The organism is Streptomyces sp. NPDC001373 (assembly GCF_042895815.1).
GTDB lineage: Bacteria > Actinomycetota > Actinomycetes > Streptomycetales > Streptomycetaceae > Streptomyces.
This window is the reverse complement of sequence record NZ_JBIAWQ010000012.1, coordinates 57,672-158,064: the sequence shown is the minus strand read 5'-3', so window position 1 is coordinate 158,064 and position 100,393 is coordinate 57,672. Positions and strand designations below refer to the sequence as shown.

The 100,393-nt window shown below is 72.7% G+C and carries 93 protein-coding genes, 3 tRNA genes, 1 pseudogene and 1 riboswitch (1 of these 98 running past the window's edge); of the genes and pseudogenes, 29 read left to right on the top strand and 68 right to left on the bottom strand.

Annotated elements, in window-relative coordinates; genetic code table 11:
• Together ACFY15_RS25810 and ACFY15_RS25805 are read right to left on the bottom strand one after the other, a co-directional pair.
• Positions 1–425, bottom strand: a pseudogene (locus ACFY15_RS25810) (hypothetical protein); the annotation flags it as partial.
• 1,001 nt (positions 426–1,426) lie between these two features.
• Entirely contained in the window at positions 1,427–3,085 is a 1,659-nt protein-coding gene (locus ACFY15_RS25805; RefSeq protein ID WP_390826132.1) for a peptidoglycan-binding protein, read from the bottom strand.
• Between the two features lie 258 nt (positions 3,086–3,343).
• On the opposite strand from ACFY15_RS25805, the gene ACFY15_RS25800 reads away from it, so the two are divergent.
• Positions 3,344–3,417: transfer RNA gene (locus ACFY15_RS25800), tRNA-Lys, on the top strand.
• A 62-nt stretch (positions 3,418–3,479) separates the two neighbouring features.
• On the opposite strand, the gene ACFY15_RS25795 is transcribed toward ACFY15_RS25800, so the two are convergent.
• From ACFY15_RS25795 to ACFY15_RS25740, 12 genes are all read right to left on the bottom strand, one after another.
• Positions 3,480–4,145 (bottom strand): class F sortase, encoded by a 666-nt coding sequence (locus ACFY15_RS25795; protein ID WP_390826131.1) that lies wholly within the window; start codon positions 4,143–4,145, stop codon positions 3,480–3,482.
• Entirely contained in the window at positions 4,142–4,744 is a 603-nt protein-coding gene (locus ACFY15_RS25790; protein ID WP_390826130.1) for a hypothetical protein, read from the bottom strand. Before ACFY15_RS25790 ends, ACFY15_RS25795 begins: the two co-directional genes overlap by 4 nt.
• A 138-nt stretch (positions 4,745–4,882) precedes the next feature.
• Positions 4,883–5,662 (bottom strand): HAD-IIA family hydrolase, encoded by a 780-nt coding sequence (locus tag ACFY15_RS25785; RefSeq protein ID WP_390687444.1) that lies wholly within the window; start codon positions 5,660–5,662, stop codon positions 4,883–4,885.
• Between the two features lie 380 nt (positions 5,663–6,042).
• Positions 6,043–7,116 carry a 2-aminoethylphosphonate ABC transporter substrate-binding protein gene (locus tag ACFY15_RS25780; RefSeq protein WP_390687445.1) on the bottom strand — a complete coding sequence of 358 codons (1,074 nt, stop codon included), beginning with the start codon at positions 7,114–7,116 and terminating at the stop codon, positions 6,043–6,045.
• Positions 7,117–7,171: 55 nt separating this feature from the next.
• On the bottom strand, positions 7,172–7,969 hold the full coding sequence (locus ACFY15_RS25775; RefSeq protein ID WP_390687446.1) for an ABC transporter permease: 798 nt from the start codon (positions 7,967–7,969) through the stop codon (positions 7,172–7,174).
• Positions 7,956–8,897, bottom strand: a complete 942-nt coding sequence (locus ACFY15_RS25770) for a 2-aminoethylphosphonate ABC transporter permease subunit (RefSeq protein ID WP_390687447.1) — start codon at positions 8,895–8,897, stop codon at positions 7,956–7,958. The genes ACFY15_RS25775 and ACFY15_RS25770 overlap by 14 nt, the downstream gene beginning before the upstream one ends.
• The gene (locus tag ACFY15_RS25765; protein WP_390687448.1) at positions 8,890–9,939 is read right to left on the bottom strand and encodes an ABC transporter ATP-binding protein; all 1,050 of its coding nucleotides are present in this window, start codon (positions 9,937–9,939) and stop codon (positions 8,890–8,892) included. Before ACFY15_RS25765 ends, ACFY15_RS25770 begins: the two co-directional genes overlap by 8 nt.
• Complete coding sequence (locus ACFY15_RS25760) at positions 9,936–10,640, bottom strand: phosphonatase-like hydrolase (protein WP_390687449.1); 705 nt, start codon at positions 10,638–10,640, stop codon at positions 9,936–9,938. Before ACFY15_RS25760 ends, ACFY15_RS25765 begins: the two co-directional genes overlap by 4 nt.
• Before the next feature lie 5 nt (positions 10,641–10,645).
• Positions 10,646–11,767 (bottom strand): TIGR03364 family FAD-dependent oxidoreductase, encoded by a 1,122-nt coding sequence (locus ACFY15_RS25755; RefSeq protein WP_390687568.1) that lies wholly within the window; start codon positions 11,765–11,767, stop codon positions 10,646–10,648.
• A 138-nt stretch (positions 11,768–11,905) separates the two neighbouring features.
• Positions 11,906–12,688 carry a GntR family transcriptional regulator gene (locus ACFY15_RS25750; RefSeq protein ID WP_390687450.1) on the bottom strand — a complete coding sequence of 261 codons (783 nt, stop codon included), beginning with the start codon at positions 12,686–12,688 and terminating at the stop codon, positions 11,906–11,908.
• Between the two features lie 277 nt (positions 12,689–12,965).
• A complete protein-coding gene (locus ACFY15_RS25745) occupies positions 12,966–13,766 on the bottom strand; it encodes a hypothetical protein (RefSeq protein ID WP_390826129.1) in 801 nt (266 codons plus the stop codon).
• A 712-nt stretch (positions 13,767–14,478) separates the two neighbouring features.
• Positions 14,479–15,633, bottom strand: a complete 1,155-nt coding sequence (locus ACFY15_RS25740; RefSeq protein ID WP_390826128.1) for an ROK family protein — start codon at positions 15,631–15,633, stop codon at positions 14,479–14,481.
• A gap of 56 nt (positions 15,634–15,689) precedes the next feature.
• Between ACFY15_RS25740 and ACFY15_RS25735 the strand changes: the two genes are divergently transcribed.
• Together ACFY15_RS25735 and ACFY15_RS25730 are read left to right on the top strand one after the other, a co-directional pair.
• Positions 15,690–16,853 (top strand): Gfo/Idh/MocA family oxidoreductase, encoded by a 1,164-nt coding sequence (locus ACFY15_RS25735; protein ID WP_390826127.1) that lies wholly within the window; start codon positions 15,690–15,692, stop codon positions 16,851–16,853.
• Positions 16,854–16,936: 83 nt separating this feature from the next.
• Positions 16,937–18,142 (top strand): ALF repeat-containing protein, encoded by a 1,206-nt coding sequence (locus ACFY15_RS25730; RefSeq protein WP_390826126.1) that lies wholly within the window; start codon positions 16,937–16,939, stop codon positions 18,140–18,142.
• Positions 18,143–18,270: 128 nt separating this feature from the next.
• Here ACFY15_RS25730 and ACFY15_RS25725 read toward each other — a convergent pair whose 3' ends face one another.
• The 4 genes from ACFY15_RS25725 to ACFY15_RS25710 form a co-directional block, all read right to left on the bottom strand.
• On the bottom strand, positions 18,271–19,128 hold the full coding sequence (locus ACFY15_RS25725) for a fumarylacetoacetate hydrolase family protein (protein WP_390826125.1): 858 nt from the start codon (positions 19,126–19,128) through the stop codon (positions 18,271–18,273).
• Between the two features lie 260 nt (positions 19,129–19,388).
• On the bottom strand, positions 19,389–20,063 hold the full coding sequence (locus tag ACFY15_RS25720; RefSeq protein ID WP_390826124.1) for a hypothetical protein: 675 nt from the start codon (positions 20,061–20,063) through the stop codon (positions 19,389–19,391).
• Between the two features lie 121 nt (positions 20,064–20,184).
• Positions 20,185–20,505 carry a DUF6412 domain-containing protein gene (locus ACFY15_RS25715; protein ID WP_390826123.1) on the bottom strand — a complete coding sequence of 107 codons (321 nt, stop codon included), beginning with the start codon at positions 20,503–20,505 and terminating at the stop codon, positions 20,185–20,187.
• Positions 20,506–20,570: 65 nt separating this feature from the next.
• Positions 20,571–21,347 (bottom strand): class E sortase, encoded by a 777-nt coding sequence (locus ACFY15_RS25710; RefSeq protein WP_390826141.1) that lies wholly within the window; start codon positions 21,345–21,347, stop codon positions 20,571–20,573.
• Positions 21,348–21,481: 134 nt separating this feature from the next.
• On the opposite strand from ACFY15_RS25710, the gene ACFY15_RS25705 reads away from it, so the two are divergent.
• Together ACFY15_RS25705 and ACFY15_RS25700 are read left to right on the top strand one after the other, a co-directional pair.
• On the top strand, positions 21,482–22,483 hold the full coding sequence (locus ACFY15_RS25705) for an SEC-C metal-binding domain-containing protein (RefSeq protein ID WP_390826122.1): 1,002 nt from the start codon (positions 21,482–21,484) through the stop codon (positions 22,481–22,483).
• Positions 22,484–22,595: 112 nt separating this feature from the next.
• A complete protein-coding gene (locus tag ACFY15_RS25700) occupies positions 22,596–25,772 on the top strand; it encodes a DUF3427 domain-containing protein (RefSeq protein ID WP_390826121.1) in 3,177 nt (1,058 codons plus the stop codon).
• Between the two features lie 19 nt (positions 25,773–25,791).
• Here ACFY15_RS25700 and ACFY15_RS25695 read toward each other — a convergent pair whose 3' ends face one another.
• Both ACFY15_RS25695 and ACFY15_RS25690 read right to left on the bottom strand, forming a co-directional pair.
• Positions 25,792–26,424: a hypothetical protein gene (locus ACFY15_RS25695; RefSeq protein ID WP_390826120.1), complete on the bottom strand. Its 633-nt coding sequence runs from the start codon at positions 26,422–26,424 to the stop codon at positions 25,792–25,794.
• 428 nt (positions 26,425–26,852) lie between these two features.
• A complete protein-coding gene (locus ACFY15_RS25690; protein WP_390826119.1) occupies positions 26,853–27,392 on the bottom strand; it encodes an N-acetyltransferase in 540 nt (179 codons plus the stop codon).
• 164 nt (positions 27,393–27,556) lie between these two features.
• Here ACFY15_RS25690 and ACFY15_RS25685 point away from each other — a divergent pair, with 164 nt between their 5' ends.
• Complete coding sequence (locus ACFY15_RS25685) at positions 27,557–27,733, top strand: hypothetical protein (RefSeq protein WP_390687469.1); 177 nt, start codon at positions 27,557–27,559, stop codon at positions 27,731–27,733.
• A 70-nt stretch (positions 27,734–27,803) separates the two neighbouring features.
• Entirely contained in the window at positions 27,804–28,103 is a 300-nt protein-coding gene (locus ACFY15_RS25680) for a hypothetical protein (RefSeq protein WP_390687470.1), read from the top strand.
• Between the two features lie 515 nt (positions 28,104–28,618).
• On the opposite strand, the gene ACFY15_RS25675 is transcribed toward ACFY15_RS25680, so the two are convergent.
• The 5 genes from ACFY15_RS25675 to ACFY15_RS25655 form a co-directional block, all read right to left on the bottom strand.
• Positions 28,619–29,833 carry a DUF445 domain-containing protein gene (locus ACFY15_RS25675; RefSeq protein ID WP_390826140.1) on the bottom strand — a complete coding sequence of 405 codons (1,215 nt, stop codon included), beginning with the start codon at positions 29,831–29,833 and terminating at the stop codon, positions 28,619–28,621.
• Between the two features lie 207 nt (positions 29,834–30,040).
• Entirely contained in the window at positions 30,041–30,829 is a 789-nt protein-coding gene (locus ACFY15_RS25670) for a DUF1707 domain-containing protein (protein WP_390826118.1), read from the bottom strand.
• Between the two features lie 111 nt (positions 30,830–30,940).
• A complete protein-coding gene (locus ACFY15_RS25665) occupies positions 30,941–31,903 on the bottom strand; it encodes an ATP-binding cassette domain-containing protein (protein WP_390826117.1) in 963 nt (320 codons plus the stop codon).
• 2 nt (positions 31,904–31,905) lie between these two features.
• Positions 31,906–32,832 (bottom strand): ABC transporter permease, encoded by a 927-nt coding sequence (locus ACFY15_RS25660; protein ID WP_390687473.1) that lies wholly within the window; start codon positions 32,830–32,832, stop codon positions 31,906–31,908.
• Positions 32,825–33,628, bottom strand: a complete 804-nt coding sequence (locus ACFY15_RS25655; RefSeq protein WP_390687474.1) for an ABC transporter permease — start codon at positions 33,626–33,628, stop codon at positions 32,825–32,827. Before ACFY15_RS25655 ends, ACFY15_RS25660 begins: the two co-directional genes overlap by 8 nt.
• A gap of 178 nt (positions 33,629–33,806) precedes the next feature.
• On the opposite strand from ACFY15_RS25655, the gene ACFY15_RS25650 reads away from it, so the two are divergent.
• A complete protein-coding gene (locus ACFY15_RS25650; RefSeq protein ID WP_390687475.1) occupies positions 33,807–36,239 on the top strand; it encodes a transglycosylase domain-containing protein in 2,433 nt (810 codons plus the stop codon).
• A 7-nt stretch (positions 36,240–36,246) separates the two neighbouring features.
• On the opposite strand, the gene ACFY15_RS25645 is transcribed toward ACFY15_RS25650, so the two are convergent.
• From ACFY15_RS25645 to ACFY15_RS25635, 3 genes are all read right to left on the bottom strand, one after another.
• A complete protein-coding gene (locus tag ACFY15_RS25645) occupies positions 36,247–36,567 on the bottom strand; it encodes a multidrug efflux SMR transporter (RefSeq protein ID WP_030158619.1) in 321 nt (106 codons plus the stop codon).
• Between the two features lie 30 nt (positions 36,568–36,597).
• Positions 36,598–36,664, bottom strand: a riboswitch (guanidine-III (ykkC-III) riboswitch).
• Between the two features lie 69 nt (positions 36,665–36,733).
• Complete coding sequence (locus ACFY15_RS25640; protein WP_390687476.1) at positions 36,734–37,075, bottom strand: GroES family chaperonin; 342 nt, start codon at positions 37,073–37,075, stop codon at positions 36,734–36,736.
• A 57-nt stretch (positions 37,076–37,132) separates the two neighbouring features.
• Positions 37,133–37,450, bottom strand: coding sequence for a DUF3618 domain-containing protein (locus ACFY15_RS25635; RefSeq protein ID WP_366452189.1), 318 nt, complete (start codon positions 37,448–37,450; stop codon positions 37,133–37,135).
• Between the two features lie 106 nt (positions 37,451–37,556).
• On the opposite strand from ACFY15_RS25635, the gene bcp reads away from it, so the two are divergent.
• The 4 genes from bcp (at position 37,557) to ACFY15_RS25615 (ending at position 39,439) form a co-directional block, all read left to right on the top strand.
• Complete coding sequence (gene bcp, locus ACFY15_RS25630; protein ID WP_390687477.1) at positions 37,557–38,024, top strand: thioredoxin-dependent thiol peroxidase; 468 nt, start codon at positions 37,557–37,559, stop codon at positions 38,022–38,024.
• Between the two features lie 147 nt (positions 38,025–38,171).
• Entirely contained in the window at positions 38,172–38,819 is a 648-nt protein-coding gene (locus ACFY15_RS25625) for an HNH endonuclease (protein WP_390826116.1), read from the top strand.
• Positions 38,816–39,307, top strand: a complete 492-nt coding sequence (locus ACFY15_RS25620; protein WP_390826115.1) for an HNH endonuclease — start codon at positions 38,816–38,818, stop codon at positions 39,305–39,307. The genes ACFY15_RS25625 and ACFY15_RS25620 overlap by 4 nt, the downstream gene beginning before the upstream one ends.
• Positions 39,308–39,355: 48 nt before the next feature.
• A tRNA-Leu gene (locus ACFY15_RS25615) sits at positions 39,356–39,439 on the top strand.
• A gap of 57 nt (positions 39,440–39,496) precedes the next feature.
• Here ACFY15_RS25615 and rdgB read toward each other — a convergent pair.
• The 4 genes from rdgB to ACFY15_RS25595 all read right to left on the bottom strand — a co-directional run bounded on the left by rdgB (position 39,497) and on the right by ACFY15_RS25595 (position 41,831).
• Positions 39,497–40,099: an RdgB/HAM1 family non-canonical purine NTP pyrophosphatase gene (rdgB, locus tag ACFY15_RS25610; protein ID WP_390687479.1), complete on the bottom strand. Its 603-nt coding sequence runs from the start codon at positions 40,097–40,099 to the stop codon at positions 39,497–39,499.
• 29 nt (positions 40,100–40,128) lie between these two features.
• Complete coding sequence (locus ACFY15_RS25605) at positions 40,129–40,524, bottom strand: hypothetical protein (protein WP_390826114.1); 396 nt, start codon at positions 40,522–40,524, stop codon at positions 40,129–40,131.
• A gap of 108 nt (positions 40,525–40,632) precedes the next feature.
• A complete protein-coding gene (gene rph / locus ACFY15_RS25600; protein WP_390687481.1) occupies positions 40,633–41,373 on the bottom strand; it encodes a ribonuclease PH in 741 nt (246 codons plus the stop codon).
• A gap of 146 nt (positions 41,374–41,519) precedes the next feature.
• Positions 41,520–41,831: a glucose PTS transporter subunit EIIB gene (locus ACFY15_RS25595; RefSeq protein ID WP_390826113.1), complete on the bottom strand. Its 312-nt coding sequence runs from the start codon at positions 41,829–41,831 to the stop codon at positions 41,520–41,522.
• A 139-nt stretch (positions 41,832–41,970) separates the two neighbouring features.
• On the opposite strand from ACFY15_RS25595, the gene ACFY15_RS25590 reads away from it, so the two are divergent.
• Both ACFY15_RS25590 and ACFY15_RS25585 read left to right on the top strand, forming a co-directional pair.
• Entirely contained in the window at positions 41,971–43,272 is a 1,302-nt protein-coding gene (locus ACFY15_RS25590) for a PTS transporter subunit EIIC (protein WP_390687483.1), read from the top strand.
• A 248-nt stretch (positions 43,273–43,520) separates the two neighbouring features.
• Entirely contained in the window at positions 43,521–44,777 is a 1,257-nt protein-coding gene (locus ACFY15_RS25585; RefSeq protein ID WP_390687484.1) for a PTS transporter subunit EIIC, read from the top strand.
• Positions 44,778–44,889: 112 nt separating this feature from the next.
• Here the strand turns inward: ACFY15_RS25585 and ACFY15_RS25580 are convergent, their stop codons facing one another.
• A complete protein-coding gene (locus ACFY15_RS25580) occupies positions 44,890–45,642 on the bottom strand; it encodes an MBL fold metallo-hydrolase (protein WP_390826112.1) in 753 nt (250 codons plus the stop codon).
• Positions 45,643–45,849: 207 nt separating this feature from the next.
• On the opposite strand from ACFY15_RS25580, the gene ACFY15_RS25575 reads away from it, so the two are divergent.
• Positions 45,850–46,272: a hypothetical protein gene (locus tag ACFY15_RS25575; protein WP_390687486.1), complete on the top strand. Its 423-nt coding sequence runs from the start codon at positions 45,850–45,852 to the stop codon at positions 46,270–46,272.
• On the top strand, positions 46,269–46,628 hold the full coding sequence (locus ACFY15_RS25570; RefSeq protein WP_390826111.1) for a DUF488 domain-containing protein: 360 nt from the start codon (positions 46,269–46,271) through the stop codon (positions 46,626–46,628). Before ACFY15_RS25575 ends, ACFY15_RS25570 begins: the two co-directional genes overlap by 4 nt.
• Before the next feature lie 179 nt (positions 46,629–46,807).
• On the opposite strand, the gene ACFY15_RS25565 is transcribed toward ACFY15_RS25570, so the two are convergent.
• The 7 genes from ACFY15_RS25565 to clpS all read right to left on the bottom strand — a co-directional run bounded on the left by ACFY15_RS25565 (position 46,808) and on the right by clpS (position 51,572).
• Positions 46,808–47,758 carry a PLP-dependent cysteine synthase family protein gene (locus ACFY15_RS25565; protein WP_390826110.1) on the bottom strand — a complete coding sequence of 317 codons (951 nt, stop codon included), beginning with the start codon at positions 47,756–47,758 and terminating at the stop codon, positions 46,808–46,810.
• A complete protein-coding gene (locus ACFY15_RS25560; protein WP_366452204.1) occupies positions 47,758–48,036 on the bottom strand; it encodes a MoaD/ThiS family protein in 279 nt (92 codons plus the stop codon). The genes ACFY15_RS25565 and ACFY15_RS25560 overlap by 1 nt, the downstream gene beginning before the upstream one ends.
• An 87-nt stretch (positions 48,037–48,123) precedes the next feature.
• A complete protein-coding gene (locus ACFY15_RS25555) occupies positions 48,124–48,231 on the bottom strand; it encodes a putative leader peptide (RefSeq protein WP_311736929.1) in 108 nt (35 codons plus the stop codon).
• 77 nt (positions 48,232–48,308) lie between these two features.
• Positions 48,309–48,731, bottom strand: coding sequence for a Mov34/MPN/PAD-1 family protein (locus tag ACFY15_RS25550; protein WP_390687489.1), 423 nt, complete (start codon positions 48,729–48,731; stop codon positions 48,309–48,311).
• A gap of 149 nt (positions 48,732–48,880) precedes the next feature.
• Positions 48,881–50,332 carry an amino acid permease gene (locus ACFY15_RS25545; RefSeq protein WP_390687490.1) on the bottom strand — a complete coding sequence of 484 codons (1,452 nt, stop codon included), beginning with the start codon at positions 50,330–50,332 and terminating at the stop codon, positions 48,881–48,883.
• A gap of 326 nt (positions 50,333–50,658) precedes the next feature.
• Positions 50,659–51,258 carry a DUF2017 domain-containing protein gene (locus tag ACFY15_RS25540; RefSeq protein ID WP_390826109.1) on the bottom strand — a complete coding sequence of 200 codons (600 nt, stop codon included), beginning with the start codon at positions 51,256–51,258 and terminating at the stop codon, positions 50,659–50,661.
• Entirely contained in the window at positions 51,258–51,572 is a 315-nt protein-coding gene (clpS, locus tag ACFY15_RS25535; protein ID WP_366452208.1) for an ATP-dependent Clp protease adapter ClpS, read from the bottom strand. Before clpS ends, ACFY15_RS25540 begins: the two co-directional genes overlap by 1 nt.
• Before the next feature lie 98 nt (positions 51,573–51,670).
• Here clpS and ACFY15_RS25530 point away from each other — a divergent pair, with 98 nt between their 5' ends.
• Together ACFY15_RS25530 and ACFY15_RS25525 are read left to right on the top strand one after the other, a co-directional pair.
• Positions 51,671–52,999, top strand: coding sequence for a nicotinate phosphoribosyltransferase (locus ACFY15_RS25530; RefSeq protein WP_390687492.1), 1,329 nt, complete (start codon positions 51,671–51,673; stop codon positions 52,997–52,999).
• Positions 53,000–53,178: 179 nt separating this feature from the next.
• Positions 53,179–53,784, top strand: a complete 606-nt coding sequence (locus ACFY15_RS25525; protein ID WP_390826108.1) for a nicotinamidase — start codon at positions 53,179–53,181, stop codon at positions 53,782–53,784.
• Between the two features lie 163 nt (positions 53,785–53,947).
• Here ACFY15_RS25525 and ACFY15_RS25520 read toward each other — a convergent pair whose 3' ends face one another.
• Together ACFY15_RS25520 and ACFY15_RS25515 are read right to left on the bottom strand one after the other, a co-directional pair.
• Complete coding sequence (locus ACFY15_RS25520) at positions 53,948–54,250, bottom strand: hypothetical protein (protein ID WP_042814502.1); 303 nt, start codon at positions 54,248–54,250, stop codon at positions 53,948–53,950.
• Between the two features lie 112 nt (positions 54,251–54,362).
• Positions 54,363–56,717, bottom strand: a complete 2,355-nt coding sequence (locus tag ACFY15_RS25515; RefSeq protein ID WP_390687570.1) for an immune inhibitor A domain-containing protein — start codon at positions 56,715–56,717, stop codon at positions 54,363–54,365.
• A 478-nt stretch (positions 56,718–57,195) separates the two neighbouring features.
• Here ACFY15_RS25515 and ACFY15_RS25510 point away from each other — a divergent pair, with 478 nt between their 5' ends.
• Positions 57,196–57,501: a hypothetical protein gene (locus ACFY15_RS25510; RefSeq protein ID WP_390687494.1), complete on the top strand. Its 306-nt coding sequence runs from the start codon at positions 57,196–57,198 to the stop codon at positions 57,499–57,501.
• Positions 57,502–57,587: 86 nt separating this feature from the next.
• On the opposite strand, the gene ACFY15_RS25505 is transcribed toward ACFY15_RS25510, so the two are convergent.
• Together ACFY15_RS25505 and ACFY15_RS25500 are read right to left on the bottom strand one after the other, a co-directional pair.
• A complete protein-coding gene (locus ACFY15_RS25505; protein ID WP_390687495.1) occupies positions 57,588–58,325 on the bottom strand; it encodes an RDD family protein in 738 nt (245 codons plus the stop codon).
• A gap of 76 nt (positions 58,326–58,401) precedes the next feature.
• A complete protein-coding gene (locus tag ACFY15_RS25500) occupies positions 58,402–60,105 on the bottom strand; it encodes an RDD family protein (protein ID WP_390826107.1) in 1,704 nt (567 codons plus the stop codon).
• Between the two features lie 311 nt (positions 60,106–60,416).
• Between ACFY15_RS25500 and ACFY15_RS25495 the strand changes: the two genes are divergently transcribed.
• Positions 60,417–60,899, top strand: a complete 483-nt coding sequence (locus ACFY15_RS25495; protein WP_390687497.1) for an SsgA family sporulation/cell division regulator — start codon at positions 60,417–60,419, stop codon at positions 60,897–60,899.
• Positions 60,900–60,946: 47 nt separating this feature from the next.
• Here ACFY15_RS25495 and ACFY15_RS25490 read toward each other — a convergent pair whose 3' ends face one another.
• The gene (locus ACFY15_RS25490) at positions 60,947–62,338 is read right to left on the bottom strand and encodes an FAD-binding oxidoreductase (protein ID WP_390687498.1); all 1,392 of its coding nucleotides are present in this window, start codon (positions 62,336–62,338) and stop codon (positions 60,947–60,949) included.
• A gap of 126 nt (positions 62,339–62,464) precedes the next feature.
• Between ACFY15_RS25490 and ACFY15_RS25485 the strand changes: the two genes are divergently transcribed.
• Positions 62,465–64,003, top strand: coding sequence for a tetratricopeptide repeat protein (locus ACFY15_RS25485; protein ID WP_390687499.1), 1,539 nt, complete (start codon positions 62,465–62,467; stop codon positions 64,001–64,003).
• Positions 64,004–64,148: 145 nt separating this feature from the next.
• Here ACFY15_RS25485 and hppD read toward each other — a convergent pair whose 3' ends face one another.
• Entirely contained in the window at positions 64,149–65,294 is a 1,146-nt protein-coding gene (gene hppD, locus ACFY15_RS25480) for a 4-hydroxyphenylpyruvate dioxygenase (RefSeq protein ID WP_390687500.1), read from the bottom strand.
• A 129-nt stretch (positions 65,295–65,423) separates the two neighbouring features.
• On the opposite strand from hppD, the gene ACFY15_RS25475 reads away from it, so the two are divergent.
• The 4 genes from ACFY15_RS25475 (at position 65,424) to ACFY15_RS25460 (ending at position 68,154) form a co-directional block, all read left to right on the top strand.
• Entirely contained in the window at positions 65,424–65,894 is a 471-nt protein-coding gene (locus ACFY15_RS25475) for an Lrp/AsnC family transcriptional regulator (RefSeq protein ID WP_390687501.1), read from the top strand.
• A gap of 101 nt (positions 65,895–65,995) precedes the next feature.
• Positions 65,996–66,592: an ArsR/SmtB family transcription factor gene (locus ACFY15_RS25470; RefSeq protein WP_390687502.1), complete on the top strand. Its 597-nt coding sequence runs from the start codon at positions 65,996–65,998 to the stop codon at positions 66,590–66,592.
• Between the two features lie 48 nt (positions 66,593–66,640).
• Positions 66,641–66,856, top strand: a complete 216-nt coding sequence (locus ACFY15_RS25465) for a hypothetical protein (protein WP_390826106.1) — start codon at positions 66,641–66,643, stop codon at positions 66,854–66,856.
• Complete coding sequence (locus tag ACFY15_RS25460; protein WP_390826105.1) at positions 66,853–68,154, top strand: MFS transporter; 1,302 nt, start codon at positions 66,853–66,855, stop codon at positions 68,152–68,154. Before ACFY15_RS25465 ends, ACFY15_RS25460 begins: the two co-directional genes overlap by 4 nt.
• Here the strand turns inward: ACFY15_RS25460 and ACFY15_RS25455 are convergent.
• Together ACFY15_RS25455 and ACFY15_RS25450 are read right to left on the bottom strand one after the other, a co-directional pair.
• Positions 68,084–68,881, bottom strand: a complete 798-nt coding sequence (locus tag ACFY15_RS25455; RefSeq protein WP_390687505.1) for a S16 family serine protease — start codon at positions 68,879–68,881, stop codon at positions 68,084–68,086. The genes ACFY15_RS25460 and ACFY15_RS25455 overlap by 71 nt on opposite strands.
• Positions 68,882–69,081: 200 nt before the next feature.
• The gene (locus ACFY15_RS25450; protein ID WP_007264382.1) at positions 69,082–69,723 is read right to left on the bottom strand and encodes an IclR family transcriptional regulator; all 642 of its coding nucleotides are present in this window, start codon (positions 69,721–69,723) and stop codon (positions 69,082–69,084) included.
• Between the two features lie 378 nt (positions 69,724–70,101).
• On the opposite strand from ACFY15_RS25450, the gene ACFY15_RS25445 reads away from it, so the two are divergent.
• Positions 70,102–71,118, top strand: coding sequence for a hypothetical protein (locus tag ACFY15_RS25445; RefSeq protein ID WP_390687506.1), 1,017 nt, complete (start codon positions 70,102–70,104; stop codon positions 71,116–71,118).
• A gap of 82 nt (positions 71,119–71,200) precedes the next feature.
• Here the strand turns inward: ACFY15_RS25445 and ACFY15_RS25440 are convergent, their stop codons facing one another.
• Positions 71,201–72,988, bottom strand: a complete 1,788-nt coding sequence (locus ACFY15_RS25440; RefSeq protein WP_366452226.1) for a DEAD/DEAH box helicase — start codon at positions 72,986–72,988, stop codon at positions 71,201–71,203.
• Between the two features lie 257 nt (positions 72,989–73,245).
• On the bottom strand, positions 73,246–74,709 hold the full coding sequence (locus tag ACFY15_RS25435; RefSeq protein WP_390826104.1) for an MFS transporter: 1,464 nt from the start codon (positions 74,707–74,709) through the stop codon (positions 73,246–73,248).
• Between the two features lie 178 nt (positions 74,710–74,887).
• On the opposite strand from ACFY15_RS25435, the gene ACFY15_RS25430 reads away from it, so the two are divergent.
• Positions 74,888–74,959, top strand: a tRNA-Cys gene (locus ACFY15_RS25430).
• A gap of 40 nt (positions 74,960–74,999) precedes the next feature.
• Here the strand turns inward: ACFY15_RS25430 and ACFY15_RS25425 are convergent.
• The 4 genes from ACFY15_RS25425 to mycP all read right to left on the bottom strand — a co-directional run bounded on the left by ACFY15_RS25425 (position 75,000) and on the right by mycP (position 79,650).
• Entirely contained in the window at positions 75,000–75,398 is a 399-nt protein-coding gene (locus ACFY15_RS25425; protein ID WP_390826103.1) for a hypothetical protein, read from the bottom strand.
• A gap of 287 nt (positions 75,399–75,685) precedes the next feature.
• Positions 75,686–78,034, bottom strand: a complete 2,349-nt coding sequence (locus tag ACFY15_RS25420) for a hypothetical protein (protein WP_390826102.1) — start codon at positions 78,032–78,034, stop codon at positions 75,686–75,688.
• A 16-nt stretch (positions 78,035–78,050) separates the two neighbouring features.
• Positions 78,051–78,449 (bottom strand): hypothetical protein, encoded by a 399-nt coding sequence (locus ACFY15_RS25415; RefSeq protein WP_390826101.1) that lies wholly within the window; start codon positions 78,447–78,449, stop codon positions 78,051–78,053.
• Positions 78,450–78,483: 34 nt separating this feature from the next.
• Positions 78,484–79,650 carry a type VII secretion-associated serine protease mycosin gene (gene mycP, locus ACFY15_RS25410; RefSeq protein WP_390826100.1) on the bottom strand — a complete coding sequence of 389 codons (1,167 nt, stop codon included), beginning with the start codon at positions 79,648–79,650 and terminating at the stop codon, positions 78,484–78,486.
• A 1,132-nt stretch (positions 79,651–80,782) separates the two neighbouring features.
• On the opposite strand from mycP, the gene ACFY15_RS25405 reads away from it, so the two are divergent.
• The gene (locus ACFY15_RS25405) at positions 80,783–81,061 is read left to right on the top strand and encodes a hypothetical protein (protein WP_390687512.1); all 279 of its coding nucleotides are present in this window, start codon (positions 80,783–80,785) and stop codon (positions 81,059–81,061) included.
• Positions 81,062–81,083: 22 nt separating this feature from the next.
• Here the strand turns inward: ACFY15_RS25405 and ACFY15_RS25400 are convergent, their stop codons facing one another.
• From ACFY15_RS25400 to ACFY15_RS25370, 7 genes are all read right to left on the bottom strand, one after another.
• Positions 81,084–81,572 carry a hypothetical protein gene (locus ACFY15_RS25400; protein WP_390826099.1) on the bottom strand — a complete coding sequence of 163 codons (489 nt, stop codon included), beginning with the start codon at positions 81,570–81,572 and terminating at the stop codon, positions 81,084–81,086.
• A gap of 85 nt (positions 81,573–81,657) precedes the next feature.
• On the bottom strand, positions 81,658–83,964 hold the full coding sequence (locus tag ACFY15_RS25395) for a xanthine dehydrogenase family protein molybdopterin-binding subunit (RefSeq protein ID WP_390687571.1): 2,307 nt from the start codon (positions 83,962–83,964) through the stop codon (positions 81,658–81,660).
• Positions 83,965–84,017: 53 nt separating this feature from the next.
• Positions 84,018–86,609, bottom strand: coding sequence for a (2Fe-2S)-binding protein (locus ACFY15_RS25390; RefSeq protein ID WP_390826098.1), 2,592 nt, complete (start codon positions 86,607–86,609; stop codon positions 84,018–84,020).
• Positions 86,606–87,532, bottom strand: coding sequence for an FAD binding domain-containing protein (locus ACFY15_RS25385; protein ID WP_390687515.1), 927 nt, complete (start codon positions 87,530–87,532; stop codon positions 86,606–86,608). The genes ACFY15_RS25390 and ACFY15_RS25385 overlap by 4 nt, the downstream gene beginning before the upstream one ends.
• A 405-nt stretch (positions 87,533–87,937) precedes the next feature.
• Positions 87,938–89,581 carry a beta-N-acetylhexosaminidase gene (locus ACFY15_RS25380; protein WP_390826097.1) on the bottom strand — a complete coding sequence of 548 codons (1,644 nt, stop codon included), beginning with the start codon at positions 89,579–89,581 and terminating at the stop codon, positions 87,938–87,940.
• Between the two features lie 159 nt (positions 89,582–89,740).
• On the bottom strand, positions 89,741–90,025 hold the full coding sequence (locus ACFY15_RS25375) for a DUF3039 domain-containing protein (protein ID WP_042817018.1): 285 nt from the start codon (positions 90,023–90,025) through the stop codon (positions 89,741–89,743).
• A gap of 28 nt (positions 90,026–90,053) precedes the next feature.
• On the bottom strand, positions 90,054–90,614 hold the full coding sequence (locus tag ACFY15_RS25370; RefSeq protein WP_390826096.1) for a YqgE/AlgH family protein: 561 nt from the start codon (positions 90,612–90,614) through the stop codon (positions 90,054–90,056).
• Between the two features lie 262 nt (positions 90,615–90,876).
• Here ACFY15_RS25370 and murA point away from each other — a divergent pair, with 262 nt between their 5' ends.
• On the top strand, positions 90,877–92,214 hold the full coding sequence (gene murA / locus ACFY15_RS25365; protein WP_390826095.1) for a UDP-N-acetylglucosamine 1-carboxyvinyltransferase: 1,338 nt from the start codon (positions 90,877–90,879) through the stop codon (positions 92,212–92,214).
• Positions 92,215–92,417: 203 nt separating this feature from the next.
• Here murA and ACFY15_RS25360 read toward each other — a convergent pair whose 3' ends face one another.
• The 7 genes from ACFY15_RS25360 to ACFY15_RS25330 all read right to left on the bottom strand — a co-directional run.
• Positions 92,418–92,699, bottom strand: coding sequence for an HU family DNA-binding protein (locus tag ACFY15_RS25360; RefSeq protein ID WP_007264399.1), 282 nt, complete (start codon positions 92,697–92,699; stop codon positions 92,418–92,420).
• Positions 92,700–93,007: 308 nt separating this feature from the next.
• A complete protein-coding gene (locus tag ACFY15_RS25355) occupies positions 93,008–94,444 on the bottom strand; it encodes an NAD-dependent malic enzyme (RefSeq protein ID WP_390687518.1) in 1,437 nt (478 codons plus the stop codon).
• 442 nt (positions 94,445–94,886) lie between these two features.
• A complete protein-coding gene (locus ACFY15_RS25350) occupies positions 94,887–97,193 on the bottom strand; it encodes a HelD family protein (protein WP_390826094.1) in 2,307 nt (768 codons plus the stop codon).
• 125 nt (positions 97,194–97,318) lie between these two features.
• Entirely contained in the window at positions 97,319–97,882 is a 564-nt protein-coding gene (locus ACFY15_RS25345) for a CGNR zinc finger domain-containing protein (protein WP_390687520.1), read from the bottom strand.
• 90 nt (positions 97,883–97,972) lie between these two features.
• Positions 97,973–98,524 (bottom strand): GNAT family N-acetyltransferase, encoded by a 552-nt coding sequence (locus ACFY15_RS25340; protein WP_390687521.1) that lies wholly within the window; start codon positions 98,522–98,524, stop codon positions 97,973–97,975.
• 9 nt (positions 98,525–98,533) lie between these two features.
• Positions 98,534–99,685 carry a uroporphyrinogen-III synthase gene (locus ACFY15_RS25335; RefSeq protein ID WP_390826093.1) on the bottom strand — a complete coding sequence of 384 codons (1,152 nt, stop codon included), beginning with the start codon at positions 99,683–99,685 and terminating at the stop codon, positions 98,534–98,536.
• Between the two features lie 158 nt (positions 99,686–99,843).
• Positions 99,844–100,393, bottom strand: partial view of a nitrate/nitrite transporter gene (locus tag ACFY15_RS25330; RefSeq protein ID WP_390687523.1) — the end only. Its footprint extends 872 nt past the window's final position; the window shows 550 of its 1,422 coding nt (coding positions 873–1,422); its start codon lies beyond the right edge, outside the window; its stop codon occupies positions 99,844–99,846.

Below are 100,393 nucleotides of genomic sequence, written 5' to 3'. Positions count from 1 at the left end.
GGTGTGGCCGGGGTCTGCGGCGCGGTGCGCGCCGAGACGGCCGGGAAGTCCGGCTCCGCACGGCAGGCGGGACCGTCCGGGTGCGGCGGCTCCGCGGAGGCCATGTCGCCCTGCGGTCCGGTGCGGCCGGTGGGTGTGGCCGGGGTCTGCGGCGCGGTGCGCGCCGAGACGGCCGGGAAGTCCGGCTCCGCACGGCAGGCGGGACCGTCCGGGTGCGGCGGCTCCGCGAGGGCAGCGCGGGGGTGCCGCTCGCCGCGAGGTGCCGGGGCGGCCGGGTGCGGCGGCTCCTCGGCGCCGGCGCCGGCGGCCGTGGGTCGGAGCCCGTCCGCGAGGTGAACGTCCGGGGCGGGAACGGCCACCCGGGCCGGGGCTGCTGCCTCCGGCGAGGGAAGGCTCGTCCGGCCCGGGGCAGTCGCACCCGACACGGGACCACTCGTCCGGCCCGGGGCAGTCACACCTGGCACCGGAAGGGCCGTACGGGCCAGGGCGATCACCTCCGGCACGGGAACCGTCGTCCGGCCCGGGGCAGTCGCCCCCGCCGCGGGAGCGGTCGTCCGGCCCGGGCCGGTCACCTCGGACACGGGAGCCGTTGACCGAGCCGAAGCGGTCGCCTCCGGCGCGGGAGCCGTCGTGCGAGCCGGGGTGGCCGCGGGCTCTCGGGCGGGATCGGTGTCGGCGGGGTGTCCGGCCCGGATCGACGGCTCCGGGCTCCCGGACGAAGCCGCCGTGTCGGGGCCGGACGATGACAGCGCCGCCTCCGCACGCACCGCGGTGGTGTGCCCGGGCGGGTTGGGCTGTGGCACGGGGGCCGCCGCGCGCGGATCGGCGGGGCCGGCGGGCCCGGCCGTCCGTACCGGGTCGGCCGGACCATCGTCCCCGTGCGGGAGTCCTGCCGTGGCGGGGTGTGCCGCGCGTACTGGTTCGGCCGGGGTGGCGGTGTGCGCGGGCGGTGTCTCGCGGGGGTGCCGGGGCGCGGCGGGGGCCGGCGGCTCCGGGCGGGCCGTCAGGGCCGGGGCGGCGGGGCCGGAGGTGAAGCGGGTGGCTCCGGCCGGGCGGGGCTGCGCGCCCGGGCCCGTCGGGCACTCGGGAGCCGTGGCCCGGACCACGCGCGTCGGGTCCGGGGCCCAGGGCGACGCGGCGCCGCCGGTCCGGGCCTGCGGGGCGGCGCTTTCGGCGCGGACGGGGGCGGCGGGGTGCGCGTCGGCCTGCCCCGCCGGGGGCGTCCCCGGCGGGGTGTGCCGCTGGGGGCCCGGGGCATCGGGCCGGGACACGGGCCGCGCCGCGCCCGGACACGTCGGCGCCTGGCCGGACGGCGGCGGGGCGCAGGACGCCGGGGCGGGTGCGGACTGCCGGGCGGTGGAGGGCGCGCAGGGGTGGAACGTGCCCGTCGTGGACGTGGTGCGGGTGGGTTGCATCGTTGCCTCCGTCATGCGAACAGCCGGCGCCAGGTTTCCGGGCCCGGGTAGCCGTCGGCCATGGCGCCGCGCCAGCCCTGCGCGCGCTGGAAGGCCTCGATGTTGCGGCGGTCGGCCTCCGTCCAGGTCTGGCCGGGGCCGGACGTGTAGTACTTGCCGAAGCCCTTCTGCACCAGCCGGCGGCCCATCGCCGCGATCGCCGGATGGGAGCCGCCGGGCCGGAGGACCCCCGGCCCGGGGTGGGCGGGGGTCCCGGCGGGGCCGGGACGCGGGGCCGGCGGGGGTGCCGTGCGGCTCGTGGGCACGATGTCGTTGCCCTGGCGCTGGACCAGCAGCCGCCAGGTGTGCTCCCCGGGGATGCCGTCCGCGTCGGCGCCCCTCCAGCCCTGTGCCAGCTGGAACGCCGCCGTGGCCTGCCGGTCGGCCTCGCTCCACTTCGTGCTCGGCCCGTGCGGGTAGAACCGCAGGGCGCCGCGGTCGATCAGCATGCGGCCCAGCTCGGCGACGTACTTGTTGTCGGCGCCGGGCCCGAACTTCGACGCCCCCGGGAAGGTGACCGTGGGCGGCTGCGCGGGCGGCACCGAGTCGCCCGGGAGGATCCCGCCGGCCACCCCGTTGAACCGGTACGGGACGTACTTGGCACCGTTCTCCCAGTACCCGTACGGCGTGGCCAGCCGCCGCGTGACCGGCGGGGTCTGCTCGTAGGCGGTGTAGTGCGTGTGCGTCTCGTCGACCCAGCCGCCGAAGAGGACCACGTGCGAGCCCTTGTTGGGGTCCGCCGGGTTGTGGAAGAGGAGCATGTCCCCCGGCAGCAGCTCGTCCTTGGTGATCTTCGTGGCGAAGGTGTCGAGGCTGCCGGTCCACTCGTTCGTGCCGAGGTTCCAGGCCATGGAGACGTATCCCGAGCAGTCCTGCCGGTATCCGTCGGTCCAGTACTCGGACATGCTGTAGGGGACCTGCGCCTCCAGCCACAGCTTCGCCCGGTTGATGATCGTGGCCCGGTCGATGCGCCGCGCCGCGGAGGGCGCACCCGGCCGGCCCGGCCCGGAGGCCGGGGGGCGGCCGCCGGTGGACGGCGGGCGGCCGTGCAGCGGGGCCCGTCCGCCCTGCGGGCTCCCCGGGCCGCCCGGGGTGTCCCGGGCCGAGGTCCCGGGGCCGGACGTGCGCGAAGGGCTGTGAGAAGGCCCGTGCGAAGGGGCGCGCGAAGGAGCGGTGCCGGGAGCGTGCGCCGGGGCGTGCGAGGGCGCGTGCGGGGAGGTGCGCGGGGCGCCGGCCGCGTGCGGGGTCCCGGAGCCGTGCCCGGAACCGGCCGCGTGCCCGTGGCCGTCCGCGTGCCCGGAGCCGGCCGCCTCCCCCGGTCCGGCCGCCTGGGGGGAGTCGTCCGCGCGCCCGGGAGCGGTCGCCCGCCCCGGGGCCGGGGCCGGCTCCGACGGGTGCGGCTTCGCCGGGGACGGGTGGTGCGCCAGCGCGGCCGTCGGGTCGGCGCCGCCCAGGACCACCCCGGCCGCCGCGGCCAGCACCAGCGCCCTGCGGGCCCCGCGCACGGCCGGGAGCCCGGCGTCGCGCAGCGCTATGGCCCGCCCGCGGGCGAGGGTCCGGCGCCGCTGCGCGCACCCGGGGCACACGCAGTCGCCGACGGGCTCGTACTCCTCGAAGACAGGCATCGGCATCGGCATCGGCGTCGGTCCGTGCGCCGGAGGCTGCGTCGTCATGCGGTTCCGTCCACTCCCCTGATCGGTCCTGAGCGGCCCGATCGCTCCTGCTCGTCGTCGGTCAGGGCCCGGCCCGCATCCGACGGAGCGTCAGAAGCGGCCCGGCCCAGACATATCGTGCACGACAAACCCCTCAAACATGGGTTAATCGGACAACGCGGGCGCGGCTGGTCACGAGCACCCCTGGAAGTGGGGTAGAGTTTTCCCTGTCAGCAAGCGCCGCTAGCTCAGTTGGTTAGAGCAGCTGACTCTTAATCAGCGGGTCCGGGGTTCGAGTCCCTGGCGGCGCACAGACAGGGGAAGCCCCCCGCAGCGAAAGCTGCGGGGGGCTTCTTCGTCGTCCGGCCGGGGGCTACGCCGCCGCGCCCCGCCCGGCCCCCGCGCCCGTCAGGTACGCCGAGACCACCACGTTCGCCGAGTACTGCCCGGCCGCCTTGTCGTAGGTCCCGCCGCAGGTCACCAGCCGCAGCTCCGCGCGGCCCTCGACCCGGGGCCCGTACGCCTTGCGGGGGTCGAAGCCCGCGCGCTCGTAGACCCGCACGTCCTCGACGGTGAACTCGGCGATGGTCCCGTCCGCCCGCGCCACGCGGACCTTCTCCCCCGGCTTGACCGAGCTCAGGCCGAAGAACACCGCCGGCTTGGACTTCGTGTCCACGTGCCCCACCAGCAGCGCGGCCCCCACCGCACCGGGCGCCGGGCCCGCGCCCCACCAGCCCACCGTGCCGGGGAGCTCGTACGGCGGCGGCTCGATCGCCCCGTGGCGGTCCAGGCCCCGCGCGATCACCGGCGCCTGCACCCCTATGGACGGTACGTCGACCCGCGCGGGCATCGCCGCGGTGAGCGGCGGCCGCGCGGCGGGCAGACCCGGGCCGGCGGCCTGGCCGCCGGCCCCCGCGGAGGGCGGACCGGCCGGCACACCGGTGATCTCCTTGCCCCACAGCCAGAGGCCGAGCACCAGCACCGACCAGGCGGTGAAGGTCACCAGCCGGCCGCCGGCGGAGGGCCGGGACCCGCTCATCCGCCGTTGCGGCGGCGGCGCAGGGTCAGGGCGCGGCCGGCGGCCGCCAGCGTGGCCGCGGCGGCCAGGACCGCGCCGACGACGGTCTGCGGCAGGCCGGGGCCGTCGCCGTGGTGGCTCTTCTTCGCCGCGGCGGCCAGCCGGGTGGTCTCCGCGACCTGCGCGGCCATCGCCCCGCCGCCGGCGTGGACCGGCCAGACGGGCGAGTGGTGGGGCTCGGGGCGGTGGTCGCGGTGGCGGATCTCGAGGGAGCCGCGCAGGCCCTCGTCCCGGCCCTCGCACCTGACGCGGACCTCGTGCCGGCCGGGGTCGGCGTGCGAGCGGATCTCGGCCTCGCCGAAGAGGGTGCGCGGGTCCTCGTGGCCCTTGCGCAGCCGGACCTCGGAGTCGAAGACGGGGGACCGGGCCACCGCCCAGTCGCCCTCGCAGGCCCGGACGCGGACCTTGACCCGCCCGCCCGGTTCGACCGGGTTCGGCTCGACGGAGACACCGCCGCGGTCCCCTTCGTTCGCCAGGGCGGCGGGGGCGGTCACGGCGGTGCAGGCCGCCAGGGTCACGGCCACCGCCGCGGCACGGAGAGCGATCAGAGAACAGCGCATGGTGAACCTCCTCGACAAGGAGATTCACGTGCGGCGCGCCGCCCCGCATCCGGAGCGGGACTCTTTTGGCCCGTACGTGTCATCCATACGCTCCAACGCCCCCCGTCCCCGGGTCCCCCGCCCGGCCCACGGGTGCGGCTACACGAGGCCGACGAGGTCCGCGATGGAGTCGACCGTCCTGGTGGGGCGGTAGGGGAACTTCTCGGTGTCCTCCGTCGTGGTCAGCCCGGTCAGCACGAGGAAGGTCTGCATGCCCGCCTCCAGGCCGGCCAGCACGTCGGTGTCCATCCGGTCGCCGATCATCGCGCTGGTCTCGGAGTGGGCGCCGATGGCGTTCAGGCCCGTGCGCATCATCAGCGGGTTGGGCTTGCCGGCGAAGTACGGCTGCTTGCCGGTCGCCTTGGTGATGAGCGCGGCGACCGCGCCGGTGGCCGGGAGCGGGCCCTCGGTGGAGGGGCCGGTCTCGTCGGGGTTGGTGCAGATGAAGCGGGCGCCGCCGTTGATCAGACGGACGGCCTTGGTCATGGCCTCGAAGCTGTAGGTGCGCGTCTCGCCCAGGACCACGTAGTCGGGCTCGTGGTCGGTGAGGATGTAGCCGATGTCGTGCAGGGCCGTGGTCAGGCCCGCCTCGCCGATGACGTACGCCGTGCCGCCCGGGCGCTGGTCGTCGAGGAACTTCGCGGTGGCGAGGGCCGAGGTCCAGATGTTGTCCACGGGCACGTCCAGGCCCATGCGGCTGAGCCGGGCCTGGAGGTCGCGCGGGGTGTAGATCGAGTTGTTGGTGAGGACCAGGAAGGGCTTGCCGGACTCGCGCAGCCGCTTGATGAAGGCATCGGCGCCGGGGATCGGCGTGCCCTCGTGGATGAGGACCCCGTCCATGTCGGTGAGCCAGGATTCGATCGGCTTGCGCTCTGCCACGGACTTCTCTCCGCTCTGGTGGCCTCTGACCTGTGGGTCTGTGGTCTGTACCACCACCCTAGCGGGCGCGGGCCGTGGACGCCGGGGGCGTCCACGGCCCGGACGGACCAGCCCGGGCGGGCCTTGTCGGCCGTCCAGAACGCCAGTTGTCGGTGCCGTTGTAGCGGAAGCGGATCCGCACGTCGGTGGCGCCCGCCGGGAGGCCTTTGAGGTTCGGGGCGTCGGCGGCCTTGCCGCGGTCGTGCGGTGTGCGCGCGGGCGGGCGCCGCGGGCGCGTGGAAGGGCGCGCGTGCGGCGGGTCCGGAACGAGGTGCGATGTCGGTCAAGGCCCGTTGTCCGTTCGGCGTGATTCCCGGTGGGGGTGGCCGGGAGGTCGAGGCTCAGCTGCCGGTCGCGGACTTCCACGCGTCGACGTAGCCCGTGAGGTTCTTCTCGATGTCGGCCCAGTCCGGCTCGAAGACCTCGACGCCGCCCATCAGCCTGGTGAGTTCGATGGCGTTGGCGTCGGTGGGCTTGACGTCCGTGCGGGCGGGAAAGCCGCCGCCGACCTCGCTGACCAGCTTCTGGGCGTCCTCGCCGAGCATGTGGTCGAGGAGCTTCTTGCCGTTCTCGGTGTGCGGGGCCTTGGCGACGAGGCCGGCCGCGTACGGGAGGGCGAAGGTGGTGGGCCTGCCGCCGTCCTTGGCGGGGAACCAGATGCCGAGGTTCGGCATGGACCTGGACTGGGCGAAGTTCATCTGGACGTCGCCGTTGGCGACGAGGAGCTCGCCCTTGTCGGTCTTGGGGGCGAGCTTGCTGGTGGAGGAGGAGGGGCCGACGTTGTTGGACTGGAGCTTCTTGAGGAAGTCCATCGCCTGGTCCTTGCCGCCGAAGTCGTGCATGGACTTGATGAGGACGGCCGTGCCGTCGCCCGCGACGCCGGGGGTGGAGTACTGGAGCTTGCCCTTGTACTTGGCGTCGAGGAGCTCCTCCCAGGTCCTGGGGGCGGAGGTCAGCTCCTTCTTGTTGTAGACGAAGCCGAAGTAGTTGTTGACGACGGAGGTCCACTTGGCGTCGGCGGACTTGTCGGCGCCGTTGACCCGGTCGGAGCCCTGCGGGGCGTAGGCCTGGAGGAGGCCCTTGCCGTCGGCCTGCTGGATGAAGGGCGGCAGGGTGATCAGTACGTCGGCCTGGGTGTTGGTCTTCTCGCGGACGGCGCGCTGGACCATCTCGCCGGAGCCGCCCTCGACGTACTTGACCTCGATGCCGGTCTTCTTGGTGAAGTCGGCGAAGACCCTGTCGTACCAGCCGTCGCCCTTGTCGCTCTTGAGGCCGTCGGCGCTGTAGACGGTGACGGTCCTCTCGCCGCCGCCCGCGGAGCCGGGGCCGGCGGCGGTGGAGGAGCCGCCGCAGGCGGTGAGGGTGGCGGCGAGGGCGAGGGCGGTGGCGGCGCGGAGCAGGAGGGCTCTGGACACGGGGACTTCCTTACGGGGGACGGGTGTGTGCGGGCTGGGAGGCGACGCGGGGGTGTCAGCGGTAGGAGGCTCGCGTGCGGACGCGGGAGACGGCCAGGAGGACCAGCAGGGTGGTGGCCATCAGCACGACGGCGACGGCGGATCCGCCGAAGAGCGCACCGCGGTCGGTGGCGGTGAAGATCCGGACCGGGAGGGGCGTCCAGTCCGGCGGGTAGAGCATCATCGTGGCGCTCAGCTCGCCCATGGAGAGGGCGAAGCAGAGTCCGGCGGCCCCGGTGAGGGACGGCAGCAGGAGGGGGAGCTTGACCCGCCACAGCACGTACGCGGGACGGGCGCCCAGGGAGGCGGCCGCCTGCTCGTACGCGGGGTCGAGCCGCACCATGGCGGCCGAGACCGACTGGAAGGCGAACGCCGTGACAAGGATCGTGTGCGCCAGGACCACGATCGTGCCGGTGCCGTTGAGCAGCAGCGGGGGCTTGCTGAACGCGACGAGGACGGCGAGGCCGGCGACCACGGACGGCACGGCGACCGGCAGCATGAACAGCGCGTCGAGGACCCGCTTGCCGCGCCTGCCGAGCGCGGCGGCGGCCAGGGCGGCCCAGGTGCCGGCGGTGAGCGCGAGGAGGCTGGCGGCCAGGGCGGTGACGAGGGAGGTGGTCAGGGCCTGGAGCGATTCTCCCTGGACGGCGGAGGCGTAGTTCGCGGTGGTCGGGCCGGAGGGGAGGGCACCGGACCAGTGGGTGGCGAAGGAGGCGGCCACGACCACGAGGAGAGGCAGGGCGAAGAGGGGGAGGAAGAGGATCCCGAACAGGGTCCAGGCGGCCCAGCGGCCGCCCCTGCTATGCACCAGCACGCTTGCCCACCACCCGGTAGAGGCCGAACAGGCCGATGGATATGGCGATGTTGACGACGGCGACCACGCAGGCGGCCGGGTAGTCGGATTCGAGGATCGCCTTGCCGTAGACGAGCATCGGCAGGGTCGTGACGCCCTTGGCGCCGGTGAACAGGACGATCCCGAACTCGTTGAGGCACATGACGAGGACGAGGCTGCCGCCCGCCGCGAGGGCGGGGAGGGCCTCGGGGAGGACCACCTGCCGGACGATCCGGGCGGGGCGGGCGCCGAGGCCGGCGGCCACCTCCAGCTGGGCGGTGTCCAGCTGGGAGAAGGCGGCGAGCAGCGGGCGCATCACGAAGGGGGTGAAGTACGTGATCTCCGCGAGGAGGACGCCCCAGGGGGTGGTGAGGAAGTGGAAGGGGCCTTCGGCGCCGCCGAGGGTGTCGGTCCAGAGGCCGTTGGCCAGGCCGGCGGTTCCGTAGATGAAGAGGAGGGCGAGGGTGATGAGGAAGGAGGGGAAGGAGAGGAAGACGTCGATGAACTTGGCGACGGCCTTGGCTCCGGGGAAGGGGACGAAGGCGATGACCAGCGCGAGGGTGAAGCCGAGGAGGAGGCAGCCGGCGGTGGCGGCGAGCGCCAGCCAGACGGTGGTGCCGAGGGCTTCGCGGAAGGCGTGGGAGGCGAAGACGGCGGAGTAGGCGTCGAGGGCGCCGCCGCCGTTGTCGGGGGTGAGGGACTGCTGGACGACCAGGGCGAGCGGGTAGAGGAACACCAGCCCGAGCAGGGCGACGGGCGGCAGGGCCCAGAGGACCCGCGGCGGGCGCCGGCTCCCCGGCGGGGGCGGTGAGGGGGCGGGGCCGGGTACGGGGGCCGCCTCGGGGGCGTGCGCGGGGGCCGGTACGGGGGCGGGTGCGGGTGCGGACGGGTACCGGGCGGCCTCAGGCACGGGTGACCCCCGCCGCCAGGAGCACCGCGTCGCGGGGCTCGAAGTGGAGGGTGACCTCGTCGCCCAGGGCCGGGGTCTCCCGCAGCTCGGGGAGGTCGGCCTTGACGCGGTGCCCGCCGACGTCGACGTACAGCCGGTGCGTGGAGCCGCGCCACTGCACCTCGGCGATGGTGCCGCGCAGGGCGTTGGGCCCCTCGCCGAGGCCCAGCAGGTGCGGCCGTACGCACAGGGTGGCGGTGGAGCCGGGGGCCGCCGGGCCCCGGTCGAGGGTCAGGGGGCGGCCCTCGAACAGGGCGCCGCCTTCGGCGACCGTCACCGGGAGCAGGTTGGCGTTGCCGACGAAGGACGCGGTGAACTCCGTGCGCGGCGCCCGGTACAGCTGCTGCGGGGTGCCGCAGTCCTGGAGGCGGGCCCGGTCCATGACGGCGATCCGGTCGGCCAGGGTGAGGGCCTCCACCTGGTCGTGGGTGACGTACAGGATGGAGACGTCGGGGAGTTCGCGGTGCAGCCGGGCGAGTTCGGCCAGCATCCCGGAACGCAGCTGCGCGTCGAGGGCCGAGAGGGGCTCGTCGAGCAGCAGGACCCCGGGGCGGATGGCGAGGGCGCGGGCGATGGCCACCCGCTGCTGCTGTCCGCCGGAGAGCTCGCGGGGGTAGCGCCTGGCGTAGGCGGCCATCCCCGTCATCTCCAGGGCTTCGGTGACCCGGCCGGGGATCCCGGCCCTGGGGGCCTTCTGGGCGCGCAGGCCGAAGGCGACGTTGTCCTCGACCCGCATGTGCGGGAAGAGCGCGTACTGCTGGACGACCATGCCGATGCCGCGCTTGTGCGGCGGGAGGGCGGTGACGTCCCGGCCGGCGATCAGCACCCGGCCGGCGACGGGCCGCACGAAGCCGGCGACGGCGCGCAGGGCGGTGGTCTTCCCGGAGCCGGAGGGGCCGAGCAGGGCCATGACCTCGCCGGGTTCGACGGTCAGGTCGAGCGAGTCCAGGACGGTGGTGCCGTGGTAGGCGACCGAGACGGAGTCGAAGCGGATGCCGCTCACGAGGGCTCCGACTCCGCGAGCAGCGCCGGGAGTCCGGCGACGGAGCCGAGGACGTGCGTGGCGCCGTGCCCGGTGAGCGCGGGGCGGTCGTGGGCTCCGGTGAGGACCCCGGCGACGACGCCGGCGCCGGCGCGGCGCCCGCTGAGCATGTCGTAGGCGGTGTCGCCGGCGACGACGGTCTCGCGCACGTCGGCCACGGCGCCGGTGCGCAGGAACGCGGCCAGCACCATGTCGGGGTAGGGGCGGCCTCGGCCGCCCGCGTCGGCGGGGCAGAGGGTGAGGTCGGCCAGGTCCCGCCAGCCGAGGGCGTCGAGGATGGCGTCCTGGGTGACGCGGGCGAAGCCGGTGGTCAGGGCGACGGTGTGGCCGTCGGCGCGGAGCCGCTCGATGGTCGCGCGGGCTCCGGGGACCTCGGACACGAGGCCGCCGTCGACGAGCTGCGCGTAGGCCTGCTCGAAGGCGGAGTTGGCGAGCTGTGCGCGCTCCTCCGTGCCGAAGAGGTGGCGGAAGACGGAGATCTTCGACTCGCCCATGGTGTCGCGGACGTACTGGAGCTTGTCGGCGTGGCCGGGGCTGCCGGGCTGGACGCCGAGGCGTTCGGCGGCACGTTCGAAGGCGCGCTCGACGAGTCCGCCGTCGGCGACAGTGGTGCCGGCCATGTCGAGGACGATCAGCTTCCCGGTGGTGCGGGTTCGGGTCATGCGGCTCACCAGCCCAGTTCGTTCGCGGTGGTTTCGGCGATGGCGGGCGAGCAGGTCATGCCCCGGCCGCCCGGTCCGGTGACGAGCCAGACGCCTTCGCCGACCTGCTGGCGGTGGACGACGCGGCTGGTGTCGGTGCACTGCGCGTACACGCCCGCCCAGCGGTGCCTGATCTTCGGCAGCGGGCGGCCCAGGAAGGACTCGACGACCGCGGTGAGGTGGTCGTAGGGGTCCTCGACGGTGTCGAACGCGAAGGGGTGCTCGTACTCGTGGGTGTCGCCGATGGTCAGCCCGCCGTCCTGGCGCTGGACCATCAGCAGCTGCATCCTGTGCGCGGCGGCGACGGGCGCCTGGGCCTGCTCGGCGTTGAGGACGTCGAGCGCGTCGCTCTTGTAGGCGGGGTAGTAGCGGAAGCTGTCGGCGTCGGCGACGGAGGTGGTGAGCGGCTCGCCGAGGGGGGCGGTCTGCATCATCTGGAGCCGGACGCGGCGCACGGGCAGGTCGGGGACGAGCGCGCGGACCAGGCCGGAGAGCCAGGCGCCGGTGGCGAGGACGACGGCGTCGCCGCGGTGGATGTCGCCGTGGTCGTCGCGGACGGCGCCGGGGCCGGCCAGGTCGCGCACCTCGCGCCCGGGCAGGAAGGCGTAGCGGCCGGATGCGCGGAGGGCCTCGCGGAGGTGGAGCTGGGCGGTGCGCGGTTCGACGGCGGCGTCGCGCTCGCACCACAGGGCGGCCTCGAAGGCGCCGCGCAGGGCCGGGTTGATCTCCCGCGCCTGGGCGGCGGTGACCAGTTCGTAGCCGCGGGCGGCGGCGTCGGGACGGGCGACGGCCGCCTCGGCGACCGCGTGCTCGCGGGCGTTGCGTACGGGGGTGAGGGAGCCGACGGCGCGGAAGCCCAGGCCGGGCACCTCCGCGCCGATCCGCTCCCAGAGCTCGCGGGCGCGCAGGGCGGTGTCGAGCTCCTCGCCCCCGGCCCGGCCGCTGACCCAGATCTGGCCGAAATTGCGCAGTGAGGCGCCGCGCGCCTCGGCCTCGCGCTCGATCTGGACGACCTCGTGGCCGCGTTGGACTGCTTGCCAGGCGTGCATGGTGCCGACCACGCCGCCTCCGACGACTATGACTCTCACGGCGTCCACGCTCGGGGCGGTCCGTGACCCGGGAGGATCGGGTGGACGTCGGGCTGGTGAACAGCCCTCGACGCTTGGACCAGACCCGTTACCATTTCGTGATGTCACTTGGTCCGTTTTGGTGGCCTCATTCCTTTTTTACGGGGACTGTTCGGGCCGCAGGCGGGTCGTGAAGCTGAACCGGTCGCCACGGTAGAGCGAACGCACCCGCTCCAGCGGCAGGCCGTCCTGGTCCCGCGAGAAGCGGTGGATGAGCAGCATCGGGAGCGCGGGCGGGGTACCGATCAGCAGGGCCTCGCGGGGGGTGGCGAGGACGGTCTCCAGCTTCTCGTCGGCGTCCCCGAAGGAGATGCCGAGGCTGTCGCGGAGGTATCCGTAGAAGGAGGAGTCCGGCTGGAAATCGATGTCGAGGCGCGGGGCCCGGGAGACCCGGACGTACGTGCTCTCCAGCCCGACGCGCTCGTCGTCGGCGAGCAGCACGCGCTCCAGGTGCCAGACGGGCTCGCCGGGCTCGGCGCCGATGCCGCGGGCGAGCTCGGGCGGGCAGGGGAACCGCTCCAGGCCGATGAGGCGGCGGCCGGGCCGGCGGCCCTGGCGGCGCACGCCCTCGGTGTAGCTGGCGAGGGAGAGGGGCTGCTCCAGCTTGGGCCCCGCGACGACGGTGCCGCGGCCGGAGCGGCGGAGGCGGCCCTCCAGCAGCAGCTCCCGCAGGGCCTGCCGCACGGTCTCGCGGGACACCTCGTACCGCTCGGCGAGATCCCGCTCCGTGGGGAGCGCCCCGCCTTCGCCGAGCTCGTCGAGGAGGTCGGCGATACGGGCCTTGACGGCGTAGTACTTGGGGATGCGGCCGTGCTCGGGGATCCCGGAGCGGACGGGCGAGCCGGGGCGGTGGGGGGCGGGGGGCCGGGTCTGTTCTTCCACGGTCGGACTGTACGTGCGGGAGGTGTACGGGAGGTGCGGGGCCGGGGCCGGCCCGGCGCGGGGCCGAGGGGGACGGCCCGGCGCGGGGACGAGGAGGACGGCCCGGCGCGGGGACGAGGAGGACGGCCCGGCGCGGGGACGAGGAGGACGGCCCGGCGCGGGGACGAGGGGGACGGCCCGGCGCGGGGATGTGCGGGGCCGGGGCCGTGCGGGGCCGGGGCTGGCCGGGGCCGGGGCCGGCCGGGGCCGGGGCCGGCCGGGCTGTGGGACGAGGGGCTCAGCGCGAGGGGCGTGCTCCGTGCGGGTCGCGGCGCAGGCGGCGGGCGCCGAGCAGCAGGCCGCCGCCGACCGCCAGGGCGGCGAGGGCTCCGGCCCCGTAGGCCCGGTCCCGTCGGCCGGTGTGCGCGAGCGAGCCCGCCGTGACGGAGTCGTCGGTGTCCCCGGGGCCCTCCGGGCCCTCTGGGCCCTCCACGGAGAACCGGTACCCGCCGGCCTCGCCGACCCACTCCCCGTCGTCCCCCTTCCGCTGCACGAGGGCGGCGTCGGCGACGACCTCGCCGAGGGGGGCGTCGGGGGCGAAGGCCAGCTGCACCTTGACGGTGACGGAGCCGCCGGCCGGCACGGAGAAGCCGGGGAAGGCGTCCTTGCCGTCGAACACCGCGATGATCTCGTCGCGGTCGCTGCGCTCCAGGGTCACGGGGTAGGGGCCGCCGGGGGCCTCGAACGCCATGCGGAGGTGGGCGGGGCGCAGGGCCCGGGCGGGGTCGGTGAAGACGATGACGGGGTGGATGGCGGTGCAGGGGCCGCCCGTGGTGTTCGTCAGGTCCAGCAGCCAGCTCTGCGGGCCGCCGCCGGCCCGGTAGACCGCCGGGCCGCCGCGGATCCGGGCCCCGATGGGGAAGGCGTTGCTCTTGCCGTCCCCGCAGGTGGCACGGGCGCGGGAGGGCATCGCGGGCGCGGGCATGGCCGGGGCGGGCGCGGGGCGGGGTGCGCCGCCGGTGCCGTTGTCCGCGCCGGCGGAAGGTGCGGCGAGGGAGAGCAGGAGGGCCGTGAGGGCAAGGGCGTTGCGCAGTCGCATGGAGCACCTCGCTGCTCGCCGGACGGACGGAAATGATGATCGGACGAGGTGACAATCACCCCGCCTCCGCCCGCACCTTCCCACGCCCCCGCTCCCCCTCCCCCCGCCCACGCCCGAGTCCTCCCTCTTTACCCCCGGATGGCCCCGGGGCGAGCCGCAACCCGCCCCACTCGACCGGGCCAGAGCGGGACGACACACCGGGCGACGGGGGCACGGGCAGGGACCCGCGGGCCCGTGCTCCGACCCGACCGGCCCTCCCACCCACCGTGCCGCGCATCCTCCCGGACACGGGAGGCGCAGTCCCGCACCCCGACCCGACCGGCCCTCCCACCCACCGGCCCACCCCGGCCGGACCGGACCGCCCCGCCCACCAGCTCACCCCGGCCCGACCGGACCGCCCCGCCCACCAGCTCACCCCGGCCGGACCGGACCGCCCCGCCCACCAGCTCACCCTGGCTCGACCGGACCGCCCCGCCCACCAGCTCACCCCGGCCCGACCAGACCGCCCCGCCCACCAGCTCACCCCAGCCCGACCGGACCGCCCCGCCCACCAGCTCACCCCGGCCCGACCAGACCGCCCCGCCCACCAGCTCACCCCAGCCCGACCAGACCGCCCCACCCACCAGCTCACCCCGGCTCCCAGCCGCCCGGCCGTCCCGCCCACCGACTCACCCCGGCCGGGCCGGCCTTCCCGCCCCGGCCCCTGGCGGGTTCAGCCGTGTCCGAACAGCGGCGCCAGGGCCAGTTCCGCCGCGCCCTCCGCGACCCCGGCCGGCGCCGGCGCCACCACCGGCGGCGGGCCGGGCGTCAAGGCGCGGGCGGCCAGCACGCCCCGCACCCCTTCGACGAACACCTCCGGCGCCGCCGCCACCACCCGGCCCCCCAGCAGCACCCGGTCCACGTCCAGCAGCGCCACCAGGTTCGCCGCCCCTTCGCCCAGCACCCGCGCCGCCTCCGCCAGGTCGCCCCGGGCCACGGCGTCGAGGCAGAGCACCTCCAGGCAGCCCCGGCCCCCGCACCGGCAGGGCGGCCCGTCCAGCCGCAGCACCTGGTGCCCGAACTCCCCCGCGCCCGACCGCGCACCCCGGTAGACCGCACCGTCCAGCCGCAACCCCGCCCCGAGCCCGGTCCCGACGTGCAGGTAGACGGAAGACCCGGAGCCCGGACCGCCCGGACCGCCAGTCCCGCCGGGACCCGGCCTGTCCGCGCCACCGGGCCCGGCCGACAGGCCCGGCCCCACCGCCGCGACCCCGGCATTGGTGTCCTTGTCCACCACCACCGCAGCCCCCAACCGCCCTGCGAGCACCTCCCGCAACGGAAACCCCTCCCACTCCGGGAACCCCGTCACCCGCCCCAGCACCCCGCTGCGCCAGTCCAGCGGTCCCGGTGCGGCCACGCCCACCCCGAGCAGCGGCGGAGCCTCCTCGCCGTCGCCGCCCGAAACCCGCACGACCGCCCGTACGACCGCGTCCACCACCGTCTCCGGGCCCGCACCGAAGTCCAGCGGGCCGCTGCACTGCGCGACGACGCCGCCCGCCAGGTCGACCCGTACGGCCCTCAGCCCGTCGCGGTCCAGATGCACCCCCACGGCGTGCCGGGCGCCCGGGACCAGCCGCAGCCGGGTCCGCGGCTTGCCGCCGGTCGACGCGTCACGGCCCGCCTCGGCCACCAGACCCTCGGCCGCGAGCCGGGCGGTGATCTTGCTGACGGCCTGCGGGGTGAGCCCCGTACGGGCGGCGAGCTCAGCGCGCCCCAGCCCCGGCGGGCCAGCGGCGCGGAGCAGGTCCAGCAGCAGGGCCTCGTTGTGCCCGCGCAGCGCCGGCAGGTTCGCCCCGCCCCGGCCGTCCTCCGCGTTTCCCCTGTTCACCCACCCATTGTCCACCCTCCTTGCACTTACACAACACTGTTGCCAAAGTGGATCCCATGAACGCCTCCCCCTCGACCTCCCCCTCGACCTCCCCCTCGACCTCCTCCGCGGCCCCCTCCGCCGCCGCCTCCCGTACCCCCCTGCGCGTCGCGCTCATCGGCTACGGACTCGCCGGCTCCGTCTTCCACGCCCCGCTCGTGTCCGCGACCGAGGGCCTCGTCCTCGACACCGTCGTCACCTCCGACCCCGGCCGGCAGGCCCAGGCCCGCGCGGCCCACCCCGGGGTCCGCGTCACCGCCTCCGCCGACGAGCTGTGGGAGCGCGCAACCGACGGCGAGGACCCCGCCCTCGGCCTCGTCGTCATCGCCTCCCCCAACAAGACCCACGTCCCGCTCGCCACCGCCGCCCTCACCGCCGGCATCCCGGTCGTCGTGGACAAGCCGCTCGCCGCCACCGCCGCCGAGGCCCGCGCACTCGCCGCGCTCTCCGAACGCACAGGAACCTTTCTCTCCGTCTTCCAGAACCGCCGCTGGGACAACGACTTCCTCACCGTGCGCCGCCTCCTCGCCGACGGCGAACTCGGTGAGATCCAGCGCTTCGAGTCCCGCTACGAGCGCTGGCGCCCCCAGCTCAAGGGCGGCTGGCGCGAGTCCGGCGCACCGGAGGAGATCGGCGGCCTGCTCTACGACCTCGGCAGCCACGTCGTCGACCAGGCGCTGGTGCTGTTCGGCCCGGCCGTACGGGTCTACGCGGAGACCGACGTGCGCCGCCCGGGCGCCGAGGCCGACGACGACACCTTCATCGCGATCACGCACGCGAACGGCGTCCGCTCGCACCTCTACGTCAGCGCCACCGCCGCCCAGCTCGGCCCGCGCTTCCGCGTCCTCGGCTCGCGGGCCGGCTACGTCAAGTACGGCCTGGACCCGCAGGAGGCCGCCCTGCGCGAGGGGCTGCGGCCGGGCGGTGCGGGCGGGACGGCCTGGGGCGAGGAGCCGGAGCACCTGTGGGGACGGCTCGGCTCCGGCGAATCCCCGCTGACCGGCGGCGGAGAGCCGGTGCCGACGGTGCCGGGCGACTACCCGGCGTACTACGCCGCGGTCGAGGAGGCGCTGCGCACGGGCGGGCCGGCCCCGGTCACGGCGGACGAGGCGGCCCAGTGCCTGGCGGTACTGGAGGCGGCGCGCACTTCGTCCCGCGACGGGTCGGTCGTCGCCGTGTGATCCATCCTGTCGCAAAATCGACGGTTTTCGAACACTCAAACGATCTATCCTGCACAGGCTGCCGCTCATCACACTTGTGAAGAATGGAAACCCCACCTGTGAAGCTGCCCCGGATCGCATCGATCGTGGCCACCGCCGCGATCGCCCCGGCCGTCCTGCTCTCCTCGCCCGCTTTCGCGGCGGACACGGCGGACGGCGCGGGCGCCACACCGTCGTCCCCGACCGCGCCCGACCGCGGCGCCGAGGGGAAGCCGGCGGCGGACAAGCCCGCCGAGGACCCCCAGGCGGCGAAGGACCGGGCCGAGATCGAGAAGATCCTGGCCGACCCGGCGCGCGGCCCCGGCGTCCACGAGGCGGCAGCGAAGGCGCTCAAGGGAACGCCCGAGCAGATGCGGCACTTCCTGACGGTCGAGCTGGCGGAGCAGCAGTTCGACGACGACGCGGTCCTCATCTCGCGGATCCACCACTTCGGCGGCCGCGCCGTGAAGGCCGCCGCGGTGGAGGCGCTCCGGAAGGACACCCAGGAGGCGTACACGCAGTTCCTGAAGGAGGGGCAGCACGCGGCCCGCCTCGAGGACGACCGCGTCGAGATGCTGCGCATGCTGAACGGTGCCGGCCGGGGCATCACCAAGGCCGTCAACGAGCTGATGGACCACGGCACGCGTGAGCAGATCCGCGAGTTCGTCGCGACCGGCCAGCACAAGGTCCGCGCCGAGGACGACCGGGCGGCACTGTTCGGGATGATCAAGGATGCGGGGCCGGGTCTGAAGGAGGGGATCATCACGTTCCTCGAAGGCAACCCGACCCCGGCGCAGCTGCGCACCTTCGTGACGACCACCCAGTTCGAGCTGCGCGACGACGACAACAAGGTGCTGATCGCGTCCATGGTCGCGAAGGCCGGCCCGGAGCTGAAGAAGGCCGCCCTCGCCGCCCTGAAGGGCACGGCCGAGGACCGCACCGCGTTCCTCAGGACCGGCCAGCACGTGGCCCGCGCCAAGGACGAGGGCCACGGCACGGGCACGGGCACGGGCAACGAGACCGGGAACGGCACCGGCACCGGCACCGGCACCGGCGGCACCAAGGACGGCGTCCAGCAGGCCGTCGCCACGGGCACCGGCAAGGGCAACGGCAACACCGCCCCGACGGGCGGCTCCTCCTCCGGCTCCCTCGCCGGCACCGGCGCCGGTACCGGGACCACCTGGACGGCGGGTGCCGCCGCCGGCACCCTCGCCGCGGGCGCCGGCCTGGTCATGGCCAACCGCCGCCGCCGCGCGTCGGCCGAAGGCTGACCCGCACCTCGCACGAACACGAAGGGGCGGGCCGCCCGGGCTGCCCGCCCCTTCCCTCCGCCGGAGGCCCTGCGCCTGCGCACCCCCCGGCTTCAGCCTCTCGCCCCCGGCCCGTCAGCCTCTCGGCCCTACGCGCCCTTGAACTCCTGCCGCTGACGCCCGAGCCCCTCGATCTCCAGCTCCACGACGTCACCCGCCCTCAGGTACGGCTTCGGCTCCGGCTGGCCCATGGCCACGCCCGCCGGGGTCCCCGTGACGATCACGTCGCCCGGGTACAGCGTCATGAACCGGCTCAGGTACCGCACGACCTCGCCCACAGGGAAGATCTGGTCCGAGGTGCTGCCGTCCTGCTTGAGCTCGCCGTTGACCCACAGCCTCACGTCCAGGACCTGCGGGTCCGGGATCTCGTCGGCGGTGACCAGCCAGGGGCCGAGCGGGGTGAACGTCTCGCAGTTCTTGCCCTTGTCCCAGGTGCCGCCGCGCTCGATCTGGAACTCGCGCTCCGACACGTCGTTGACCAGCACATAGCCGCCGACGTGCGCGAGGCCCTCCTCGGCGGAGCCCAGGTAGCGGGCGGTGCTGCCGATGACGACGCCGAGCTCGGCCTCCCAGTCGGTCTTCACACTGCCGCGCGGGATGAGCACGGTGTCGTCCGGGCCGGCCACGGTGTCCGCGGCCTTCAGGAACAGGATCGGCTCGGCGGGCGGCTCCGCGCCGATCTCGGCCGCGTGCCCGAAGTAGTTCAGGCCGATGCCCACGACCTTGCCGATCCGGCCGACCGGGGAGCCGACGCGCAGTCCCTCCGCGTCGAGCACCGGAAGCCCGCCGTCCGCCGCGGCCTCCCGTACGCGGGACAGCACGGAGTCGTCGGCCAGCAGGGCCCCGTCCACATCCGTGATCAGGCCGGACAGGTCCCGGAGGGTCCCGTCCTGGTCGAGGAGCGCGGGGCGCTCCGACCCGACGGGTCCGACACGCAGCAGCTTCATGGGCATTCTCCCGTGGTCGTGGGTGGTCGGCCCACGGGCACGCCCAGGGCCGGCCGATGGGTTGCGGCCATCGGAGATTGGCTGATCCTCCAAGATGCCCGACCAATCCGCAAGACCCTGTTCACAGACTGGAACGCACTGGCCCGCCCCTCCTGCCCGGCCCACCGCCCGGCCCCGGCCCCGGCTCCCCGCGCCGCCCACACCCCGCCCGGCCGCCACACCGGAGGCCGCCCGGTCCGGCGCACAAACCCGGCCAGCGATCAGCCTGCCGTGCCCGCCGCCGCTCCGCTCGCCGCCCCGGCGGCCGCCCGCCGCTGGAGCCAGGCCCGCTCGGCCACCGACCAGGCCGTCGTGGTCAGCAGATACAGCCCGGCGGCCAGCGGTACGACGGCCGCCGTGATCAGCGTCCCGAACGACAGCAGGGGCAGTACGCCGCCCAGCCTCCGCATCGCCGCCAGCTGCTCGGCGGTCGGAGCGGCCGCCGCCCCTCCCGCCCGCTTCGCCGCGGCCAGGACGGGCGCCACGGCCGGCGCCGCCGCCGCGGCCCGCCGCCCCCGCACCGCACTCCACGCGGCCACCACCGCGATCGCGGCGAACAGCCCGAGGAAGACCAGCCCCTGCGCCCCGAACGGGCCACCCTCCTCCAACGCCGCGGACCACCGGGCCCCGAGGGGCGCGGCGAACAGCCGGTGGCCCAGCAGCTCGTCCCCCGAGGAGAAGGACCGGTACATCAGGTAGAACACCGGCAGCTGCAGCAGCGCCGGCAGGCACCCGGCCCCCGGGGTCGCCGCACGGAACGCGGCACGGCCCAGCGGGTACAGGGCGAGCCGTACCAGCAGGGTGAACAGCACGATCGCGGCAGCAGTCGCGGACTCGGCCAGTACCGGCTCCAGGAGCCGGCCCAGCTGGGCAACGAGATGAGTGAAAACGGACACGCGGGCCCTCCGAGGGGTCTCGTCGAACGTCGAAAAAGGTGCATTTCGGCGTGACGACCCGCGAGGGGCGGCAACAGCGTTCAGTCAGAGGAAGAGCGGAAGGCAGCGGTACTGCGCGCCCCTACGCGGCCGTCGGGAACGGACGGCCGGGAGCCCTGGGCCGCGACCGGCCCGAGGCGTCGGGATCGCGCTGCGGCAGGAACGCCGTGCGCTGCTCGCGATCACGGATCGCGGTGCGTATTCGATGCGGCGGCACGGGCCGCACGAGGCAGCCCGCCAGTACGGCCGCGCCCACGGCGACCGCCGCGGCCAGCACGACCATCCCGGCCGCCAGCCCGGCCTCCCCGGACAGCAGCCCGAGAGCTCCGCCGAGCAACAGCAACGCGACGAGCAGGGACGAGAAGGAGAAGGAGGAGGAGAGAAAGGACCGTGCACGAACCATCCGCCCCACACGAACCACCCCCCTCAACTCACCTCACCACAACGAACACTCGATCCTATTCAACACTAACGGCCGCCACCGACAACGCCCTTGAGGACCCCCCAGACCACCATCCGGTACTTCGAGGTGTACTCGGGCGTGCAGGTCGTCAGCGTGATGTACGACCCGGGCTCCCCGTACCCGTACCCGGCCCTGACCCCGCTCCGCGGCACCGGCGCGATGACCCCCACGTCCCCCGGGCTCGTCTCCGCCAGCACCTTCCCCACCACGTACGTGTACCGCCGCCCCCGCAGATCGACGACCACCTCGTCGCCCTCCCGAAGCCGGTTCAGGTACCGGAACGGCTCCCCGTGCGTGTTCCGGTGCCCGGCCAGCGCGAAGTTCCCCTCCGCCCCGGGCTGCGCCGTCCCCGGGTAGTGCCCGACATACCCCTTGTCCAGCACGGCCCGCCGGTCCACCCCCTCCGCGACGGGTACCGCCAGCCCCAGCTTCGGGATCCGCAACACGCCGTACGCCTCGTCCCGCGCCGGACCGGAACCCGCCGGCGCGGGCTTCCCACCGGCCCCCACGGAAGGCGAAGCCCCCACGCCGGCACCACCCCCGGACCCTCCACCCGACCCCCCGCCCGATCCCCCCTCGACCACTCCGGGATCCTCCCCCACCACAGGCGCACCCGCCGTCTCTCCCCGATCCCCACCTGCATCCCCGCCGGCCCAGCGCCTCTCCAGCACCCGGACCTGCTCCTCGGCACCGACCGCGGCCTGCCGATTGGTCCACCACACCTGGTGCACCACCAGCAGCGCCACCACCACCCCCACCGTGGTGATCACCTCGGCACCCACCCACAGCAGCTGCGCGAGCCCTGCCCTGCGCGCCCGCCGACCGCCCCCCTGCACCACCACCCGCACGCGATCCCGCACGGCCGGCACCCTAAGACTTCCCCCCTCAACTGACCAGCGGCAGTACGGTGTGAACCATGCGCCCCGACACGCCTGCAGAGCACATCGCCGAAGCCGAGCGCCTCATCCGCACGGCGGCCCGCTATCCCGAGGACCAGGAGCCCCTGCTCCTCCAGGCCGCGGCCCACCTCGAACTGGGCGACGCCCGGGACCGCGCGAGCGCGCTCTACGACCGCCTCCTCTCCGCCTCCCCCGCCAACCCCCACCTGATCAAGGCCCGCCAGGCCGCGAACCTGTGGGAGTACGGCCACGAGGCCGAGGCCCGCGCCCTGATCTCCGGCATCCGCGCCGCCGCGCCCACGGATCCGGCGCCCTGGGAGGTCATCGCGGAGGCCCTCGAGTCCCACGACGAGCTGGAAGCCTCCCACGAGTGCTTCACCGAGGCGGCCACCCTCCTGACCTCGGAGGACACCCCCCTCACCCAGGCCACGACGGCCCTCCTGACGGGCCGCCACCGCGTCCGCCGGCTCCTGGCCCTGCCCCACGACGACTGGGACATGGTCGCGGACACCCGCCATATCGGCCCGATCCCGCTGGACGAGCTCCACGACCCCAAGCGCATCTGGGCCCTGGGCTCCAACGACCCGGCGGAGCTCCGCGCCGAGATCGCCCGCCTGCGCGCCGAACTCGGCGACCGCCGCGCCGCCCTCTCGCGCCCCTTCCCGGTGGCCATCCTCCACTGGCCCGCCCGCGAACTGGCCGAGCTCCTGGCCGGCTACCCCACCCTCACCTCGGAGTACCCCTCCCACGAGGCCCACCTGGCGAAGGTCGAATCCTCCCTCCGCGCCCTGGCCGCCTCGGGCACCACGAACCTGGGCATCGTCACGGGCAGCGTCCCCTCGTACGAGGCCTTCGCCGCCTCGGAGAAGTCCTCCCCGGCCTCCCCGTCCCTCCTGGCGGAATACGCCACCACCCTGGCCGCCCGAGGCAAAGCCACCCCCTGGCCCCCCACCCCCACAACCCCCTGCTGGTGCACCTCGGGCAAGCCGTACGCGGAGTGCCACGGCACAGAGCGATGAACTGAACCGGCCAATAACTGGCTGGGAAGAGCCCGCCTCACGCATCAGTGCGCCACATTTGGGCGGTAGCTGTCGGCTGCCCTTGCTACAACCGAGTGGCGAAGATCCGTTGATGACTGGGGGTTCCGTGTCTTCAGGTGTCCGCCCGAGTGTGCCCACGCCAGCAACCGGGGTGCATGAAACGCTGATCACGAGTGCGCTGGAGGAGCAGCTCAAACAGCTCATCGCGACTGGAGCAGTCGTGATAGATAAGCAGGTAAGTGATGAATCGGCACAGCATGTTCTGACACGGCATGTAGCCCATGCTGTCGGTCAGATACTGAAGAAGTTGCCGCCCGGCGACCGGGTCCGCGCGACCAACGAGATTCTCCAGTCATTGGCAACCCATGGGGCGACTCAGGACTGGGTGGGTCCGATCGTCGCCGGACCGCGCCAACTGCTCGCGGTGATGGATCCCACCCCAGCAGGACCCTCGGCAGTTGCAGGACCGTACTCCGTTCGACCGACGACTCCGTTCTCCGACACTGCGCTGATCACGAACTCTCCCGAGGATCCGAGCCTTGGAGCCGAGTTGCGGGCAGAGCTCGCCACGGCCGACCGGATCGACCTCCTTTGCGCCTTCGTGAAGTGGACGGGACTTCGCATCCTCGAGAAGCCCCTGACGGAGGCTGCCGCACGAGGTGTTCCCATCCGAGTGATCACCACCACGTACATCGGGGCCACCGAGCGTCGCGCTCTGGATCGACTTGTGCGAGAGTTCAACGCCGAAGTGAAGATCAACTACGAGCTCCGCTCGACGCGCCTTCACGCCAAGGCATGGCTCTTCCGTCGCCACTCTGGCTTCGACACCGCCTACGTCGGTAGTTCCAATCTCTCCAAAGCGGCACTACTCGACGGGCTGGAGTGGAACGTGCGCCTTTCTGGCATTGCCACACCTGATGTGTTGCGCAAATTTGAGGCCACCTTCGACGCTTATTGGAGCGAGAGAGCCTTCGAACCGTACGACCCCGATCGTGACGCACTACGACTGGACGAGGCCCTGAAGATCGCAGGCAGCTCTGGCGGCGTCAACGCTGCACGAGTGATCAGCCTGTCAGGCCTGCAGGTGCACCCCTTCCCCCATCAGCGCGACATGCTGGAACACCTCGAGGTGGAGCGCACGGTGCACGACCGGCATCGCAACTTGCTCGTTGCCGCCACCGGCACCGGCAAGACCGTGATGGCGGCACTCGACTTCAAGCAACTACAGCTCAAGCTGGGCCGCAAGTTGCGCCTTCTCTTCGTTGCCCATCGAAAGGAAATCCTAGACCAGTCCCTCCGGACCTACCAAAACGTCCTCAATGACGCAAACTTCGGCGAATTTTTCTACAGCGGCGAGATCCCTCAGGGCTGGAATCACGTATTCGCAAGTGTGCAGTCATTGACCGAGCGCACGCTTGATCGACTTCCCGCCACTCACTTCGACGTCATCGTTATCGATGAATTCCACCACGGCACCTCACCCACCTATCGAAGAATCGTCGACCATTTCAGACCACTCGAACTGCTCGGCCTGACTGCGACACCCGAGCGCATGGACGGGCTCACCATTCAGAACGAGTTTTTTAATGGGCGGATCGCCGCAGAAATGAGGCTTTGGGAGGCCCTCGAAAACGATCTTTTGTGTCCTTTTCATTATTTTGGCATAAGCGACAACACCGACATGAGCGCCGTGGCGTGGAAACGCGGCGACTACGACGCTTCTTCCCTCAGTGGCGTTTTCACCGGTAACGAAACACGAGCCCGATTGGTCGTCCGGGCACTTCAGGAGAAGCATGCATCTCCAGAATCCATGCGCGCCCTAGGATTCTGCGTCTCCGTTGCCCACGCAGAGTTCATGGCCGAGTTCTTCAAGCAAGCCGGCTTTCAAGCCGTCGCCCTGTCAGGCGAAACCCCTCGCCCACTCAGAAAGACCGCCCTCGACGACCTGCGAGCAGGGAAGCTGAACGTCATCTTCTCCGTGGACCTCTTCAATGAAGGCCTCGACGTACCCGATGTCGACACTCTGCTCCTCCTCCGCCCGACATCCAGCGCTACGGTGTTCCTGCAGCAGCTCGGCAGAGGCCTACGCCGCAGCGAAAACAAGCCAGTTCTGACCGTCCTCGACTTCATCGGCCAGCATCGCAAGGAGTTTCGTTTCGAGGAACAGTTCCGCGCACTAACAAATTTGACACGCAATCGGCTACTCAACAGCATCGAGCGCGACTTCCCTCAACTCCCTTCCGGGTGCCACATCTTCCTTGAGCCGAAGGCGAAGGAAAACATCCTCGCAAACATTCGCAACCAAATCAACGTCAACGTCAAGCAGCTCACCAGAGAAGTCGCCGCCTACCGAGAACTTAGACTCTCCGCCTACCTCGCCGAGAGTGGTCGGGAGATCAAGGAGATATATCGTGGAGGTAAAAATTCCTGGACGGGGCTGCTGCGGCGAGCCGGGCTGTTGACCACAACCGCACCCCGGGGCGAAGAGGCCCTGTTGAAGCGCGTATCCGCGTTCCTCCACGTAGACGACCGCGCTCGGGTGCAGGCATACTCAGGACTGCTCGAAGACGACGCCCCCGCATATGCGGCTCTCGATGAACGAGGACGAGCTTATGCCCGCATGCTATTTTTCTCGCTGTGGCCTAAAGGCGGAGAGTTCTCCAGCTACCAGGAAGCCTTCGACTCCCTCCGGCCCCAGTGCGAATTCCGCGACGAGCTGCGCCAGGTACTGGCACATGGCCTGAAGCGGGTCGACCATGTGCCGTTGCCGCTGATGGGCGACCACACCTCCCTGCCACTGTCCGTCCATGCGTCATACAGCCGCGAGGAAATCCTGCCGGCGCTGGGTCAGTCTGCCATCAATGGCTTTATGCCGGGGAACTTCCGGGAGGGCGTGAAATGGTGTGAAAACATCCAAACCGACGCGCTGCTGATCACCCTCGAAAAAAACGAAAAGGACTTTTCCCCACAAACCCGCTACAGGGACTATGCGATGAATGAAGTCCTCTTCCACTGGGAGTCACAGAACCAGACGTCCGAGACCTCCCCCACCGGGGTTCGCTACCAAAATCACGTCAAGAACGGGTCACACGTGCTGCTCTTCGTCCGACGCTTCAAGTCCACGGACATCGGTGGCCCACAGGCATGGATGTTGCTCGGGCCCGCGGATTACGTCCGCCACACAGGAAGCAACCCGATGGCGATCGAATGGAAGCTCCACCACGAGATGCCAGCCGACGTGTGGTCGTACTCCGCCATCACCAACTGAGCCGACGCCACAAGGAGCCTCACCCCATCCCCGGGAACAGCGGTAGTTGCTGGTGGCCGCGGGCTGTGACCGTGGGTGGGGTTCGGCGGGAGGTGGTGAGGGTGTGGAGGGTGTGGAGGGCCTTCAGGACTTCTTCCGGGGTGTCGCGGATCATCGACGCGGTGGCGCTGGCCACCAGGACGCCGTGGGATTCCAGGCGCAGGCGGCGGCGGAGGGTGGCGTGCCAGGCGTCGCGGGTGTAGTGGTACTCCGCCGAATCGATCTCCAGGGCCACGCCCTCGTCGGGCCAGTAGGCGTCCGGGCTGGCCAGGAAGGTGCCGTCCGGGGTGTAGAGGCGGGCGTTCCACAGCGGGGTCCGGAGGTCCGTGCCGGTGAGGACGTCGCGGGCCCGGGCCTCGGCGATCGATCGGACCCCGGCCAGGAGTTCCCCGGCGGCGGCGCGGATCGCGGGGCGGGACAGGAGGCGGGCGCTGCGGAGTTCTGCGTGGAGGTCGTGCGGGTGGCACCAGCCGGACTGGACGACCTGGGCCAGGACGGAGCGGACCCGGTCGGGGCTCGGGCAGCGGGCGGCGAAGTCGGCGGCGGCGCGGACCGGGTGGGCGCTGGGCACGCCCGAGACGGTCAGTGTGCCCGGCCAGCGGGCGGTCGTCACGGGGCGGACCTGCGCGAGGGCGGTGAGCCGGCGCGGGCTGCGGATCAGGACGTCGGCCGGGGCGAGCGGGGCGTCGCGGATGCCGAGGAGGGCGAGGGCAGCTCCGCCGGTGAGGGCACGCGGTGTCGCCGGAGAGGGGTTCCGCGGTGGGTTCGGCGGCGTACAGGACGGCGGCCAGGGCGCGTTGGCGGTGGTCGGGAGGGCCCGTCTGGAGGAGGTAGACGCGGGGCAGGAGGCGTTGCCAGGGGCTTCCGGGGCGGGTGCGTGAGGTCAGGGTGGTGCGGGGGACGCCGGCGGTGGTCGTGAGCTGGTGGCGGGTGGCGAGGTTCAGCTGGCGGCGGGCGAGGGGCCGGGGCCCTTGTGGGTGATCATGGCCCCGGTATGCCTGGTCCGGCGGGGGCCACTCGTCCCTTTCGGGTGGCTGGTGTTCAGGGGCGGCCGGGGTGGTCCGGGGCGAGGAAGACGACCACGTTCGTCTCGGTGCCGGGGAGCGCGGGGACCTCGTGCCAGCCGAGGCGGTGGTAGGTGGCGACGGTGTCCGTGGCGAGGCGGGACGTCAGCAGCCAGGCGCGGTGGTGCGGGGCGTCGGCGGTGATCTCGGTGAGGAGGGCCCGGCCGGTGCCGGTGCCGCGCGCGTAGGCTCGTACGGCCAGTTCGTCTATCTCCAGCGCCCCGACCAGCAGCGCGCGCACCTGCTCCGGGCCGAGCTGGGCGGCGACCTGGGGGTAGCCGCGGCCCTGGGGGAAGGGGGCTTGTGTCAGCCAGGCGGTGGCGAAGCCGTCGATGCCGGCGGGGGACTGGGCGAAGGCCGTACGGAATCCGGGGCGCCGGACGTCGCTCTGGAGGCGGCCCGCGAACTGGCGAATGGTTTCTGCGTCTTCGTTCCAGGGCGGGGCGGAGAAGACGTCGGCGTAGGCGTCCACGAGTTCGTCTGCCAGGTCGAGGACGGAACGGCCGTAGGAGATCACGTGCGGCTCCGGGGGTCTATGGGCGCGGGGGGGCGTTTTGGGGTGGATGACCGAAACTATGCGATGGGGGTTCCCGGACGCCCGGATGGGAGGAACCCGGCGTGTGCCGACAAATCGGCTGCCGTGGGTGCGTGTCGCCGGGCGGCGCGGGGCGTTGAGCAGCCGTGGACAGACTGCTGCGGGTGGCGGGGCGGAGCGCGCTCGCCTTTCTCCTCGTGCTCGGGGTCGTGGCGCTGCTGCCGAGTGCCCTGCGGGAGGCGGTGCCGCACGCCGTGGTGGGCGGGGCCGTGCTCGCGCTCGGGGCGACGGGTGTCCGTCGGGGCTCCAGGCGTCCGCGTTAGCCTCGAAACGGTTCATCGCATGAGATGGCCGCTTGTATGACGTACCGATGACACGACGAGGGAGTTCGACATGGCGCGGGTACCGAGTTCCGCGGTGGCGGCGGCCGGGCTGATCGGCGGCTACGCCGTCGCCCGCTGGACGAAGAAGCGGCCCCTGGGCGGGGTCGTGCTCGGCGCCGCCGGGGTCATGGCCGGGCGTGAGTGGCACCGCCGCGGCGGGGTGCCGGCGGCGGCCGGCCTGGGCGCGCTGTACCTCGCGGGCTTCGCGGGAGCGCATCCGCTGGCGAAGAAGGTCGGCGCGTGGCCGGCCGTCGTCGGCGCGGCGGGCGTCGTGGCCGCCACGGCCTGGGCGGTCTCCGACCGGGCCTGACCCGGCCCCTCCGGGGGTGGCCGGGTTGGCAGGGCTCGCCTCCGCCCCACCGAGGGGTGGAGGCGGGGCGGCGGCCATGTGCCGCCTGTCCGGTGTGCCGTGCCGCCGGCTGGGCGGAGACCGAACAGGCGTCCGGCCCGGAGCCGCCGCCGGACGCCGAGATGCGAGAAGCGCGTAGCGGTCTGCCGCGCCCGGCGCCGCCCGACGGGCCCGTCGTCCTCTGGTGCGGATATCAGCCCAGGACACCCGCCGGACGCCGAAATCCGAGCAGCGCCTTGCCATCCGGACCGCCCGCCCGCTCCGCAGGGCGACCAGGCCGGCCATCGGTGCGGATATCAGCCGCAGACCGCCGCCGGACACCCAAATCCGGGCAGCGCGTAGCGATCCGGAGCGCCCACCCGCTCCGCAGGGCCGCACACGTCGGCCTCTGGCGCGGGTATCAGCCCAGCGCGACCGCCGGACGCGCGTCCCGCCCGTCCCGCCGGAGTGCCAGCCCCCAGGGGGCCCGCCGCCCCCTACCCGCCCAGCAGCCGCGACACCGTGTAGATCAGCAGGCCGGCCAGTGCGCCCACCACCGTGCCGTTGATGCGGATGAACTGGAGGTCGCGGCCGATGTGGGCCTCGATCTTGCGGGAGGTGTGCTCCGCGTCCCAGGCGGCCACCGTGTCCGTGATCAGCGAGGTGATCTCCGCTCGGTACGTCGTGACGACGTAGACCACCGCGCCCTCGATCCAGCCCTCCAGCTTCGACTGGAGCCGGCGGTCCGTCGCCAGGCGGGCGCCCAGGGACATCAGGGAGGAGCGGACGCGCAGCCGCAGCTCGCTGCGTTCGTCCTCCGCCGCCGAGATGACCATCGAGCGGACCGCGGTCCACGCCGACGCGATCACGTCCTGGACCTCGCCCCGGGCCAGGATCTCGGACTTCAGCCGCTCCACCCGAGCCCGCGTCTCCGTGTCGGACTGGAGGTCCGCGGCGAAGTCGACCAGGAAGCGGTCCACCGCCGCGCGCGCCGGATGGCCCGGCATGTCGCGCATCTCGGTGACGAACCGGAGCAGTTCCTTGTACACCCGGTCGCCCACCTTGCGGTCGACGAAGCGCGGGGTCCAGCCGGGGGCCCCTCCCTGGACCGCGTCCATGACGGAGTCCCCGTGGGTGACCAGCCAGTCGTGGGCCCTGGCGCAGATCAGGTCGACCGCGCGGCGGTGGCCGCCGTCGGCGACGACGCGCTGGAGGGTCTTGCCGAGGCCCGGCGCGATCTCCGCCGCCTCCGCCCGCCGGGTGATCGCCTCGCCCACCACCGCCTGGACGTCGGAGTCGCGCAGTACGGTCAGGGCCCCGCGCAGGGCGGTGGCCAGTTCCGCCGTGACCCGGTCGGCGTGCTCGGGCTCGGCCAGCCAGGCGCCGAGCCGGCCGCCGATGCCGAGGGCGTGCAGCCGGGCGCGCACCACGTCCGCGGAGAGGAAGTTCTCGCCCACGAACTCACCGAGCGAAACCCCCAGCTGGTCCTTCTTCGTGGGGATGATCGCCGTGTGCGGGATGGGCAGTCCCAGGGGCCGGCGGAAGAGGGCCGTCACGGCGAACCAGTCCGCGAGCGCGCCGACCATGCCGGCCTCCGCCGCGGCGGCGACGTACCCGGCCCAGGCGCCCGCGCCCCAGGCCTGCTGGGCGCATTTGGCCAGGACGTAGACCACGGCGACGACGATCAGCAGACCGGTCGCGGTGGTCTTCATACGGCGGACGCCGCGCCGCCGCTCCTCGTCCGCCTCGTTGAAGACGAACGCGCCGCGGACGGGCGGTGCGGGTGGGCCCACGGCCGTTCCCGGATCCTTCACGTGCTGCTCCTGCCTTCCCCCGATGGCCGGTTTGTCTGCATAGCATCCGACTCCCGGGAGGGCCGGGGAGTTCCCGGCGCGCCGCCGACCAGGTCCCGCTCCGCTCTAGAGCTCCTTGCGGACGCCCTTCGGCTGCTTCGGCGGCTTCGGTGCCTTGACCTTGACCGCCACCCCGCCCCAGAAGGCGAGGCCGTTGACGATCACCCGCGGGGCGCCCGGTTCCGGACGGTTCTCCAGGGACCTGCCCTGGTCGAAGCCTCCCATGACGCCGATGCCCCGTACGTCGACCTCGACGCCCGGCGGGACGGTGATCTCGATGCCGCCCATGATGGCCACGCAGGTGATGACGACCTCGCGCGCGGCGAAGTCGGCCTCGCGCAGGTCGAGCTCGCCGCCGCCCCAGAAGGCCACGGCGTTGAACTGCGCGGGCACCGTCCAGTGCCCCTTGCGCTGGAACCCCGACATGATCGCGACCGCCGACGAGGAGGCCGACGTACCGCCGATGCGGGACTGCCAGGACGAGGTGGCGGAGACCGGGCCGGGGGCGTAGGAGAGGGCCGGGGAGGACTCGGGGGCCGGGAGGTCGCCGGTCAGGGGTTCGAGTTCGGCGTAGGTACGGGACTTGTACGCCGCCTCCAGCCGCTCCTCGAACTCCTCCATGTCGAGCCGGCCCTCGGCGACGGCGTCCCGCAGGCGCTCGACGACCCGTTCGCGGTCGGCGTCCGACGCCCTCATGGACGGGGCGGCCGCCGCCTGCGGCCGCTGCCGAGGGGCGTTCTCCAGGGAGGTCTTCTCCAGGGGGGTCTTCCCCGCAGAGTTCTCCGCAGCGTTCTCCGCAGAGTCTTCCGCAGGGGTCTTCTCCGGCGTCGCCTGCTCCGGGCGCTTGTCACTCATGCGGGTCAGACTATGCAGAGGAGGCCGGGGGTTGAACGGGCCGGACCCCGGGCCGCACCCCGACCCCGCCCCTGATTTCCCCCTGATCCCGTGCGCCGCTGCCCGCCGTCCTCAGCCCCGCCCCGCGTACATCCGCGCGATCACGTCCTCGATGTCCGGCTCCCGCACCGACAGGTCCAGCAGCGGGTACTCCGCCGCGACCGCCGCGACCAGCGGCGCCGCCGAGGTCCGGGCCGGGAAGGCCAGCCACTGCCGCTGCCCCTCCACCCGCACCACCCGCGCCCCCGCCACCTCCAGCGGCGGCAGCTCCCGCTCCAGGTCGACCACCAGCGTCCGCTCGCCGCCCTCCCCCATCGCGTGCAGCCCGCCCAGCGCCCCGTCGTACATCAGCCAGCCGTGGTCGATCACCATCACCCGCTCGCACAGCTGCTCGATGTCCTGGAGGTCGTGCGTCGTCAGCAGCACCGTCGTCCCGAGCTCCTCGTTCAGCTGCCGCAGGAACCCCCGTACCCGCGCCTTGCTGACCACGTCCAGCCCGATCGTCGGCTCGTCCAGGTACAGCACCTCCGGGTCGTGCAGCAGCGCCGCCGCGATGTCCCCGCGCATCCGCTGGCCCAGCGAGAGCTGCCGCACCGGTACGTCCAGCAGCGCGGCGAGGTCGAGCCGGTCCACGCAGCGGTCCAGGTTCTCCCGGAAGCGGGCCTCCGGGATCCGGTACATCCGGCGCATCAGCCCGTACGAGTCCTTCAGCGGGAGGTCCCACCACAGGGTGGTGCGCTGACCGAAGACCACCCCGATCCGGTGCGCGAGCCGCATCCGCTCCCGCGCGGGGTCGATGCCGGCGACGCGCAGCCGGCCGCCGCTCGGGGTGAGGATGCCGGTCAGCATCTTGATCGTGGTGGACTTCCCGGCCCCGTTGGGCCCGATGTAGCCGACGACCTCGCCCCGCGCGATCTCGAAGCTGATCCCGTCCACCGCCCTGACCTGGCGTTTCTCCCGGCGCATCAGCCCCGACCGGCGCCGCACTTCGAAGACCTTCTCGACCGCGTCGAGCGAGATGAGGACATCGGACACGACTAGCTCCCCGTGCTTCGGTACGAACGGACCCCCGCGCGCCAGGCCAGCGACGCGGGCAGGAACACCGCGAAGGCCACCAGCGGGCTCAGGTACGCGACCCACCCCGGCAGCCCCAGCGGATCGGGCCGCCCCAGCACGTACAGCGCGGGCAGCCAGTTGACGAAGGCCAGCGGGACGACGAAGGTCACCCCGCGCAGCAGGTCCTTCGCGAACACCGTCGGCGGGTACTGGAGCATGGTGCAGCCTCCGTAGGTGAAGGAGTTCTGGACCTCCGCCGCGTCCCCGGCGACGAACTGGAAGGCGGCCCCGGCCACCAGCACCCCGCCGAAGATCCCCGCCCCGGCCACCACCATGACCGGCACCAGCAGCACCTTCCCCGCAGTCCAGTGCACGTCCAGCACGGAGACCGCCCAGCCCAGCACCGCCAGCCCCTGCGCGATCCGCCCCAGCCGGCGCAGCGCGAACCGGTCCGCGGCGACCTGAGCGAGCAGCGGGACGGGACGCACCAGCATGGTGTCGAGGGAGCCGTCGCGGATCCGGGCGCCGACCCGGTCGGTGTTGCCGAGGAGCAGGTCGGCCAGGCCCAGGGAGGCCGAGCAGGCCCCGTAGAGGAGGGCGATCTCGGGCAGGGTGAAGCCGCCGAGCGCCTCCACGTGGGAGAACATGACGGCGATCGCGACGAAGTCGAGGACGGTGATCGCCGCGTTCCCGACGGTGGCCAGCAGGAACGACATCCGGTACGTCATCGTCGAGCGGATCCACATCCCGACGATCAGCCCGTAGCCGCGCAGCCCCTCGCGGAACCGGCCGCCGTACCCCGCCGCCGCCCCGTACGGCCGCCCGGAGCCCGCCGCCCCCGTGACCCCCGGCCCGGCCGCCCCGGCCCCGCCCGCCGGCTCCGCCGGGACCGCCGTCGCCTCAGCCACCCTGGACCACCACCTTCCGCGTGGCCGCCGACTGCACCAGCCGCCCCGCGCCCAGCAGCACCAGGGCCCACACGGCCTGGAAGCCCAGCGCCCGCACGGCTCCCCCGGCCCCGGCGTGGGTGCCGAGCAGCACGTCCAGCGGGACCTGGAGCATCGCCGCCCACGGCAGCAGCCGCATCACCTCGCCGAAGCCCCCGGGAAAAACGGTCAGCGGCAGCAGCATCCCGGAGCAGAAGATGGTCACGACGGTGGCCATGAGGTTGACCCCCGCCCCGTCCAGCAGCCAGAACGCGGCCAGACCCAGCAGGTACCGCACCCCGAACCCGACGACCAGCCCGAGCCCCACCGACAGCAGGAACAGCAGCCAGCGCAGCGGATCGGACGGCAGCGCGAGCGTGAAGGCGAACGCCCCCGCCACCAGGGGCAGCAGCCCCCGCCCCAGCAGCTGGAAGCCCGCCCGGCCGAGGTCGGCGGCGAGCCACCAGGCCTGGAGGTCGGCCGGGCGGTACAGGTCGACGGCGATGTCACCCGTACGGATACGCTCCTGGAGCTCCTCCTGGAAGCCGCCGCCGATGAGCGAGGCGGCCGCCAGCAGGGACTGGCTGACCCAGACGAAGGTCAGGGCCTGGGCCTGGTCGTAGCCGCCCAGGCGCGGGCGCTCGTCCCACAGGGCGATGTACGTGTACGCGACGATGAAGCCGAAGACGGTGTTGGTGAACACCCCGGCCGCCGTCGCCGTCCCGTAGGCCGCGTAGCGCCGGAACCCGCCCGCCGCGACGGCCAGATAGAGCCGCACCGTATCCCTCCGTTTCCCATGTCGTTCCTACGTCGGCCAAAGCGCGCGAGCCTAGTGCGCCGGGGGCGGGCCGCGCGACCGCTTTTCACCGCCCGTCCGGAGCGGAGCCAGCGGCCGTCGGGCAGCCGCCATGAGGTACAAATGTGGGTAATTCACACGGTCACGAGGAGTCCCGGAGATGAGCGACCAGTCACCGCCCCAGGGCTGGACCCCTCGCGATCCGGACACCCCCCGGCCCGGGGGCGGCCCCCCACCCCGCGGCAAGGGCGGCGGCGCGCCCGAGGGCGGGGGGAACGGGCGCCGGCGCGCCGGATGGCGCCGCCTCGTCCCCACCTGGCGGATGGTCGTCGGCGGGCTCCTGCTGCTCGTCCTGCTGGTCGGCGGCATGCTCGTCGCCGGCTACCTGCTGGTCGACATCCCCCCGGCCAACGCGGCCGCCACCGCCCAGTCCAACGTGTACCTCTACGCCGACGGGTCCCCGCTCGCCCGCGACGGCGAGGTCAACCGCGTCAACGTCCCGCTGTCCCAGGTCCCCCGCAGCGTCCAGGAGGCCGTGCTGGCCGCCGAGGACCGCGACTTCTACTCCGAACGGGCCGTGGACCCCAAGGCGATGGTCCGCGCCGCCTGGAACACCGCGACCGGCAAGGGCACGCAGTCCGGCTCCACCATCACCCAGCAGTACGTCAAGAACTACTACCTGGGCCAGGAACAGACGATCAAACGGAAGGTCAAGGAGTTCTTCATCGCGATCAAACTCGGTCGCGAGAAGTCGAAGGACTACATCCTCGAGGGCTACCTCAACACCAGCTACTTCGGCCGCAACGCCTACGGCATCCAGGCCGCCGCCCAGGCCTACTACGGCAAGGACGTCAACAGACTCACCACCGCCGAGGGCGCCTACCTCGCCACCCTCCTCAACTCCCCCAGCGCCTTCGACGTCGTCTCGCACCCGCAGAGCCGTGACCGCGCCCTCGCCCGCTGGAACTACGTGCTCGACGGCATGGTCAAGAAGAAGTGGATGACCCCGCAGGAGCGGGCCGCCGCCACGTTTCCCGAGCCCGGGAAGGTCCGCGCCGCCGCCGGCCTCTCCGGCCAGCGCGGCTACCTCGTGGAGGCCGTCCGGGACTACATCACCGACCACAGGATCCTCGACGACAAGACCCTCGCCGAGGGCGGCTACCGGATCACCACCACCATCGACAAGCGCCGCGAGAACGCCTTCGTCGACGCCGTCCAGAAGCAGATGGCCGACAGGCTCGACCCGGCGGCACGGCCGGCGGACCGGGTGGTACGGGCCGGCGGGGCCTCCATCGACCCGGCCACCGGCAAGGTCGTCGCCCTGTACGGCGGCACCGACTACACCAAGCAGTACGTCAACAACGCGACCCGCCACGACTACCAGGTGGCCTCCACCTTCAAGCCCTTCGTCTTCGCCTCCGCCGTCGAGAACGAATCCCGCACCCGGGACGGCCGCCGGATCACCCCGAACACGGTCTACAACGGCGACAACAAACGCCCCGTGGTCGGCACCCGGATCCCGTACGCCCCGGAGAACGAGGGCCAGCAGTCGTACGGTCCGATCACCGTCAACACCGCCACCGACCTCTCCGTGAACACGGTCTTCGCCCAGATGGTCGTCGACGTCGGCACGGCCAGGGTCAAGCAGACCGCCATCGACCTCGGCATCCCCGAGGACACCCCGAACTTCGACGCCGGCCCGGCCATGGCGCTCGGCACCATGCAGGCCAGCGTGCTCGACATGACCCAGGCGTACGCCACCCTCGCCGACCACGGCCGGCGCACCCCGTACACCCTCGTGGAGAAGATCACGAAGGAGGGGGAGAACGTCCACCTGCCCGACCGGACCCCGCAGCAGGCCATCAGCCGCGAGGCGGCCGACACCACCACGTCCATGCTGAGCAGCGTCGTGGACAACGGCACCGGCACCGAGGCTCTCGCCGCCGGACGCCCGGCCGCCGGCAAGACCGGCACCGCCGAGCAGGACCGCGCCGCCTGGTTCGCCGCGTACACCCCGGACCTGGTGACCGTGGTCTCGATGATGGGCCAGGACCCCGACACCGGCACCCTCCAGTCCCTGTACGGGGCCCTGGGCGAGCCCCGCGTCGGCGGCGGCGGCTACCCGGCGCGGATCTGGGCGGCGTACACGAAGAAGGCCCTGGAGGGCAGCGATCCGGAGGACTTCGACCTGGAGCTCCAGCCCGGCGCGGCCCAGCCCCCGCCGCCCGCCCCGACCGGCACCCCGCAGCCGCCGCAGGGCAGCAGCCCGCCGTGGGCGCCGGACCAGAGCGGCCGGCCCAGCCCGCCGACCCGGCCCGACGGCGGCCAGGACAACGGCGGGCAGAACCAGGGCGGCCAGGACAACGGCGGCCGCACCCAGGGCGGTCAGGACAGCGGCCAGACGAACGGCGGCCGGACCACGGGCGGCGACACCACCGGCGGCCAGACCACCGGGGGCCGGACGAACGAAGGCCAGACCACCGGAGGCCAGACCAACGCGGGCCAGACCACGGGCGGCGACACCAGCGGCGGCGGGACCACCGGAGGCGGCCTCCTCACCCCACGCCGCCCCCCGTCCGCCTTCCTCGAATGACCGGCGGTCAGTGACCGGAAGTGGCCTTCAGCCCCACCACCGCGACCAGCAGCAGACAGATGAAGAAGATCCGGGCGGCGGTCACCGGCTCCCCCAGCACCGCCATGCCGAGCACCGCCGCACCGGCCGCACCGATGCCCACCCAGACCCCGTACGCCGTCCCGATGGGCAGGGTCTTGGCCGCGTACGACAGCAGCACCATGCTCGCGACGATCCCCGCACCGGTGAACACGGACGGCCACAGCCGGGTGAAACCCTCGGTGAACTTCATACCGATCGACCAGCCGACCTCGAGCAGACCGGCGACGAGAAGCAGAACCCAGGCCATGACAGGCACCTCCGGGACGAGACGGAACGGGGTGCGTCGTCTTTGCGTGCAGCTACCCGGTACGGCGCGTCTCGTCGGGGCGGTTCCCCACCACCGTAGCAAAGGGCATGCAAAAAGGGCTGGTGACCAGGGCCACCAGCCCTCCTTCCCGCTGCGCGGGCCTGCGTCAGAGGTACAGCCCGGTGGAGTCCTCCGACCCCTCCAGCCGCTCCGCCGCGACGGCGTGCAGGTCCCGCTCGCGCATCAGCACGTACGTCGCCCCGCCCACCTCGACCTCGGCACGGTCCTCGGGGTCGTACAGCACACGGTCACCGGGCTCCACGCTCCGTACGTTCTGCCCGACCGCGACCACCTCGGCCCAGGCGAGCCGCTTGCCCACCGCGGCCGTCGCCGGGATCAGGATCCCGCCGCCCGAGCGCCGTTCACCCTCGGGGGTGTCGGACTTCACGAGCACGCGGTCGTGGAGCATGCGGATGGGCAGCTTGTCGTGGGTGGTGTTCTCGCTCACGCCCCGAACCTACCTGCCCCCGCGCGCGCCGCATGCCGGAGGGTGCGCATCACCGCATCACCGCTTGCGGCGCACGGAGACCACGACCAGCCCGACCGCCCCGGCCGCGAGCAGCGCCACGGGCACGATCCGCTCGATGCGCGGGGCGCCGTTCTCGTCGCGCAGGCCGTCCGTCACGTCGGTGATGAGCCGGTTGACGGACGCGACGGCGCGCCCGAGGGTGTGGTCGACGGTCGAGGCGACCCTGGCCTTCGCGTCCCCGATGATCGTCTGCGGGTGCATGCGCACGCCGATCTCGTCGAGCGTCTCGGCGAGCTGCTCCCGGCGGCGGACGATGTCCGCCTCGATCTGTGCGGGGGTCCTGGCTTCCGGCACCGCGCTGCCTCCGTCGTCGTGTCGTCGTGTGGGGCGTGGTCCCCCATGAACAGGCTGTCAGCTTAGTCTCGTGGCGTACCGCTGCCTTCACGAGGAGACTGTCGACATGAGCGAGCGACTCCAGCCGGGCGTCACCGCCCCCGCCTTCACCCTGCCCGACGCGGACGGCAACGAGGTCTCGCTTGCCGACCACAAGGGCCGCAAGGTGATCGTGTACTTCTACCCGGCGGCCCTGACCCCGGGCTGCACGAAGCAGGCCTGCGATTTCACGGACAACCTGGACGTCCTGGCCGCGGCCGGCTACGACGTCATCGGCGTCTCCCCGGACAAGCCGGAGAAGCTCGCGAAGTTCCGCGAGAAGGAGCACCTGAAGGTGACCCTGGTCGGCGACCCGGAGAAGGAGGTCCTGACGGCGTACGGGGCCTTCGGCGAGAAGAAGCTGTACGGCAAGACGGTGACCGGGGTCATCCGCTCCACGGTGGTCGTGGACGAGGAGGGCAAGGTCGAGCACGCCTTCTACAACGTCAAGGCGACGGGCCACGTAGCGAAGATCATCAAGGACCTGGGCATCTGATCCCCCGTCCGGCCCCCAGGAGCGGCCCGCACCCTCCCGGTGCGGGCCGCTCCGCTTATCGGACGGGATCTGCCCGTAACCGTCCGACCGTCGACCCGTTGATCCATGCGAAGGCCGCACGGGTGGCCGAGAACAGGGGTAGTGGAAATGCCGGTCAGTCCGTACACGAAGGAACTCCTCACCGAGGCGGCGGGCGCATCCCGAACGCTGAGCGAGGCTCTGGAGCGGCTGGGGGTCGATCCGAAAAGCGGCTCGCGCGAGTACATACGCAAGCGCATGCACCGGTTCGGCGTGGACATGTCCCACTTCGAACGGGACGGAAACCGCTGGACCAGGGCCATCCTGGAAGAGGTGGTGAGGGCTTCGAGCAGCATGTACGACGTCCTCCGACGCCTGGAGCTCGACCCGGTCGGCGGCCACCACACCCACATCAGCCGCCGGGTCCGCGCACTGGGCATCGACACGTCACACTTCTCCGGCCCGGCCCGGACGGACCGGATGCGCCAGAACCACCGTCGGCGAACGGCGGACGAGATCCTCCACGAGGATCGGACACCTCACGCGACGCGCACTCCGAACACGCTGCTCCGGCGCGCACTGCGCGACCTGGGCGTCGAGGAGCGATGCGCTGACTGCGGCATGAAGGCCGTCTGGATGGGTCAGCCCCTCCCTCTGGAGGTGGACCACATCAATGGCGACTGGCGCGACAACCGCCGCGACAACCTGCGCTTCCTGTGCCCCAACTGCCACTCCACGACGGACTCGTACCGAGGCCGGGGCAAGGGGCGCCGGTGAACTCCCGTCGGCTCGATCGGCCGTCGCGAGAGGAACTCGGGCAGGCGATAGCCGACTCGGTCAGCGTTGCCGGGACCCTTCGGCTGCTGGGGTTCCCCGACCACGGCGGGCAGCGTGCGCACCTGCGGAAGTGGATCGTCGAGGAAGGGCACGACACCTCGCATTTCCTGGGGCAGGCACACCAGCGCGGCAAGGCGGGAACGAGGCCGCTCAAGCCCGCCGAGGATGTCCTCGTCCACCTTGCCGGGCAGCCCCGGACGAAGACCCCGCTCTTGCGCCGGGCCCTACGCGAGGTCGGGGTCCCCGAGCAGTGCGCCCACTGCGGCGTGCCCGCCGAGTGGCGGGGGCGCCCGATGACGCTTGAGATCGACCACGTCAACGGCGACTGGAGCGACAACCGGCGCGAGAACCTGCGCTTCCTCTGCCCCAACTGCCATGCTGTCACGAGCACGTGGTGCAGGGGAGGCCGTTCCGGCAGGAGCTGCTGATCTTGCCTGACCCGTGTGGCCGCCTGCCGCTATCATGGCAGGCGGCTAGCGGCGGTGGCGCAACGGCGACGCAGCAGACTTAGGATCTGTGGCCCGTGAAACGGCTTGAGGGTTCGAATCCCTTCCGCCGCACAGTAACGGCCTGCGAATCGAAGGATTGGTTCGCAGGCCGTTTTCATGCCCGCACTGTCAGCCCAGGAGTTCGCGCAGGACCGGGATCAGGGCGCGGAAGGCCTGGCCGCGGTGGGAGATGGCGTTCTTCTCCGCCGGGGTGAGTTCCGCGCAGGTGCGGGTCTCGCCCTGGGGCTGGAGGATCGGGTCGTAGCCGAAGCCGCCGTCGCCCGACGGGGTGTGGCGCAGGGTACCCAGGAGGCGGCCCTCGACGACGCGTTCGGTGCCGTCCGGGAGGGCGAGGGCGGCGGCGCAGAAGAAGTGGGCGCCGCGGTGTTCGTCGGCGATGTCGCCGAGCTGGTTCAGCAGGAGTTCCAGGTTCGCCCGGTCGTCGCCGTGGGCTCCGGCCCAGCGGGCCGAGAAGATGCCGGGGGCGCCGTTCAGGACGTCGACGCACAGGCCGGAGTCGTCGGCGATGGCGGGGTGGCCGGTGGCCTGCGCCAGGGCGTGGGCCTTGAGGAGGGCGTTCTCGGCGAAGGTGACGCCGGTTTCCCTGACGTCCGGGACCTCCGGGTACGCGTCCGCGCCGACCAGTTCGTGCGGCAGGCCGGCGTCGGACAGGATGGCGCGGAGTTCGGCGACTTTGCCCGCGTTGCGGGTGGCGAGGATCAGGCGGGTCATGCCGCCATTATCCCGGTGGGCCGGGGCCGTCAGCCGGGGGTGCAGACCTTGGAGATCTCCGAGGCGGCGTCGGCGACCGGCTTGATGTCGGGGGCGGTGTTGCCCTGTTCCAGGGAGGTGCGGACGTTCTTGACGGCCGTGGCCATGGAGTCGACGGCCTTGCCGAGGTCGGCGTTGCCGGTCTGGTCCTTGATCTTCTTGAGGTCCGTGTCGATCTGGTTGAGTGCGTTCTGGGTGTCCTGGACGCTGTCGCCGGCGTGGGAGACGGCCTGCTGGAGGTTGTCGACGCTGTTGGCTATCGCGACCGCCGTGTTGGCGCAGTCCATGGCGGTGGAGATGGTGTCGCAGGAGGTGAGGGCCGGGACGGTGAGGGCGGCGGCCAGGGCCACGGCCGCGACGCGGAGTCTGGGCTGGGTGCGGTTCATGCGGGTCCCCCCGGGGGTGTGGGTACGGGTACGGGTACGGGTACGGGCGCACGGTGATGACTCCGTGCGCCCGTACCGGCGTAGACGCGTGCCCGCGCCGTGCGGTTGCTACGGGGCCTGGAGGTCCAGGTCCAGGGCGGCGAGCTGGAGGGCTTCGAGGTCGGCGCAGCCGCCGGCGGCGAGGTCGAGGAGGGCGTTGAGCTCCTTGCGGTCGAAGGGCTCGCCCTCGGCGGTGCCCTGGACCTCGACGAAGCGGCCGTCGCCGGTGCAGACGACGTTCATGTCGGTCTCGGCGCGCACGTCCTCCTCGTAGCAGAGGTCGAGGAGCGGGACGCCGTCGACGATGCCGACGCTGACGGCGGCGACGGTGCCGGTGAGGGGCTTGCGGCCGGCCTTGATCAGCTTCTTCCGCTGGCCCCAGGCGATGGCGTCGGCGAGGGCGACGTAGGCGCCGGTGATGGCGGCGGTACGGGTGCCGCCGTCGGCCTGGAGGACGTCGCAGTCGAGGACGATGGTGTTCTCGCCGAGGGCCTTGTAGTCGATGACGGCGCGCAGCGAGCGGCCGATGAGGCGGGAGATCTCGTGGGTGCGGCCGCCGATCTTGCCGCGGACGGATTCGCGGTCGCCGCGGGTGTTGGTGGAGCGGGGCAGCATCGAGTACTCGGAGGTGACCCAGCCTTCGCCGCTGCCCTTGCGCCAGCGCGGGACGCCTTCGGTGAAGGAGGCGGTGCAGAAGACCTTGGTGTCTCCGAAGGAGATGAGGACGGAGCCCTCGGCGTGCTTGCTCCATCCGCGTTCGATGGTGACCGGGCGGAGCTGTTCGGGCGTGCGGCCGTCGATGCGAGACATGGCTGTGAGCCTAGTCGTTGCGGGGGCGGGCCGGGTGACGGGCGGGAGTACGGGTGGGGTTGGGGGTGGTGCGGGGGTGGCGGGTACGGGTGGACCCCGTCCGGTCGGGCCGGTACGGGGTCCTCGTCATGCTCCGCGGGGGCGGTTCACATCATGTCTTCGATCTCGCCGGCGATGGGGTCGGCGTCGGTGCCGATGACGACCTGGACGGCGGTGCCCATCTTGACGACGCCGTGGGCGCCGGCGGCCTTGAGGGCGGCGTCGTCGACGAGTTCGGGGTTGATGACCTCGGTGCGCAGGCGGGTGATGCAGCCCTCGACCTCTTCGATGTTCTCGATTCCGCCGAGCCCGGCGACGATCTTCTCAGCCTTGGTGGCCATGTGTTTCTCCCTGAGTGTGGCGAAGAACGAGTCTCGGCGGCCGTGACCAGCTGCGTCCGCTTCGTCACGGTAGCTCACGGTTGGCCCATCTACGCGAGCGGGAGCGGGGTGCCTGCCGAAAGATGACGATCAGCAGCACCCTGCCCACAACTGGTCTACACCAGTGTGCCGCACGTGTTGCGGCTGCCAAAACGGGCCCGGCACAGGGAGGACGCGGATGAGCGCGAGCAGTGCCGAGGCGGCACCCCGGCCGAAGTGGTGGAGCGGCCTGTACCCGGGGCTGCAGAAGATGGGGCGCAGTCTCCAGCTGCCGATCGCGGTGCTGCCGGCGGCCGGGCTGCTGATCGGGCTGGGGCAGGTCCGCGTCCTGGGCGAGGAGGGCCTGGGCTGGACGGTCGTGGCGAAGGTGATGGCGGCCGCGGGCGGCGCCCTGCTGAACGCGGACATCGGCCTGCCGCTGCTGTTCTGCGTCGGCGTCTCCATCGGGATGGCGAAGAAGGCGGACGGTTCGACGGCTCTGGCGGCGGTGGCGGGCTTCCTCGTCTACCGGGGTGTGCTGCACGCGTTCCCCAACGTCTGTCCGGCGGGGACGGTCGACATCGGCGGTGGCTGCCTGGGGCCGAACAACACCTTCGTGGAGTTCACGTACCAGAACCCGGGGGTGTTCGGCGGCATCGTCATGGGTCTGCTGACCGCCTGGTTCTGGCAGCGTTTCCACCGGGTGAGGCTGGTCGACTGGCTGGGCTTCTTCAACGGCCGCCGGCTGGTGCCGATCGTCATGTCGTTCGTGGCGATCGCGTTCGCGGCGCTGTGCCTGTGGATCTGGCCGCCGGTGGGCAGCGCGCTGGAGAGCTTCTCCGACTGGCTGACGCGGCTGGGGCCCTGGGGGTCGGGGGTCTTCGGGGTGGCGAACCGTGCGCTGCTGGTGGTCGGTCTGCACCAGTTCCTGAACGTGCCGGTGTGGTTCCAGTTCGGCAGCTACACCAAGCCGGACGGGACGACGGTGCACGGCGACATCAACATGTTCCTGGCGGGCGACCCGGACGCGGGGCAGTTCTTGACCGGCTTCTTCCCGATCATGATGTTCGCGCTGCCCGCGGCGGCGCTGGCGATCACCCACTGTGCGAAGCCGCAGCGGCGCAAGGAAGTCGCGGGTCTGATGCTGTCGGTCGGGCTGACCTCGTTCGTCACGGGGATCACGGAGCCGATCGAGTACTCGTTCCTCTTCGTGGCGCCGGTGCTGTACGCGGTGCACGCGGTGCTGACGGGTGTGTCGATGGCGGTGTCGTGGGCGCTGGGGGTCCACGACGGCTTCGCCTTCTCCGCGGGTCTGATCGACTACGTCATCAACTTCAGCCTGGCGACGAAACCGCTGCTGATCATTCCGATCGGCCTGTGCTTCGCGGCGGTGTACTACGTCGTCTTCCGCTTCGCGATCACGAAGTTCGGGATCCCGACGCCGGGACGGGAGTCGGACGAGGAGATCGAGGCGATGCAGAGGGAGAACACCAAGGCGTAGCCCTGGGGCGAGCCCCTTGTGACGCGAGGCCCAGGCCTTCGGATCCAGCGATCCGGAGGCCCTTCGTCCTGTGGCCTAGGCCACACAAAATCGAAGGTTCCTTATCTAACCCCGACCGTGCTACAACTGGTCTACACCACCTAATGGTGTAGACCATGCCGCTGCGGAGCAGCCAGTGGTCTCTTCCGAGACGCCGCCACCCCCATTTTCCCCTGTCCCTGGCAGCGCCTTGCCCACTGGAGGAAGCCATGTCCACAGCGACCGCTGCGGAGAAGAAGAAGGGCGCTGGCGTGATGGCCGTCATGCAGCGCATCGGCCGGAGCCTCATGCTCCCCGTCGCGGTGCTGCCGGCCGCCGCACTGCTGGTCCGTCTCGGCGACAAGGACATGCTGGGCTCGGCCTCGATGCCGGAGTTCATCAACAAGATCGCCGGCTACATGTCCGCGGGCGGCGGCGCGATCCTGGACAACATGGCGCTGCTGTTCGCCGTGGGCATCGCGATCGGCTACGCGAAGAAGTCGGACGGCTCGACCGCGCTCGCCGCCGTCACCGGCTACCTGGTCTTCAAGAACGTGCTCGCCACGTTCACCGACTCGAACCTCCCGAAGATCGCCAAGGCGGTCGACGGGAAGGTCGTCATGGTCGAGGCGCCGGTGGACGCCAAGGTGCTCGGCGGCGTCGTCATGGGCCTCGTGGTCGCCCTGATCTACCAGAAGTTCTACCGGACCAAGCTGCCCGAGTGGGCGGGCTTCTTCGGCGGCCGCCGCCTGGTCCCGATCCTCTCGGCCTTCGCCGGCCTGCTGATCGGCATCGTCTTCGGCCTCATCTGGCCGGTCCTCGGCACGGGTCTGCACACCTTCGGTGAGTGGCTGGTCGGTTCCGGCGCCGTCGGCGCGGGCATCTTCGGCGTCGCCAACCGCGGTCTGATCGCGGTCGGCATGCACCACCTGCTCAACTCCTTCCCGTGGTTCCAGGCCGGCGAGTACAACGGCAAGAGCGGCGACATCGCCCGCTTCCTCGCCGGCGACCCGAGCGCCGGACAGTTCATGACCGGCTTCTTCCCGATCATGATGTTCGCCCTGCCGGCCGCGTGCCTCGCGATCGTCCACTGCGCCCGCCCCGAGCGCCGCAAGGTCGTCGGCGGCATGATGTTCTCCCTCGCGCTGACCTCGTTCGTCACCGGCGTGACCGAGCCCATCGAGTTCACCTTCATGTTCATCGCGCCGGTGCTCTACGCCGTCCACGCGGTCCTCACCGGTGTCTCCATGGCCCTGACCTGGGCGCTGGGCATGAAGGACGGCTTCGGCTTCTCCGCAGGCGCCATCGACTACCTGCTGAACCTCGGCAAGGCCACGAACCCGGCCGGGCTGGCGCTGGTCGGCCTGTGCTTCGCGGCGCTCTACTACGTGATCTTCCGCTTCGCGATCACCAAGTGGAACCTGCCGACGCCGGGCCGCGAGTCCGACGAGGAGCTCGCCGAGCTGGCGAAGGCCGAGGCCAAGTAAGTTTCGTAGGCGGCACTACGCGACGGAGCCCCCGCTCTCCCGGAAGGGAGAGCGGGGGCTCCGTCGTGCTGCCGCTCGGGAGGATCGGGGCGCCCGGGGGCGCTCCGCCGTGTCAGACCTCGTAGACGGCGCCGGCCATCGCGAGGTCGACGCGGCCGTCGTAGACCGCGCGGGCGTCCGCCAGGTTCTGCGCGGCGTCGGTCCACGGCGGGATGTGCGTCAGCACGAGCCGCCCGACCCGGCCGTCGCGCGCGTACTCGCCGGCCTCGCGGCCGTTGAGGTGGAGGTCCGGGATGGCCTCCTTGCCGTGCGTGAAGGAGGCCTCGCACAGGAACAGGTCCGCGCCCTCGGCCAGCGTCCCCAGCTCGGGGCAGACCCCGGTGTCCCCGGAGTACGCCAGCACCCGCCCGCCGTGCTCGACGCGGATCCCGTACGACTCGACCGGGTGGCTGACCCGCTCGGTGCGGACCGTGAACGGGCCGATCTCGAAGCCGGCGGACTTCAGGGTGCGGAAGTCGAAGACCTCGCCCATGGAGCGCTCGTCCGGGACGTCGTCGTAGGCCGTGATCAGCCGCTGCTCGGTGCCCTCCGGCCCGTACACCGGCAGGGGGGCGCAGCGGCCGCCTTCGTGGCGGTAGTAGCGGGCGACGAAGTAGACGCACATGTCGATGCAGTGGTCGGCGTGCAGGTGGCTCAGGAAGACCGCGTCGAGGTCGTACAGACCGCAGTGGCGCTGGAGCGCGCCGAGGGAGCCGTTGCCCATGTCGAGGAGCAGCCGGAAGCCGTCGGCCTCGACGAGATAGCTCGAACAAGCCGAATCCGCTGACGGGAAGGACCCCGAACAGCCGACGACGGTGAGCTTCATGGAGCGTGAACCTCCGTGGACGGTCCGTGGACGGAGTGCGGGCCGTGCGTGCGTCGAGCGTAAGGCGCGAAACCTCCGGTCGCTCCTCCGCGGCGAGCCGTTGTGGGGGGAATCACCTGTGCTGTCACCCAGGGGAGCGACGGCGGGTACGTGCGTTGCCGCGTCGCTGCCGCGCCGGGGGTGGCCGACGCGGCTACGGTCGGTCCCATGGACACGTCCTGGTGGTTCGCCGTGCTGGCGGCGGTCGCCGTGGTGGTGGCGGTGCTGGTCCCCCGGCACGTCAGGAGGCGCGCGGCCGCGCCCCCGGCGCCGCCGCACGGGCTCGGGCCGCCGCCGCGGGTGCGGCCCGGTGAGCTGTGGTGCCTGGCGGACGGGCGGCCCTGCCTGGTGCTGTCGGCGCGGCCGCACCGGGAGTCGGCGCGGGTTGCGTGGATCGTGGGCAAGTACGACGACCGGCGGCCCGGGGTCATCCCGCTGCCGCCGGGCATGGCGGGCGTCGGGGGCCGCGGCGGTTTCCTCGAGGCGGACCGGCCGCAGGAGGTCTCGGTGTGGGAGTTCCGGAAGCGGCTGGGCACGTTGGACCCGGCGCTGTGGGACGAGGCCAAGGGGCTGGGAGGCGGTACCGGATGACCGGGCGGAACATCAGGCTGCGGCGTGTCTACGATCCCCCCGAGCCGGAGGCGGACGGCGTGCGGGTGCTCGTGGACCGGCTGTGGCCGCGCGGGCTGTCGAAGGAGGCGGCCGCGGTGGACGAGTGGCCGAAGGCGGTGACCCCGTCCGGGGAGCTGCGGAAGTGGTTCCACGGCGGGGGCTCGGCGGAGGAGTTCCGGCGGCGGTACGAGGCGGAGCTGGCGGAGCCGGGGGCGGGGGCGGAGCTGGAGCGGTTGCGCGCGATGGCCGGGACGGGGCCCGTGACCCTCCTGACCGCGGTCAGGGATCCGGCCTCCAGCCACGCCGCGATCCTGGCGGAGCACCTCGCGGACTGATGCCGTCGGGTCGGGTGGGGTGCGGTTGCCGCTGCGCGGAGCCGGCCCCCTGCCCGCCCTTCACCGTTTCCAGGGGCTCCGCCCCCGGCCCGGCACGGGCGCTCCGTGCCCGTCGCCCCCAACGCCGGCGGGGCTGGGAGCAGCCCCGCCGGGGCCGCGGGCGCGTCGGGCCCCGGGGCCTACGCCCAGAGCTGGCCCTGGAGGACCTCGATGGCCTCCTCCGTCGTCGCCGCCGTGTAGACGCCCGTCGACAGGTACTTCCAGCCGCCGTCGGCGACGACGAACACGATGTCGGCGGATTCGCCGGCCGCGACCGCCTTGCGGCCGACGCCGATGGCCGCGTGCAGGGCGGCGCCGGTGGAGACGCCCGCGAAGATGCCCTCCTGCTGGAGGAGTTCACGGGTGCGGGTCACCGCGTCCGCCGAGCCGACCGAGTAGCGGGTCGTCAGGACCGAGGCGTCGTACAGCTCGGGGACGAAGCCCTCGTCGAGGTTGCGCAGGCCGTAGACGAGGTCGTCGTACCGCGGCTCCGCGGCCACGATCTTCACGCCGGGCACGTGCTCGCGCAGGTAGCGTCCGACGCCCATCAGGGTGCCCGTCGTGCCCAGGCCGGCCACGAAGTGGGTGACCGAGGGGAGGTCCGCCAGGATCTCGGGGCCGGTGGTGGCGTAGTGGGCGCCCGCGTTGTCCGGGTTGCCGTACTGGTAGAGCATCACCCAGTCGGGGTGCTCCGCCGCCAGTTCCTTCGCCACCCGCACCGCGGTGTTCGAGCCGCCCGCGGCCGGCGACGGGATGATCTCGGCTCCCCACATCGCGAGAAGGTCGCGGCGCTCCTGCGAGGTGTTCTCCGGCATCACGCACACGATCCGGTAGCCCTTGAGCTTCGCGGCCATCGCGAGCGAGATGCCCGTGTTGCCGGAGGTGGGCTCCAGGATGGTGCAGCCGGGGAAGAGCCGGCCGTCCTTCTCCGCCTGCTCGATCATGTGGAGCGCCGGGCGGTCCTTGATCGAGCCGGTCGGGTTGCGGTCCTCCAGCTTGGCCCAGATCCGGACGTCCTCCGAGGGGGACAGGCGCGGCAGGCGGACCAGCGGGGTGTTGCCGACCGCCGCGAGCGGGGAGTCGTAGCGCATTACTTCGAGCCGCCGGCCACGGCCGGGAGGATCGTGACGCTGTCGCCGTCCTTGAGGGCGGTGGCGATGCCGTCGATGAAGCGGACGTCCTCGTCGTTGAGGTAGACGTTCACGAAGCGGCGCAGCTTGCCGTCCTCCAGGAGGCGCGCCTCGATGCCCTTGTGACGGGTCTCCAGGTCCGCGAACAGCTCGGAGAGGGTGGCGCCCTCGCCGTTCACGGCCTTCTCGCCGTCGGTGTAGGTGCGGAGGATGGTGGGGATGCGGACCTCGATGGCCATGGCAGCGGGCTCCAGTGTCGTGAAGGAGGAGGGTGAGGAAAGTGTGAGGGCGCGCTCTCGTGCGGCCCGCGCGCGGGGCCGTGGTGCTCAGGCGGCAGGACAGATGGCGCTGGCGAGGCGGCACAGGTCGACGTGCAGCCGCGCCACGAGCAGCAGCCTGCCGGGCGTCTCGATGCTCACGTCGTGGGAAACCATGCGGTCATGTTAACGATTCCCGGTCCCCCGTTTGGAGTGTGATCCCGCATCGTGGACGCTGTCGGCTCACATCGTGGTCAGTAGGCCTCGACGACCTGCACTTCTTCCTCCGTGATCACGCCGTCGACGATGCGGTACGAGCGGAACTGGAACTCGCCGAGGCCGTCGGTGTCGGCCGTGGAGACCAGGACGTAGTGGGCGCCGGGCTCGTTGGCGTAGGTGACGTCCGTGCGCGAGGGGTAGGCCTCGGTGGCGGTGTGCGAGTGGTAGACGATCACGGGCTCTTCGTCCCGGTCGTCGAGTTCGCGGTAGAGCTTCAGCAGGTCCTTCGAGTCGAACTCGTAGAACGTGGGCGAGCGGGCCGCGTTGAGCATCGGGATGAACCGCTCCGGGCGGCCGGTGCCCGCCGGGCCGGCCACGACGCCGCACGCCTCGTCGGGGTGGTCCTTGCGGGCGTGCTCGACGATCCGGTCGTACAGGGCCTGGGTGAGGGTCAGCATGGGCCCCAGGATATGCAGACGGGCCCTCCCGTACCGAGGTGTGGTACGGGAGGGCCCGCATCTTGGACAGGCGCAGCCTGGACACGAGGTCCGCAGGAGCGCGGTTCCCGGCCGTGACAGGCGGCCGGGACCCGCGGTCGCGGCTTCCGCTACGCGGAGGTCGAGGCCTTCTCGAACGCGGCTCCGCTGGGGTTGCGGGCCTTGAGGACGAGGTAGGACACGCCGAGGATCAGACCCCACAGCGGGGCGCAGTACAGCGAGACGCGGGAGTCCTTGTCGAGGCCCATCATCACGATGACCATGCCGATGAAGGCCAGCGAGAAGTAGCTGGTGTACGGCGCGCCGGGGGTGCGGAAGGTCGACTGGGGCAGCTCGCCGCGGTCGGCCTTCGCGCGGTAGCGGATCTGGCAGAGGAGGATGACGATCCAGGCCCACATGCCGGAGATGGTGGCGAAGGAGACGACGTAGTCGAAGGCCTTGCCGGGGGCGACGTAGTTGATCCAGACGCCGACGAGCATGAGGGCGGCGGAGAAGGTGGTGCCGACGAGCGGGGTGCCGCTCTTGGTGAGCTTGGTGAAGAACTTCGGGCCCTGGCCGTTGAGCGCGAGGTCGCGCAGCATGCGGCCGGTGGAGTACATGCCCGAGTTGCAGGAGGACAGGGCGGCGGTCAGGACGACGAAGTTGACGATCGCCGCGCCGACGCCCAGGCCCATCTTCTCGAAGGCGAGGACGAAGGGGCTCTCGCCGGCCTTGAAGTTGGACCACGGGATGACCGACATGATCATGATGAGCGCGCCGACGTAGAAGACGGCGATGCGCCACGGCACGGTGTTGATGGCCTTGGGCAGGGTCTTCGCCGGGTCCTTGGACTCGCCGGCGGTGACGCCGACCAGCTCGACCGCGAGGAAGGCGAACACGACGATCTGCAGGGTCATCAGCGTCTCGCCGATGCCGTGGGGGAAGAAGCCGCGGTCGTTCCACAGGTTGGAGACGGAGGCGCCGGCGGCGGCGTCGGAGAAGCCGACGGTGAGGATGCCGGCGCAGATCAGGATCATGCCGACGATGGCGGTGACCTTGACCATGGAGAACCAGAACTCCAGCTCGCCGAAGAGCTTCACGGAGATCAGGTTGGCGGCGTAGAGGATGACCGTGAAGATCAGCGCGTAGGCCCACTGCGGGAAGCTGTCGTGCGTCCAGTACGACATGTACTTCGCGGCGGCGGTCACCTCGGTGATGCCGGTGACGACCCAGAACAGCCAGTACGTCCAGCCGGTCGCGTAGCCCCAGAACGGGCCGAGGAACTCGCGGGCGTAGTCGGAGAAGGAGCCCGACACGGGGCGGTACATGAGCAGCTCGCCCAGAGCCCGCATGATGAAGAAGATGACCAGGCCGACGATCGCGTAGGCCAGGATCAGGCTCGGGCCGGCCTTCGAGATCGCCTTGCCCGCGCCCAGGAACAGGCCGGTGCCGATGGCCCCGCCGATCGCGATCATCTGGATCTGGCGGGCGCCGAGCGCGCGGTGGTAACCCTCGCCGTCGCCCTCGCCCTGCGCGCCCTCGCCGGGCGTCCTGTCGTGCTGCTCGACCTGCACAGAGGTCATGTTTGGTGCGCCTTTCTCCACGCCGACCCGCGCCTCGAACGGCTGCGGATCGGGTCCTCGATCCCCCCGGATACGGATGGAGTTGCACCCGGCGGTCAGCCGGTTCAAGCGGGCCGGGGGACATGGGTGGCGTCCCGTCGGCGGTCGTGAAGATTTATCACGCGCTTAGGGGAGGAGGAAGGGGCGAAATGCGACGCAGAGAGGCTTTAAATCCGGACATACGGCATGAAATAGATCAGATCACCGCATGGCGGTGATCTGATCGTTATCCGGATTTGAGCGTCCGCTGAGCGAACGGTGTGCGCAGCCGGGGCCCCCCGGGGCCCTCAGAGGGTCTCGACGAGGGTCTCCTGGAGGCCGCCCAGCCAGAGGTACGCCATCACCATCGGCTTGCGCGGATCGTCGTCCGGGAGCCGGTACAGCTCCCCGCTCTGCTCGTCGTCGGCGATCTCCAGCCGGGCCGCGATGGTCAGCCGCAGGTCGTTGAGGGCGCCGAGCCAGCGCAGCGGCAGCTCCCCGCCCAGCTCCAGCACCGCCGCCCCGTCGCCGCCCGGGGCGAGCGCGTCGAGGCTGCGCACGACGGCCAGCGCGTCCTCCCGCTTGCGGGTGCGCAGGTCGTTCTCGGTGAAGCGGCGGAACTCCGCCGAACGGGCGCGCAGCTCCTCCGGATCCTCACCGGGGCCCGCGCCGGGGCCCCCGTAGGCGTCGGGGAACAGGCGGGCCAGCGCAGGGTCGGACGGGGGCTCGGTGGGTCCCTCGGCGGCGAACAGCACGGCCAGCGGGTCGGCGTCCTCGGCGGGCTCCGGCTCGCCGGGGCCGATCAGCTCCAGCAGCTGCACCGCGAGGGAGCGCAGGATGGAGATCTCCATCTCGTCCAGCGCGACGGCGGCCCCGCCGCCCTCCAGCGGCTCGAACACGCCGCCCATCAGGTGCGGTCCTGCGAGAGGGTCGCCCAGAGCCCGTAGCCGTGCATCGCCTGCACGTCGCGCTCCATCTCCTCGCGGGTGCCGCTGGAGACGACCGCCCGTCCCTTGTTGTGGACGTCGAGCATCAGCCTGGTCGCCTTGTCCTTGGGGTAGCCGAAGTACGCCTGGAACACGTACGTCACATAGCTCATGAGGTTGACCGGGTCGTTGTGGACCAGGGTCACCCAGGGGACGTCCGGTTCCGGGACCGCGAAGGTCTCCTCTGCCGACTCGGTCCGTTCGATCTCAATGGGAGCAACACTCACTTGTCCCATGCTGCCACTGTGACGGGCCCGTCGCACAAACGGGCCCCCGCGCCGCCCCCGCCCGCACATCTCGTCACTTTGACGAAATGTGCGCTAGCATCCGTGTCATGAACCCTGCGGACCTGGGCCTGCCGGTGGACGTGCCGTCGACAGCGCTCTTCACCGACCACTACGAGCTCACGATGCTGCAGGCCGCCCTGGCCAACGGCACGGCCGACCGACGCTCCGTCTTCGAGGTCTTCACCCGGCGACTGCCCGAGGGGCGCCGCTACGGCGTGCTGGCGGGGACCGGACGCGTTTTGGACGCCGTGGAGAACTTCCGATTCGACGGAGCGGTGCTGGAGTTCCTGCGCGAGCGGGCCGTCGTCGACATGCGGACCCTGGACTGGCTGGCCTCGTACCGCTTCTCGGGTGACATCTGGGGCTACCCGGAGGGGGAGGTCTACTTCCCCGGGTCCCCGGTGCTGCGCGTCGAGGGCAGCTTCGCCGAGTGCGTGCTGCTGGAGACGGTCATCCTGTCGATCCTCAACCACGACTCGGCGATCGCGGCCGCCGCCTCCCGGATGGCCTCGGCGGCCGGCGACCGGCCGCTGATCGAAATGGGCGCGCGCCGGACGCACGAGCTGGCGGCGGTCGCGGCCTCGCGGGCCGCGTACGTCGGCGGCTTCACCTCGACCTCCGACCTGGCGGCCGGGTTCCGCTACGGGATCCCGACGGTCGGCACCAGCGCGCACGCCTTCACCCTGCTGCACGACAGCGAGCGGGACGCGTTCACCGCGCAGGTGGCCTCGCTGGGCTCCGGGACCACCCTGCTGGTGGACACGTACGACGTCGCGGAGGCCGTCCGCACGGCCGTGGAGATCGCCGGGACCGGTCTGGGCGCGGTCCGGATCGACTCCGGCGACCTGCTGCTGGTCGCGCACCGCGTGCGGCAGCAGCTCGACGAGCTGGGGGCGACGGACACGCGGATCGTGGTCACCTCCGACCTGGACGAGTACGCCATCGCCTCGCTGGCGGCGGCGCCGGTGGACGCGTACGGCGTGGGCACGCAGCTGGTGACGGGCAGCGGGCACCCGACGTGCTCCATGGTCTACAAGCTGGTCGCTCGGGCGGAGTCGGCGGACCCGAAGGCCCCGCTGGTGCCGGTCGCGAAGAAGTCCTCGGGCGGGAAGACGTCGATCGGCGGCCGCAAGTGGGCGGCGCGGCGGGTGGACGCCGACGGGGTGGCGGAGGCGGAGGTGGTCGGGACCGGACCGGTCCCGTCGGCCCTGGCCGACCGGCAGCTGCTGGTCCAGCTGGTCAAGGGGGGCGAGGTGGTGGCCCGCGAGCCCCTGGACACGGTGCGCGCCCGGCACCGGCGGGCCCGTGCCGGCCTTCCCCTCTCGGCGACGCAGCTGTCCCGGGGCGAGCCGGTGATCCCGACGGAGTACGCGTAACCACCGCCCGGCCGTCCGGGCCGCCGTCCGCGGTTGGGGCCGGGGGTCCCGCCGCGGACGGCCGGGGCGACGGGTGCGCGGCCCCCGTTTCGGGAAGGGGCGGGGTGGGGGAAGAGCCCCCGCAGGGCCCGACGCGCCGCACCGTACGACCATCCACACCAAGCCGAAGGGCACGCGACATGCACCGCGCACTGATCGTCGTCGACGTACAGAACGACTTCTGCGAAGGCGGCAGCCTCGCGGTCACCGGCGGCGCCGACGTCGCCGCCGCGATCACTGAGCTGATCGGGAACGCCACCGCCGGCTACCGGCACGTCGTGGCGACGCGCGACCACCACATCGACCCCGGGTCGCACTTCGCCCGTCCCCCGGCGGAGCCGGACTACGAGAACTCCTGGCCCGTGCACTGCGTCGCCGGGACCGAGGGCGTCGGGTTCCACCCGAACTTCGCGCCCGCCGTCGCCTCGGGGGCCGTCGCCGCCGTCTTCGACAAGGGTGCGTACGAGGCCGCGTACAGCGGGTTCGAGGGCACCGACGAGAACGGCGAGGGGCTCGCCCGGTGGCTGCGCGAGCGGGACGTGGACGAGGTGGACGTCGTCGGCATCGCCACCGACCACTGCGTCCGTGCCACCGCCCTCGACGCGGCCCGCGAGGGGTTCACCACCCGCGTCCTGCTGGACCTGACGGCCGCCGTGGCCCCTCACACCACCGAGAAGGCCCTGGAGGAGCTCCGGGCGGCCGGAGTGACCCTCGTCGGCACCGCGCCGGCCCACGCCCACGGCTGACACCCGGCGCACCCGCCAGAAGCCCCGGCCTGCGCCCGCCGCCGGGCCGGGAACGCCCCGGGACGCCCCTGGGACGCCCCCGGCGTGAGCTCCGGGCGCGCCAGCCCCCAGGGCGCCGCGGGGCCCCTCCGGAGCCGTCAGGGCCGCCGCGCCCCGGTCCGCCCTAGTTCCCCAGCAGGGCCCGGATCGGGTGCCACAGCTCCGCGGTGCCGTCCGGGGCGCCCCGCCACAGCAGGCCGTCGGGGTGGTGGAGGACGGCCGTGATCTCGTCCGGGGTCGGCGGCTGGGCGTTGCCGCGCAGGTACACCGCCCGCATGCCGAGGTTCCGCAGCCTGGTCAGGGCGCGGGCCCGGTTCGCGGCGTGCACCAGCACGCGGACGTTCCCGCCCTCGCCGGACGGCCTCGGCAGCGTCAGCGCGACCACGACGCTGCCGCCCGGCAGTCTGACGAAACCTCCACCTGGCATGATCCCCAGCTCCCCCGCCAACAAGAACAGTCGTCCGTGCATCTAAACGCGATCGGCCGCCGCCCGCTAGAGGGCGACGGCCGATCATGCTTTGACCTGTGGCTTTACCGGACTACTTGCCGGAGGGGCCGACCTCGATCGTCATCTGGAGACCGTCGTAGGTCTCCTTCGCGATCTTGATCTTGGTGTTGGTGTCAGCGACCTTCACCGAACCGGTCGGGTTCTCGTCGTAGTAGTACTTGCCCTTGTGGTCGTCGAAGACCAGGTTGGCCGGCTTCGGCTTGACGAAGAGCGACTCGCCGTTCTTGTGCAGGGTGAACGCGTCCGTCGAGTAGGCGCTGAACGGGGCGTCGTACGGCTGGATCTTGTTGCGCAGCAGGGTGCCGTCGGCCCACTTCATCGGCTTGGCGTTGGCGTCGATCGGGAGGATCAGACCCGAGCCGGGGTGCTGGCTCGTGTTGTTGTCCTTCTGCGACTTGTCCCACAGCCAGATCAGCAGACCGTCCTGGTACGGGTAGTGCTCGACCCAGTTCGGCTTCGAGTTGGCCCAGCCGAAGTTGTACGGGCCCACCTTGAGGGTGTGGTCGTACGAGACGTAGCGGCGGTTCTCGGCGATGTAGTACTGCGGGTACTCCTTGGTGAAGCTCCCGCCGACCCGCTCGAAGCCCTTGCCGGTCCAGCCGTTGTCGCCGTTCTCGGCACCGTCGGTGAAGACGGCCGCGCCGTCGGCGGTCAGGGTGACGGCGTCGGCCGTGAAGCCCTTGCCGCCCGCGCCGCCGTCCGTCTGGTAGCGGAAGCGGAGGTCGATCTTCTTGCCCGCGTAGGCGTCGAGCGGGAAGTTCAGGGACTTCCAGGCGCCGGAGACGCCGGTCAGCGAGGGGCTGCCGGAGGCGTCGGCCGGGATGGCCGCGCCGTCGGCGGTGCCGGCCAGCGCGTGCCAGGTGGCGCCGCCGTCCGTGGACACCTCGGTGTAGAGGAAGTCGTAGTCCTGCTCGATGTCCCACCAGCCCTTGAGGGACAGGGCGGCGGACTTCTTGCCCGTCAGGTCGACGGAGCGGGTGAGGGTGTTCTTGAGGTCGTCACCCATCTGGCTCCACCACTGCGAGGAACCCTCGGCGGGAGCGACGATGTCGGTCTTGACCTGCTTCTTCGGCAGCTCGACGACCAGCGCCTGCTTGTCCTTGGTGTTGTACTCCGACACACCCAGCTTGTGCGTGGACTTCGTCGCGGCCTTGGCCGTGTCGTAGTTCAGCCAGCCCAGCTGGAGCTTGTCCCAGGCGGTCATGTCGCCCGGGAGGTCGCCTATGGAGTCCTTGCCCTCGCCGAGCCAGGAGCCCGCCGACATCAGGGACCAGAAGCCGACCGAGTTCTCGCCGCCGCCGGAGGTGTCGTAGAGGTCCGGCAGGCCGAGGTCGTGGCCGTACTCGTGCGCGAAGACGCCGAGGCCGCCGTTCTCCGGCTGCATCGTGTAGTCGCCGACCCACATGCCGGTGTCGCCGATCTGGGTGCCGCCGGCCTTGTTGTTGGCCGGGCCGGTCTTGCCGACGTCCGTGCCGTACGCGTACCAGCGGTGCGCCCACAGCGCGTTCGTGCCCTGCACGCCGCCGCCGGCCGACTCGTCCTCGCCCGCGTGGACGATCTGGAAGTGGTCGATGTAGCCGTCGGGCTCGTTGAAGTTGCCGTCGCCGTCGTAGTCGTTGCGGTCCCACTGGTCGTACTGCGCCAGCGTGGCCTTGATGTCGGCGTCGGACTTGCCGGCCTTCTTCTGGGCCTCCACCCACGCGTTCACACCGTCGCGGACGGCGTCCCACACGGTCGGGCAGTTGGTCTGGCCGCAGTAGTTCGAGCCGTAACGGGCCTCGTTCCACGGGATCTTGACCCAGTCGGAGACCTGGCCGTCGACCGAGTAGCGGCCCGAGGAGGTCTTCTCGTAGTAGGTCTTCAGCGAGTTCTTGCCCTGGCCGGTACCGAAGTACAGGTCCTGGAAGTAGTCGCGGCTGAAGTCCTTGCGCCAGGCGGTGCTGTTGTTGCTCGCGCGGTCGGGCTGCGCGATCTGGTTGTGCAGCGGGCCGGGCGTGCCCCCGTACTTGGGCTGCGGCGGCTTCGGGCCGTTCGGGCCGTCCGGGTCGAACATGGTCGTGTTGTCGACCTGGTCGCCGAAGTCCACGAGGATGGTGAAGATCTTGTCGGTCTTCTCGCGGCCGAGCTCGACGTACTTCTTGTCGTCGAGCTTGACGACCTTGGAGGCACCGCGCTGCTCGACCTGCTTCTTGCCCGCCAGCACCTGGTCAAGGGCAGCCTCGCGCTCCTGCGCCTGCTGCTTGCTGAACGGGGTCTCCAGGTCGTGCTTGACCTTCTCCTGCGCAGGAGCGGTCGGGTCCTGCTTGCCCGAGGCGGGTACGCCGCCCCAACTGGTGTCCGCCTGGGCCGTGGCGAAGAAGGCGCCCGAAGCGGCCGTTGCCGCCATGGTCACGCCGACTACGGCGGCGCGCATCGCGCGACGCCTTGCGGAATTGCCGGTCACTTGATGTCGTTCCCCTCCCGCGGCCGCGACGAAGGGTCGGAACGTCTCCATAGGAGCGGGGGGTTCCGCGCGGCGCGCGTCTCAAGTGACGACATTTGACCGGAGAGTCTAAAGAAAAGACAGACCTTGACTTCTTCCTTACAACTGCACTATGCGGTCAGCGAGTTCCGCTATTCGGACGTTTGGCGCCATCGGGGTCTTCCGGGGCGAAGGGGCCTCCCGCCGCCGTCCGACGGCCGGTTGCGACCCGGTTTGTGACCCCGTGCGCCCCCCTGTGCCTCTGACACCGTGGGTAAGGTCACGCTTACCCGTGCCCCTCCTCGGGCATCCCGTCCTATGGGTCGACTGACGCGCGCGACCGTCGGGCCGACTCCGAGCCGACGCACCCCCGCACCTGCCGCCTCCGAGGACGGAACACGTCATGCCGCGTCCGACTGCCGCACAGCTCGCCTACGGCTCCGCCACCGTCATCGTGTCGACGATCGCCATGCTGCTGCTCTCGCAGACGAGCACGGGGATCGGGGTCGCGGTCATCTCCGCCGCCGCGCTCGCCCTCGGGCTGCTGGTCGCCCTCACCGTGCCGCTCCCGCGCCGCCGCGGCCGGCACGCCGCCGCGCGCCGCGGCCGGCAGACCGCGCCCGTGGCCGCGGCGCCGGGCGGGGACCCCGCCGCCGCCCGGGTGCCGGAACCCCGGACGGCCCCCGTGGAGCACCCCGTTCACCACTGAGCCGCCTGCGCCGACGCGTACGGCGCGCGCGGGCGGCCGGCTCCTGGGAGCCGGCCGCCCGCGCGCGCGTGTGTCCTGAGCCCTCCTCAGGGCACCGAGACCACCACGGTTTTGGCGGCCTTGTCGTGCAGGCCCTGCTGGTAGGGCTTGTCGACCAGGATCGAGATGCCCACGATGACCCACCACAGGCCGCAGCACAGGAAGAACGGCACCCACAGGGTGGCCGCCCGGGCGGCCGACGCACCGGAGGGGGGCACGCTGCCGTTGTCGAGCATGGCCACCCGCAGGCGCATCGCCTTCTTGCCGAGGGTCTGGCCGCCGTTGTGGGTGAAGAACCAGTCGTAGCCGATGAAGGCGGCGATGTAGAGCAGCCACCACAGCAGGAAGGCGCCGCCGAGCCAGCGGGAGGCGTTGTCGGTCAGCTCCCCGCTCGGGTCGGTGTCGGTGGGGAGGGCGAAGCCCACCGCGAAGAGGATCAGCCAGAGGGGGATGAGCACGACCAGCACGTCGATGATGCGGGCGACGAGCCGCTTGCCCATGTCCGCCAGCGGGGGCATGCCGGCGAGCGGGTCGGGTACGCCGTAGCCGCCGTACGGGGGCGGCGGCGGGGGCGGGTAGCCGCCGCCGGGCGGCCCTCCGGGCGGGGGCGGGGAGCCGCCGCCGGGCGGCCCTCCGGGCGGAGGAGGGGAGCCGTACGGCGAACCGCTCGGCGGGGGTGGGGAGCCGTACGGCGAACCGCTGGACGGGGGCGTCGGTTCCTGGGGCTTCTTGAGGAACGGGTCGTCCTCGGGCGGCTCGCCCGGCGGCGGCTGGTCGGTGCTCATGGCCCGAGTCGAACCCGGCCCCGCCTCACCCGCAACGCGGCGGTGTCCGTCCGGGCGACGGACCCGCGCCCGGCCGTCAGCGGGCCACGTACGTCCCGGCGGCCTTGTCGTGCCAGGCCTGCCGGCGCGGGCGGTCGACCAGGCACCAGAGGCCGCCCGGCAGGCCGAGGACCGCGTAGAGAAGCCAGCGGAGCAGGGCCGCGCCGAAGCCGGGCGGGCGCAGGCCCGCGGTGGTGAGCACCCGCACCCCGCACAGCTTCTTGCCGGGGGTGCGGCCCCAGCGGGCGGTGGGCAGGGCTTCGTAGAACACCCCGAAGAGCAGGACGGCGGCCAGGACGAGGCCCAGCCGGCCGGCGGTGGTGGCGTCGAGCAGCCAGACGGTGGTGGTGTGCCCGCCGGCCCGGGCGGCGTCGACCTTGGCCTGGAGATGGGCCGTCACCCCCGGTACGAGGGGCAGCGCGGCGGCGACGGCCACCCCGGCGAGGACGAGCGAGTCCAGGCCCCTGGCCAGCCCCCTCCGCACCAGCCCGGCGGGCCGTACGGCCCGCTCCGCCATGCGTTCGAAGAGGGCCCGGGCGTCCTCCCGCTCGGGCGTCGCGGCGGGGGCGGACGAGGGGGCGTGCGCGGTGGCGGGGGCGTGCGCGGCGGGCCCCGCGGGGGCGGTGCCCTTGGCGGCACGGGTACCGGGGGCGGAACGGGCCGGGTCCTGGACCCCGGTCCGCGCGCCGGAGCCGGCGGCCGCCGCCCGGCCGGCCTCCCCCGCCCGGCCTGAGGCCGGGGCCGGAACCCGGGCGGGGCCGGCGGGGGCCCCCGAGGGCTCGGGCCACCGCCCCGAAGCCGGGGCCGGAGCCGGGGCCGGGGCCGGGGCCGGGGCATCGGGCCAGGCCGGCGCGGTGGCGGCCTCCGGGCCGGGGCGGTTGCCCGGGCGGGACTCCGCCCGGGCGGACTCGCCCGCCGGGGCCGGGGCCTGCGCCGGGCCGGGGGCCGGAGCGGCGGACCACGCCCGGGCGGACCGTCCGGCCGGAGCCGGGGCACCCGCCGGAGCCGGAGCCCCGGGCCACTCCCGGGCGGCGTCCTCAGCCGGAGCCGCAGCGGGAGCCGGAGCCGCAGCGGGGGCGGGAGCGGCCGGAGCGGCGGACCACGCCCGCGCTGCCCCGTCGGGACCGCCCGGGCCGGCGGGGGCAGGCGGAGCGGCGACGTCCGCCGGAGGTGCGGGCCGTTCCGGGGAGCGGGGCGGGGCGGCGGCCCGGGCCGTGACCTCGGGCCAGCTGGACGTGAGGCCCGAGACGCCCGTGCCCGGGGCCTCCGGCCAGGCGGACGGGCGGGCGGGGAGGATGCCCACGCTCTCGGCGGCGGCCTGCGCGGGCAGCCGCCGTCCGGCCTGTGCGGCGGCCGCCGGACGGGCCAGGGAGATCCCGCCGGGCCGGGCGTCCCCGGGCTCCCCGACCTCCGGGCCGCCCCAGGAGACCCGGACGTCGCGGGGCCCGCCGAACCCTGCCTGGTGCGCGGGATCCGCCTGCCAGGCCGGCGCCGGCACGTGGTCCCGTACCGCTGGCCGGGGGGCGGGACCGGGGGCGGGGTCCGCCAGCGCCTCGGTCGCGGAGGTCTCGTCGAGGAACACCGGGCCCGTCTCCTCCGCCGGGGCGGGGGCCGGGGCGGGACGGCTGGTACCCGGGACCCAGGCGGCGCCGTTCCAGTACCGGACGTATCCGGGGATGGACGGATCGGGGTAGTAGCCCTCGCGGGCCGCGTGCTCGCCGTCACCAGGGGAGGCCGTCAATGTCCCCAACTCCGATCGTGGCTCAAGGCTTGTGCAGGGGAGGACCCAAGGGGAGGACCATAGCCAAGAACCCCCTCCCGCCAGGTCCGGTAACGGCAGATTCCAAGCCTTTGAGCGAACCTCACCCCGACCCCGGCCCGGTCACGGCCCCATCTCCGTCCCGAACGGCCAATTTCGGCCAACCAAAAAATTTCGGCCAATCTTCGAACCGGTGCGGGAAGTCGCGTCATACCCGGGCACATCGGCGCTCTCCCCGGGCGTGGGGCCGTCCGCGCCCCGCGCCCGCAACCGACGCACCGAAGTGAGGCCCCGTGCACCACCACCCCGTCATCGAGCGCGAGCTGGAGCTCAAGCTCGTCCTGTCCCCCGAACGCGGCATCCGCGTCCCCGCGAAGCTGCTCTACCTGACCGACGACCCCTACGCCGTGCACATCACCTTCCACATCGGCACCAGCGCCCCGGTCAACTGGACCTTCGCCCGCGAGCTGCTCGTCGAGGGGGTGTTCCGTCCCTGCGGCCACGGGGACGTCCGGATCTGGCCCACGAAGGTCGACGGGGAGTCCGTGCTGTGCATGGCGCTCAGCTCCCCCGACGGCGACGCCCTCCTGGAGGCCCCGGCCGGCGCGGTGTCGGCCTGGCTGGAGCGCACCCTGCGCGTGGTGCCGCCCGGGACCGAGGCGGAGCAGCTGCGCCTGGACGAGGCGCTGGCCGAGCTGCTCACCCCGACCCCGGCGGACGAGCTCTGGCTGCGCGACCCGTGGCCCTCGGACGAGACCGCGGACGGCGACCTGTGATGCGCACCCCGACGGACACGGAGGTCCCGGCCCGTACGGGCGGCCCGTCAGAAGAGCTTGCCGGGGTTCATCAGCCCGAGCGGGTCGAAGGCCCGCTTGACGGCGCGCTGCATCTCCAGCCCGACCGGCCCGAGTTCGCGGGCCAGCCATTCCTTCTTCAGCACCCCGACGCCGTGCTCCCCGGTGATGGTCCCGCCCAGGGCCAGCCCGAGGGCCATGATCTCGTCGAACGACTTCCGGGCCCGCCGCGTCTCGTCCTCGTCCGCGGAGTCGAAGCAGACGACCGGGTGGGTGTTGCCGTCGCCCGCGTGCGCGCAGACGCCGATGAGCAGGTCGTGCGTCCGCGCGATGGCGGCCGTGCCGTCCAGCATCTCGGCGAGCCGCGACCGGGGCACGCAGACGTCGTCGATCATCGTCGCGGGCCGCAGCGCCTCCAGGGCGGTCAGGGACATCCGCCGGGCCTGGAGCAGGAGTTCCGACTCCGCCTCGTCCTCGGCGGGTACGACGGCACTCGCCCCGGCGGCCGTGCACAGTTCGCCGACGGCGGCGAGGTCGGCGGGCGCGTCCGGGGTGTCGAAGGCGGCCAGCAGCAGCGCCTCCGTGCTGTCGGGCAGGCCCATCCTCCCGAGGGCGTTGACGGCGCGGACGGTCGTACGGTCCATCAGCTCCAGCAGCGAGGGGACCAGGCCCGCCTCCATGACGGCGCAGACGGCGGCGCAGGCGGCCGCGACGGACGGGAACTCGGCGGCGAGCGCCAGCTGCCGCGGCGGCGCCGGCCGCAGCGCCAGGACGGCGCCCACGACCACGCCCAGGCTGCCCTCGGAGCCCACGAAGAGCCGGGTCAGGTCATATCCGGCGACCCCCTTGGCGGTGCGCCGCCCGGTGCGCAGCAGCCGCCCGTCGGCCAGGACCACGTCCAGGCCGAGCACGTACTCGGCGGTGACCCCGTACTTGACGCAGCACAGCCCGCCCGAGGCGGTGCCGATGTTGCCGCCGATCGTGCACTGCTCCCAGCTGGAGGGGTCGGGCGGGTAGTACAGGCCCTGTTGGGCGACGGCGCGGGAGAGGACCGCGTTGACCACGCCCGGCTCGACGACGGCGATCCGGTCGACGGCGGAGACCTCCAGGATCCGGTCCATCCTCACGAGGGAGAGGACGATGCAGCCGTCGGAGGCGTTGGCGGCCCCGGACAGGCCCGTACGGGCGCCCTGGGGGACCACGGGGACCCGTAGGGCGGTCGCCGTGCGCATCACGTGCTGCACCTGCGCCACGGTCCGCGGCAGGACGACGGCGGCCGGGGTGCCGGCGGGGCAGAAACCGGCCGTGTCGGCGGCGTACGAGGCGGTCACCTGGGGGTCGGTGAGGACCGCTTCGGGCGGGAGGCCCTCGCGCAGCCGCGCGAGGAGGCCGGGGTGCGGAGTGGCGAGGTCGTCGTCCATGGGGCCAGAGTGGCAGAAGCCGGTGGGGCACCTCCCAGCGGTAGCTGGGGGACCATCGGTGTGAACACGGCTGCGGTGGGCTTCGGACACCCGGGCGGGCTCTTCATATTGACGCACAGTGAGCGCATGGACGGTTACGACGAGCATTCCACGCAGCCCGCGCCGCCCGTGACGTTCACCGGCCGCAAGACGGTGGTGGCGGCCGCGGTGACGGTGGTCCTGATCGCCGCGACCCTGCTGATCCGCCCCGCCCGCACGGGCGACGACGCGCGTCCGCCGGGGCCGAGCGAGCGGGCCGCGTCGGCGGTGGGCATGGGCGCCCCGGTGGCGGCGGTGGACCTGACGGCGCTGGTGGCGGACCGGGAGAAGTGGCTCGCCGGACATCCGGACGACGACGCTTCGTGGGCGGTGCTCGGTTCGGCTTACCTGGAGCAGGCGCGGCGGACGGCCGATTCCGACTGGTTCCCGAAGGCGGAGCGCGCCCTGAAGCGGTCGCTGGAGGTGCGGCCCGCGGAGAAGGGCAACCTCGACGCGATGACGGGCATGGGCGCGCTGGCGGGTGCCCGGGGGGACTTCGCGACGGCCCGCAAGTGGGGCGAGCTGGTCCGGGCGCAGGCGCCGCAGCGCTGGACGGCGTACCCGGTCCTCGTGGACGCGTACACGGGCCTGGGTGACTACAAGGGCGCGCAGAAGGCGATGGACCGGCTGCTGGAGCTGCGGCCGGGGCTGGCCGGGCACCTGAGGGCCGCCCAGGTCTACCGGGACCGGGGCTGGCGCGAGGACGCGGTGGTGGCGCTGGAGGCGGCGGGGGGTTCGGCGAAGTCCCCGGCGGAGAAGGCGTACGTGCTGTTCCGGCTCGGTGAGCTGGCCTGGGAGCGGGGCGACCCGGCGGAGGCGCTGCGCCAGTACGAGGCCGCGCAGCGCACGGACCCGGCGCAGGCGGAGGCGCTGGGGGGCCGGGCGCGTGCGCTGGCGGCGCTGGGGCGCGGCGGGGAGGCGGTGCGCGACTACCGGCTGGCGCTGGGGCGTACGCCGCTGCCGCGGCTGGCGCTGGAGCTGGGCGAGCTGCTGGACTCGCTGGGGCGGCCGCAGGAGGCGCGGGCGCAGTACGAGGCGGTGTCGGTGCTGGCGGCGCGGAGCACGGCGGACGGGGTCGACCAGGAGGTGGTCCTGGGCCTGTTCGAGGCGGACCACGGCGACCCGGCGGTGGCGGTGCGCCGGCTGTCGGCGGAGTGGGAGCGGCACAAGAGCATGCAGGTGGCCGACGCGCTGGGGTGGGCGCTGCACCGCAGCGGCGAGGACTCGGCGGCGCTGGAGTACGCGAAGAAGGCGACGGAGCCGGGGCTGCGGAGCGCGGAGTTCGCGTACCACCGGGCGGTGGTGGAGCAGGGCCTCGGGGACGAGGCGGCGGCGCGGCGGCACCTCCAGGAGGTCGAGCGGACGAACCCGCTCTTCTCGCCGGTCCGCGGCCCGCTGGCGAAGGAGGCCCTGGCCTCGATCGGCCAGCCGGCGCCGGGCGGGCCGGAGAACATGCAGCCGCGCACACCGTGGGTGGCGCCGGAGCTGCCGAAGCCCCGGCCGAAGCCGAAGCCCGCGGCGCAGCCCGCGAAACCGGCCCCGGCGAAGCCGCAGCCGAAGCCGAAGCCGAGCCCGTCGGGGACGTGAGCCCCGGGGGGCGAGCCCCGGGCCCAGGGGCCGGACGCTCCGCGCCCGGTGCGCTCGAACGCCGGCGGGGCCGGGGTTTCGCTGCGCGAAATCCGGCCCCCCGGCGTTCGAGGCGCGGGGGCTCCGGGGCGGAGCCCCTGGGGAACTACAGGTTGCCGCGGATGGCCTGCTCGCGCTCGATGGCCTCGAACAGCGCCTTGAAGTTGCCCTTGCCGAAGCCCATGGACCCGTGGCGCTCGATGATCTCGAAGAACACGGTCGGACGGTCCTGGACCGGCTTGGTGAAGATCTGCAGCAGGTACCCGTCCTCGTCCCGGTCCGCGAGGATCTTCAGCTCGCGCAGCTCGTCGATCGGGACGCGCGTGTCGCCGACCCACTCGCCCAGCGTGTCGTAGTACGCGTCCGGCACGGACAGGAACTCGACGCCCGCGGCGCGCATGTTGCGCACGGTGGCGACGATGTCGTTCGAGGCCAGCGCGATGTGCTGCACGCCGGGGCCGTTGTAGAACTCGAGGTACTCGTCGATCTGCGACTTCTTCTTCGCGATCGCCGGCTCGTTGATCGGGAACTTGACCTTCTTGGTGCCGTCCGCGACGACCTTCGACATCAGCGCCGAGTACTCGGTCGCGATGTCGTCGCCCACGAACTCCTTCATGTTCGTGAAGCCCATGACCTTGTTGTAGAACCCGACCCACTCGTTCATGCGGCCGAGCTCGACGTTGCCGACGCAGTGGTCGATCGCCTGGAAGGTGCGCTTGGCCGGCACCGCGACCAGCGGCTCGCGGGCCACGTAGCCCGGCAGGTAGGGGCCGGTGTAGTCGACGCGCTCGACGAGCGTGTGGCGGGTCTGGCCGTACGTGGCGATCGCGGCGAGCACGACGGTGCCGTGCTCGTCCTTGACCTCGTACGGCTCGTCGAGCCCGCGGGCACCCTGCTCGACGGCGTACGCGTAGGCGGCGCGCACGTCCGGGACCTCGATGGCGAGGTCGATGACGCCGTCACCGTGCTCGGCGACGTGCTCCGCGAGGAATCGGCCGTGGTCGGTGGTCGCCTTGATGACCGAGGTCAGGACGAAGCGGGCGGAGCCGTTGGTCAGCACGTAGCTGGCGGTCTCCCGGCTGCCGGTCTCCGGTCCGGAGTAGGCGACGAGCTTCATGCCGAAGGCGGTCGAGTAGTAGTGCGCGGCCTGCTTGGCGTTGCCGACGGCGAAGACGACCGCGTCCATGCCCTTCACCGGGAAGGGGTCTGCCTCACGCGCGGTCTGCGGGGTGGTGTCCAGGGTCTCAGTCATGTGCGCAGCGTCCCGCCGTTCCACAAGCTGCGCAATAGTTTCTGTTTCTGCTGTACAGATTGCCCAGCGGAGCCCGAGGATGACTGAGAGATCTGTGCAGTATGACCAGCCGATCGAGGGAAGGTTTCCATGGCTATCGACGAACTCGACGGACGGTTGATCGTGTTGCTGGCGCGCGAACCGCGCATCGGGGTCCTGGAGGCCTCGCGCCGGCTCGGGGTGGCGCGCGGCACGGTGCAGGCGCGGCTGGACCGGCTCCAGTCGAACGGGGTCATCCGCGGCTTCGGGCCGCAGGTGGACCCGGCGGCCCTGGGCTATCCGGTGACGGCCTTCGCCACGCTGGAGATCAAGCAGGGGCAGGGCGCGGACGTTCGGCACCACCTGGCGGGGGTGCCGGAGGTGCTGGAGCTGCACACGACCACCGGGCACGGGGACATGCTGTGCCGGCTGGTGGCCCGGTCCAACGCCGACCTCCAGCGGGTCATCGACCGGGTGGTCGGCTTCGACGGGATCGTCCGGGCGTCGACGGCGATCGTCATGGAGAACCCGGTGCCCCTGCGGATCATCCCGCTGGTGGAGCAGGCGGCCGGGGACCGCTGACGGCACCCGCAGAAGGACATCCGAAGAAGGGGAAGAGCATCCAAAGAAAGCCTTGCAAAGAAACCCTTGCATAGAACTCTTTGCAAGCCTACGGTTGAGCCATGCCCGAAACGAACGCCGAAGATCCCAGGCAGCCGACCGTCCGCACGCTCGACGCCCGCTCCCTGCGCGGCCTCGCCCACCCGCTGCGCATGCGCATGCTGGCCGCCCTGCGCCACGAGGGACCGGCCACCGCCTCCCAACTGGCCGAGCGGCTCGGCGAGTCCAGCGGCGCCACCAGCTACCACCTGCGCCAGCTCGCCGCCCACGGCTTCGTCGAGGACGCGCCCGGGCACGGCAAGGGACGCGAGCGCTGGTGGCAGGCCGTCCACCAGGGCACGGCCTTCGACGAGACGCTGATGTACGACGAGAGCGACCCCGAGACGCGCGGCGCCGCCGACGCCTTCCTCCACGAGATCGCCACCATCCACACCCAGGAGCTCACCACCTGGCTCGGCGACTCCCACACCTGGCCGAGGGAGTGGCGCTCCTCGACCGACATGAGCGACTTCACACTCCGCCTGACCCCCGCCCAGGCCACCGAACTGATCCACAGGATGCACGACCTGGTGAACAGCTACCGCGACCTGCCGCAGGCCGAGGACACCGAGACGGTCCGCCTCCACACGCACGCCTTCCCGCGCCGCGGCCGCGCGTAGCCCCTCGCCGCCCCGCCCTTCCCCCACCCGCTCCGAAGGAGTCCTGCCATGCACGCCTTCACGCACACCCGGATACACGCCGCCCGCACCGCCGAACTCGCCGCCGAGGCCGCCGCCCTGCGCCTCGCCCGTGAAGCCGCCCCGGCGGCCCGCCCCAGCTCCGCCGCCCTGCGCAACCGGCTCGGCGAGGCCCTGGTCGCCGCCGGGAACCGGCTGATCCAGTCCCGGCCCGCCCCCGCCCGCATCCAGCGGCACGCCGTATGAGCCGGCGGCCCTTCGCGGCCGTCCTGGCCGCCAACACCATCTCCATCGCGGGCAGTTCACTCACCATGATCGGCGTCCCGTGGTTCGTTCTGCAGACCACGGGCAGCGCCGGCCGGGCCGGGGTCGTCGCCTTCTGCGCCACCCTGCCCATCGTCGTCGCGGCCCTGGTCGGCGGCCCGGTCATCGACCGGATCGGCCGCCGCCGGGTCTCGGCCGTCTCCGACCTGGTCTGCGCCGCCTCGGTCGGCGCGATCCCGCTGCTGCACTACGCGGGACTGCTGGAGTTCTGGATGCTGTGCGCGCTCATGGCCCTCGGCGGCCTCGTGCACACCCCGGGCCTGACCGCCCGCTCCGTCCTGCTGCCCAGCCTCGCCGCGCACGCGGGCACCACCGTCGGCCGGGCCGCGAGCCTCTACGACGCCGTCTCGCGCGGGGCCCGGATGATCGGCGCCGCGGTCGCCGGCCTGCTGATCGCCGTCCTCGGCGCGGAGTCCGTGCTGCTGCTGGACGCGGCCACCTTCGCGGTGTCGGCCCTGCTGGTCTCCGTCTTCCTGCGCGGAGTCCCGGCGGCCGAGCCCCAACGCGCGTCCGAGAAGACCTCGTTCGCCGCCTACCGTGCCGAACTCGCCGAGGGCTGGCGGTTCCTGACCCGCTCGCGCCTGCTGCTGGGCATCACCCTCATGGTGATGACGACCAACGGCCTCGACCAGGGCTGGTCCTCCGTCCTCCTCCCCGTCCACGGCCGCGAGGACCTCGGCGGCGCCACCGCCCTCGGCCTGATGATCTCCCTGTTCGGCGGCTTCGCCCTGCTCGGCGCCCTCCTCTACGGCGTGTGGGGCGAACGCTTCCCGCGCCGGGCGGTGTTCGCGGGCGCCTTCCTGCTCTCCGGCGCCACCCGCTACGCGGTCGCCGCCGTCACCGACACCCCGCTCCCCCTCGCGGTGACCATGGCCCTGGCGGGCCTGGGCGCGGGCGTGCTGAACCCGGTCCTGACGACCGTGCTCTTCGAGCGGGTGCCCGAGGAGCTGCGCAGCCGGGTCTCCGGCGTGACCACGGCGGGCTGCGAGCTGGCCATGCCGATGGGCGGCCTCGCGGCGGGCCTCCTGGTCGACGGCCTCGGCATCACCCGGGCCCTGCTCGCCTTCGGCGGCGTCTACCTGCTGACCACGCTGAGCCCGGTCCTCTTCCCGGCCTGGCGGGAGATGAACGCCAGGCCGGCGGCGACCGTCAGCAGGACGGAACGTCCGCACCCCGGTTCAGCGCCCGCAGCGCGTTCACCGCATCCGTCAGCGAAGTGACGGGCACCAGCCGAAGCCCCTCGGGCAGCTCGGACTTCGCGTCCGAGCACTCGGCCTTCGGGACGAGGAAGACGCTCGCCCCGTCGCGCCGCGCGGCCTGGGTCTTCAGGCCGACGCCGCCGACCGCGCCCACCGTCCCGTCGGCGCTGATGGTCCCCGTACCGGCGACCGTGCGGCCGCCGGTGAGGTCGCCGCCGCTGCCGTCGCCGTCGATCTTGTCGATGATGCCGAGGGTGAAGAGCAGGCCGGCGCTCGGGCCGCCGACGTCGGCGAGGTTGAGGTCGACCTTGACCGACTTGGGGTCCTTGTGGAGGTAGCCGAGCGCCGCGGCCTCGGCGGCCGACTGCGACTGGGTCATCTCCTCCAGGTTGTGCTCCTCGATCTGCTTGTCGCTCCCGCCCGAGGGATAGACGGCCTCCCGGGGCATGACCGCCTCGTCGGTCCTGAACCAGTGGTCGACGAGCTCGTGCAGGCGCATCGTCGAGGAGGGGCCGGTGGCCCGGATGGTGGTCATCCGCAGCTGGCCCTTGGTGTCCCGGACCGGGGCGCCGGAGACGGTGATCACCGGCTTGCCCTGGTCGGAGCCCAGCACGTCGGCTGTGGGCCCCGGGACGGCCACCACGAAGGGCAGGGGTGCGAGGGCCACGACGGCGAACAGCGCGACGACGGGCGCGGCGCAGACGGCCAGGGCGGTGGGACGCGGCAGACGTGTGAGGCGAGAGAGCACCCGGCCAATCTACCGACCCGGACCGCCCGGCCCGCGCGCACGCAGCCGCGTCCGCCGACGGGACGCCGGGCGGAAGCGGCGGACGGCCCGGCACGGGCGTCACGCCGGGGCTCCGGGCGCCGCCGCGAGGCGTCGTGGCGCCGGTGCGGGACGCCGGGCGGGCGTCCCGGCGGACCCGGCGCGGGCGGCCCGGCCCCGGGTCAGCGCAGGGCGTCGGCGACCTCGCGGGCCGCGTCGACCACGCGGGGCCCGACCCGCTCCGGCACGGCGTCGGCGAGCATCACGACGCCGACGCTGCCCTCCAGGCCGGTGATGCCGACCAGGGGCGCCGCGGCGCCGCTGGCGCCCGCCTCGAGTTCGCCGTGGGTGAGCGTGTAGCCGGGCTCGATGAGCGAGCCCTGACGGGCCGCCAGGATGGCCCGGCCGGCCGCGCCGCGGTCCAGCGGGTGGCGGAAGCCGGCCCGGTAGGCGACGTGGTAGTCCGTCCAGGTGGGCTCGACGACGGCGACGGCGAGCGCCTCCGTACCGTCCACGAGCGTCAGGTGCGCGGTGGCCCCTATGTCCTCGGCGAGCGACCGCAGGGCGGGCAGGGCCGCCTCGCGCACGAGCGGGTGGACCTGTCGGCCGAGCCGCAGCACGCCGAGCCCGACGCGGGCCCGGCCGCCGAGGTCGCGGCGGACCAGGGCGTGCTGCTCCAGCGTGGCCAGCAGGCGGTAGACCACGGTGCGGTTGACGCCGAGCCGGTTGGAGAGCTCGGTCACGGTCAGCCCGTGGTCGGTGTCGGCGAGCAGCTTGAGGACTCTGAGCCCTCGGTCGAGAGTCTGGGAGGTTTCCGCGGTCACGACGCCTCTCCCTCTGTGTCGTCGGTGGACGGCGGTGACTCTCATGGGGTGCAGCGCTGCCGGTCCCTCGGCGACGCACGGAGAGGCCGCCGGTAGCGGCCATGGCACCGGCTGCGCTCCCGCGGCGGCGCTGCCACGGGGCGTTCGATGCGGGGACAGTAGCGAGCGGGTCCGCTCAGCGGAAGGCCTCGTCCAGAATCCGGTCGCCTACTGCCGGTTTCGGCCCTTTTAGTCGCGCGACTGTATCGATTCGTAATGTCTTTCATCCGAAAATCGGTTTACAGGTCTACTACTGTGAGGCCTGATCGTGTTCAAAACGATGTTGGGGGAGGGCCGGGGCGTGAGCGTCCCGCGCTCACACAGGGGAGAGAAGCAACAGTGAACCTGAAGCGCATGGCCGTCGTCGCCGCCGCCGCCGTGGTGGGCCCGACCGTCCTCATGGCCACGCCCGCGATGGCCGACGAGGCCAAGAACACGGCCGTCACGACCCCGGACTCGGCCCCCAAGGGCGACTCCGCCGCCGCCGAGACCCCGGCCGCCCCGGCCGCGGACACGGCGAAGCCGGCCGTCGAGACCCCTGCCCCGGCCAAGGACGCCAAGCCCGCCGCCGAGAAGCCGGCCCCGGCTCCGGCCAAGCCCGCGCCGTCGGTGGACGACGAGGACGAGGACGCGGCGGCCACGGGCCCGGTCCTCGGCCTGAGCGGTGTTCCGGCCTCCTTCAAGGCCGGCGGCGACTGGACGAACATCACCGTCAAGGTCGACAACTCGAAGGGCAAGGCGCAGGAGAGCTACGTGCTCGTCCTTGCCGTCGCCGACCAGGAGCTCGAGCTCCAGGCCAAGGACGTCCGGGTTCAGCTGTACTACCAGGGCGGCTGGCACGACGTCGAGATGATGGACGAGGGTGCCCCCGTCGCACTGCTCACCAACGATGTCGAGATCCCGGCCAAGAGCCTGAGCCTCCAGGTGCGCGTCAAGTTCAACGCGAGCGCCCCCAAGGGCAACATCGCCATCGCCGTCTCCGGCGGCAGCAACGTGGACGACACCTTCTCGAAGACCGCCTGGGCCGAGTCGAAGATCGTCTCCGGCGCCAGCCAGGGCGGCGACAACGGCGGCAGCCACACGGGTGGCAACACCGGCGGCAACACGGGTGGCAACACCGGCGGCCACACCGGCGGCGGCAATGACACCAAGCCGAACGGCGGCGGCACCACCACGCCGATCGTCGACCACAACACCGGCAGCGGCACGGGCACCGGCACCACCGCCGGCGGCCAGCTCGCCGAGACCGGTGCCGACGCGGCCACCAGCTGGGCGCTCGGCGCCGGCGGTGTGGCCCTGGCCATGGGTGCGGCCCTGGTCGCCGGCACCGGCCGTCGTCGCCGCGTCACCAGCTGACCCGGCTCCACGCCCTACGGCAGCGGGGTCCGTGCGCACCGCGCACGGACCCCGCTGCCGTTCCGCATCTGTGCCGGAAGGCTCACCGCATCCGCGTGGCCCACTCCTGCACCTTCTTGATCCGCTCCTTCAGCTGCCCCGCCGTCGCCTCCGCGCTCGGCGGCCCGCCGCAGACGCGGCGCAGCTCGGTGTGGATCACCCCGTGCGGCTTGCCGCTCTGGTGGACGTACGCGCCCACCATCGTGTTGAGCGACTTGCGCAGCTCCAGCAGCTCCTTGTGGGAGACCACCGGCCGCCGCTCGGCCGGCAGCTCCAGCAGGTCCGACTCCGCGTCCGGCTTGCGGCGGCTGTGCGCGATCTGCCGCGACTGCCGCTTCTGGAGCAGCAGCTGCACCTGGTCCGGCTCCAGCAGGCCCGGGATGCCGAGGTAGTCCTGCTCCTCCTCGCTGCCCGGGTGCGCCTGCATGCCGAACTCGGCGCCGTCGTAGAGCACCCGGTCGAAGACGGCGTCGGATTCGAGGGCCTCGAAGGACATCTGCTCGTCCTCGCCGGTGTCCTCGTCCTCCTGCCGGTTCGCCTCCTCCATCTCCTTCTCGGACTCGGCGTACGGGTCGTCGTCCTCGCCCGCCTTCTTCGGCCGGTCCAGGACGTGGTCGCGCTCGACCTCCATCTCGTTGGCGAAGCCGAGGAGGTAGGGGATCGTCGGGAGGAACACGGAGGCCGTCTCGCCGCGCCTGCGCGACCGCACGAAGCGGCCGACGGCCTGGGCGAAGAACAGCGGGGTCGAGATGGTCGTCGCGTACACGCCCACCGCGAGGCGGGGGACGTCGACGCCCTCGGACACCATGCGGACCGCGACCATCCAGCGGTCGTCGTTCGCGCTGAAGGTGTCGATGTTCTTCGACGCGCCGGTGTCGTCGGAGAGCACGACGGTCGGCTTGGTCCCGGTGATCTCCCGAATCAGCTTGGCGTACGCGCGCGCCGCGTCCTGGTCGGCGGCGATGACGAGCCCGCCGGCGTCCGGGATGCCCTTCCTGACCTCCGTCAGCCGCTGGTCGGCGGCGCGCAGCACGTTCGGCATCCAGTCACCGCGCGGGTCCAGCGCCGTGCGCCAGGCCTGCGAGATGGCGTCCTTGGTCATCGGCTCGCCGAGGCGGGCCTCGATCTCGTCGCCGGCCTTGGTGCGCCAGCGCATGTTGCCGCTGTAGGACAGGAAGATCACGGGCCGGACGACGCCGTCCCCGAGGGCGTTGCCGTAGCCGTACGTGTAGTCGGCGGACGAGCGGCGGATGCCGTCGTTGCCCTCCTCGTACGTCACGAACGGGATCGGGTTGGTGTCGGACCGGAAGGGCGTCCCGGTCAGGGCCAGGCGGCGGGTCGCCGGGTCGAAGGCCTCCAGGCAGGCCTCGCCCCAGGACTTGGAGTCGCCCGCGTGGTGGATCTCGTCGAGGATCACCAGGGTCTTGCGCTGCTCGCAGCGGTTGCGGTGCAGCATGGGCCGCACCCCGACACCGGCGTAGGTGACGGCGACGCCGTGGTAGTCCTTGCTGAGCGGCCCGGCCGAGTACTCGGGATCGAGCCGGATGCCTATGCGGGCGGCGGCTTCCGCCCACTGCTTCTTCAGGTGCTCGGTCGGCGCGACCACGGTCACCTGCTGCACCACGTGATGGTGCAGCAGCCAGGAGGCCAGGGTCAGCGCGAAGGTGGTCTTGCCGGCGCCGGGGGTGGCGACGGCGAGGAAATCCCGGGGCTGGGTCTGGACGTACTTCTCCAGTGCCCCCTGCTGCCAGGCACGCAGCTTGCTGGCGGTACCCCACGGCGCGCGGCCGGGGAAGGCGGGTGAGAGGTGGTGGGAGGCGGTAGTAGTCACGGTCTCCGGTTCGGGCTCTCGGCGGCGGTCGTACTCAGGACAACCGGGCCACCTTACCCGCGCCGCACCACCCCCCGCGGAGGGACAGGCCCGTGACCTCGGGCAGTGCGGCGAGCGTCACACCGCGACCAACTCCCGCAGCCTGTCGGCGATCACCGGCACCCGGGCCTCGGCGCCGGAGGCCACATCGACGACCAGCGCGTACGCCGCGTCCTGGTCCACGGCGCACGCAGCGTAACGACGGGCCGGTGACGGCGTCAGCCGGTTTTCGCCGCCGGCCGCTCGTGCAGCCGGGTGGCCACCCAGGCCCCCGCCAGGGCCACGCAGGCCATCGGCAGGAACACGACCAGGAAGGCCGCCGGGTGCGAGGCGCCGTCCCCCGCGTCGACCGCGTGCGCGGCCCCCACCGCTCCCCCGCCCAGCGCGGCGAACGCCGCCCCGCCGGCCGCCAGCAGCACCACGTTGGCCAGGGCGTCGGAGATCTGGAGCGCGGCGGAGTTCGCCCCGGCCTCCTCCGGCGCCGACAGCTGGAGCAGCAGCACGCTCGTCGAACCGATCACCAGGCCCATGCCGAGGGAGCCCACGGCCCACGCCAGGGCCAGCGTCCACACCGGCACCGACTCGGCCAGCACCGCCGGGGCCGCGGCGATCGCGCACGCCACCATCACCATCCCGGCCACCATCAGCCGCTCCCGGTACGGCGCCGTCCGCCCCTGGGACTGCACCCACGAGCCGAGCGCCCAGGTCACCCCGCCGAGCGCCAGCGAGAACCCGGCCAGGGTCGGGCTGAGCCCGCGCTGGGTGACCAGCATCAGCGGCACGAAGCTCTCCGCGCCGATGAAGGCCCCCGCCGCCACCCCGCGCAACAGCACCACGGACGGCAGCCCGCGCCGCGCCCGGTAGGTCCCGCGCGGCAGCAGCCCCAGCACCGCCGGCACCAGCAGGGCCGCACCGGCGACCCCGGGCAGCAGCGACGGCCACCGCAGGTCCTGCGCGGCGTACTGGAGCAGCCCGGCGCCCACCGAGATCCCGAGGGCCAGCCGGATCCGCCGCCGGTCGAACGCCGCGGGCGCCTCCCCGCCGGAGTCCACCGGCCCGGACGCGGTCCGGCGGATCGCGGGCAGCGCCACCATCAGCGGTACGACGACCAGCACGGGGATCCCGAGGAACACCCACCGCCAGCCCAGGTACTCGGTGACGGTCCCGGCGGCCAGCGGCCCGACGATGGACGGCACCACCCAGGCCGCGGCGAAAGCCGCCATGATCGCGGGCCGCAGCCGCTCCTCGTAGGCCCGGCTGACGACGACGTAGAGCGCGACGATCACCAGCCCGCCCCCGAGCCCCTGGAGGGCCCGCCCGAGCACGAACACCCCCATGACGGCGGCGGTCCCGGAACACACCAGCCCGGCGGCGAAGGCCCCGATCCCGACGGTCAGCGGCCGCAGCGGCCCCTGCCGGTCGGCCCACTGGCCGGACAGGACCATGCCGAAGAGGCTGGTGGTGAAGTAGGCCGAGAAGCCGAAGGCGTAGAGCCCGATCCCGTCCAGCTCGCGCGCGGCGACGGGCATGGCCGTCCCGACGGCGGTGGCCTCGAAGGCCATCAGGAAGATCACGGAGATGATCCCGACACTCAGCGCCCGGTACGCCGGACCCAGAATGCCGCCCGACGGCGGGGGCTGCGCGGCGTCGGACTCGGATATCCGGGGTTCAAGGGCGCTCATCGCCCCAGAGTAAGGTGCACGGTCCGGACTCGCCCCTGTCAATTCGTCGGATCCCGCATGGTCCGCACGACCTAGGTCCGATGACCCTTGTGAACGGCGCATGGCAGTCCTGTTGCGTCCCCGCCCCGCGTCTTCCCGGGGCGCCCGCGGGCCCGTACGTTCTTGCCCGGCACACCAAGGCCGTGTGCCCGAGTGGTTGAGGGACTCGCCTGCAAAGCGACTTACACCGGTTCGATTCCGGTCACGGCCTCTCTCGGGCCGTCCGGGGGCTCCCGGACGGCCTTCGCCTTTCAGTCGGCGGCGGCCGGCAGGTCTTCGGCACGCGCGGGGAGACCGCCGTCGTCCACGCACCGGAGCTCCTTGGCCACGGCGAGGGCGGCGGAGTGGGCGATGGCGAGGTAGTCGGGGCGGAGGACGGCCTCGCCTTTGCTGGCGTCCCACTGTTCGTGGAACAGGATCCTGATCCGCAGGGGGACGTCCTGTGTGGAGCCGACGCGGGGGCTGACGCAGTCGTATTCGAGGTGGACGACCTTTCGTTGACGGGTGGAGACCTGCACACCCTGGTCGCTCGCGCCGGGAAAGTCGGCCGAGTCCCCGGCGTATTTGCTGTAGGCGGTAAACCTGACCAGGGCGGTTGCCAGACGGGATGCGACCGGCTCCGCCGAGATCTCGCAGGTCGACTGTGGCATCTCACGGATCTTCCCGCCGGACCGGTAGGCATCCTCCATCGCCTGGGCGACAGCCCGAGCATCTGGATTCCCTTCCTCGTCCCGGAGCAGGAACGTACTGGACCCGAGGACCCTCTCCAGCGCCTTGCCACCTTCGGCGGGGAAGAGCCCGGCGCAAACCTGGCCGACGGACAGTCTTGCCGGCTCGGCAGCCCGCGCCGCCTGCTCCGGATCGCTGGAGGAACAGCCTGCTACCGCCGTGCCGAGCATCGCCAACCACGCCAGCGGGCAGCCCACCCGAGCACGATTCAACTGACGTCCTGGGTCTGCGCCTCATGGCCCTGCTGCTGGACAATGGAGTTGCCTCTCATGTAGCCCATGCGCATCGACTCCTCGAAGTCGTTGCCGAAGGTGCTGTTCGGGTCGATGCCGTGGCGCTCCCTGAACGCCTTCATCGGCGCTTCGGCACTGTGCTCACCGGCTCGGAACATGGCCTTGTTGGCGTCGTGGGTAGCACCGCTGATCTTGTCCTTGTGCTCCTCCTTGGCGTCGTCCGACCACTCTCCGATGACCTGCCCTGCCGCCTGCTCCACGAGTCCGGTACCCGTGTCCACGGCCAGGGGGACTACGACGGCTGCCGCACCGGCTGCCACGGCCGTGGCGGGCAGGAAGGCCACGCCGGCCGCGATGGCGGCCGTGGTGCCGAACTCGACCCAAGCGGAGCTCTGCTCGTGCGCCTTCTCGTACACCTCGTGCTTCTTCTCGCCGACCTCCCTGACCTGTTCCGCCCGGGACACGTCGAGGATGCCCTGTACCTCGGCGCTGGTACGGATCGTCGCGCGGGCCCGTCCCTCGTCGACCGCGCCGTCGTGCACCGCCTGGCTCTCCAGGACGCTCGCAGAGTAGACGCGTTCGGCGGCGGAGACGGTGGCATAGGCATCAGGGTGTTGCCCCAGCGCTGCGAGCAGGTCGCGGGCGCCGTCGCGTGCGAACTCTGCGTGGGCTTGCTTGTCGCCGGATGCCGGGGCGAACACGCTTCGTTTTCCATCCCCGTTCAGCGCCTGGTTGACGTCGTCGATGTACCCGGCGGTCATGTGTCCCAGGCTGTCCGCAAGGACCTCCTGGTTCTTGAGCAGCCCGGCATCGCCCCCGTACTTCAGCGCTGCCGCCTGCATGACCCTTGCCCCCTCCTCCGTCCGGTGGAGCTCCGGCTTGGGGTCGTCCCAGGCGTGGCCGAGGGTCGCCGCTTCCAGGGCGTGGCCCAGCGCGTCGGGCATGTGCTTGTCGACCTTCGCCAGGTCGTCCGGGTTCATGCCCTCCATGTCGATGGTGGAGTGGTAGTTCTCGCTGGCGAAGAAGTCGAGGTAGCTCTTGACGGGCTGCCCCTTGGCGTCCTTTCCGAGGTCCGCGACGCCGGCCTTCTCCGTCCCGTCGGCGTTGTAGGCGTGCGGCCCCCGCGACGGGTCGAAGAACTGTGCCGATGCCTCCGGGCTGTGTCCCAGAGCCTCCAGGAAGCTGACCACCGGGTCGTAGCCCGCGCCGTTGATGCCCGACGGGTTCAGCATGTTCCTGCCGTAGCCGTTGAGCTGGCGGGTCCCGCCGAAGAAGTCGGGGTCCTTCGCGTGGATCTGCGTCGCGTGTTCGGCGATCGGGACCAGGAACTTCGGGTCGTAGTTCCCGTAGCGCATGATTCCGCCGAGCAGCTGGTAGCCGTACGGCGGGTTCTGGTCGTTCCGGGCGAGGGGGATCTGCTGGGTGCCGAGCCTGCGCAGCTCCTGCGCGTAGCTGTCGGGCAGGTGCGGCTCGGTGCTGGAGCTGGTGGCGGTGGCCAGGTTGAAGCCCAGGTTGCGCTGGAGTTCCCGGACGTCCTCCAGCCGCTGCTCGTCGAGCTTGCCGTATTCGTACGTGTCGGTCGCCATGGTCCCGAAGAACTGGAGCGCGCCCTTGGGGCCGAGGTTCCCGTAGAAGGCGGTGGAGAACTCCGGGACCTTGGCGTTGTCGGCCAGTAGTTCGTTGAGCTCGACCAGTTCGGCGTGCGAGAGGGTGCGCCCCTTCTTCGCGAGTTCGGTGGCGCGGGCGGCCTGTTCGGCGGTGAGGCCGGCGTACTTCGGGGCGGCGAAGTCGTGGTCCTTGGCCACGTTCGCGGCAAGGAGGCGGGCGAGGGACTGGTCGACGTCCTCGCAGGCGTCGATGGCGGCGTCCACCTTGGCCTGCCACAGGGGGCGGTTGACGCGGAGGGACTCCTGGTAGTCCGGGTCGTGGCGGGCCGCCTCGCGGTCCGCTTCGGTGGGGAGGGGCAGCGGCGCGACCCTCCCCTTGGCGTCGACCCGGAAGCCGGCGGCGGGAGCCTCCTCCTCACTGATCTTCCTCAGGCGCTCGCGGGAGGACCTGAAGGTGTCGTGGCCCTGCGCGAGGGCCTGGTGGATGCCCTTGGCCTCCTTGGCGGCGTCCCCGAACTCCTTGGCCGTCCGGTCGACGAACGGCCGCGCCACGCCCGCCGTGACGCCGCTCCACTCGGCCTTGTCGGACTTGGCCTTCATGCCGTTGCGGGCGGTCTCGGCGAGCTCGTCCAGCTTGGCGGCCAGCGCCTGCCAGTCGTGGACGGCGGTGGCGAGTTTGTCGATCGGGGCGTTCAGGACGTTCTCGTACGTCAGCACGACCGCGCGGCCTTCCCTACGTGAGGTACTGCTCGATCTTGGAGGAGGTGAACTCGGCGTAGAGCTGCTGCTCTTCTCTGGCGTGGGAGGAGAGGGAGTAGTTGAGGCCGTTGGAGATCTGGGCGCAGGCGGCGACGAGGGTCTTGACCTGGCTCTCCCAGCGGCTGTTCGCCTTGGCGAGGGCGGTGCCGCTGGAGAAGCCCTCCCGTGCGAGGGCGGCGGCGGCCTCGGCGGAGGCGGTGGCGGCGTGCCGGCCGTCGGTCTGGAGGCGGGAGTGGAGCCGGTGGGCCTCGCTGCCGACGGCACCGATGTGGTCCTGGTTGAGGGCGAGGTCGCTGCCGGTGGCTCCGCCGGCGTGGTCGAGGCGCAGGGAGGCGGTGGCGCGGGCGGCGGCCCACTCGGCGTCGAAGGACATCCCGTGCGCTCCACTCCCGTGCTGCCGGTTCAGGTCAGCGTCTGGCCCTGCGGACGACGACCGCGGTGACGGCTCCGCCGATGAGGAGGCAGGCCCCCAGTCCGAGGGCGAGCCAGGGTGGGGTGCCGCCGTCGCCCTTGTCTACCGCAGGAGTGGCCTGCGGCGCCTGCGGCGGGGTGGACTTTCCCCCGGTCGAGGGAACGGGAGTGTCCTTGGCTGCCGCGGCGGCGAGATCCGGCAGCGGGTACACGTCCGGCGGGCCGGGGTCGCCGGGGGTGGGGAGGGCGATACGGGGGCGGACCACTCCGTAGCCGATGTAGTCGTTGCGCTCGGCGCCGTCCACGGGTTTGCCGGCGGTGTTCAGGAGGACCCGGAGGATCTGGTTGTTGGTCCAGGTGGGGTGGACGGACCAGAGGAGGGCGGCGGAGGCCGATGCCAGGGCTGTGGCGTCGCTTGTGCCGCTCGTCTTGCACAGCCCTGATTCGCCCGCGCATGCCGCCACGATGTCGATCCCGGGTGCGACCAAGTCGACTTGTGACCCATGCTGCGATGACGCGACGGCAGCACCGTCAGGGCCAACAGCCCCAACTCCCACCACTCCAGGCGTTGCCGCTGGATAGAGGACAGAGTTCGCGGCGGCACCGCCATTGCCAACACCGGCAAAAATCAACTTCCCCTTGGATAGGGCATATTTCACGGCTTCGACCCTTGCAGGATCATCCTTTGGCGTCGCCATGGATACATTAATGACCTTCGCTTCAGAATCCGCCGCAAAACGGATCGCCATCGTCCACGATGGACTCGTGGAATTCATCTCATGCGGAACCCGAATCGGGAGAATTTTAACTCCGGGAGCAAGGCCAAACGCGCCATCGCCACTCGGGTGTTCTCCAGAGCCCGCGATCACCGCCGCTATGCCCGTACCATGCTTGTCGTAGTCAACATTCTCACCTCCCCCATACATTGCCGCAAAGTCCTTTCCGGGAAGGACCCGACCCTCCAGTTCCGGGACCCTCTCAACACCACTGTCAATGACGGCAACAGTGACGCCTTCACCAGTGCCGATCTTCCAGATGTCGTCCGCCTTCATGGCATCGAGATGCCACTGACGCTCTCGGATAGTCTGTGCATACGCCGGATTAGCGGCCACGGCAGCAAGCAGCACAGCCACCAGGGCCGAGGTCGCCTTAGACACACACATCACGGGAAGCGCCCATTCCAATCAGTCGATCACCGGCGGCACAATCCGGCGGCTTCCCTGCCAAGTTTCTTCGTCCTCAGTCAGGTAGTCGGGGCAGCTGCCTCTTTGGTTTCCGCGCGACCCGCTCAGAGCTGGGGAATGCATGCCACCATGACCCATCACGCTGACACCTGCCCCATTCCGCACAAGACCAGAGCCGCCCTGGGTAAATTGTTGGACACCCGAAGCGGCCTCACGCCCGCCGACAAGGCCACCCGCCTCCATGGCAATTCGCCGACCGGATACTGGGGTACCCCGTGTACCATGCGGAAGACCGAAACCGCCACCCGTCATGCCGGGCACCACACGGCCAGCACCCGCGTGCGCGTCTTCCGCACCAATGACCGTGCCTTGCGGGAAACCCCCACTCGATCCGCCGATGGAAAGCGGCCGACCACCCACGATCCCCGTGTCGCGCGGAGACGGCGCCGGGACACCGCTGACCTTGCCGACGCCAACCGAAGGCCACATCGTATGCAGCGAGCCAATAGCTGCCGCCTCTTGCCCCCCGGCCTGTTGAAGGGGTAACGGGACCGACAGGCTGGGAGATTGCCCGCTCGCCCCGCCCAGCCCAGGTGCGACAGGCAGACCATCTGGCTGGAACTCGATCTCACCTCGCGCCGCGACATGGTCGAGATTTACGCTCGCATTAGACCCTAGGCCAGTTGGTTCCGGTAGCGGCGAACCCAATGGCTGCGCGATAACCGACTCCGGCCTGTAGCCCAGATCCGAGGGCGATCTGCCCCCATGGACACCGCGGCGGGAAGTAGACGCAGCCAACGAGGACCTCTCTGAACCAGCAGGCCTACTCAAGTCACTGCCCGACCGCTCCAAGTAGGAGCCATCATCACGAACCCCCTTCGGTACGAACACCCCCGGCGGTGGTGGGAACGTCGGGATTTCTGCCCGGGTCAGCTGGGTCGTCGACGTGTCGTATGACTGGGCCAGCTTTGTCAGTTGTTGTACCGCTTGGTTCCGGTCCGCGGTCAGTTTTGCGTGGGCCGTGCGGGCGAGGGGGGCGGCGTCCGGGTCGTTGGGGTGGCGGCGGGTCGCCCGCAGGGTGGCGGCCGCCTCCGTGTCGTAGCCCGGGGTGTTGGCCCTGACCTCCACCATCGTCTGGGCGGCGTGCGTCATCCACGTGCCCGCCACCTCGCCGTACCGGCCCAGCAGCAGCGTCGCGCTGCCCGCGCGGCTCACCCAGTCCTGGAAGGCGTGGGCGGCCTCGCCCTCCCAGCCCGTCACCCGGTGCCTCTTGAGGCTCTCGCCGATCTCGTTGATCGCCTTCGCCGCCTTCGCCAGCTGCGCGGCGCGCGCCCTGACCGTCTCCGGGTCGAGGGAGGCGATCATCGCGAGCAGCTGTTCGTGCGAGTAGCCCTCGAAGTCCGTCGCCGGCATCAGATCACGCCCTTCGACCTGCTCGGCGAGGGCTCGGCGGAGGTGCTCCGCCGCTCCTGCCGTGCCAGCGGGTCGCGGTCCGGGACGTAGTCCGCCTTGGAGCGTCCGACGAGGGCCCGCATCCTCGTCCGGGTCTCCTCGTCCACTCCCCCGTAGCCCTTGCCCGCCGTCAGGATCGCGATGCCCAGGGCCTCGATCTGGCCCGCCAGCCCCTGCGACAGCTTCCGGAGCTCGCCGTGGACCGTGCCGTAGGCCGCGTACAGCGCCTCCGCCTCCGCGAAGCCCGTGCCGAGGGCGTCGGCGGGGAGGGTGCCGTGGGCGAGTCTGCGGTGGTCCGCCTCCGAGCCGTCCAGGGTCTTCAGCAGAGCGTCGACCCGGTTCTTGCAGGCGGTCATCGACTCGCACTCGACCTCCAGCGCCCTCGCCTGGAGCCTCAACGCGTCCGCCACACCCCCGGCGACGCCGAAACCGGCGTTCTCCGCTGCCACGACGCCCTCCCCGTCCGCACGCGTGCGTGTGCCGCACCTTCCGACATCCTAACGGTCGGTGATGACACGAACGCGGGGAGTGCTGTCACGCGTGGGGTGCCGCGACCGCCGCCGAGGGGCGGATCGGGATCCTGTTGACCGGCCGCCCCGTCGCCGCGCGCACCGCCGAGGCCACCGCCGCCGGGGTCGTCACCACCGGGACCGCGCTCGCGGCCTTCGCCCCGAACGGGGCCACCACGTCCCGCTCCTCCACCAGCCGGACGATCCGCACCGCGGGGGCGTCCAGGGAGGTCGGCAGGGCGTAGCCGGTCAGGTCGGGGTGGCGGACGAGGCCGGCGACCGAGCGGAGGTTCTCCGTCAGGGCCGCGCCCACGCCCTGGGTGACGCCCGCCTCGATACGGGCCTCCAGCTGGCGGGGGTTGAGAATGCGGCCCACGTCCTGCGCGACGGCCAGCTCCACCACCCGGACCGTACCGAGTTCGATGTCCACGTCGACCACCGCGCGGATCGCGCAGAAGGCCAGGCCCACGAAGGCGTCGCCCTGCCCGTGGTCGTCCAGCGGCTCCGTCGGGTGCGGGCGGCACTGGGCCGTGGCCCAGAGCTCCTTGCCCTGTATGGCCTCCGCGACCGGCATGGAGAAGGCGCCGTCGTACGAGGTGATCCGGCCGTCGGCGATCTGGAGGAGTTCGGTCGACATGCCGAGCTTGTGGGCCATCGGCTGGAGCAGTTGTGTGCGGACCATCTTCGCGGCCCGTTCGACGGCCCCGCCCGAGACCCAGGTGTGGCGGCCGTGGGCGGAGGGGCCGGCCGGCGGCTGGTCGGTGTCGACGGGGGCGGTGGCCACCTCGTCGACACCCAGCACCTCCTGGACGATCTGCCGCGCGAGCGTGGCGAAGCCCTGACCGGTGTCGACGGCCGCGCAGATGACGGTGGCGGTGCCGCCCACCACCTTCACGGTGGCGGTGGACACCTCGTCGGCACCCTCCGCGCCGAGCATGTGGACCATCCCCACGCCGTACCCGACCCCGCGCCGCACCGCACCGGGCTCGCCCGCGCCCTCGGGGCCACCGGGCAGCAGCCAGTCCTCCTCCGGGGAGTCCTTCGGGAGGGAGGGCAGCGGGAAGTCACGGACGGCACGCAGGAGTTCGGCCACCGGCGCCGGGCAGGTGACCGTCTGGCCGGTGGGGAGCAGGTCGCCGGTGGCGAGGACGTTGCGCAGGCGCAGCTCCGCGCCGTCGATGCCGAGGGCGGCCGCGAGCTTGTCCATCTGGCCCTCGTAGGCCGCGCAGACCTGCATGGCGCCCTCGCCTCGGACGTGGCCCGAGGGGGGGTTGTTCGTACGGACGGCCCAGCCCTCCACGAAGGCGTGCGGGACGACGTAGGGGCCGCACGCGAAGGCCACGGCCGCCGCGAGGGACTCGGCGGAGGCGTCGGCGTAGGCGCCCGCGTCCATCAGGATCTGCGCCTCGACCTTGACCAGCCGGCCCTCGGCGTCCGCGTGGTGGCGGTAGCGCAGCAGGGTGGGGTGGCGGTGGGCGTGGCCGAGGAAGGACTCCTCGCGGGTGGCGGCCAGTTTGACCGGGCAGCCCGTGCGCAGGGCGAGGAGGCCGAGCGGGAGCTGGAAGGCGGGGTCCTCGCGGTCGGCCGTCGCGCCGGGGACGCCGGTGACGACGACGCGGACGCGGTCCGGGTCGAGGCCGAAGCAGGCGGCGGCGAGGTCGCGGTCGGTGTGCGGGTCGGTGGAGGCGGTGTAGAGCTCGACGCCGCCGTCGGGGCGGGGCACGGCGAGGCCGGCCTCGGCCCCGATGGGGGCGGGGTCCTGGCGGCCGATGCGGTAGAGGCCCTCGACGACGACCTCGCCGGTCGCCTCCGGGTCGCCGTAGCGCAGCGGGATGTGCCGGATCAGGTTGCCGTCCGGGTGGAGCGGGGCGGCGCCGAAGGCCTGCTCGGGGTCGGTGACGGCGTCGAGGAGCTCGTACTCGACGGCGATGGCCGCGGCCGCGAGGCGTGCCGTGTCGGGGTGGTCGGCGGCGACGGCGGCGATGGGCTCGCCGTGGTGGCGTACGACGTCGTGGGCGAAGACCGGCCGGTCGGCGATGCGACGGCCGTGGGTGGTGGCGCCGGGGACGTCGGCGTGGGTGATGACGGCGCGCACGCCGGGCATCTCGGCGGCGGCCGAGGTGTCGATGGAGCGGATGCGGGCGTGGGCGTGCGGGGAGCGCAGCACGGCGGCCCACAGCAGGCCCTCGGCCCACAGGTCGGCAGCGTAGGGGAAGGTGCCCTCGGTCTTGGCACGGGTGTCCGCCGAGGGGACGGAGGCTCCGATTCCGCGCGCGGGGCGCTGCTGCTCGCCGCCGCCGTCGCCGTCGGCGCCGACGTTGATCGTCGCCATGGTCATGGTGGTGGTCGTGGTCGTGGTCGTCGCCGTGGCCGCGTCCTGCCCGCTCACGCCATGCCTCCGTTGTGGTGGATCCCGTTGGTGCCGTGGGTGCCGTGGGTGCCGTCGAAACCGCCGGTGCCGGTGGGACCTGTATGGCCGGTGTGCCCGTCGAAACCGCCGGTGCCGGAAGTGCCGGGGGTGCCGTCGAAACCGCCGGTGCCGTCGAAACCGTGCGCGCCGGGGGCGGGCGCGCCGGTTCCGCCGAACCCGTCGTACCCGTTGGTCCCGTCGTACCCGTTGGTCCCGTCGTACCCGTTGGCTCCGTGGACCCCGTTGACCCCCTCGAACCCATTGGCCCCATTGGTCCCGTCGAACCCGGGCGCGCCGGTCGCGGTGAACCCGTCGAAGCCGTGGGCCGCGGCGGGCGCGTCGGCCATCGGCATCCCGGCCGTCCCGTCGGCCGCGGTGGAGGCGTCGAAACCGTTGCCCCCCAGGGTCCCGTTCGGTCCGGGCATCGCCGCGTCGAAGGCACCCGACGCGTCGAAGCCGTTGCCCCCCAGCGTCCCGTTCGGTCCGGGCGCCGCCGCGTCGAAGGCACCCGACGCGTCGAAGCCGTTGCCCCCCAGCGTCCCGTTCGGTCCGGGCGCCGCCGCGTCGAAGGCACCGGAGGCGTCGAAGCCGTTGCCGCCGAACGTGCCGTGCGGGCCCGGGGCCTGTGCGTCGAAGGCCTGCACGCCGCCCTCGCCCGGCTGCGCCTGGTGCGGGATGAGCGGCTCGGCGGGGGCCTCGGCCGCCTGCGCCGCGGCGGCCTCGCGCTCCGCGACGACCTCGCGGACCGCCTCGACCACGCCCCTGTAGCCCGAGCAGCGGCAGAGGTTGCCGCACAGCGCCTGCCGGGTCTCCAGTTCGCTGGGGGCGTGGTTGCCCTCCAGCAGGTCATGGATGGTCATGGCCATGCCGGGTACGCAGAACCCGCACTGCACCCCGCCCGACCTGCACAACGCCTGCTGCACGTCCGAGAGTTCCCCGTCCGTGGCCAGGCCCTCGACCGTGCGGACCTCGGACCCGGCCGCCGTCGCCGCCGGGACCAGGCAGGAGGCGACGAGCCGCCCGTCGACCTGGACCGCGCAGGCCCCGCACTCGCCCTGCGAGCAGCCGTCCTTGGCGCCGGCCAGGCCGAGCCGCTCGCGCAGCACGTAGAGCAGGGACTCCCCGATCCAGGCGCCGGTGACGGGCCGGTCGGCGCCGTTGACGCGCAGGACGTACGAGGCCGCCGGGTGCTCGTGGTGGGCGACGGCGGGGTGCCCTTCCTCCTCGTACGCCGCCTCCCCGAGCGGGAACTCCCCGGTGTCGTGCGCGGCCGGTGCCGCCAGGGCGCTGTCGGCGGTGTCCTCGTCCGGCGCGGGCGCGGCCTCCGCTTCGGCGGGGGCGGCGGGCGCCTCCGCGAAGCCGTGCCCGTGCGTCCCGTCCGGGGCCGGGACCGGGGCGGGCTCCGCCTCCGGCGCGGCGTCGGCGTCCTCGGCCTCCGCCGGCCGGGGCCGCTCGTCGCCGGCCGTCGGCTGCGCCGGGCCGTGGCCGTGGGAGGCCTCGATGTCGGGGGCGGCCTCCAGGACGTTCTCGGGCTCCGGACCGGCCTGGGGGAGGCCCTCCGGCAGCGGGGTCCCGACACCGGGACCGCCGAGCACCCTCGGCCCGCGTCCGGCCGCCCCGTGCGCCCCCGGGGCACCGCTGTCCGGCAGTACGCCGGAGCTCAGCAGCGCCTCGGGCGCCGCCGCGGGGTCCGTACCCGGACCGGCCTGCTGCTCGGGCGCCGCCCAGGGGGCCGCGGCCCCGCCGGGCAGGGTCACGGGGGCCTGGCCCCAGCCGGCGTCCAGGGCGCCGACCTGGAACTCGCCGGTCCCGCCGGCCATGTCGGCGGACCCGGCTCCGGCCGCCCCGCCGACCGTGCCCCCGGCACCCGTCAGGTCGGCCGGCAGCGTCCAGTGCCCGGTGGCCGCGGGGTCCTCGTCCCGGTGCAGCGCGTCCGGGAACTGCCACTCGGCCGTCGCCCCCGGGTCCGGTTCGGCCTGCGGAGCGGGGTACTGCCGAAGGTGCGGCTCGGCGTGCTGTTCTGCGTGCTGTCCGGCGTGCTGCGCGGCCCCGTGGGCGCCCGCGTGGGAGGAGAGGTGGGGGCCCGGCTGCCCGCCCGGGTGGGCGGCGTCGGGCTGCGCGCCGCCGTGGAACTCCGGGTGCGCCTCCGGCTCGGCCGCCGCGAAGGCGGCCGCCACCGACGCCGGGAGCGGGATGGAGGCCGGGATCGGCGCGCGGGCCGGCGCCGGCGCGGCCGCGCCGGGGGCCTGCGCGGGCGCCCCGCCCGCTTCGGGCCACTGGGCCGGCATCGTCCAGGTCCCGGTGGCGCTGGGGTCCGTACTGCCGGACGAACCCAGCGGCATGATCATCGGCGGCGGCACGAACCCGTGCCCGGGCGCCGCCAGGGGCTCCCCGCTGTCGAGCGCGTCCAGCATGTCCTGCGGCAGCTGCACGAAGGCGGTCGCGTCGGAGTCGTAGTCGCCCCCGTGCGGTACCGGCTCCCAGCCCCAGCCGGCCCCCGCGGCGCCGCCGTTCCCCGTGTTCCCCGTGTTCCCCGTCGTTCCGCTCACGTTCTCGTTCTCACTCATGAGGTCAGCGCCCTCCCCAGGGCCCTGCGCGCCAGCACGGCGACGGTCCGCCGCAGATGCAGTACTCCGGCGGAGACCTGCTGCCCCTGGTCGGGCACGCACGCGGCCGCGACGTACTCGCCGAAGGCCTCCAGGGCCTCCGGGGCCAGGTTCCGGTCCCCGTCCCAGTCGATCAGCGAGGCCACCCACTGCTCGGCCTCCAGCGGCCGCAGCGGCATCGGGGCCACCGCGCCGATCGCGCACCGCACGCCCCGGCGCGCGGGATCCAGCACGAGCCCCACGGACGCCACCGCCCGCCCCGGCCCGGTGCGCCCCGTGGCCTTCAGGAAGACCTGCGGCGCGTGCAGCAGCGGCACCCGGACGAAGCCGATCAGCTCGCCCGGCCGCAGCATGTCCCGCCCGGCCAGCAGGTGGGAGACGGGGATCTCGCGCTGCGAGCCGCCGGGGCCGACGATGACCAGCACCGCCTCCAGCGCGGCCAGCACGGGCAGCGCGTCACCGGTCGGCGCGGCCGTCGCGATGTTGCCGCCCAGGGTGCCAGCGTTGCGGATCTGCGGCGGGCCGGCCGCCCGCGCGGCCGCGGCCAGCCCCGGGATCAGAGCGGCGAAATCCGGCCGCCCCATCCGGGCGTGCGTCAGACCGGCGCCGAGCAGCGCGTGCCCGTCCTGGTACTGCCAGCCGCGGATCTCACTGATGCGCCCGAGGCCCACCAGCGCGGCGGGCCGCAGCAGTCCGGCGTTGACGGCGGCCATGAGGTCGGTGCCGCCGGCCACCGGGACGGCCGCGGGCATGGCGGCGAGCGCCGCGACGGCCTCGTCGAGCGAGGCCGGCAGCATCACGGACTGCGCCGCCTGCCCCGGCGACGCATGCGGGGTGTGCGGCCCCTGAGCCGAATGCGGTGTGTGCGGTGCGTGCGTGGTCAACCCAGCTGCCCCTTCCCGATGTCCCGGTCCTGGCGCTCACGCCTGTCCGCCGTACGGTACGTGCTCACCGCCGGGACGTGGCAACTCTGGCACATCTTCGGGAGCGCCCGGCGCGAGGGTCTCCCGCGCACCACCGGCCCGGCGGGGCGCGGGCCCGGCCGCGGTGCGGCCGGTCCACCTCCCGTACGCCCTCGGTTCACGCCCGTCACAGCCCGTCCGAGCCCCCGGCGCTCTCCGGCCCGCACGCTCCGGAACCCGTTCCCGGCGCCTTCGTACGACCTCGGTCCGAACGTCCGTTTTCCCCCGTATCGGCCATGTTCGAGCGACAGTTCCAAGGGATTCCGAAGAGTTCCGCTTCTGGTCGTCGCAAGCGCGGCCGGTGCCCGCGCACCCCGTCCGCCCGGGTCACACGATCGGAGGCGCGCCCTCGACCGGGCGCCCCCGCACCCCCGGACGCCGCTGCCACGGCAGCGGCCCGCCCGGTGGCCGGTAGTCGACCCCGAGGGCGTCCAGACGCGCCCGGTGGGCCCGCTCCCGCGCCTCGAAGCCGGCCCAGTCCCGGGATTCCGGTTCCGGCAGCCGCGACCACACCACCTCCGCGAAGGCCGCCAGCCGGGGGAACACCTGGTAGTCGACCCGCCCCTGGTGCTCCATCACCTCGGTCCACACGTTGGCCTGGGCGCCCAGCACGTGTGCGGCGGCCTCCGGCGACAACCTCGGCGGCACCGGCTCGAAGCGGTAGACGTCCTCCAGGGAGCGCACGTACCCGATGGGCACCGGCTCGTCGGGGCCGTCCGCCTGACGGTGGTCCAGGTACACCTGCTGCTCGGGGCACATCACCACGTCGTGTCCGGCCTCGGCGGCGGTGATCCCGCCCGCGTAGCCGCGCCAGGAGGAGACGGCCGCGCCGTCCGCGAGCCCGCCCTCCAGGATCTCGTCCCAGCCGATGAGCCGGCGGCCCCGGTCGGCGAGCCAGCGGTCGAAGTGCCGGACGAACCAGGACTGGAGGCCGTCCTCCCCGTCCACGCCCAGCTCCCGGATGCGCGCCTGCGCGGTCGCCGACGCCCGCCACTGCGCCTTCGGGCACTCGTCGCCGCCCACGTGCACGAACGGCGAGACCTCGGGCGGGAACAGCTCCAGCAGCTCCTCGAAGACCCCCTCGTAGAAGCGCAGGACCTCCTCGGTCGGCGCGAGCACGTTCTCGCTGACGCCCCAGTCGTCCCACACGCCCAGGGCGGCGGTGTCCACGACGTCCGCGTTGCCCAGCCAGGGGTAGGCGGCGATCGCGGCCTGGGAGTGCCCGGGGATGTCGATCTCGGGGACGATCCGCACGTGCCGCTCGGCCGCGTAGGCGACGATCTCGCGGAGGTCGTCCTGGCTGTAGAAGCCTCCGTGGGGGGTCTCGTTCCACAGCGGGGACGCCCGGTGCCCCCACCGGCTGCGGGCCCGCCAGGAGCCGGTCTCCGTGAGGTTCGGGTGGCGGCGGATCTCGACGCGCCAGCCCTGGTCGTCCGTCAGGTGCAGGTGGAGCACGTTGAGCTTGTGCGCGGCCAGCAGGTCGATGTAGCGCAGCACCCCGTCCTTGGGCATGAAGTGCCGGGCCACGTCCAGCAGCAGCCCGCGCCAGCCGAAGCGCGGGGCGTCGGCGATGCGGGCGTACGGGAGGTCCCAGGTCCGGCCGGGCCGCAGCGGCGCGCGCCGGTAGGCGTCGGGGCCGAGCAGCTGACGCAGCGTCTGGGCCGCCCAGAACAGCCCCGCCGCGTCCGCGCCGGACAGCTCGACGCCGTCGGGGCCGATCTCCAGCCGGTACGCCTCGGGCCCCGCGCCGTCCGGGGCGGCGGCGGGGTCCACGCGCAGGCGTACGTCGCCCCGCGCGCCCGCCGCGGCCGGCGGCAGCGCCCATCCGGCGGCTGCGCCGAGCTCCCGGCGCAGCCAGCGCGCCACGCCCTCGGCGCCGGGCCCGGCGTCGAGCAGCGGCTCCGGCCCGAAGGCGTAGCGGCGGCCCTGCGGGTCGGGAACGGCCGTCCGGGGTACGGGGATCAGGTCCATGCGTCAGCCCCTCACAGCAGAGCGCTCGTCGCCGCCGACCCTAGCCGCGCCGCCGGGACCGGAAAAGGCTCCCGGGGCGAAAGGTCCGGGCCAACGGGAAGGCCCCCGGGGCGCGCACGCGCACGCCCGGGGGCCTTCCCGGCGGTATGCCGGACGCGGCTACTGGTCCTTGCCGCCCTTGTCCTTGTCGCCGCCGGCGCCCATGGAGTCGTAGATCTCCTTGCACATGGGGCAGACGGGGTACTTCTTCGGGTCGCGGCCCGGCACCCAGACCTTGCCGCAGAGCGCGACGACGGGGGTCCCGTCGAGGGCGCTCGCCATGATCTTGTCCTTCTGGACGTAGTGGGCGAAGCGCTCGTGGTCGCCGTCGCCGTGGGACACCACCGGCGTCGGCTCTACGAGGGTCCCCGTACCAGTCCCGCGCTCGGGCTCAAGAGTGCTCATAAAACCAGGGTACTGAACCCCGCCGGGGTCAGTTCAGCGACGGGTCGTCCAGATAGGTGGCGACCATCGCGAGCTCGCTGCGCTGGCGGCGCAGCACCGCGCGCCACAGCCTTTCGGGGTCGGGGAAAAAGACGTCGCCGGGCTCGGAGTCCACGACGTACCAGGCGCCGTCGCCCAGCTCCGCCTCCAGCTGGCCGGGCCCCCAGCCGGAGTACCCGGCGAAGATGCGCAGGCCCCCGAGGGCGGCGGCGAGCAGTTCCGGCGGGGCCTCCAGGTCGACGAGCCCGATGGCCCCGTGCACACGGCGCCAGCCGAGCGGGCCCTCCTCACCCGGTATCACCGCGACCCCCAGGGCCGAGTCCAGGGCGACGGGTCCGCCCTGGAACACCACGCCGGGGTCGCCGGCGAGCGGGGCCCACGGCAGCAGGATGTCGCGGACGTCCACGGGGGTGGGCCGGTTGAGGACCACGCCGAGGGAGCCCTGCTCGTCGTGGTCGAGCAGCAGCACCACCGCGCGGTCGAAGTTCGGATCCGCGAGGGCGGGGGTGGCCACGAGCAGCCGCCCTGTGAGGGAGGACACCTCGGTCATGGGCACATGATCTCGCACAATCGCCCTCCGGGGGGAGCGGGCGGCGCGATCGGACCCCGCACCGCCCGGGGCGCACGGCTGCAGAGGGGAGCGCGCGCCGCCCCACCCGCCGGAACACAACAATCCGCTACCTGGCGGACACCGTACGTGGTGTACCGAATTCATGACAGTCCTACGGCCCCGTCACCCATACAAACAAGGGGGTGGTGGCCCTTACCCTTACGTCTGGTCCCCTGCCCATCCACTCCGGAACGCGAGATCCATGACCGGCAACGATGTCCTGCTTGTCCACGGCGGAACCCCGCTCGAGGGCGAGATCCGTGTCCGCGGTGCGAAGAACCTCGTGCCGAAGGCCATGGTGGCCGCCCTGCTCGGCAGCGAGCCGAGCCGGCTGCGCAATGTTCCCGACATCCGTGACGTGCGGGTCGTGCGCGGTCTGCTCCAGCTGCACGGCGTGACCGTGCGCCCCGGCGAGGAGCCGGGCGAGCTGGTCCTCGACCCCTCGCACGTCGAGAGCGCGAACGTCGCCGACATCGACGCGCACGCGGGCTCCTCCCGCATCCCGATCCTCTTCTGCGGCCCGCTGCTGCACCGCCTCGGGCACGCCTTCATCCCGGGCCTGGGCGGCTGCGACATCGGCGGCCGGCCGATCGACTTCCACTTCGAGGTGCTCCGCCAGTTCGGCGCGACCATCGAGAAGCGCGAGGGCGGCCAGTACCTGGAGGCCCCGCAGCGCCTTCGCGGATGCAAGATCCGCCTGCCCTACCCGTCGGTCGGCTCGACCGAGCAGGTCCTGCTGACGGCCGTGCTGGCCGAGGGCGTGACCGAGCTCAGCAACGCCGCCGTCGAGCCCGAGATCGAGGACCTCATCTGCGTGCTGCAGAAGATGGGCGCGATCATCTCGATGGACACCGACCGGACCATCCGGATCACCGGTGTCGACCGCCTGAGCGGCTACAACCACAAGGCGCTCCCGGACCGCCTGGAGGCGGCGTCCTGGGCGTCCGCGGCCCTGGCGACCGGCGGCAACATCTACGTCCGCGGGGCGCAGCAGCGCTCGATGATGACCTTCCTGAACACCTTCCGGAAGGTCGGCGGCGCCTTCGAGATCGACGACGAGGGCATCCGCTTCTGGCACCCGGGCGGCCCGCTCAACGCCATCGCGCTGGAGACGGACGTCCACCCCGGCTTCCAGACCGACTGGCAGCAGCCGCTGGTCGTGGCCCTGACGCAGGCCTCCGGCCTGTCGATCGTCCACGAGACGGTCTACGAGTCCCGCCTCGGCTTCACCTCGGCGCTCAACCAGATGGGTGCTCACATCCAGCTGTACCGCGAGTGCCTGGGCGGCAGCGCCTGCCGCTTCGGCCAGCGCAACTTCCTGCACTCGGCGGTCGTCTCCGGCCCCACCAAGCTGCAGGGCGCCGACCTGGTCATCCCCGACCTGCGCGGCGGGTTCTCGTACCTGATCGCGGCGCTGGCGGCCGAGGGCACCTCGCGCGTCCACGGCATCGACCTGATCAACCGCGGCTACGAGAACTTCATGGAGAAGCTCGTCGAGCTGGGCGCCAAGGTCGAGCTGCCCAACGGCGACCTGGCCTGACACCCCGTCCCGGCGATCGGGAACGATCACCGGGGCCCATCCGTCCGGATCTTCCCCTCCCGGGGCCCGCAAGGCCCCTGGGAGGCCCTGGAAGGCCCGGGAAAGGCCTGAGGGCGGCCACCCCACCGGGGTGGCCGCCCTCGGCCGTTCTACGTACCACTGCCGTCCCGAGGGCCTGCGCGGCCCTCGGCACAAGGGCGGTACTACTTGCCCTTGGCGGCTTCCTTGAGCTTGGAGCCCGCGGAGACCTTCACGCTGTAGCCGGCCGGGATCTGGATGGGGTCGCCGGTCTGCGGGTTGCGCGCGGTGCGAGCCGCACGGTGGGTGCGCTCGAAGGTCAGGAAGCCGGGGATGGTGACCTTCTCGTCGCCCTTGGCGACGATCTCGCCGACGGTCTCGGCGAGCGCGGCCAGAACGGCGTCGGCGTCCTTGCGGGTCACCTCGGCGCGCTCGGACAGAGCGGCCACCAGCTCACTGCGGTTCATGTTGTACTCCCGTGTTCAACTTGCCTTAGAGGCGTGAGATCGAAGCCGATGCTGCCAGGGCCCTAGGACAGTCCCCGGACCCGGGTCTGAACGTCAGACCCTCTCGCCCGGTTACGCATCCTGCCCCCACCAGCGGCGGGAAAGCCAATCCGGCACCCGCCAGGGTCACACGAAAAGCGCCACAGTCACGCCGCAGTGACGCTCCGTCGCACCCGAGGCTCCGACGCCGATGCGGACCGCGCACAGTGCGGGCATCCCCGCAACCCTAGAGGCGCCCCGCCGGGCCCGCATCCCGCGACGCGCCGGGATCAGACCGTGGGGCCCGTCACAGCGGCCTTCTCGGCACCGGCCTGGGCCGCCTTGCGGACGGCGCCGGCGACGGCACCCGCGACCTTGTCGTTGAAGACGGACGGGATGATGTAGTTCGCGTTCAGCTCGTCCCGGCCGACGACGTCGGCGAGGGCGGTGGCGGCGGCCAGCATCATGTCGGTGTTCACGGTCCGGGACTGGGCGTCCAGGAGGCCGCGGAAGACGCCGGGGAAGACCAGCACGTTGTTGATCTGGTTCGGGAAGTCCGAGCGACCGGTGGCCACGACGGCGGCGGTCTGGCGCGCGACGGCCGGGTCCACCTCCGGGTCCGGGTTCGCGAGCGCGAACACGATGGCCCCCTCGGCCATGGCGGCGACGTCCTCGCCGGAGAGCACGTTGGGGGCGGAGACGCCGATGAAGACGTCGGCGCCGACCACGGCCTCCTTGAGGGTGCCGGTGTAGCCCTCGGGGTTGGTGTTGTCGGCGATCCAGCGCAGCGGGGAGTCCGGCGCGGCGTCGACCAGGTCGGGGCGGCCGGCGTGCACGACGCCGTGGATGTCGGCGCTGACGGCGTTCTTCACGCCGGCGGCGAGGAGCAGCTTGAGGATGGCCGTACCGGCGGCGCCGGCGCCCGACATGACGACCTTGACGTCCTCAACTGCCTTGCCCACGACGCGCAGTGCGTTGGTGAGGGCGGCGAGGACGACGATGGCGGTGCCGTGCTGGTCGTCGTGGAAGACGGGGATGTCGAGGGCCTCGCGCAGCCGGGCCTCGATCTCGAAGCAGCGGGGCGCGGAGATGTCCTCCAGGTTGATGCCGGCGAAGCCGGGGGCGATCGCCTTGACGATGGCCACGATCTCGTCGGTGTCCTGGGTGTCCAGGCAGATCGGCCAGGCGTCGATCCCCGCGAAGCGCTTGAAGAGGGCCGCCTTGCCCTCCATGACGGGCAGCGCGGCCATCGGGCCGATGTTGCCCAGGCCCAGGACGGCGGAGCCGTCGGTCACGACTGCGACGGAGTTGCGCTTGATGGTCAGGCGGCGCGCGTCCTCGGGGTTCTCGGCGATGGCCGTGCACACGCGGGCGACGCCCGGGGTGTAGATCATCGAGAGGTCGTCACGGTTGCGGATGGGGTGCTTGGACGACATCTCGATCTTGCCGCCGAGGTGCATCAGGAAGGTGCGGTCGGAGACCTTCCCGAGGCTGACGCCCTCGATGCCGCGCAGCTTCTCGACGATCTCGTCGGCGTGGGCGGTGGAGGTCGCGGCGATGGTGACGTCGATACGGAGCTTCTCGTGGCCGGAGGCGGTCACGTCGAGGCCGGTGACCGAGCCTCCGGAAGACTCCACGGCGGTGGTGAGCTGGGAGACCGCGGTTCCGCTCGCGGGCACTTCCAGGCGGACCGTCATCGAATACGAGACGCTGGGCGCCGTTGCCATGGCCGTGTTCCTCTTCTGTCCCTGGTTCTTCTGTGAGCACAGGGTCCCGCGCGGCGCCACCCGTTCGATGGCAGGTTCGGCAGGACCTGTTGTCCGATCGTCCCACCTACCAGCCGGTACAAGGTAACCAGCTACAAATTTCGGAAGAACACTTCCACCATACGAGATAACTCCGGGCGTTGGAATGGTGGGTCCACACAAAACAGGTCCGCGCCCCCCTTGAACGGAGGGCGCGGACCTGGTGTTCCGACTAAGACACCGACCCGCCATGCTCGCCTCGCGGCAAGTGGTCGCTCTAAGCGACGAAGGTTGGGCCCGGGGGCTTGGATCGAGCCGGTGTCGTACCCAGGCTAACAAAGGATCGCCCGAAGCGATCCCCCTCCCGCGAGTCGGACGGCGCCGTCACGCTCCCGGCCGCGGGCCGTTCGGCCTCAGGCCCGGATCAGGGGCACAGGAGCTCCGGCACCCCGTTCCCGTCCGGGGAGTCGCCCTCCGCCGAGACCACCGTCAGCTGCTGCGTGGCGCGCGTCAGCGCCACGTACAGCACGCGCAGGCCGGCCGGGGACTCCGCCGCGATCTCCGCCGGGGAGACCACCACCGTCGCGTCGTACTCCAGGCCCTTCGCCTCCAGGCTGCCCAGCGCCACCGCCCGCTCGCCCAGGCCGGCGAGCCAGCCCGCCGCCTCGGCGCGCCGGTCCATGGCCACGACCACGCCCACCGTGCCGTCCACCTGGCCCAGCAGCCGCCGGGTCTCCTCCCGCACCGCCGCCCCGAGGTCCTCCCCGGCGGTCGTGAAGCGGGGCTCCAGGCCCGTCGAGCGCACCGCCGTCGGCGGCTCCATCCCCGGCATCGCCAGCTCCAGCACCCGCGAGGCCACCTCGGCGACCTCGGCCGGGTTGCGGTAGTTCACCGTCAGCGTGAACCGCCGGCGCGGCCGGCTGCCCAGCGCCTCGTCACGGGCGGCGGCAGCCTCGTCGGGGTCCGTCCAGGAGGACTGCGCCGGGTCCCCGACCACCGTCCAGGTGCCCGTACGGCCCCGCCGGCCCACCATCCGCCACTGCATCGGCGTCAGGTCCTGGGCCTCGTCCACGATCACGTGCGCGTACTCGGTCCGCTCCGCCGCGATCCGCTCGGCGCGCTCCCAGGTGGTCTCCTCGCGGGTCGGCATCAGCTCCTCCAGCCCGCTGAGCTGGTCCAGCGGGTCCATCTCCCGCTTGCGCCTCGGCCGCGCGGGCGCGCCGAGGAGCTGCTGGAGCTCGTCGAGCAGCGCCACGTCGTGCACCGAGAGGGGCCCCGAGCCGTCCGCCCCGACCCGGCGCAGCGAACGCGCGAGCTGTCGGGTCTCGCGCGGGTTCAGGTCCCGGCGCGACCAGCGGCCCAGGCGCCGCTCGTCGGCCATGGCGGCCAGCACCCGGCGCGGGGTGAGCTCCGGCCACCAGGCGTTCAGGAAGCCGAGGAAGTCGTCCTCGGTGGAGATGTCCTCGTCGAAGGCGCTGCGCAGCTCGGCGGCCAGCTCCGGGTCGCTGTGCCGGCCGGACGCGCCGGTCTTCGCGTACAGGGCGTCCAGCAGCAGCTTGCGGGCGCGCGGGCGCAGCAGGTTCACGGGGGTGGTGCCGCCCAGCACGTTCTGCCGGATCCGGTTCAGCTCCGGGGCCTCCAGCTCGACGCGGCGGCCGAAGGCCACCACGCGCAGCCGCTCCGGGGCGTCGCCCAGCTCCAGCGCGCCGCGCACCGCCTTGCGGAGCACCTTGAGCATGCGGGAGGAGCCCTTGATCCGTGCCACGGCGGGCTCGTCGTACGTGCTCGCCTCGGCGCCGTCGACGAGGGAGCCGAGCGCCCGGATCGCGACCTGCCCCTCCTCGCCGAGCGAGGGCAGCACGCCCTCGGTGTAGGCGACGAGCAGCGGGGTCGGCGAGACGATCAGGATGCCGCCGGAGTAGCGGCGCCGGTCCTGGTAGAGGAGGTAGGCGGCGCGGTGCAGGGCCACGGCGGTCTTGCCGGTGCCCGGCCCGCCCGCGACCTCCGCGACCGAGGCGGCGGGGGCGCGGATCACCAGGTCCTGCTCGGCCTGGATGGAGGAGACGATGTCCCGCATGCTGTGCGTCCGGGCCCGCCCGAGGGCGGCCATCAGCGCACCGTCTCCGATCGCCGGCAGCTCCCGGCCGCCGAGGCTGGCGGTGATCTCGGGACGCATCAGGTCGTCCTCGACCCCGAGCACCTTGCGGCCCTTGGACCGGATCACCCGGCGGCGGATCACCCGGCCGGGGTCCTTGGGCGTCGACCGGTAGAACGGCGCGGCCGCGGGGGCGCGCCAGTCGATGACGAGCGGCGCGTAGTCGCTGTCGAGCACGCCGATCCGCCCGATGTGCAGGGTCTCGGCGATGTCGGCGGTGAGGTCGGGCCGGATCGCGTCCTCGGCGGGCTGGACGGAGGTGTAGGCGCCGTCGGGCCCCCGTTCCCCGTCCTTCCCGAGCACGAGGTCGATCCGCCCGAAGAGGAAGTCCTCGAACTCGTTGTTGAGCCGGTTGAGGTGGATCCCGGCGCGGAAGACCTGCGCGTCCCGCTCGGCGAGCGCGCCGGGCGTACCGACCTGGCCGCGCTTGGCGGCGTCGTTCATGAGGAACTCGGCCTCGTGGATCTTCTCCTCAAGGCGTCGGTACACCTGATCGAGATGCGTCTGCTCGACCGCGATCTCCCGATCGCGGACGGAATCCGCCGTGCTGTCGACAGCGGCATTCTGCGCGGCCACCAAGGCCCCCTTCTGACGTGCGTGGGCGACCGTCAACCGTACGCGAACCAGCCCCCACTCCGCACGCCCGGTCCGCGCGGCGGCCCCTCGGGTGTCGTTCCGCCCCGCGCGCCGCCGCGTACGGCCTATGCCACCGCGCCCCGCACCCGCCTCCTGTGCCGGGCCACGCGCTCCCGGTTGCCGCAGACCTCGCTGGAGCACCAGCGGCGGCGGTGGCCACGAGAAGTGTCCAGGTAGAGGCGGGCGCAGCCGTCACCGCCGCAGGAGCGGAGCAGGGCCAGGTCGCCGGGGTCGGTGAGGAGCTCCACCGCGTCCCGGGCCACCGTGGCCAGCAGGCCCGCGCATTCGACACCGCCGCACAGCTCCCGTACCAGGTGCCCCTCCCGGTCCCGTACCGCGCACACCCCCGGCGGGGGCCCCGCGGCGGCCGCGTTGACGCGGGCCAGGGCGTCCTCCTCCGGTCCCGCGCCGGCCAGTTCGGCCCGGACGAGGCGGTCGACGTCGCGGCGCAGCAGGCGGAAGGACTCGACCCAGTCGGGCCCGAGCCGGCCGAGCGGGGTGCGGTCGGGCACCAGCCCGGCGCCGACCAGCCACAGGCGCAGCTCGTCGCCGTCACGGAGGGCCTCGGCCCCTCGGGGAGTCCGGGTCGCCAGCAGGTCCAGACAGACCCGCCCGGAATCGAACCACATGGCCGTCACCGCCTCGGTCGCCGTGGGACGCCCTCCCAGAGTGCCGTCGCCGTACGCGAAGCGGAAGCCCCGTGCGGGGGGCCGTCGCGGCTACGGCGCAGGCGGCGGGTCGTCGTGCAGCACGCGCTGGAAGAGCCGGTGGTCGCGCCAGGCGCCGTTGATGTGGAGGTAGCGGGGTGCGAGTCCGCACTCGGTGAAGCCCGCCTTGGCCAGGACCCTCATCGAGGCGGTGTTGTCGACCAGGGTCTGGGCCTCGACCCGGTGCAGCCCGAGCTCGTCGCGGGCCGTGCGGCAGACCTCCTCCAGGGCGGCGGTGATCAGTCCGCGGCCCTGCCGGTCCTGGTCGATCCAGTAGCCGACGCCGCCGCTGAGCAGGGGCCCGCGGACGATGTTGCCGAGGTTGACCGCCCCGATGACCGCGCCGCCCGCCGGCTCGACGAGCAGGTACGGGAGCAGCCGCCCGGCCTCCTGTTCGGCGAGCATGCCCTCGATGCGGGCCCGCTGGGCGGCCTCGGTGTAGTACTCCTCGGGCCGCCAGGGGTCGTAGGGCGCCATGTACGCCCGGTTGCGGATCAGTACCTCGGTCAGCGCGGCGGCGTCGTCGACGGCCGGGCTCCTCATCTCCACCCCGTTGATGATCACGTGGGCACGCTAGCGGACGGTCCCCGCCGCGCTCCAGCCCTCGCCGTCACCGGGATCCAGCGAGAGCCGGTAGCCGCGCTTGACCACCGTCTGGATCAGGTTCGGCTCCCCGAGGGCGGCCCGGAGCCGGGCCATCGCCGTCTCGACGGCGTGCTCGTCGCGCCCGGAGCCCGGCAGGGTGCCCAGCAGGTCCGCCCGGGACACCACCCAGCCGGGCCGCCGGGCCAGCGCCGCCAGCAGGGCCATCCCGGCCGGCGGCACGGGGCGCAGCCGGTCGTCGACCACCACGGCGTGCCCCCGGATCTCCAGCCGGTGCCCCGCGACGGGCAGGACCCGTGCCCGGCCGGGGAGTTCCTGGCAGAGCAGCTGCACCAGCGGCCCGAGGCGGAAGCGCTCCGGCTGGACGGTGGCCACCGCCTCGCCCTGGAGCGGCAGCGCGGTCACCGGCCCCACGCAGGCCGCGAGCACCGGCCCCCGCAGCGCCTCCAGAACCGCCTCGCGCAGCCCCCGTTCCCCGGCCCGGGAGAGCAGGGAGGCGGCGGCGGGCGCGGAGGTGAAGGTGACGGCGTCCACCGCCCCGACGGCCACCGCGTCCAGCAGCCGGTCCAGCAGCGCAAGGTCCTCCGGCGGCATCCACCGGTACACCGGCACCGGCACCACCTCGGCCCCGCCGTCCCGCAGCGCCTCCACGAACCCGGGCAGCGGCTCGCCGTGCAGCTGGAGCGCGATGCGCCGCCCGGCGACGGGGCCGGCCAGCAGCCGGTCCAGCACCTCGGCCAGGGACTCGGACTGCGGGGACCAGGCCTCGACCAGCCCGGCGGCGCGTACGGCCCCCTTGACCTTCGGCCCGCGGGCGAGGAGTTCGGTGGTGCGCAGCCGCTCCAGGAGCCGCTCGCCGATCCCCCAGCCGTCGGCGGCCTCGATCCAGCCGCGGAAGCCGATCGCGGTGGTGGCGACGACGGCGTCGGGCGGGTTGTCGACGAGGTCCCGGGTGGCGGCCAGCAGCTCACCGTCGTCGGCGAGCGGCACGATCCGCAGCGCGGGCGCGTGCACCACCGCGGCGCCGCGCCGGCGCAGCAGGGCGATCAGCTCGTCCGCGCGGCGCGCGGCGGTGACTCCGACGGTGAACCCCGCGAGGGGCCCGTGCGTAGCGTCGTCCATCGTGGTGACCTGCCTTGCCCAGTGCGTCCGTCCCTGAAGCCGACGTCGGCGTCGGCCGGCCTCGACATGCCGGTAACCGAGCCTGCCAACCGGTCGTGTCGGGCTCGGTTCCGCCGTATTTCCGTGCCGTTAACCGCCTTTGGCCCTCCCGGGCCCCCTCACACGGAGGTGAGCTGGGGTTTCGTCCCGCTGTCGGCCGCCTCGGGGCCCGCGTGCGGGGCGGCGGGCCGGCGAAGGTATACCGCCCAGGTGACGGCGCAGCACACGGCGTAGAAGCCGAGGAAGGCGACGAAGGCCGTGGTGCCCTCCCCCGAAGCCGAGAAGGCCTCGCGGAAGGCCAGGTTGATGCCGAGTCCGCCGAGCGCTCCGACGGCGCCGATCAGGCCCATGGCGGCCCCGGACAGCCGCCGCCCCTGCGCGGCGGCCTCCTCGCCGCCGAGCCCGCGGGCGAGCGCCTGGGCCTGGAAGATGCCGGGGATCATCTTGTACGTGGAGCCGTTGCCCAGCCCGCTGAGCGCGAACAGGGCGGTGAAGCCGACGAGGAACACCGGCAGGGACTCCCGTACGGAGGCCAGGACGACCACACCGGTCGCCGCGGCCATCGCCACGAACGCCCCCAGGGTGATCCTCGCCCCGCCGAACCGGTCGGCGAGCGCCCCGCCGACGGGCCGGACGAGCGAGCCGAGCAGCGGGCCGACGAAGGTGAGG

Bases quoted from the DNA above. Each gene is read 5' to 3' on its own strand.
- ACFY15_RS25715 (WP_390826123.1), bottom strand. From the start codon at position 20,505: ATGGTTCGTGCACGGTCCTTTCTCTCCTCCTCCTTCTCCTTCTCGTCC.
- ACFY15_RS25645 (WP_030158619.1), bottom strand. From the start codon at position 36,567: ATGGCCTGGGTTCTGCTTCTCGTCGCCGGTCTGCTCGAGGTCGGCTGG.
- ACFY15_RS25575 (WP_390687486.1), top strand. From the start codon at position 45,850: ATGGACACGTCCTGGTGGTTCGCCGTGCTGGCGGCGGTCGCCGTGGTG.
- ACFY15_RS25425 (WP_390826103.1), bottom strand. From the start codon at position 75,398: ATGCCACAGTCGACCTGCGAGATCTCGGCGGAGCCGGTCGCATCCCGT.
- ACFY15_RS25485 (WP_390687499.1), top strand. From the start codon at position 62,465: ATGGACGGTTACGACGAGCATTCCACGCAGCCCGCGCCGCCCGTGACG.
- ACFY15_RS25475 (WP_390687501.1), top strand. From the start codon at position 65,424: ATGGCTATCGACGAACTCGACGGACGGTTGATCGTGTTGCTGGCGCGC.
- ACFY15_RS25580 (WP_390826112.1), bottom strand. From the start codon at position 45,642: ATGAAGCTCACCGTCGTCGGCTGTTCGGGGTCCTTCCCGTCAGCGGAT.
- ACFY15_RS25735 (WP_390826127.1), top strand. From the start codon at position 15,690: ATGAACGCCTCCCCCTCGACCTCCCCCTCGACCTCCCCCTCGACCTCC.
- ACFY15_RS25375 (WP_042817018.1), bottom strand. From the start codon at position 90,025: ATGAGCACTCTTGAGCCCGAGCGCGGGACTGGTACGGGGACCCTCGTA.
- rdgB (WP_390687479.1), bottom strand. From the start codon at position 40,099: ATGACCCGCCTGATCCTCGCCACCCGCAACGCGGGCAAAGTCGCCGAA.
- ACFY15_RS25730 (WP_390826126.1), top strand. From the start codon at position 16,937: ATGGAAACCCCACCTGTGAAGCTGCCCCGGATCGCATCGATCGTGGCC.
- ACFY15_RS25380 (WP_390826097.1), bottom strand. From the start codon at position 89,581: ATGGACCTGATCCCCGTACCCCGGACGGCCGTTCCCGACCCGCAGGGC.
- ACFY15_RS25700 (WP_390826121.1), top strand. From the start codon at position 22,596: ATGACTGGGGGTTCCGTGTCTTCAGGTGTCCGCCCGAGTGTGCCCACG.
- ACFY15_RS25470 (WP_390687502.1), top strand. From the start codon at position 65,996: ATGCCCGAAACGAACGCCGAAGATCCCAGGCAGCCGACCGTCCGCACG.
- ACFY15_RS25670 (WP_390826118.1), bottom strand. From the start codon at position 30,829: ATGAGTGACAAGCGCCCGGAGCAGGCGACGCCGGAGAAGACCCCTGCG.
- ACFY15_RS25465 (WP_390826106.1), top strand. From the start codon at position 66,641: ATGCACGCCTTCACGCACACCCGGATACACGCCGCCCGCACCGCCGAA.
- ACFY15_RS25795 (WP_390826131.1), bottom strand. From the start codon at position 4,145: ATGAGCGGGTCCCGGCCCTCCGCCGGCGGCCGGCTGGTGACCTTCACC.
- ACFY15_RS25805 (WP_390826132.1), bottom strand. From the start codon at position 3,085: ATGCCGATGCCTGTCTTCGAGGAGTACGAGCCCGTCGGCGACTGCGTG.
- ACFY15_RS25605 (WP_390826114.1), bottom strand. From the start codon at position 40,524: ATGAACCGCACCCAGCCCAGACTCCGCGTCGCGGCCGTGGCCCTGGCC.
- ACFY15_RS25360 (WP_007264399.1), bottom strand. From the start codon at position 92,699: ATGAACCGCAGTGAGCTGGTGGCCGCTCTGTCCGAGCGCGCCGAGGTG.
- ACFY15_RS25540 (WP_390826109.1), bottom strand. From the start codon at position 51,258: ATGGGCGGCGTGTTCGAGCCGCTGGAGGGCGGCGGGGCCGCCGTCGCG.
- ACFY15_RS25565 (WP_390826110.1), bottom strand. From the start codon at position 47,758: ATGCGCTACGACTCCCCGCTCGCGGCGGTCGGCAACACCCCGCTGGTC.
- ACFY15_RS25355 (WP_390687518.1), bottom strand. From the start codon at position 94,444: ATGGCAACGGCGCCCAGCGTCTCGTATTCGATGACGGTCCGCCTGGAA.
- ACFY15_RS25505 (WP_390687495.1), bottom strand. From the start codon at position 58,325: ATGAGCACCGACCAGCCGCCGCCGGGCGAGCCGCCCGAGGACGACCCG.
- ACFY15_RS25545 (WP_390687490.1), bottom strand. From the start codon at position 50,332: ATGACCTCTGTGCAGGTCGAGCAGCACGACAGGACGCCCGGCGAGGGC.
- ACFY15_RS25790 (WP_390826130.1), bottom strand. From the start codon at position 4,744: ATGCGCTGTTCTCTGATCGCTCTCCGTGCCGCGGCGGTGGCCGTGACC.
- clpS (WP_366452208.1), bottom strand. From the start codon at position 51,572: ATGGGACAAGTGAGTGTTGCTCCCATTGAGATCGAACGGACCGAGTCG.
- ACFY15_RS25520 (WP_042814502.1), bottom strand. From the start codon at position 54,250: ATGCCAGGTGGAGGTTTCGTCAGACTGCCGGGCGGCAGCGTCGTGGTC.
- ACFY15_RS25590 (WP_390687483.1), top strand. From the start codon at position 41,971: ATGAGCGCGAGCAGTGCCGAGGCGGCACCCCGGCCGAAGTGGTGGAGC.
- ACFY15_RS25390 (WP_390826098.1), bottom strand. From the start codon at position 86,609: ATGAGTGAGAACGAGAACGTGAGCGGAACGACGGGGAACACGGGGAAC.
- ACFY15_RS25705 (WP_390826122.1), top strand. From the start codon at position 21,482: ATGCGCCCCGACACGCCTGCAGAGCACATCGCCGAAGCCGAGCGCCTC.
- ACFY15_RS25370 (WP_390826096.1), bottom strand. From the start codon at position 90,614: ATGACCGAGGTGTCCTCCCTCACAGGGCGGCTGCTCGTGGCCACCCCC.
- bcp (WP_390687477.1), top strand. From the start codon at position 37,557: ATGAGCGAGCGACTCCAGCCGGGCGTCACCGCCCCCGCCTTCACCCTG.
- ACFY15_RS25570 (WP_390826111.1), top strand. From the start codon at position 46,269: ATGACCGGGCGGAACATCAGGCTGCGGCGTGTCTACGATCCCCCCGAG.
- ACFY15_RS25625 (WP_390826116.1), top strand. From the start codon at position 38,172: ATGCCGGTCAGTCCGTACACGAAGGAACTCCTCACCGAGGCGGCGGGC.
- ACFY15_RS25490 (WP_390687498.1), bottom strand. From the start codon at position 62,338: ATGGACGACGACCTCGCCACTCCGCACCCCGGCCTCCTCGCGCGGCTG.
- ACFY15_RS25650 (WP_390687475.1), top strand. From the start codon at position 33,807: ATGAGCGACCAGTCACCGCCCCAGGGCTGGACCCCTCGCGATCCGGAC.
- ACFY15_RS25585 (WP_390687484.1), top strand. From the start codon at position 43,521: ATGTCCACAGCGACCGCTGCGGAGAAGAAGAAGGGCGCTGGCGTGATG.
- ACFY15_RS25555 (WP_311736929.1), bottom strand. From the start codon at position 48,231: ATGGTTTCCCACGACGTGAGCATCGAGACGCCCGGCAGGCTGCTGCTC.
- ACFY15_RS25745 (WP_390826129.1), bottom strand. From the start codon at position 13,766: ATGCGACTGCGCAACGCCCTTGCCCTCACGGCCCTCCTGCTCTCCCTC.
- ACFY15_RS25510 (WP_390687494.1), top strand. From the start codon at position 57,196: ATGCCGCGTCCGACTGCCGCACAGCTCGCCTACGGCTCCGCCACCGTC.
- hppD (WP_390687500.1), bottom strand. From the start codon at position 65,294: ATGACTGAGACCCTGGACACCACCCCGCAGACCGCGCGTGAGGCAGAC.
- ACFY15_RS25680 (WP_390687470.1), top strand. From the start codon at position 27,804: ATGGCGCGGGTACCGAGTTCCGCGGTGGCGGCGGCCGGGCTGATCGGC.
- rph (WP_390687481.1), bottom strand. From the start codon at position 41,373: ATGTCTCGCATCGACGGCCGCACGCCCGAACAGCTCCGCCCGGTCACC.
- ACFY15_RS25515 (WP_390687570.1), bottom strand. From the start codon at position 56,717: ATGGCGGCAACGGCCGCTTCGGGCGCCTTCTTCGCCACGGCCCAGGCG.
- ACFY15_RS25395 (WP_390687571.1), bottom strand. From the start codon at position 83,964: ATGGCGACGATCAACGTCGGCGCCGACGGCGACGGCGGCGGCGAGCAG.
- ACFY15_RS25560 (WP_366452204.1), bottom strand. From the start codon at position 48,036: ATGGCCATCGAGGTCCGCATCCCCACCATCCTCCGCACCTACACCGAC.
- ACFY15_RS25460 (WP_390826105.1), top strand. From the start codon at position 66,853: ATGAGCCGGCGGCCCTTCGCGGCCGTCCTGGCCGCCAACACCATCTCC.
- ACFY15_RS25435 (WP_390826104.1), bottom strand. From the start codon at position 74,709: ATGAGCGCCCTTGAACCCCGGATATCCGAGTCCGACGCCGCGCAGCCC.
- mycP (WP_390826100.1), bottom strand. From the start codon at position 79,650: ATGTGTGTGTCTAAGGCGACCTCGGCCCTGGTGGCTGTGCTGCTTGCT.
- ACFY15_RS25415 (WP_390826101.1), bottom strand. From the start codon at position 78,449: ATGTCCTTCGACGCCGAGTGGGCCGCCGCCCGCGCCACCGCCTCCCTG.
- ACFY15_RS25335 (WP_390826093.1), bottom strand. From the start codon at position 99,685: ATGGACGACGCTACGCACGGGCCCCTCGCGGGGTTCACCGTCGGAGTC.
- ACFY15_RS25675 (WP_390826140.1), bottom strand. From the start codon at position 29,833: ATGAAGACCACCGCGACCGGTCTGCTGATCGTCGTCGCCGTGGTCTAC.
- ACFY15_RS25345 (WP_390687520.1), bottom strand. From the start codon at position 97,882: ATGTGGTTCGATTCCGGGCGGGTCTGTCTGGACCTGCTGGCGACCCGG.
- ACFY15_RS25725 (WP_390826125.1), bottom strand. From the start codon at position 19,128: ATGAAGCTGCTGCGTGTCGGACCCGTCGGGTCGGAGCGCCCCGCGCTC.
- ACFY15_RS25760 (WP_390687449.1), bottom strand. From the start codon at position 10,640: ATGACCCGAACCCGCACCACCGGGAAGCTGATCGTCCTCGACATGGCC.
- ACFY15_RS25550 (WP_390687489.1), bottom strand. From the start codon at position 48,731: ATGCTGACCCTCACCCAGGCCCTGTACGACCGGATCGTCGAGCACGCC.
- ACFY15_RS25525 (WP_390826108.1), top strand. From the start codon at position 53,179: ATGCACCGCGCACTGATCGTCGTCGACGTACAGAACGACTTCTGCGAA.
- murA (WP_390826095.1), top strand. From the start codon at position 90,877: ATGACCGGCAACGATGTCCTGCTTGTCCACGGCGGAACCCCGCTCGAG.
- ACFY15_RS25530 (WP_390687492.1), top strand. From the start codon at position 51,671: ATGAACCCTGCGGACCTGGGCCTGCCGGTGGACGTGCCGTCGACAGCG.